This is a genomic window from Kitasatospora sp. NPDC048239 (assembly GCF_043202015.1).
GTDB lineage: Bacteria > Actinomycetota > Actinomycetes > Streptomycetales > Streptomycetaceae > Kitasatospora.
In genome coordinates this window covers 184,169-295,219 of the sequence record NZ_JBICZP010000010.1, presented here as the reverse complement: position 1 = coordinate 295,219, position 111,051 = coordinate 184,169, and the positions used below count along the sequence as shown (strand labels likewise).

At 73.2% G+C, this 111,051-nt stretch carries 111 protein-coding genes (2 of these 111 only partly in view); 41 read left to right on the top strand and 70 right to left on the bottom strand.

All coding sequences use genetic code 11. The features are described 5' to 3' along the window. The 4 genes from ACGFZP_RS26460 to mug form a co-directional block, all read left to right on the top strand. Positions 1–268, top strand: the end of a protein-coding gene (locus tag ACGFZP_RS26460; protein ID WP_392937583.1) for a dipeptidase. 1,085 nt of this gene lie to the left of the window's left edge; the window shows 268 of its 1,353 coding nt (coding positions 1,086–1,353); its start codon lies off the left edge, out of view; its stop codon occupies positions 266–268. Positions 269–309: 41 nt separating this feature from the next. Beyond that, entirely contained in the window at positions 310–1,428 is a 1,119-nt protein-coding gene (locus tag ACGFZP_RS26455; protein ID WP_392937580.1) for a M24 family metallopeptidase, read from the top strand. A 143-nt stretch (positions 1,429–1,571) separates the two neighbouring features. Further along, the gene (locus tag ACGFZP_RS26450; protein WP_392937577.1) at positions 1,572–2,612 is read left to right on the top strand and encodes a phosphatase PAP2 family protein; all 1,041 of its coding nucleotides are present in this window, start codon (positions 1,572–1,574) and stop codon (positions 2,610–2,612) included. 63 nt (positions 2,613–2,675) lie between these two features. Beyond that, positions 2,676–3,239: a G/U mismatch-specific DNA glycosylase gene (mug, locus tag ACGFZP_RS26445; protein WP_392937576.1), complete on the top strand. Its 564-nt coding sequence runs from the start codon at positions 2,676–2,678 to the stop codon at positions 3,237–3,239. Between the two features lie 96 nt (positions 3,240–3,335). On the opposite strand, the gene ACGFZP_RS26440 is transcribed toward mug, so the two are convergent. Further along, positions 3,336–4,277 (bottom strand): LysR family transcriptional regulator, encoded by a 942-nt coding sequence (locus ACGFZP_RS26440; protein WP_392937573.1) that lies wholly within the window; start codon positions 4,275–4,277, stop codon positions 3,336–3,338. A gap of 174 nt (positions 4,278–4,451) precedes the next feature. Between ACGFZP_RS26440 and ACGFZP_RS26435 the strand changes: the two genes are divergently transcribed. Then, positions 4,452–5,471, top strand: a complete 1,020-nt coding sequence (locus tag ACGFZP_RS26435) for an NADP-dependent oxidoreductase (RefSeq protein ID WP_392937571.1) — start codon at positions 4,452–4,454, stop codon at positions 5,469–5,471. A gap of 61 nt (positions 5,472–5,532) precedes the next feature. Here ACGFZP_RS26435 and ACGFZP_RS26430 read toward each other — a convergent pair whose 3' ends face one another. Then, positions 5,533–5,934 carry a YccF domain-containing protein gene (locus ACGFZP_RS26430; protein WP_392937568.1) on the bottom strand — a complete coding sequence of 134 codons (402 nt, stop codon included), beginning with the start codon at positions 5,932–5,934 and terminating at the stop codon, positions 5,533–5,535. A 586-nt stretch (positions 5,935–6,520) separates the two neighbouring features. On the opposite strand from ACGFZP_RS26430, the gene ACGFZP_RS26425 reads away from it, so the two are divergent. The 6 genes from ACGFZP_RS26425 to ACGFZP_RS26400 are packed head-to-tail and all read left to right on the top strand — an operon-like array spanning position 6,521 to position 15,056. Further along, positions 6,521–7,405, top strand: a complete 885-nt coding sequence (locus ACGFZP_RS26425) for a hypothetical protein (protein ID WP_392937567.1) — start codon at positions 6,521–6,523, stop codon at positions 7,403–7,405. Then, positions 7,402–9,678, top strand: coding sequence for a hypothetical protein (locus ACGFZP_RS26420; protein WP_392937565.1), 2,277 nt, complete (start codon positions 7,402–7,404; stop codon positions 9,676–9,678). Before ACGFZP_RS26425 ends, ACGFZP_RS26420 begins: the two co-directional genes overlap by 4 nt. A gap of 29 nt (positions 9,679–9,707) precedes the next feature. After that, positions 9,708–11,573 carry a hypothetical protein gene (locus tag ACGFZP_RS26415; RefSeq protein WP_392937563.1) on the top strand — a complete coding sequence of 622 codons (1,866 nt, stop codon included), beginning with the start codon at positions 9,708–9,710 and terminating at the stop codon, positions 11,571–11,573. Positions 11,574–11,605: 32 nt separating this feature from the next. Beyond that, positions 11,606–12,283 (top strand): hypothetical protein, encoded by a 678-nt coding sequence (locus tag ACGFZP_RS26410; protein ID WP_392937561.1) that lies wholly within the window; start codon positions 11,606–11,608, stop codon positions 12,281–12,283. A 2-nt stretch (positions 12,284–12,285) separates the two neighbouring features. Then, complete coding sequence (locus ACGFZP_RS26405; protein WP_392937559.1) at positions 12,286–13,482, top strand: protein phosphatase 2C domain-containing protein; 1,197 nt, start codon at positions 12,286–12,288, stop codon at positions 13,480–13,482. Continuing rightward, positions 13,479–15,056, top strand: a complete 1,578-nt coding sequence (locus ACGFZP_RS26400; protein WP_392937556.1) for a hypothetical protein — start codon at positions 13,479–13,481, stop codon at positions 15,054–15,056. Before ACGFZP_RS26405 ends, ACGFZP_RS26400 begins: the two co-directional genes overlap by 4 nt. Before the next feature lie 10 nt (positions 15,057–15,066). On the opposite strand, the gene ACGFZP_RS26395 is transcribed toward ACGFZP_RS26400, so the two are convergent. From ACGFZP_RS26395 to ctaD, 11 genes are all read right to left on the bottom strand, one after another. Beyond that, complete coding sequence (locus ACGFZP_RS26395) at positions 15,067–15,756, bottom strand: Crp/Fnr family transcriptional regulator (RefSeq protein WP_392937553.1); 690 nt, start codon at positions 15,754–15,756, stop codon at positions 15,067–15,069. Between the two features lie 4 nt (positions 15,757–15,760). Next, on the bottom strand, positions 15,761–16,258 hold the full coding sequence (locus ACGFZP_RS26390; RefSeq protein ID WP_392937551.1) for a Pycsar system effector family protein: 498 nt from the start codon (positions 16,256–16,258) through the stop codon (positions 15,761–15,763). 182 nt (positions 16,259–16,440) lie between these two features. Next, positions 16,441–16,995, bottom strand: coding sequence for a hypothetical protein (locus ACGFZP_RS26385; protein ID WP_392937549.1), 555 nt, complete (start codon positions 16,993–16,995; stop codon positions 16,441–16,443). A gap of 98 nt (positions 16,996–17,093) precedes the next feature. Beyond that, the gene (locus tag ACGFZP_RS26380; protein WP_392937546.1) at positions 17,094–17,549 is read right to left on the bottom strand and encodes a hypothetical protein; all 456 of its coding nucleotides are present in this window, start codon (positions 17,547–17,549) and stop codon (positions 17,094–17,096) included. A 62-nt stretch (positions 17,550–17,611) separates the two neighbouring features. Continuing rightward, on the bottom strand, positions 17,612–18,400 hold the full coding sequence (locus ACGFZP_RS26375) for a hypothetical protein (protein WP_392937543.1): 789 nt from the start codon (positions 18,398–18,400) through the stop codon (positions 17,612–17,614). A gap of 88 nt (positions 18,401–18,488) precedes the next feature. Beyond that, a complete protein-coding gene (locus ACGFZP_RS26370) occupies positions 18,489–18,914 on the bottom strand; it encodes a hypothetical protein (protein WP_392937541.1) in 426 nt (141 codons plus the stop codon). A 44-nt stretch (positions 18,915–18,958) separates the two neighbouring features. After that, positions 18,959–20,542, bottom strand: a complete 1,584-nt coding sequence (locus ACGFZP_RS26365; protein WP_392937539.1) for a hypothetical protein — start codon at positions 20,540–20,542, stop codon at positions 18,959–18,961. Between the two features lie 10 nt (positions 20,543–20,552). Next, positions 20,553–22,034 (bottom strand): pyridoxal phosphate-dependent decarboxylase family protein, encoded by a 1,482-nt coding sequence (locus tag ACGFZP_RS26360; protein WP_392937536.1) that lies wholly within the window; start codon positions 22,032–22,034, stop codon positions 20,553–20,555. Positions 22,035–22,560: 526 nt separating this feature from the next. Then, a complete protein-coding gene (locus tag ACGFZP_RS26355) occupies positions 22,561–23,547 on the bottom strand; it encodes a M48 family metalloprotease (RefSeq protein ID WP_392937534.1) in 987 nt (328 codons plus the stop codon). 13 nt (positions 23,548–23,560) lie between these two features. Then, complete coding sequence (locus ACGFZP_RS26350; RefSeq protein WP_392937531.1) at positions 23,561–23,986, bottom strand: BlaI/MecI/CopY family transcriptional regulator; 426 nt, start codon at positions 23,984–23,986, stop codon at positions 23,561–23,563. Between the two features lie 126 nt (positions 23,987–24,112). Beyond that, a complete protein-coding gene (ctaD, locus tag ACGFZP_RS26345; protein ID WP_392937528.1) occupies positions 24,113–25,831 on the bottom strand; it encodes a cytochrome c oxidase subunit I in 1,719 nt (572 codons plus the stop codon). Positions 25,832–26,032: 201 nt separating this feature from the next. On the opposite strand from ctaD, the gene ACGFZP_RS26340 reads away from it, so the two are divergent. After that, entirely contained in the window at positions 26,033–26,497 is a 465-nt protein-coding gene (locus ACGFZP_RS26340) for a hypothetical protein (protein ID WP_392937526.1), read from the top strand. Positions 26,498–26,555: 58 nt separating this feature from the next. Here the strand turns inward: ACGFZP_RS26340 and ACGFZP_RS26335 are convergent, their stop codons facing one another. After that, a complete protein-coding gene (locus ACGFZP_RS26335) occupies positions 26,556–27,461 on the bottom strand; it encodes a DMT family transporter (protein ID WP_392937524.1) in 906 nt (301 codons plus the stop codon). Here ACGFZP_RS26335 and ACGFZP_RS26330 point away from each other — a divergent pair. Continuing rightward, positions 27,460–28,914, top strand: coding sequence for a PLP-dependent aminotransferase family protein (locus tag ACGFZP_RS26330; RefSeq protein ID WP_392937521.1), 1,455 nt, complete (start codon positions 27,460–27,462; stop codon positions 28,912–28,914). The two genes, ACGFZP_RS26335 and ACGFZP_RS26330, sit on opposite strands and share 2 nt — an antisense overlap. Positions 28,915–28,924: 10 nt before the next feature. Here the strand turns inward: ACGFZP_RS26330 and htpX are convergent, their stop codons facing one another. The 11 genes from htpX to ACGFZP_RS26275 all read right to left on the bottom strand — a co-directional run bounded on the left by htpX (position 28,925) and on the right by ACGFZP_RS26275 (position 40,091). Then, the gene (gene htpX / locus ACGFZP_RS26325) at positions 28,925–29,788 is read right to left on the bottom strand and encodes a zinc metalloprotease HtpX (protein WP_392937518.1); all 864 of its coding nucleotides are present in this window, start codon (positions 29,786–29,788) and stop codon (positions 28,925–28,927) included. Between the two features lie 150 nt (positions 29,789–29,938). Next, entirely contained in the window at positions 29,939–31,543 is a 1,605-nt protein-coding gene (locus tag ACGFZP_RS26320; protein WP_392937515.1) for an NADH-quinone oxidoreductase subunit N, read from the bottom strand. Positions 31,544–31,545: 2 nt separating this feature from the next. Beyond that, positions 31,546–33,102, bottom strand: a complete 1,557-nt coding sequence (locus ACGFZP_RS26315; protein ID WP_392937513.1) for a NuoM family protein — start codon at positions 33,100–33,102, stop codon at positions 31,546–31,548. Between the two features lie 71 nt (positions 33,103–33,173). Beyond that, positions 33,174–35,213 carry an NADH-quinone oxidoreductase subunit L gene (locus ACGFZP_RS26310; RefSeq protein ID WP_392937511.1) on the bottom strand — a complete coding sequence of 680 codons (2,040 nt, stop codon included), beginning with the start codon at positions 35,211–35,213 and terminating at the stop codon, positions 33,174–33,176. After that, positions 35,210–35,578 (bottom strand): NADH-quinone oxidoreductase subunit NuoK, encoded by a 369-nt coding sequence (gene nuoK / locus ACGFZP_RS26305; RefSeq protein ID WP_392937508.1) that lies wholly within the window; start codon positions 35,576–35,578, stop codon positions 35,210–35,212. The genes ACGFZP_RS26310 and nuoK overlap by 4 nt, the downstream gene beginning before the upstream one ends. 6 nt (positions 35,579–35,584) lie before the next feature. After that, positions 35,585–36,304, bottom strand: coding sequence for an NADH-quinone oxidoreductase subunit J (locus tag ACGFZP_RS26300; RefSeq protein WP_392937505.1), 720 nt, complete (start codon positions 36,302–36,304; stop codon positions 35,585–35,587). Continuing rightward, positions 36,301–36,894: a NuoI/complex I 23 kDa subunit family protein gene (locus tag ACGFZP_RS26295; protein ID WP_392937502.1), complete on the bottom strand. Its 594-nt coding sequence runs from the start codon at positions 36,892–36,894 to the stop codon at positions 36,301–36,303. The genes ACGFZP_RS26300 and ACGFZP_RS26295 overlap by 4 nt, the downstream gene beginning before the upstream one ends. Next, positions 36,891–37,844: an NADH-quinone oxidoreductase subunit NuoH gene (gene nuoH / locus ACGFZP_RS26290; RefSeq protein WP_392937640.1), complete on the bottom strand. Its 954-nt coding sequence runs from the start codon at positions 37,842–37,844 to the stop codon at positions 36,891–36,893. Before nuoH ends, ACGFZP_RS26295 begins: the two co-directional genes overlap by 4 nt. A 2-nt stretch (positions 37,845–37,846) precedes the next feature. Next, complete coding sequence (locus tag ACGFZP_RS26285) at positions 37,847–39,016, bottom strand: NADH-quinone oxidoreductase subunit C (RefSeq protein WP_392937500.1); 1,170 nt, start codon at positions 39,014–39,016, stop codon at positions 37,847–37,849. Continuing rightward, the gene (locus tag ACGFZP_RS26280) at positions 39,013–39,693 is read right to left on the bottom strand and encodes an NADH-quinone oxidoreductase subunit B (RefSeq protein WP_392937497.1); all 681 of its coding nucleotides are present in this window, start codon (positions 39,691–39,693) and stop codon (positions 39,013–39,015) included. Before ACGFZP_RS26280 ends, ACGFZP_RS26285 begins: the two co-directional genes overlap by 4 nt. Continuing rightward, entirely contained in the window at positions 39,684–40,091 is a 408-nt protein-coding gene (locus ACGFZP_RS26275; protein ID WP_387948997.1) for an NADH-quinone oxidoreductase subunit A, read from the bottom strand. Before ACGFZP_RS26275 ends, ACGFZP_RS26280 begins: the two co-directional genes overlap by 10 nt. A 320-nt stretch (positions 40,092–40,411) precedes the next feature. On the opposite strand from ACGFZP_RS26275, the gene ACGFZP_RS26270 reads away from it, so the two are divergent. Then, complete coding sequence (locus tag ACGFZP_RS26270) at positions 40,412–41,617, top strand: sensor histidine kinase (RefSeq protein WP_392937494.1); 1,206 nt, start codon at positions 40,412–40,414, stop codon at positions 41,615–41,617. Positions 41,618–41,757: 140 nt separating this feature from the next. Here ACGFZP_RS26270 and ACGFZP_RS26265 read toward each other — a convergent pair whose 3' ends face one another. After that, positions 41,758–42,897, bottom strand: coding sequence for a S1C family serine protease (locus tag ACGFZP_RS26265; RefSeq protein WP_392937492.1), 1,140 nt, complete (start codon positions 42,895–42,897; stop codon positions 41,758–41,760). A 226-nt stretch (positions 42,898–43,123) separates the two neighbouring features. On the opposite strand from ACGFZP_RS26265, the gene galE reads away from it, so the two are divergent. Beyond that, entirely contained in the window at positions 43,124–44,110 is a 987-nt protein-coding gene (gene galE, locus ACGFZP_RS26260; protein WP_392937488.1) for a UDP-glucose 4-epimerase GalE, read from the top strand. A 46-nt stretch (positions 44,111–44,156) separates the two neighbouring features. Here galE and ACGFZP_RS26255 read toward each other — a convergent pair whose 3' ends face one another. After that, positions 44,157–46,538, bottom strand: a complete 2,382-nt coding sequence (locus ACGFZP_RS26255) for a PQQ-binding-like beta-propeller repeat protein (RefSeq protein ID WP_392937487.1) — start codon at positions 46,536–46,538, stop codon at positions 44,157–44,159. Between the two features lie 437 nt (positions 46,539–46,975). Here ACGFZP_RS26255 and ACGFZP_RS26250 point away from each other — a divergent pair, with 437 nt between their 5' ends. Beyond that, the gene (locus ACGFZP_RS26250) at positions 46,976–47,623 is read left to right on the top strand and encodes a TetR family transcriptional regulator (RefSeq protein WP_387948993.1); all 648 of its coding nucleotides are present in this window, start codon (positions 46,976–46,978) and stop codon (positions 47,621–47,623) included. 291 nt (positions 47,624–47,914) lie between these two features. Here ACGFZP_RS26250 and ACGFZP_RS26245 read toward each other — a convergent pair whose 3' ends face one another. The 6 genes from ACGFZP_RS26245 to ACGFZP_RS26220 form a co-directional block, all read right to left on the bottom strand. Further along, a complete protein-coding gene (locus tag ACGFZP_RS26245; RefSeq protein ID WP_392937484.1) occupies positions 47,915–48,859 on the bottom strand; it encodes a beta-ketoacyl-ACP synthase III in 945 nt (314 codons plus the stop codon). 127 nt (positions 48,860–48,986) lie between these two features. Then, positions 48,987–50,288: a L,D-transpeptidase family protein gene (locus tag ACGFZP_RS26240; RefSeq protein ID WP_392937481.1), complete on the bottom strand. Its 1,302-nt coding sequence runs from the start codon at positions 50,286–50,288 to the stop codon at positions 48,987–48,989. 116 nt (positions 50,289–50,404) lie between these two features. Next, complete coding sequence (gene mqnE / locus ACGFZP_RS26235; RefSeq protein ID WP_387948990.1) at positions 50,405–51,568, bottom strand: aminofutalosine synthase MqnE; 1,164 nt, start codon at positions 51,566–51,568, stop codon at positions 50,405–50,407. Between the two features lie 62 nt (positions 51,569–51,630). After that, positions 51,631–52,599, bottom strand: coding sequence for a threonine/serine dehydratase (locus ACGFZP_RS26230; protein WP_392937478.1), 969 nt, complete (start codon positions 52,597–52,599; stop codon positions 51,631–51,633). Beyond that, entirely contained in the window at positions 52,599–53,060 is a 462-nt protein-coding gene (locus tag ACGFZP_RS26225) for an Lrp/AsnC family transcriptional regulator (RefSeq protein WP_387948988.1), read from the bottom strand. Before ACGFZP_RS26225 ends, ACGFZP_RS26230 begins: the two co-directional genes overlap by 1 nt. 119 nt (positions 53,061–53,179) lie before the next feature. Beyond that, entirely contained in the window at positions 53,180–53,848 is a 669-nt protein-coding gene (locus tag ACGFZP_RS26220) for a UbiX family flavin prenyltransferase (RefSeq protein ID WP_392937474.1), read from the bottom strand. Between the two features lie 55 nt (positions 53,849–53,903). Here ACGFZP_RS26220 and ACGFZP_RS26215 point away from each other — a divergent pair, with 55 nt between their 5' ends. The 3 genes from ACGFZP_RS26215 to ACGFZP_RS26205 all read left to right on the top strand — a co-directional run bounded on the left by ACGFZP_RS26215 (position 53,904) and on the right by ACGFZP_RS26205 (position 56,645). Further along, entirely contained in the window at positions 53,904–54,647 is a 744-nt protein-coding gene (locus tag ACGFZP_RS26215; RefSeq protein WP_392937471.1) for a cyclase family protein, read from the top strand. A 66-nt stretch (positions 54,648–54,713) separates the two neighbouring features. Next, positions 54,714–55,430 (top strand): MOSC domain-containing protein, encoded by a 717-nt coding sequence (locus ACGFZP_RS26210; RefSeq protein ID WP_392937469.1) that lies wholly within the window; start codon positions 54,714–54,716, stop codon positions 55,428–55,430. 177 nt (positions 55,431–55,607) lie between these two features. Then, positions 55,608–56,645: a helix-turn-helix domain-containing protein gene (locus tag ACGFZP_RS26205; protein WP_392937466.1), complete on the top strand. Its 1,038-nt coding sequence runs from the start codon at positions 55,608–55,610 to the stop codon at positions 56,643–56,645. Between the two features lie 205 nt (positions 56,646–56,850). On the opposite strand, the gene ACGFZP_RS26200 is transcribed toward ACGFZP_RS26205, so the two are convergent. Continuing rightward, entirely contained in the window at positions 56,851–57,222 is a 372-nt protein-coding gene (locus ACGFZP_RS26200) for a VOC family protein (protein ID WP_392937464.1), read from the bottom strand. 160 nt (positions 57,223–57,382) lie between these two features. Between ACGFZP_RS26200 and gcvH the strand changes: the two genes are divergently transcribed. Further along, positions 57,383–57,778 (top strand): glycine cleavage system protein GcvH, encoded by a 396-nt coding sequence (gene gcvH, locus ACGFZP_RS26195; RefSeq protein WP_392937461.1) that lies wholly within the window; start codon positions 57,383–57,385, stop codon positions 57,776–57,778. Positions 57,779–57,784: 6 nt separating this feature from the next. On the opposite strand, the gene ACGFZP_RS26190 is transcribed toward gcvH, so the two are convergent. Together ACGFZP_RS26190 and ACGFZP_RS26185 are read right to left on the bottom strand one after the other, a co-directional pair. Then, complete coding sequence (locus tag ACGFZP_RS26190) at positions 57,785–58,663, bottom strand: RimK family alpha-L-glutamate ligase (protein ID WP_392937459.1); 879 nt, start codon at positions 58,661–58,663, stop codon at positions 57,785–57,787. 109 nt (positions 58,664–58,772) lie between these two features. Then, positions 58,773–59,393, bottom strand: coding sequence for a DJ-1/PfpI family protein (locus tag ACGFZP_RS26185; RefSeq protein ID WP_392937456.1), 621 nt, complete (start codon positions 59,391–59,393; stop codon positions 58,773–58,775). Positions 59,394–59,587: 194 nt separating this feature from the next. Between ACGFZP_RS26185 and ACGFZP_RS26180 the strand changes: the two genes are divergently transcribed. Together ACGFZP_RS26180 and ACGFZP_RS26175 are read left to right on the top strand one after the other, a co-directional pair. Then, entirely contained in the window at positions 59,588–60,226 is a 639-nt protein-coding gene (locus tag ACGFZP_RS26180; RefSeq protein ID WP_392937453.1) for a DUF998 domain-containing protein, read from the top strand. A 48-nt stretch (positions 60,227–60,274) separates the two neighbouring features. Beyond that, on the top strand, positions 60,275–60,493 hold the full coding sequence (locus tag ACGFZP_RS26175; RefSeq protein WP_392937450.1) for a DUF4287 domain-containing protein: 219 nt from the start codon (positions 60,275–60,277) through the stop codon (positions 60,491–60,493). 2 nt (positions 60,494–60,495) lie between these two features. On the opposite strand, the gene mqnP is transcribed toward ACGFZP_RS26175, so the two are convergent. Next, positions 60,496–61,401 (bottom strand): menaquinone biosynthesis prenyltransferase MqnP, encoded by a 906-nt coding sequence (mqnP, locus tag ACGFZP_RS26170; protein ID WP_392937448.1) that lies wholly within the window; start codon positions 61,399–61,401, stop codon positions 60,496–60,498. Continuing rightward, the gene (locus ACGFZP_RS26165) at positions 61,398–62,855 is read right to left on the bottom strand and encodes a menaquinone biosynthesis decarboxylase (protein WP_392937445.1); all 1,458 of its coding nucleotides are present in this window, start codon (positions 62,853–62,855) and stop codon (positions 61,398–61,400) included. Before ACGFZP_RS26165 ends, mqnP begins: the two co-directional genes overlap by 4 nt. Before the next feature lie 111 nt (positions 62,856–62,966). Here ACGFZP_RS26165 and ACGFZP_RS26160 point away from each other — a divergent pair, with 111 nt between their 5' ends. The 4 genes from ACGFZP_RS26160 to ACGFZP_RS26145 all read left to right on the top strand — a co-directional run bounded on the left by ACGFZP_RS26160 (position 62,967) and on the right by ACGFZP_RS26145 (position 66,579). Then, positions 62,967–63,359 carry a PLD nuclease N-terminal domain-containing protein gene (locus ACGFZP_RS26160; RefSeq protein WP_392937442.1) on the top strand — a complete coding sequence of 131 codons (393 nt, stop codon included), beginning with the start codon at positions 62,967–62,969 and terminating at the stop codon, positions 63,357–63,359. Positions 63,360–63,797: 438 nt separating this feature from the next. Beyond that, positions 63,798–65,399: an acyl-CoA carboxylase subunit beta gene (locus ACGFZP_RS26155; RefSeq protein ID WP_392937439.1), complete on the top strand. Its 1,602-nt coding sequence runs from the start codon at positions 63,798–63,800 to the stop codon at positions 65,397–65,399. 110 nt (positions 65,400–65,509) lie between these two features. Continuing rightward, a complete protein-coding gene (locus ACGFZP_RS26150) occupies positions 65,510–65,722 on the top strand; it encodes an acyl-CoA carboxylase subunit epsilon (RefSeq protein ID WP_392937436.1) in 213 nt (70 codons plus the stop codon). 227 nt (positions 65,723–65,949) lie between these two features. Continuing rightward, a complete protein-coding gene (locus tag ACGFZP_RS26145; RefSeq protein WP_392937434.1) occupies positions 65,950–66,579 on the top strand; it encodes a ScbR family autoregulator-binding transcription factor in 630 nt (209 codons plus the stop codon). 61 nt (positions 66,580–66,640) lie between these two features. Here the strand turns inward: ACGFZP_RS26145 and ACGFZP_RS26140 are convergent, their stop codons facing one another. Beyond that, entirely contained in the window at positions 66,641–67,258 is a 618-nt protein-coding gene (locus ACGFZP_RS26140) for a ScbR family autoregulator-binding transcription factor (RefSeq protein ID WP_392937432.1), read from the bottom strand. Positions 67,259–67,610: 352 nt separating this feature from the next. Between ACGFZP_RS26140 and ACGFZP_RS26135 the strand changes: the two genes are divergently transcribed. Next, a complete protein-coding gene (locus ACGFZP_RS26135; protein WP_392937430.1) occupies positions 67,611–68,735 on the top strand; it encodes a ScbA/BarX family gamma-butyrolactone biosynthesis protein in 1,125 nt (374 codons plus the stop codon). Between the two features lie 31 nt (positions 68,736–68,766). Here the strand turns inward: ACGFZP_RS26135 and ACGFZP_RS26130 are convergent, their stop codons facing one another. From ACGFZP_RS26130 to hemL, 7 genes are all read right to left on the bottom strand, one after another. After that, positions 68,767–69,171 carry a hypothetical protein gene (locus ACGFZP_RS26130; protein WP_392937427.1) on the bottom strand — a complete coding sequence of 135 codons (405 nt, stop codon included), beginning with the start codon at positions 69,169–69,171 and terminating at the stop codon, positions 68,767–68,769. A gap of 120 nt (positions 69,172–69,291) precedes the next feature. Beyond that, positions 69,292–70,431 carry a c-type cytochrome biogenesis protein CcsB gene (ccsB, locus tag ACGFZP_RS26125; RefSeq protein ID WP_392937425.1) on the bottom strand — a complete coding sequence of 380 codons (1,140 nt, stop codon included), beginning with the start codon at positions 70,429–70,431 and terminating at the stop codon, positions 69,292–69,294. 3 nt (positions 70,432–70,434) lie between these two features. Next, positions 70,435–72,237: a cytochrome c biogenesis protein ResB gene (locus tag ACGFZP_RS26120; RefSeq protein ID WP_392937422.1), complete on the bottom strand. Its 1,803-nt coding sequence runs from the start codon at positions 72,235–72,237 to the stop codon at positions 70,435–70,437. A gap of 2 nt (positions 72,238–72,239) precedes the next feature. Then, entirely contained in the window at positions 72,240–73,013 is a 774-nt protein-coding gene (locus ACGFZP_RS26115) for a cytochrome c biogenesis CcdA family protein (RefSeq protein WP_392937420.1), read from the bottom strand. Further along, positions 73,010–73,618, bottom strand: a complete 609-nt coding sequence (locus ACGFZP_RS26110) for a TlpA family protein disulfide reductase (protein WP_392937418.1) — start codon at positions 73,616–73,618, stop codon at positions 73,010–73,012. Before ACGFZP_RS26110 ends, ACGFZP_RS26115 begins: the two co-directional genes overlap by 4 nt. Before the next feature lie 165 nt (positions 73,619–73,783). Beyond that, entirely contained in the window at positions 73,784–74,431 is a 648-nt protein-coding gene (locus ACGFZP_RS26105; protein ID WP_392937637.1) for a histidine phosphatase family protein, read from the bottom strand. A 64-nt stretch (positions 74,432–74,495) separates the two neighbouring features. Continuing rightward, positions 74,496–75,827, bottom strand: coding sequence for a glutamate-1-semialdehyde 2,1-aminomutase (gene hemL / locus ACGFZP_RS26100; protein WP_392937415.1), 1,332 nt, complete (start codon positions 75,825–75,827; stop codon positions 74,496–74,498). Between the two features lie 437 nt (positions 75,828–76,264). Between hemL and ACGFZP_RS26095 the strand changes: the two genes are divergently transcribed. Beyond that, on the top strand, positions 76,265–76,747 hold the full coding sequence (locus ACGFZP_RS26095) for a hypothetical protein (RefSeq protein WP_327678121.1): 483 nt from the start codon (positions 76,265–76,267) through the stop codon (positions 76,745–76,747). Positions 76,748–76,860: 113 nt separating this feature from the next. Here the strand turns inward: ACGFZP_RS26095 and ACGFZP_RS26090 are convergent, their stop codons facing one another. The 5 genes from ACGFZP_RS26090 to ACGFZP_RS26070 all read right to left on the bottom strand — a co-directional run bounded on the left by ACGFZP_RS26090 (position 76,861) and on the right by ACGFZP_RS26070 (position 82,744). Continuing rightward, the gene (locus ACGFZP_RS26090; RefSeq protein ID WP_392937411.1) at positions 76,861–78,354 is read right to left on the bottom strand and encodes a DHA2 family efflux MFS transporter permease subunit; all 1,494 of its coding nucleotides are present in this window, start codon (positions 78,352–78,354) and stop codon (positions 76,861–76,863) included. A 126-nt stretch (positions 78,355–78,480) separates the two neighbouring features. Beyond that, positions 78,481–78,969 carry a MarR family winged helix-turn-helix transcriptional regulator gene (locus ACGFZP_RS26085; RefSeq protein ID WP_392937408.1) on the bottom strand — a complete coding sequence of 163 codons (489 nt, stop codon included), beginning with the start codon at positions 78,967–78,969 and terminating at the stop codon, positions 78,481–78,483. A 109-nt stretch (positions 78,970–79,078) separates the two neighbouring features. Continuing rightward, on the bottom strand, positions 79,079–80,359 hold the full coding sequence (locus ACGFZP_RS26080; protein ID WP_392937405.1) for a hypothetical protein: 1,281 nt from the start codon (positions 80,357–80,359) through the stop codon (positions 79,079–79,081). A 184-nt stretch (positions 80,360–80,543) separates the two neighbouring features. Beyond that, positions 80,544–82,223 carry an RICIN domain-containing protein gene (locus ACGFZP_RS26075; RefSeq protein WP_392937403.1) on the bottom strand — a complete coding sequence of 560 codons (1,680 nt, stop codon included), beginning with the start codon at positions 82,221–82,223 and terminating at the stop codon, positions 80,544–80,546. A gap of 281 nt (positions 82,224–82,504) precedes the next feature. Further along, positions 82,505–82,744 (bottom strand): chaplin, encoded by a 240-nt coding sequence (locus ACGFZP_RS26070; RefSeq protein WP_392937400.1) that lies wholly within the window; start codon positions 82,742–82,744, stop codon positions 82,505–82,507. A gap of 230 nt (positions 82,745–82,974) precedes the next feature. Here ACGFZP_RS26070 and ACGFZP_RS26065 point away from each other — a divergent pair, with 230 nt between their 5' ends. The 4 genes from ACGFZP_RS26065 (at position 82,975) to ACGFZP_RS26050 (ending at position 84,664) form a co-directional block, all read left to right on the top strand. Then, positions 82,975–83,226, top strand: coding sequence for a chaplin (locus tag ACGFZP_RS26065; protein ID WP_387952400.1), 252 nt, complete (start codon positions 82,975–82,977; stop codon positions 83,224–83,226). 330 nt (positions 83,227–83,556) lie between these two features. After that, positions 83,557–83,799 (top strand): chaplin, encoded by a 243-nt coding sequence (locus ACGFZP_RS26060; RefSeq protein ID WP_392937398.1) that lies wholly within the window; start codon positions 83,557–83,559, stop codon positions 83,797–83,799. 111 nt (positions 83,800–83,910) lie between these two features. Further along, positions 83,911–84,180, top strand: a complete 270-nt coding sequence (locus ACGFZP_RS26055; protein ID WP_392937395.1) for a chaplin — start codon at positions 83,911–83,913, stop codon at positions 84,178–84,180. A gap of 118 nt (positions 84,181–84,298) precedes the next feature. Further along, complete coding sequence (locus ACGFZP_RS26050; RefSeq protein WP_392937392.1) at positions 84,299–84,664, top strand: hypothetical protein; 366 nt, start codon at positions 84,299–84,301, stop codon at positions 84,662–84,664. A gap of 143 nt (positions 84,665–84,807) precedes the next feature. Here ACGFZP_RS26050 and ACGFZP_RS26045 read toward each other — a convergent pair whose 3' ends face one another. After that, entirely contained in the window at positions 84,808–85,464 is a 657-nt protein-coding gene (locus tag ACGFZP_RS26045) for a hypothetical protein (protein WP_392937390.1), read from the bottom strand. A gap of 324 nt (positions 85,465–85,788) precedes the next feature. Here ACGFZP_RS26045 and ACGFZP_RS26040 point away from each other — a divergent pair, with 324 nt between their 5' ends. From ACGFZP_RS26040 to ACGFZP_RS26030, 3 genes are all read left to right on the top strand, one after another. Further along, positions 85,789–86,133, top strand: coding sequence for a rodlet layer protein (locus ACGFZP_RS26040; protein ID WP_387946880.1), 345 nt, complete (start codon positions 85,789–85,791; stop codon positions 86,131–86,133). Between the two features lie 86 nt (positions 86,134–86,219). Beyond that, entirely contained in the window at positions 86,220–86,564 is a 345-nt protein-coding gene (locus ACGFZP_RS26035; RefSeq protein WP_387946878.1) for a rodlet layer protein, read from the top strand. Between the two features lie 184 nt (positions 86,565–86,748). Next, on the top strand, positions 86,749–87,006 hold the full coding sequence (locus tag ACGFZP_RS26030) for a hypothetical protein (protein ID WP_392937387.1): 258 nt from the start codon (positions 86,749–86,751) through the stop codon (positions 87,004–87,006). Between the two features lie 71 nt (positions 87,007–87,077). On the opposite strand, the gene hemB is transcribed toward ACGFZP_RS26030, so the two are convergent. From hemB to ACGFZP_RS25995, 7 genes are all read right to left on the bottom strand, one after another. Beyond that, positions 87,078–88,058, bottom strand: coding sequence for a porphobilinogen synthase (gene hemB / locus ACGFZP_RS26025; RefSeq protein ID WP_392937385.1), 981 nt, complete (start codon positions 88,056–88,058; stop codon positions 87,078–87,080). 83 nt (positions 88,059–88,141) lie between these two features. Further along, complete coding sequence (locus tag ACGFZP_RS26020) at positions 88,142–89,824, bottom strand: uroporphyrinogen-III synthase (protein ID WP_392937382.1); 1,683 nt, start codon at positions 89,822–89,824, stop codon at positions 88,142–88,144. After that, positions 89,821–90,831, bottom strand: coding sequence for a hydroxymethylbilane synthase (gene hemC, locus ACGFZP_RS26015; protein WP_392937380.1), 1,011 nt, complete (start codon positions 90,829–90,831; stop codon positions 89,821–89,823). The genes ACGFZP_RS26020 and hemC overlap by 4 nt, the downstream gene beginning before the upstream one ends. A gap of 41 nt (positions 90,832–90,872) precedes the next feature. After that, positions 90,873–92,225, bottom strand: a complete 1,353-nt coding sequence (locus ACGFZP_RS26010) for a glutamyl-tRNA reductase (RefSeq protein ID WP_392937378.1) — start codon at positions 92,223–92,225, stop codon at positions 90,873–90,875. 31 nt (positions 92,226–92,256) lie between these two features. Beyond that, positions 92,257–93,144 (bottom strand): redox-sensing transcriptional repressor Rex, encoded by an 888-nt coding sequence (locus ACGFZP_RS26005; RefSeq protein ID WP_392937376.1) that lies wholly within the window; start codon positions 93,142–93,144, stop codon positions 92,257–92,259. Positions 93,145–93,245: 101 nt separating this feature from the next. Beyond that, positions 93,246–93,989 carry an exonuclease domain-containing protein gene (locus ACGFZP_RS26000; RefSeq protein ID WP_392937374.1) on the bottom strand — a complete coding sequence of 248 codons (744 nt, stop codon included), beginning with the start codon at positions 93,987–93,989 and terminating at the stop codon, positions 93,246–93,248. A 151-nt stretch (positions 93,990–94,140) separates the two neighbouring features. Further along, entirely contained in the window at positions 94,141–94,425 is a 285-nt protein-coding gene (locus tag ACGFZP_RS25995; RefSeq protein WP_392937371.1) for a glutaredoxin family protein, read from the bottom strand. Positions 94,426–94,555: 130 nt separating this feature from the next. On the opposite strand from ACGFZP_RS25995, the gene ACGFZP_RS25990 reads away from it, so the two are divergent. From ACGFZP_RS25990 to ACGFZP_RS25980, 3 genes are all read left to right on the top strand, one after another. Continuing rightward, entirely contained in the window at positions 94,556–95,548 is a 993-nt protein-coding gene (locus ACGFZP_RS25990; protein WP_392937369.1) for an HAD family hydrolase, read from the top strand. 650 nt (positions 95,549–96,198) lie between these two features. After that, positions 96,199–96,972, top strand: coding sequence for an ECF subfamily RNA polymerase sigma factor, BldN family (locus ACGFZP_RS25985; protein ID WP_387946908.1), 774 nt, complete (start codon positions 96,199–96,201; stop codon positions 96,970–96,972). Positions 96,973–97,240: 268 nt separating this feature from the next. Then, entirely contained in the window at positions 97,241–98,536 is a 1,296-nt protein-coding gene (locus ACGFZP_RS25980) for a DUF5667 domain-containing protein (protein ID WP_392937366.1), read from the top strand. 142 nt (positions 98,537–98,678) lie between these two features. On the opposite strand, the gene ACGFZP_RS25975 is transcribed toward ACGFZP_RS25980, so the two are convergent. From ACGFZP_RS25975 to ACGFZP_RS25950, 6 genes are all read right to left on the bottom strand, one after another. Beyond that, positions 98,679–99,689 carry a lysophospholipid acyltransferase family protein gene (locus ACGFZP_RS25975; protein ID WP_392937364.1) on the bottom strand — a complete coding sequence of 337 codons (1,011 nt, stop codon included), beginning with the start codon at positions 99,687–99,689 and terminating at the stop codon, positions 98,679–98,681. 7 nt (positions 99,690–99,696) lie between these two features. Next, positions 99,697–100,824 (bottom strand): NAD-dependent epimerase/dehydratase family protein, encoded by a 1,128-nt coding sequence (locus ACGFZP_RS25970; protein ID WP_392937362.1) that lies wholly within the window; start codon positions 100,822–100,824, stop codon positions 99,697–99,699. A gap of 149 nt (positions 100,825–100,973) precedes the next feature. Further along, positions 100,974–101,072 carry a 30S ribosomal protein bS22 gene (locus ACGFZP_RS25965; protein WP_003948845.1) on the bottom strand — a complete coding sequence of 33 codons (99 nt, stop codon included), beginning with the start codon at positions 101,070–101,072 and terminating at the stop codon, positions 100,974–100,976. Positions 101,073–101,262: 190 nt separating this feature from the next. Next, the gene (locus ACGFZP_RS25960; RefSeq protein ID WP_148644250.1) at positions 101,263–101,472 is read right to left on the bottom strand and encodes a helix-turn-helix domain-containing protein; all 210 of its coding nucleotides are present in this window, start codon (positions 101,470–101,472) and stop codon (positions 101,263–101,265) included. A gap of 226 nt (positions 101,473–101,698) precedes the next feature. After that, positions 101,699–102,895 carry an acetoin utilization protein AcuC gene (locus ACGFZP_RS25955; protein ID WP_392937359.1) on the bottom strand — a complete coding sequence of 399 codons (1,197 nt, stop codon included), beginning with the start codon at positions 102,893–102,895 and terminating at the stop codon, positions 101,699–101,701. Between the two features lie 113 nt (positions 102,896–103,008). Beyond that, positions 103,009–103,359 (bottom strand): HGxxPAAW family protein, encoded by a 351-nt coding sequence (locus ACGFZP_RS25950; RefSeq protein WP_392937357.1) that lies wholly within the window; start codon positions 103,357–103,359, stop codon positions 103,009–103,011. A 107-nt stretch (positions 103,360–103,466) separates the two neighbouring features. Between ACGFZP_RS25950 and ACGFZP_RS25945 the strand changes: the two genes are divergently transcribed. Further along, positions 103,467–103,946 carry a MarR family transcriptional regulator gene (locus tag ACGFZP_RS25945; RefSeq protein ID WP_392937354.1) on the top strand — a complete coding sequence of 160 codons (480 nt, stop codon included), beginning with the start codon at positions 103,467–103,469 and terminating at the stop codon, positions 103,944–103,946. A gap of 28 nt (positions 103,947–103,974) precedes the next feature. Here the strand turns inward: ACGFZP_RS25945 and ACGFZP_RS25940 are convergent, their stop codons facing one another. The 3 genes from ACGFZP_RS25940 to proC all read right to left on the bottom strand — a co-directional run bounded on the left by ACGFZP_RS25940 (position 103,975) and on the right by proC (position 106,789). After that, positions 103,975–105,162 carry an MFS transporter gene (locus ACGFZP_RS25940; protein ID WP_392937351.1) on the bottom strand — a complete coding sequence of 396 codons (1,188 nt, stop codon included), beginning with the start codon at positions 105,160–105,162 and terminating at the stop codon, positions 103,975–103,977. Positions 105,163–105,289: 127 nt separating this feature from the next. Then, a complete protein-coding gene (locus ACGFZP_RS25935) occupies positions 105,290–105,943 on the bottom strand; it encodes an HAD family hydrolase (protein ID WP_392937349.1) in 654 nt (217 codons plus the stop codon). A gap of 18 nt (positions 105,944–105,961) precedes the next feature. Beyond that, complete coding sequence (gene proC, locus ACGFZP_RS25930) at positions 105,962–106,789, bottom strand: pyrroline-5-carboxylate reductase (protein ID WP_392937346.1); 828 nt, start codon at positions 106,787–106,789, stop codon at positions 105,962–105,964. A gap of 181 nt (positions 106,790–106,970) precedes the next feature. On the opposite strand from proC, the gene ACGFZP_RS25925 reads away from it, so the two are divergent. Continuing rightward, positions 106,971–107,405, top strand: coding sequence for a hypothetical protein (locus ACGFZP_RS25925; protein ID WP_392937343.1), 435 nt, complete (start codon positions 106,971–106,973; stop codon positions 107,403–107,405). Positions 107,406–107,528: 123 nt separating this feature from the next. Next, positions 107,529–108,851 (top strand): hypothetical protein, encoded by a 1,323-nt coding sequence (locus ACGFZP_RS25920; RefSeq protein ID WP_392937341.1) that lies wholly within the window; start codon positions 107,529–107,531, stop codon positions 108,849–108,851. A 14-nt stretch (positions 108,852–108,865) separates the two neighbouring features. Here ACGFZP_RS25920 and ACGFZP_RS25915 read toward each other — a convergent pair whose 3' ends face one another. Further along, positions 108,866–109,393: a hypothetical protein gene (locus tag ACGFZP_RS25915; RefSeq protein WP_392937338.1), complete on the bottom strand. Its 528-nt coding sequence runs from the start codon at positions 109,391–109,393 to the stop codon at positions 108,866–108,868. 83 nt (positions 109,394–109,476) lie between these two features. Continuing rightward, positions 109,477–111,051, bottom strand: partial view of a dihydroxy-acid dehydratase gene (gene ilvD / locus ACGFZP_RS25910; protein WP_392937336.1) — the 3' portion only. Its footprint extends 270 nt past the window's final position; only the last 1,575 of its 1,845 coding nucleotides appear in the window; the start codon falls outside the window, past its right edge — the gene reads right to left on this strand; it ends in the stop codon at positions 109,477–109,479.

Below are 111,051 nucleotides of genomic sequence, written 5' to 3'. Positions count from 1 at the left end.
CGGCGGGCGCGCCTACAGCGCACTCGACAAGGCCATGCAGGAGGTCTACGGCAAGCCGATGGCCTTCCTCGGCCAGGGCGGCTCGATCCCGCTCTGCAACGTGTTCGCGCAGGCCTACCCCGAGGCGGAGATCATCCTGATGGGCGTGGAGGAGCCGCGCTGCCTGATCCACGCACCCAACGAGAGCGTCGACCCCGGCGAGATCGAGCACATGGCCAACGTCGAGGCGCTGTTCCTCCGACACTACGCCAACTCGGCGGGCACGTGATGGAGTTCGGTTTACCAGGGACAGATCCGAGGAGGAACCCCATGCCACGACCGTTCACCACCGAGGACTACAGCGCCCGGATGGCCCGAGCCACCGCCGACGCGACCGCCGCCGGGCTGGCGGGCCTGGTCGTCGCCCCCGGGCCCGACCTGGTCTACCTGTGCGGCTACCAGCCCACCGCGATCACCGAGCGGCTGACCGCCCTCGTCCTCACCGCCGGGCGCGAACCCGCCCTGATCGTCCCCAAGTTGGAGCGACCCGACGCCGAGAAGGCCCCCGGCTCCCCCGCCGTGCGGCTGCTCGACTGGACCGACGGCGAGGACCCGTACGCCACCGCCGTCCCGCTGATCGACCCGGCCGGACGGTACGGCGTCTCGGACAACGCCTGGGCCATGCACCTGCTCGGCCTGCAGGCCGCCCTGCCCGGCACCGGCTACACCTCGCTCACCGACACCCTGCCGATGCTGCGCGCCGTCAAGGACTCCGACGAGCTGGACCGCCTCGCCGCCGCCGGAGGGGCCGCCGACGCCGCCTACCGGGGCATCCTGGAGGTCGAGTTCGCCGGGCGCCGGGAGACCGACGTCGCCGCCGACCTCAGCGCGCTGCTCATCCAGTACGGACACAGCCAGGTCGACTTCACCGTGGTCGGCTCCGGCCCCAACGGCGCCAACCCGCACCACGAGGCCGGCGACCGGGTGATCCAGCCCGGCGACACCGTCGTCCTGGACTTCGGCGGCCTCAAGGACGGCTACGGCTCCGACACCACCCGTACCGTGCACGTCGGCGGCGACGTCCCGACCGAGGTGCAGAAGGTGCACGACGTCGTCCGGCAGGCGCAGCAGACCGCCTTCGAGGCCGTCCGGCCGGGGGTGAGCTGCCAGGAGATCGACCGGATCGCCCGCCGGGTGATCACCGAGGCCGGGTACGGCGAGTACTTCATCCACCGCACCGGCCACGGCATCGGCATCACCACGCACGAACCGCCGTACCTGGTCGAGGGCGAGGAACGGCCGCTCGTGCCCGGCATGTGCTTCTCGATCGAGCCGGGCGTCTACCTGCCGGGACGCTTCGGGGTGCGGATCGAGGACATCGTCACGGTGACCGAGCACGGCGGGCGGCGGTTCAACAACACCCCGCACGAGTTGGGCATCGTCTCGTGACGGGCCTGGCGGGCGCGGCCGGGCCTGGCGGCGCGGCGTAACGGCTGCTCACGGCCGGGGCATTCCGCTGTCTGAGTCTTTTCTGGACGACCGGCGGTTCGCGTGAAGAGTTCTCCAAGAATGGCTTGCTAGCTTCGACCGACATGACAAAGCTGCTCCGCCCGGCGCCGACCCCACCCCCGCGCGCCGGGCGGCTGCGTCCGGTGTCCCGGCCCCTGCCCAGTGCGCGCGCGACCGCACTGGCCCGGTTGCGGCTCCTGGCGTGGCCGCTCTACCTCCTCGCCCTGGTGCAGTACGTGCGCATCAACGGCGTGCCGTACGCCAACGACGTGGTGTTCTGCTGGCTGATCGGCGCGCTGCTCGCGGCCGCCGTGCACGCCGGGCACGGGCTGCGCCGCTTCCTGCTCGTGCTGCGCGACTGGGTGCCGGTGATGGCCGCCGTCTGGACGTACTCGCTGCTGCGCGGCTACGGCGCGCACACGCCGTGGGCCCCGCACTGGCGCCCGCAGCTGCTCGCCGACCGGGTGCTCGGCTTCGGCGAGACCTGGACGGTCCGGCTGCAGCACGCGCTGTACACGCCGGGCTCGCCGCACTGGTACGACTACGTGGCCGTCACCGTCTACATGTCGCACTTCTTCGCGGTGTTCCTGATCCTCGCGGTGCTCTGGCGGCGGCGGCACGACCGGTTCCGGCAACTGCTCGTCTGCTACCTGGTGCTGACCTACGCCGGGTTCGCGACCTATGTGCTCTTCCCGGCCGACCCGCCGTGGCTGGTCGCCCAGGAGGGCCACCTGCCGCAGCTCACCCGGGTGGTCTCCGAGGTGCTGGCCGAGAGCGGACTGCCCCGGGCCGGCTCGGTGTTCGAGAACGGCAGCAGGTTCGCCAACGACGTCGCCGCGATGCCCTCGCTGCACTCGGCCTACCCGATGATGCTGACCCTGTTCTTCTGGCCGACGGCCGGGCGGTGGCTGCGGGTCCTGCTGGTCGCCTACCCGCTCGCGATGGCGTTCACCCTGGTGTACGGCGCCGAGCACTTCATCGTCGACGTGTTCGCGGGCTGGGCCTACGCGGCGGCCACGGTGTACGGGGTCCGCCGGGTGCGGGCCCGGCGGCTGCGGGCGCGGGAGATCCGGGCCCAGGAGGCCCGGGCTCGGGAGGCCTCCGGGGTGTCGCTCGGCGGCTGACCTGCGGGCAGGGGGCGGGAGTTCGGTGGGCGCCTCCGGCGCGCGATGGCCCAGACTGGGCCGGTGCCCACTCCGTCTCCGCTGAAGCCCACGGCCGAGCAGTTGCTCGCGGCCCGTGACACCACGATCCCCGATGTCGTCGCGCCCGGCCTGCGGGTGCTGTTCTGCGGCATCAACCCAGGTCTGTGGTCCGGCGCCACCGGCCACCACTTCGCCCGCCCCGGCAACCGCTTCTGGCCCGCACTGCACCGCTCCGGCTTCACCCCGCGCCAGCTGCGCCCGGACGAGCAGGGCGAACTGCTCGACCTCGGCCTCGGCATCACCAACGTCGCCCCGCGCGCCACCGCCAAGGCCGACGAGCTCACCGCCGACGAGCTGCGGGCGGGCGGGGCCGCGCTCACCGAACGCGTCCTGCGGCTGCGCCCGCAGGTGCTGGCCGTGCTGGGCATCGGCGCCTACCGGACGGCCTTCGGACGGCGCGGCGCCGCGATCGGGCGGCAGGAGGAGGGCCTCGGCGACACCGAGGTCTGGGTCCTGCCCAACCCGAGCGGCCTGAACGCCCACTACACCCCGGCAAGCCTCGCCGAGGAGTTCCGCCGACTACGCGAGGCCGTGGGGGCGCCGTAGCCCCGCTGCGGCCGCCCTGCACAGGAAGTCGGACCCGCCGACTTCCTGTGCAGGCAAGCAGGCCCGACCCCCGGGAGCGGCCGGGGATGCTCTCGGTCAGGCCGCTGCCAGCCCCTGGGGGAGTGGCAGGGCGCGCAGCTCGCGGATCAGTGCCCGGACGGGCGCCGTGCCGGCCAGTTCGGGGGTGGTGACGTACCCGACGTACCGGCTGGGCGGGCGGGGGCCAAGGTCCGTGACGGCCAGCCCGGCCGGGGCACCCAGCAGGGCCGTCCGCGGCATGATCGCCATGCCGAGGCCCTGGGAGACCAGCGACACCGCGACGGTGTCGTCCTCCACGTCGATGGTGGCGGGCGGGATCCAGTCCTGGCGGTCCCACCAGTCGCGGGTGTACGAGCCGCAGTTCTCGTCCCAGTCGACCAGCGGCAGCCCGCGCGGCGCCGGGTGGCCCTGCGGGTGCACCAGCGCGTACTCCTCCGCGAAGAGCCGTGCCGCGACCAGCCCGGGCACGGGCGAGGCCCCGGCGCCGTCGAGGGTGGCGAGCCCGAGGTCGGCGCGCCCGTCGGCGACCTCGCCCGCGGTGCCCCGGCCGATCTCGCGGACGATCCGGACCTGGGGGGTCAGCCCGGGGTGCCGGGCCGTGAGCCGGGCCAGCACGGGTGGCAGCAGGTGGGCGGCGACACTGCGGAAGGCCGCGATCCGCAACGGTCCGGCCACCTCCCCGGCCCCAGTGCCGGCACCGGCCGCCCGGACCTCCGGGCCCATCGCCTCCAGCAGCCGTAGAATCCGCCGCGCGTACGCGACGGCCCGCGCGCCCGCTTCCGTGGGGCGTGCGCCGTGGCGACCGCGGTCGAAGAGCACCGCGCCGAGCTTCCGTTCGCAGGCGCGCACGGCGTGCGAGACGGCGGACTGGGTCATCCCCAGGCGCGCAGCGGCCGCCGTGAAGCCCCGCTCCTGCTCGACGGCGACCAGGACGCGCAGTTCGTGCGGGGCGAGCTCCGGGGCCGGGCGCGGCGCAGCGGTCGCAACAGGATCGATCATGGACCCGAATCTAGGCCCTGTCCGGCCGGGGGCCTGCCGGGCCGGCCTCCCGTCGTATCCATCGACGCTGCTCATGGAACCGCGCCTTCCATCGATCCGGCCCCCTGCCCGGATCCCCGGCGCCTCCGTACGGTGATCACACACCCCACCCCGCACCAACCGCCGGAGTCCGCCATGCCCCGCCCCGCCGTCCAGACCGTCCGCGCCGTCCACCTGGTCTCCCGCCCGGACGGCCCGCCGACCGCCGACAACTTCGCCTTCGTCGAGGAGCCCGCGCCGGCGCTGAACGAGGGCGACGCGCTGGTCGAGAACATCTACCAGTCCGTCGACCCGTACATGCGCGAGGAGATGGACGAGGGCGGCTGGGAGCTCAACGCCCCGCTGGAGGGCCGCACCCTCGGCCGGGTCGTGAAGTCCCGTACCCCCGCGCTGCCGGTCGGCGCGCTCGTCCACCACCGCAAGGCCTGGCGCACCCACTCCGTGGTCACCCCGGCCGAGGCCACCGTCCTGCCCGACCTTCCCGGGGTCCCGCTGAGCGCCCACCTGAGCGTCCTCGGCGGCACCGGCCTCTCCGCCTGGGTCGGCCTGACCAGGATCGCCCGCCTCAAGCCCGGCGAGGACCTCTTCATCTCGGCGGCCGCCGGCGGCGTGGGCACCGCCGCCGGACAGCTCGCCCGCCTGCTCGGCGCCGGCCGGATCGTCGGCAGCGCCGGCTCCGCCGCCAAGGTCGAACACCTCACCGGGCACCTCGGCTTCGACGCCGCGTTCGACTACCACGACGGCCCGGTCGCCGAGCAGCTCCGCGCGGCCGCCCCGGACGGCATCGACGTCTACCTCGACAACGTCGGCGGCGACCACCTGGAGGGCGCGATCAGCGCCATGCGCGACCACGGCCGGATCGCCTGGTGCGGCGCGGTCGCCCAGTACAACAACCGCCTGCAGCCGCCGGCCGCGCCCCGCAACCTCTACGACGTGGTCGGCAAGAGCCTGCGGCTGGAGGGCTTCCTGGTCCGCAAGCACCTCGACGCCAAGCCCGAGCTGTACGACTTCCTCGTCCCGCACCTGCGCTCCGGTGCCGTGGTGCCCGACGAGACCGTGGTGCGGGGCTTCGAGCACGTGGTGGACGCCTTCCTCGGGGTGCTCCGGGGCGCCAACACCGGCAAGATGATCGTCCAGCTCACCGACGCCCCGTAGACCGGCCCCCTCCGCCCGGCGGAACGAGGCCCGGTGGAACGAGGCCCCGGCAATCGCCTCCTCAGCGGGCGCCGAACTTCTCGTCGGTGGGGACGACCTCGCGGCCCAGGGGCATCAGCGAGATCGGGATCATCTTGAGGTTCGCCCAGCCGAACGGGATGCCGATGATCGACAGGAACAGCGGGATGCTCGTGATCAGGTGGCCGATCGCCAGCCACCAGCCCGCGAAGACCAGCCAGATCACGTTGCCGACGCAGGACGGCGCCCCGGCGTCCTGCTTCTCGACCGTCGTGCGCCCGAAGGGCCAGATCACGTAACCGGCGATGCGAAAGGCGGCGATGCCGAACGGGATGGTGATGATCAGGATGCAGCAGATGATGCCCGCGATGGCGTACCCGATGGCCATCCAGATGCCGCAGAAGATCAGCCAGAGCACGTTGAGGACGAATCCGATCACCTTCATGTTGCTCAGCCTCCCATGGGTGGTGCTTCCAGACTGGTATACCCGCCCGGGCGCGCCCCTACATGGGGCTACGCGGTGCTACGGGATCTTTGGGGGCCCTCCCGGACCTACCGGGGGGCCGCCGCCTCCACGGCCGGGGACGACGGCCCGAGGGCGCCGCGGAACCGGCAAGGGGCGCATCGGGGGCGCGCGGCGGACGAGGGCCGCACCTGCGCACTCCCCGCACCCGGCCCGCAGGCCCGCAGCCTCACTCTCCGGCGCCCACCCAACACCCACCCCGTGACCACTCCCGGTCGACACACTCCCGGTCGACACGCACCCTCCGGTGACGCGAATGTGGCGGATCATCAGGTGAGGCGACGTCAGTTCTTGTCATTTCGGTGGTGCTTCGTGGATCAGATCGCTACCGTCGCTGACGCAACCCGGGCGGCGCTGGAAGACCTGCCAGTCCTGGCGGACACCTCCGGCGGGATCACGATCGATCCCGTTGTGCGCCACGTGACGCAGACGCGAACAGCCGCAGGGTCTATCCAAGGAGATGACGGGGCTGCCCTCATGCCCCGTCCAGGTTCGGGAGGGAACGCGCATGGTGTCACCGGATCCGCAGAGCCACTGGATCGCACTCGTGGACATCGAGGATTTCAGCCTGCGCCCCGAGACCGTGCAGGCCACCCTCCACGAGGAGCTGTACGAGGTGGTCTGGTTCGCCTTCGGGCGGGCCCGGCTGGAGCGGTCCGCCTGCCAGGTGCAGGACCGCGGGGACGGCATGCTGATCCTGCTCCCCGCCGCGACCAGCCCGGCCGTACTGCTCCGGGAGCTGCTGCGCGGACTGCAGGACGCACTGGCCGAGCACCACGCCAAGTACCGCGACGACCACCGGATGCGGCTGCGGGTCGGGCTGAACCAGGGGCTGGTGATCCAGCACGACGAGCGCTGGGCCGGCACCGCGATCAACGACCTGGCCCGGCTGGTGGACGCCGGACCGGTCAAGCGGGTGCTCACGGCGGCCGAGCGGGCGCACCTGGTGGTGGTGGTCTCGGAGGAGCTCCACCGTGCGGTGGTGCTCGGCCGGTACCCGGGCATCGACGCGGCCGCGTACCTCCCGGCCGACTTCGTCACCAAGCACGGGGAGCCGCGCCGGGGATGGGTGACCGTCCCCGGGTACCCGGCTCCTCCAGGACTCCCCCCGGCGTCGGGGGAGCTGCCGACCGGGGTCGGGGGACCCGGGGGCGGCGGTCTCGCCGGGGGGCCGGACGGCGGAGCCGGGACGGGGGACCCGGCTCCGCCCGTTCCGCACCGGCCACCGACGCCCGCGCCCGCCCAGGGCCCCACCGAGGCGCCACCGGCACCCACCACACCCACCGCACCGGCAACCCCGGCACCCGCCTCCCGGCAGATCAAGGTCAAGGGTGACTACGTCGAGGGCGACAAGCACGTCACCATCCACCCGACCGGTCCGGTCCGACCGTGAGCACTCCCCCCGCCCCGACCCCGACACCCGCCCCGGCCGCCCCGGCCGCGGCGCCCGCACCCGCACCCGCACCGGCCCCACCGCCCGCCGCCGGGGCCGGATCGCCACCCGCACCACCGTCCGACGGTCCGTCCCCGGCCCCCGAGCCGGGTGCCGCCCCGGGCCCCGGCGGCGACGGCGCCCCGGCCGGCGATCCGGCCGCGCCCGCCGCCCCCAGCCACAGCGTCGGGGCCGGCGAGAGCGCCGCCGAGGCCACCGCCCGGACCGGCCAGAGCAGCAAGCGCAAGGACCTGCTGCGACAGGCGCGGCTGCGCGTCGAGGGCGACGCCGTCGGCGGCGACAAGATCGTCATCATGGCCGGCGAGGAGCACCGGATCACCCTGCGCTCCCTCTCCCCCGCCGTCGTCGAGGCCGTCCGGCACTCCTTCCAGGAGCCGCCCCGCTGGGACGAGATCCGCACCAACGCCTGGCGCCGCCGCTCGGTGGTGCTGCGCGGCCCGGCCGGCGCCGGGAAGACCGCGGCCGCCGTCCGGCTGCTGCTCACCGCGCAGTCCCGCTCCTGGTACCTGCTGGACTCGGTCGCCCAGCTCACCCGGCTCACCGCGGTCGAGCAACTCGGCCAGGGCGCCGGGCTGCTGCTCAACTGCCCGGCGGACGCCGCCGAGCTGCGCGGCCCGCTGCTGGAGTCGCTGGAGCACGAACTGGAGCGTTCCGGCGCACATCTGGTGCTGACCGTCGGCACGGACGTCCTGCTGGACCGCGGTCTCGGCGAGTACGTCCAGCGGCTCGACCGGCCGCCCGTCCTCGACACCGTGGTCCGGGCCCATCTCGCCCGGCGGATCGGCGAGTCCGCGGCCGACGACACCCTCGACAGCGGCGACCTGAAGGACCTGGTGGCCGAACTGCTGGGCGCGGACGGGTCCTGCCGGACCGCCGCCCGGCTGGCCGAGGTGCTCGCCGACGAGCACGCCGGGGGCGCGCTGGACCCGGACCGGGTCCGCACCCTGCTGGACCAGGGCGACGGCCAATCCGTCGACGACTGGTTCGACGGCCTGGCCAAGCCCGAACTTCGCGCCCAGGCAGTCGCGTTGGCGGTCCTCAACGGCCTCCCCCAGGAGGACGTGGCGGCGGGCGGCGCCGCCCTGCTGGCCAGGTTCCGCAGCGACCGGACGCTGGTCACCGTCCCGCCCGGCGGCCAACCCCCGCTCATCCGCGACCCGTTCGCGAATCCGCGCCGCGCGGTGCTGGAGCAGCTGCGGGCCAGGACGGTGGCGACGGTGACCCGCGGCCAGTACGGCTGGCTGCCCTGCACCATCACCGAGTACCGGGACGGCGGCCACGCCCCCCGGGTCATCCGGCACGTCTGGTCCGAGTACGACATCCAGGCCGAACTGCTCGACTGGCTCGGCGAGTTGGTCGACTCGGCCTCCGAACAGGTGCGCAGCTTCGCCGGGACGGCGCTCGGCGTGGTCGCCACCGGCGCGTTCGACCACCTGAGCACCTGGGTCTTCCCCGGCTGGATCCGCGACGAGGACACCGGCACCCTGCGCCGCGAGGCCGTCGCGTACGCACTGCGGGTCTGCGTCGAGGACCCTGCGCTGCGGGCCGGCGTACGGGCCATGGTGGACGGCTGGTACCTCTCCGGCGCCTGGCAGGCCCAGGCCGCGGCGGCCCGCGCCTACGGGCTCTGCCTGGGCGGCGCCGACCTCGCCACCGCCGTGGAGGCACTGGCCCGGATGGGCACGGTGGACGACATCCGGGTCGCCATCGCCATCGGGGACAGCTTCGCCGACCTGATCGAGGAGGACGTCGAGGGCACCACCCCCGTGGTGCTGACCGCGCTGGTCGGCATGATGCAGCGGCACGAGAGCCGGGCCACCGGCCACCTCGCCTTCCTGATCCTCGCCGACGCCCTGGTCACCGAGATCCCGCCGCCCGCGGCCGGCGCCGCCCCGCGCAGCCGGCCCACCCTGCTGCACCTCGTCTCACAGCAGGACGGCCTGCGCGAACAGCTCGCCCACCTCTGGTCCGAGGTGATCGGCGGGGAGCTGTTCGGCACCGAGGCGGCCGGCGTGCTGCGGATGTGGGCGAGCCAGGCCGAGGCCGATCCGCACCTGCTCGACGACCTGCTCCGCATGCTCCGCGACCTCGCCCAGCGGACCGCCCGCAACCGGGACATCCTGCTGCGCTACGCCTCCCGCTGGGACGCCTACGACGCGCTCCGACCGCTGCGCCGGTCGGCCGCCCTGCTGCGCGCCGTCCTGGCCCCCTGAACCGACCCCCACAAGGAGACGCCCCGGCCATGGAACCGGTGTCACTGATCATCAGCAAGGCCCCGATGTCCGCGCTCGCCCTGGGCCCCGCCAAGGGCGCCAGCCCGCACGTGGCGGTCGTCTACGTCACCCCGCGCGGTGAGGTGGACTGTTTCGAGGGCCGCCCGATGACCTACTCCCAGCAGGCCTTCTCCAAGTACCGCACCCGCTTCGAGGTGGACATGCGGGACCACCAGCGGACGGTGACCATCGGCCGCAGCCCGCTGGTCTCCCGCGACCAGGTGCACGCCTTCGAGGTCGTCGTCACCCTAGCCTTCCGGGTCGACGGGTGGGACGGCGCCAAGGACTGGGTGCGCGGCGGGCTCCCGGACGCCCTCCCGGTGGTGTACGACCACATCAACCACCTGTTCCACGGCGCCGGCCAGGGCTTCGACATCGAGGACTCCTTCGGCCTCCAGCAGCATCTGAACCGGCTCTGCGGCCCGCCGAGGGCGGTCGGCGCCGGCCTGCTGGTGCACGGCTGCCGGGTGAACGTCCGGCCCGACGCCAAGTCCCGGGAGTTCCTGGAGGGGCTGGTGGAGGCCGCGCGCGAGGAGCGCACCGGTGCCGCCCGGCACGTGTCCGGCCGGGGCGGGACGCACCGCGAGATCGAGCTGAGGCGCATCCAGCAGGAGGCCGAGATCGCCGCCACCCGGCGCCAGTCCGAGGCGCTCAACGGGATGCTGATGACCAGCGAGAACCTCATCCGGCAGTACCTGGTCACCCACCCGCAGGACGCTGCCGGGGCGGTCGAGATGATGCGGCAGCTGGAGGAGGCCCGGTCGGCCCGGGAGGATCTGCAGGACGCCCGGTCGCTGGCGCTGTTCCAGCTGATGGCGGACAAGGGGCTGGTCCTTCCCGGCGACCTCAACGACATGCGCCACCGGCTGGTCGGCCAGGTCGAGCGGGCCACCGGCGTCGGACCGGCCGCGCCGTACCCGCCCGCGGTGTCCTGGGACGCCCCGCTGGCGCTCGGCGCCACCCCGGCGGGCCCGGCCAACCGCGCCGCCTCCGCACCCGCGACCGACCCCGCGGGCCGGTCCGCCCCGTACGACTCCGCTCCGTACGCGGCCACCCCTTACGAGGCCGCCCCCTACGGGGCCGTCCCGCCGCAGCCGGGCGGCGCGCCCACGGCCGGCCTGTACGAGCCGACCGTGGTGAACTCCGCCGCGGCCCCGCACGCCCCCGCCGCGTTCCCCGGCGCGGCCCTGATCTACCTCGTCCTGGACGAGTCGCTCGACTCGGCCGGCCTGGACGAGCTCAACCGCGGGCTGCGCAACCTGCACGACGCCCTGTCCGCGAGCCCCGAGGTGGCCGCCCGGCTGCGGATCTGCGTGCTCGGCATGGCCGCCGGGGCCGAACTGCGCCTTCCGCTGGAGGCCGTCGGCCCGGGCACCCGGACACCGATCCTGATGCGCCGCCCGGGGCTCTCCTACCGGGAGGCCTTCCGCACCCTGCGCACCCTGCTGCCGCAGGACGTGGCGCTGGTGAAGGCGGAGCAGACGGCCGTACTGCGGCCGATGGTGTTCTTCGTCAGCGGCGGCACGCCCGGCGAGGGCGGCGACTGGCAGGACGCCCACGACGAGCTCGTGGACCGGTCCCGGCACCCGTCGGCCCCGCACATCGTGGCCTGCGGCCTGGCCGCCGCCGACCCGCGCGCCGTCCAACGGATCGCCACCAGACCGGAGTTCGGCCACATGGCCGCACCGAACACGGACGCCGGCTCGGCGGCGCACAGCTGCGCGGCCTTCCTGCGGGACGCGGTCGTCGGCTACGGACGGCGGCTGGCCGCGGGATCCACCGAGTTCGACATCGTCGGCCCGGACGGCTTCCGTCCGGCGGCCGACACCCTCTGAGCGCACGGACACCGAGAAGGGATCGCAACACCATGGACGGCAATCGGGGCCACCTGCTCCCCATCTACGTACTCGCCGACGAGTCGGGCTCGATGAGCAGCCACATCGACGAACTCAACGACGGGCTGAGGTCACTGCACCAGGCGCTGCTCGGAGAGCCGATGGCGGCTGCCAAGGTCCGCTTCTCGGTCCTGGGCTTCTCGGACGACGTGGTGGAGCGGGTCGGCATGGTCGACCTGCGCGGCGCCAACGAGTTCCCCCGGCTGCGCACCCGGGGCATGACCAGCTACGCCAAGGCCTTCGAGGACCTCATCGCGCGGATCCCGAACGACGTGGCCGGGCTCAAGGGCGAGGGCTACCAGGTGCACCGGCCCGCGGTGTTCTTCCTCAGCGACGGGGTGCCGAACCACGGCGAGGACTGGCAGAGCGCCCACGGCCGGCTCACCGACCGGAGCATCACCCCGGCCGCCCCGAACATCATCGCCTGCGGGATCGGGGACGCCGACGCGGCGGTGATCGCCAAGGTGGCCACCAGCCAGGAGTTCGGCTTCGTCGCCAACAAGGGAGTCGACGTCGGGCAGGCCATCGCCAAGTTCTGCACCTCGCTCACCAAGAGCGTGATCGCCTCGGGCCGTTCACTCAGCTCGGCCGAACCGCAGCTGGTCGTGGACCGGCCGGAAGGCTTCACCGTCGCAATCGATGTGATCTGACCGTGGCACCCCTGTTCAACCGCGGGGACGACGACGAGGACCTGCCCCAGCCCGCGGTTCCCCCGCCGACGGCCCCGCCGTCCCGGCTCTCCCGATCGCCGCGCGAGTGGCTGCCGGCCCCGACCCGGGGCCCGGCACCGGCGGCGCCGCCGACGCCGGCGGGCCACCCCCACCACCACCCGCACCCGCAGCCCCACGCGCACCCGCGCGAGCACCCGCACGCCTACCCGCACGCCCAGCCCCCGCGGCCGGCCCTCCCGCCCACCGTCGGCCCTGCGGCCTCGGCCGCGCCGCCGTCCGTCCCCGCGATGCCCGAGCTCTGGCAGCCCGTGGTGGTCGGCGACCCGGTGGCGGTCTTCGACCCCCGCCCTCCCACCGGCCTGTCCTACCGCCCGGACACCGTCTGCGACGGCTGGTCCACCCCCGAACTCGACCTGCGGCTGGCCTCCGTCCGCGGCTACCAGCACCGCTACGACGGCCGGCCCCGGGAGGACGACGCCGCCTGCGCCTGGGACCGCACCACCGGCACCGTGGTCTTCGCCGTCGCCGACGGCGTGTCCAGCGCCGAACAGCCGCACATCGGCTCCCAACTGGCCTGCCGCAGCGCGGTGGACGAACTGCTGGCCCAGGTCAGGGCCGGCGCCGGCCGGGTCGGCGACTGGGAGAAGCTGCTCGGCACCGTCCAGTGGCAGCTGATCGAGCAGGCCCGGCGCATCCTCAAGCAGCCGGGCGCCGGCATCGAGGCCACCGCCCAGCTGCTCGCCACCACCCTGGTGGCCGGCACCGCCACCCCGACCGGGGGCGGGGTGACCATCGAGGTGGTGTCGGTGGGCGACTCCGGCGTGTGGCAGATCAAGTACGACCGGATCTACCAGTTGCTCGGCGGCAAGTCGGCGGGCCCGGACGGGCTGGTCTCCTCCTCGGTGGAGCCGCTGCCGGGCGTCCCGACCCGGATCCGCCCGATGAACTTCTACCTGGACCCGGGCTCGGTCGTGCTGATCGGCACCGACGGCTTCGGCGACCCGGTGGGCAACGGCCGCGGCGAGGTCGCCCGGCTGTTCGTCCAGGGGCTGCGCCGGCCCGTACCGCCGCTCGGCTTCGCCCATCTGCTGGACTTCTCCCGCGAGACCTTCGACGACGACCGCACCCTGGTCGCGCTCTGGCCGCGCGAGCTCCCGGCGCACGGGAGGCCGCGGTGAGCGTGATCCGCTTCCGGCCCGACCAGCTGGGCGACTACACGCAGTACGGGCTGGGGCAGGGCGGCCAGGGGTTCGTCTACGAGGTCCCGGTACCGCCGCCCGGCCTCACCGGCCCGCTGGTCTACAAGGAGTACCGCGCCGGGATGCTGCTGGACCCTGGCGTCCTGGTGGCGATGGCCGGGTTCCCGGACACCCTCGGCCCGGCCGATCGCGCCTTCCTCCTGGACCGGCTCGCCTGGCCGCTCGCCCTGGCCGAACGCGGCTCGCAGATCAGCGGGTTCGCGATGCGCAGGGTCCCGCCGGAGTTCTTCATCGACCTGGCGGGCGACGCCAGGCCGCAGGGGTTCCAGTTCCTGCTGAACGACGCCGCCTTCCTGCAGCGGATCGGCGTGCACCTCGACGACGAGCAACGGCTCCTCCTGCTGCGGGACTTGGCGACGCTGCTCGCCCGGCTGCACGGCCACGGGGTGGCGGTGGGCGACCTCTCCCCGAACAACGTGCTGTTCACCCTGGCCGGCGCACCCCGCTGCCTGCTGATCGACTGCGACTCGATGAGCCTGTACGGGCGCTCCGCCGTCGAGCAGGTGGAGACGCCGGACTGGGAGGTGCCGGAGGCCGCCAAGGCCACCCCGGCATCGGACGCCGCCAAGCTCGGGCGGTTTGTCCTGCGCCTGTTCAACGGCGACCAGCACAGCCTGGACGACACCCGGCTGCGCGCCCTCTCCGGGGAGCTGGCCCGGCTGGCCGGGAGGAGCCAGCACGCCGACCCGACCGCCCGGCCGCCGGCGGCCGCCTGGATCGGCCCGCTGGACCAGGCCCTGCACACCGTCCGCACCCTCGGCCCGGCGGCGGCGCCTCCGCAGCCGCCACCACCGCCGGGGATGCCTCCGCCGGTCGCGCCGCCCGCCGACACCCGGCCGCGCCGCCGGGTCGCGCCGGTGCTCGTCGGCCTGCTGGTCACGGCCGCCCTGCTGGTGGGCGGCGACCGGCTGGTCGAGTACTACCGGGCCTCCTCGGCGGGCTCCTCGACGGCCTCGTCCACCGCGTCCACCGGTCCGACCGGCTCGACCGGCTCGACCGGGACCACCGCGGCCCCCACCGGCCGGCCGGCCGTCCCCACCGCGAAGCCGCCCACCGCCGCACCGACCACCGACCACACCGTCCCGGTGGACACCGGCCAGGTCGCCGGCCACCCCGAAGCCACGGGCGTGGCCACCCTGTTCAGCCGCTTCTTCACCGCGGTGAACACCCGCCAGTACGACACCGCACTCGGCTACTACGACCCCGACACCACCGCGATCGACCTCGACTCCGAGCAGGCGCGCGCCGAATGGCGGCGCATAATGAGCACCACCCAGGACTCGAACGTCGCCATCGCCGCCATCACCGGCTCCGGCTCCTCCACCCGCGCGACCGTCCGGTTCCGCAGCCGGCAGGCCGCCGGCTACGGCCCCCAGGGCCACGAGGACCAGACCTGCACGGACTGGCAGCTCACCTACAACCTCTCCCGCTCCGGCAGCGGTTACCGCATCATCAGCGCCCCGGGCTCCGGCGTGAGCTTCCGCGGGTGCTGAGCCGGCCGCCTCACCCTCCGAAGGCGGCCAGCTTGAGCCCGTCCACCGAGGTGATCCGCAACGACTGCCGGCCGGTGGCGATCAGCCCCTGGCCCCGCCACTGCTCCAGGACCCGGCTGACCGTCCGGCGTGAGCTCAGCACCAGCCCGGCCAGGTCGTCCTGGGAGAGGTTGAGCCCGATCCTGATCCCGCCGGTGTGCGGTACCGGCTCGCCGCAGCGCTCGCCGAGGTCCAGCAGGAGCGCGGCGAGCCGGACGGCGACCGGCTCGGTGACGTTGGTCCGGTGCTCGTCCGCCTCGCGCAGCCGCCGGGAGAGGGTCTGCTCCAGGGCGGCGGCGGTGCCCTGACGGGACTGCGCGAAGGCCCGGAAGCGCGCCGCGGTCAGCTGCAGGACCTCGACCCCGGTGGCGGCCAGCAGCGAGGCCGAGCGCGGGCGGCCCTCCAGGACGGCCTGCTCCCCCAGGAGGTCCCCGGGGCCGCGCAGGGCGAGCAGGGCGCGGTACCCGGCCGAGGAGTACGAGACCACCTTGATCCAGCCGCCCAGGACGACGACCACGTAGTCGGAGGCGTCGCCCTGGGCGAAGAGCTGGGTGTCCGCCGCCAGTTCGACGCGGGTGCCCAGGCCGAGCAGCGCCTCGCGGTCGGTGGCGTCCAGCGCCGACCAGAAGGTGACGGGCCCGCCCGTCGGACCGCCGCCCACCGCGTTAGCCGACGATCCAGGCCAGGCCGACCGCCGCGACCCCGGCGACCGCGAACTGCAGGGACTGCTGGACCCGCCGGTGCTTCTTCCAGGCGATCTGGCTCATCACCACCAGCTGTCGGCTCAGCGTCTCCAGCGGCGGGGTGGCGGAGAGCTTCTCGGCCAGCCGCGCCGGCTCCCAGTGCCGCAGGTGCCCGAAGTAGACGAAGTGCTCCCGCCAGTCGTCACCGCCGCCCTTGCTCCGCAACCGGGGGCTCACCACGGACACCGCGGCCAGCGCGGAGAGCGCGAGCAGCGCGATGCCCAGCCAGAACACGGTTTTGGGGAACACCCCGGTCAACCGATCCGGCTGGTTGCCGGTGCCGAAGAAGGCGGTCAGGGCGCCGATCGCGGCCGATTCGAGGGTGAGCGCGAAGGCCGCCTTGGCGTCCACCTTCCCGGTCCAGTCCTGCAAAGAGGCGTGGATCTTCCAGGCCGTCTCCACCGGATCCGTCTCGGCCATGAAGCCCCCATTCCGCTGAGCCGTCCTCCCGGGCACGAAGCACCAGTGTGGCACCTCGCCGCCCCGGTGAGCAGGGCCTTGCACAACTGCTCCGCCCGTCCCCCGCAGCCGGGTTCGGCGCGTCCGGGAGCAGCGCCGTGCCCCACCGGTGGGACCGGCGGGGCGCGGCGGCGGGGCGGCGGTCAGACCGCGAGCACCCGCAGGGCCGGGTGGTCGACGGTGTTCAGGTAGAGCTTCTCCTTGGAGTGCTCCTGCTCCAGCTCGACCACGAGCCGGTACCGGTACAGCCCCGGCTTGGCGGTGCTGAGCACCGTTCCCGCCCAGTAGTAGTAGACCGGGGTGAACGGGGAGCGCATCCGGTCCGGCATGCCGTAGATCTTCAGCTCGGTGAAGATCTTCCGCTCGGCGACGTCCTCCTCGTCACCCGCCTCGGTGTCCAGGAAGACGATGTTGTTGATCTTCGGCATCGGCGGCCAGGTGCCGTCGAGCCGCTTCTCCATGTCGATCGGGCGGATGATCCAGTTCAGGACCTGGCCCTGCTTGCAGACCGTCTCCAGGTGGGACGTGCCCTGGCCGGTGCCGCCCACACTGTTGTCCATCATGTACATCGCGTCGGTGAGCGCGCCGTCGGCGGTCGCCCGCTCCATGTTCACCAGGGTGACGACATTGAGCTGGACCGAGTTCAGCTGGCCCGGATTCTGCTTCTCCGCAGCGCTGTTGAGCGTGCCGCTCGTCAACGTTCCTCCTCAGTGGGAATGGTGGTTCCGGTCCGGTCGCCGGACGGGCCCAGGACAGGGCCCAAGACAGGGCCCGGAGCAGGACCCCAGGACGGGCCCTAACCGACCAGGGACGGCGACAGGGCGGCGGCGATCGGCTCGTCCCGGGTGCCCAGCCGGAACTTCAGCCGGTACGGGACGGGTTCGGTGACGTCCTTCTTCACCGTCGCGGTCCAGTACGCGACATCGGTGCCGGGGTACACCCTGCGCTCCGGCTCGCAGACCTCCGGGTCGATCTCGACGTCGTCGATCGCGACATACGCCTCGCACTCCAGGGCCAGGCAGTTCCACAGGAGTTGGTCGCCCGCCCGGACCTTGGTGCGGAGCTCCTCGGTGCCCTGGCCGGTGGAGCCGCCGGCCCTGTTGGTGTCGTACAGGTAGAGGTGGCCGGCGGTGCTGCGGGACGCCAGGGCGCCCACCGCATCCACGACGGCGGTGATCGAGATCGGCCGCTGCGAGGCCGCCTTGCGCGACTGCGCCCTGGCCTTGGTGCTGGTACTGCTCGCGGTGGTCATCCGCTCCTCCTCGGTCCTCGATGGATCAGGTGGATCAGGTGGGTGAGGGTGGATCAGGGCGGTCAGGCGGGCGCGCCCGGCGGGACGGGGAGGTAGCCCATGCCCGACCCGGTGAAGGCGTTGCGCTTGGGCTCGGTGACGATCCTCAGCCGGGACTCGCAGGTGAGGTTCACCGGCTCCCAGGACCACTCCCCGCCCTTCTGCACCAGGTCGTGCAGCTGGATCTTCATCGTGTAGCGGTACTCGCCCGGGCGGGCGGTGGCGATCGTCGCGGACCAGTACCAGCCGTCGGTGACCAGGTCCGGGGAGCCGTACTCGGCCGGGTAGATGATCTTCTCGTCGACCGCCTCCCCGGTGATGTCGGTGATCACCGGGGCCGGGTAGCTGTGCGCGGCCGCGCCGCCGTCGGCGACCAGCCGGCCGGTGACGTCCAGCATCTTCTGGCCGGCCAGGCCGCGGGTGCCCGCCGTGGTGCCCACCCGCCGCCCGGCGGTGCGCCGGATCCGGGTGACCTCGGCGGCGCTGATCGTGCCGGAGCCGTCGGCGAGGGCGGCCAGCTCGGTCAGCGCCTGCTGGTCGGCCTGCCGCGCCCGGTCCGCCTGGTAGCCGCGCGGGACGGTCGGCGGAATGGAACCGAGGCTGTACGGCAGCCAGTTGAGCACCTGCTCGCTCGCCTGCGAGCCGTCCTGCCAGTAGGACCCGTTGACGATGGTCACCAGGTCTCCGGTGCCCTGGCCCTCGGAGCCGTGCAGCTTCATGTTGTCGAACAGGTAGGTGTTGTCCCGCAGCGTCCGGCTGGCCAGCGCGTTGCCGACGTCCACCAGCACGATGACCGCTAGCTGTTGGGGCATGAGCCCGCCTCTCTCGTTGTGGTTCGGGGGGTTCGGTCCGGCCGCGCCGCCGGGCCCTGTCCGGCCGACCGGACCCGGCCGACGCGTCCTAGACGCACATCAGCGCGGGCGAGTCGATGTGCAGCACGCTGTACGGGCCCTCGTACATCTGCAGTTCGAGGCGGTACCGGTAGGGCACCCCGGGCGTCAGGTACGGCGGCACCACGCCCGTCCAGACGTCGAGGTCGAGCTTCTCGCCCTGCTCGGTGGGCTCCGCCGGCTCCGGCGCTCCCCCGTGGCCCGCGCCGAGGAAGGTGATCCTCCTGATCTCGACCGGTGTCTGGAGGTCCACCGCCAGGGCGGACCACTGGACCACCTGGCCGGGGGCGACCACGGTGCACAGCTCGGGCGTGCCCTGGCCGGTGCTCTGGAACGGCCCGTCGTCCACCAGGGAGAGGTTCCCGTCGAGCAGCGTGCCGGCCGAGAGCGCCCCGATGACGTCCACCACCACGGCGATGTTGACCTGCGGTTTCATTGACACTCCTGTCCTCTGTGGGTGTTCGGTGTGCGGTAGGGGCCCTACCCGCGGTCGCGGACCAGCGGGACCTTGCCGACACTCGTCCGCTCGATCTCGTTCGAGGACCGGTGGACGAACTTGAGCAGGAAGCGGTAGCCGGTCTTCTCCACCGACACCGGGTTCGCCTCGCCCTGGTTGAACAGCGACAGCGAGCGCGGCATCGCGTGGACGAACACCCGCTGCAGCCCGTAGGGGCCGAGCGCGGCGTCCGTCCGGTAGGTCAGCCCGGGCACGTCGTCGACCGAGGCGAGCAGCGTGATGGTCCGGCTCTCACGGTGGTTGACGAACTGGATCTCGTGCGCCGCCTCGTCCAGGTCCACCACGCCGACCGCCCGCAGCTCCTCGCGCAGCGCGTCGTAGGCGCGCGAGGCGGAGTACTGGCTGTCGTTCAGGTGCAGGATGTCGCCGGTGCGGCCGGCGAACTCGAACTGCCCGGTCCGCAGCCCCGGCCCGTCCAGTCGCGGCCGCCGGATCATCCGGTCACCCAGCTTGAGCCGCAGCAGCGGCGCCTCGTGCGCGTGCAGGCGGGTGACGACCAGCTCGCCCTCCTCGCCCTCGCCGACCCAGCGGCCCTGCTCGTCGACGATCTCCACCAGGTGCAGCCCGGGCACCGCCGCCAGCACGGGCGACTCCGCGCGAAGCTGGAGGCCGATGGTCTCGGCCTGGGTCGCGGCGAAGTAGCTGAGGATCGTCAGGTTGGGGTACACCGCCTGGAGTTCGGCCCGCTTGCGCTGCGGCAGCACCCCGCTGCCGTACAGCGCGACCCGGAAGCTCTCCTTGGCCTCCCGGCTCATCCCGGCGCCGAGCTCGCCGAGGATCGCGATGCCCGCGGTGATGCCCATCAGCGCCTTGGGCCCCGGGTAGGAGAACATGTGCTCCAGCACGGGCGCGGTCACCGGGCCGGCCCCGATGTAGTTGATGCCGGGCACCTGGGCCAGCACCCCGCCGACCATGGTGCCGCTGCTCCACATCTGGTAGTCGGCCAGCGTGGTGTAGAGCCACCTGGGGCCGGTGCCGCCGCCGAGGTACCGGTCGAGCTGGTACGCGCCCATGAAGTGGCCGGCCACCTCGTAGGTGTCGCGCAGCTCCCGCAGCGAGTAGACGGTCTCCAGCGGTCGTCCGCTGCTGGTGCCGCCGCTGGCCACGATCTCGAAGCCGCCGGCCGCGATCGGCACCACCATGCCGGGCCGGTCGTCCATGAAGAAGTCGCGCTGGACGTCCTTGTCGGACAGCGGGACGGCCTGCCAGTCCTGGTACGTCGCCGGGGCGCCGCCCACCCCGGCGCCGGCCAGCCGCTCCCGCCAGAGCGGGTTGAGCAGCGCGGTGTTGACCATCTGCTGGATCCGGCGCAGCACCAGGGCGTCCTGGACCTCGTGCGGCAGCTCGCTGTAGGGGGCCTGGCAGGCCCGCTCGGCCTCGCGCATCCGGCTGAGGAAGGAGGGCAGCTTCCCGACGGCGTCGACCGACTCGGGCCGGAGCTCCGCGTCGGGGATCAGCCGGTCCGCCAGTGCGGCGGCCTCGGCGGCGCCGACCGGTGCCGTCCGGGCCTGCGGTACGGCCGTCGGCGATACGGTCACTGGGCTCATCGTGGATTTCCTATTCACTGTCGCTGCCGGTTTCCCGGCCGTTGGCACGGTGGCGCAGGTCGTAGCCGGCCCGCCTGATCTCGCCGAGCAGCATCCGGAAGTGCTCGGTGGTGATCCGGTGGTTCATCAGGACCACCCGCAGGGCGGCGACCCCGTCGATGTCGACCTTGGAGATGAAGAAATTCCCCTGCCGCTTGAGCCGGTTCCGGATATCCAGCTGGAGGCGGTGCACATCGGATTCCGCGAGCCCGGCGGGGAGGTGCCGGAAACAGAGGATGTTCGCCTCGGGCCGGTGCAGCGGTTCGAAGTCCGGCTCGTCCAGCAGAATGGTGTGGATGTCCGCGGTCAGCCGGCAGAGGTACTCGATCTTCTCGGCGAAGAGCGCCCGGCCGTGAATGCTCCAGAGCGCCCACAGCGGCATGATCATCGGTCGCTTGGTGCACTCGAAGTTCTTGTCCCCGCTGTCCAGCGCGGTATAGGCGTCCGGTTTGTCGTCGAAGACGTAGCTGGCCTGCTGCCGGAAGGCCCCGGGGGCGTCCCGCCGGTCGCGGTAGAACAGCAGGGTGCAGGGCGCGGGGACGAACATCATCTTGTGCGCGTCCCAGGTCAGCGAATCCGCCTTCGCGATTCCCGCGAGTTTCCCGCGGAGCTCGTCGGAGACCAGCAGGCTGGCGCCGTGCGCGCCGTCGACGTGCAGCCAGAGGCCCTTCTCCCGGGCGAGGTCGGCGAGCCCGTCGATCGGGTCGAAGGCGCCGACCGAGGTGGTGCCGGCCGAGGCGACCAGGCAGAACACCTCCAGCCCCCGCCGCTCGGCGTCCTCCAGGGCCCCCCGGGCCCGGTCCAGGCAGATCCGCTGCTCCCGGTCGAGCGGCAGGCGGACGAGCTGCTCGTCGCCGATGCCCATCACGCCGGCCGCGCGGGAGACGCTGTAGTGCACGTCCGCGCCGACCGCGATGGCGGGCCGGGAGCGGCCGGCGAGCGCGCCGCCGCCCTGCGACCAGTAGTCCGGGAACCGCTTGTTGCGGGCCGCCAGCAGCGCGGTCAGGTTCGCCAGCGAGCCGCCCGAGGTGGTCACCATGGCGAAGCTCTCCGGTTCCCACCCGATGAACCGGTTGAGCTCCTCCGCCATGATGCGTTCCGCCACGTTGGGCAGCTGACCGGCCTCGTAGAACGAGGACGGCTGGTTGACCACCGAGCCCACGAAGTCGACGATCCCGGCGAGCGGGACCACCCCCGAGAACTGCCGCCCCAGGTATCCGGGCGAATGCACCTGGATTCCGGTGCGCACATAGAGGTCGACGATCGCCGCCAGCCGCTTCTCGTCGAACGCCGCGATCCGGTCCCGTTCCGGGGTCATCAGCCCGCGGGCCGCCCGGTCCAGGATGTCGGGGTCGATGAGTTCGAGTCCGCGGATCGAGGCGTCGGCCAGCTGGTGTTCCAGCTGGGCCGTCACCGATTCCGCGCTCTCCCGGAAAAGCCTGGCGTCGAACACCTCGGAAAGGGTGCCGGCCCAGAGGGTCGACGCCGCGAGCGGGGAGGCACGCGAGGGCTGCCTTCCGTCGCGTTGCTGGAAAACGGGGGCCGACTCTGATCGGGTTTCCGCCACGGGATGTCTCCCAAGAATTTCGCCGACCGCTCGGCGGTCATATCGGCGTACGCGATTGGGCCTTACTTCGCGTCAAGACTCCCGACCGCCCAGCGGCCTGTCCAGCGTTCTCACCCCTGGGGTGAAGGGATTCAGATCACAATTCGATAGTTGAGAAAATATGACCATCCATCGGTCGGGCGGCCGGTTTATTCACCATTCCGCCACGGCGTGAGCGAGTGATGATCATGCCTTCGGCATAGGCCCAACAGGAGGAGAACCGTTTCTTCAGCAGGTGCCGACCGGCGCGCGACACGCCCCGCGCGCCCTCTCCCGCCAGAAGACGCCCCTCAGGCGCTTCGGATGCGCACCACCCCGTCCGGCAGAACAGGGCGGAACGGGCGTTCGACCGGGCGTGGTACCGAGAGGGGCCCTACAGCGGGGTAACGGCCTTCAGCACCAGCAGCAGCGCCACCGCCGCGTTGAGCGCGCAGAGCGCGGAGGCCGCCGCCCCCACCGCCGCGACCATCGCGGCCAGGCCCGCCCGGCTGTGCGCGGGCGGCCAGTTCCGCGAGGACGGCACCGGGCCGAGCAGCGCGGCCACCCGGCGCGGGACGGGGCCGGGCACCGGTCCCGGCGCGGCGAAGGCCGCGAAGCCGGGCACGGGCGCCCGGCGCGAGACCAGGGCGGCCCGGGCCACCGCACGGGCCGTGATCCGGCGGTCGCCCACCGCCTGCGCGGACTCCTCGTCCGCCCAGCGCTCGGCGCTGTACGCCACCGCCTGCTGCAGCGGCCGGAGGAACGGGTTGACGCACCCCGCCAGCTGGGTGGTCAGCAGATGGCGGTGGTGCCGGTGGACGAGGTGCGCCCGCTCATGGGCGAGCAGCGCCTCCCGCTCGTCCGCGGCCAGCCCGGCCAGCATGCCGGTGGACACCACCACCCGCCCGGGCGAGCCGGGCAGCGCGTACGCGTACGCGGCCCCGTCCGGCAGCACGGCGACATCGCCGAACAGGCCGGGGCCGCCCGCCGGGGCGCCGGCGGCGGGACCGCCGGGCGGCAGCCCCTCCAGTGCCCGCCGGGCCCGGCCGCGGACCCGCAGATGCCGCACGACCGTCCTGGTGGTGGCCGCGGCCACCACCAGGAGCACGCAGATCGCCGCCGTCCCGATCGTCTCGTGGTACTGCAGCGCCGCCCGTACCTCCGGGTCGGACCAGCTGTCCGGCAGCGGGTTGCCCGGGATCTGCGCGGTGCCCACCACGCCGATCAGACCGAGGCAGAGCGCGCTGCACAGCGCCATCACCGCACTGATCGCGGTGAGCAGCCGGGCCACCCCGCGCGGGTGCAGGTGCTGCCCGGCCAACCGGGCGATCGGCACGGCCGTCAGCGGAAGGACGAGCGGGAGGAAGACGAAGACGCCCACGGTTCGGCTCTGTTCAGTTCTCGCGGTCGGCCGCGGCCGGATCGGCGGACGCACTGTCCAGCAGGGTCCGCAGCAGTTCCTCGTCGTGCGGCAGCAGGGCGGTGACGAAGCTGGCGAGCACGGCGTCCCGGTCGGGTTCGCCGTCGAGCATCCGGCGCATCCGCAGGGCGGCCAGGCCGGCCGCGTCGGAGGATGCCTGCCACAGGTAGGAGCGGCCCGAACGGGTCCGGGAGACGGCCTTCTTAGCGTGCAGCCGGGACAGGATGGTCATCACGGTGGTGTAGGCGAGGCCGCCGTCCAGCCGCTCCTGCACCCACCCCGCCGTGGCCGGGCCGGGCGCCCGCTGGAGCACCGCGAGCACCTGGGCCTCCAGCTCGCCCTGGCCGCGCCGTCTGGCCCGCGGATCCCCGGCCGCCGGGGCGTGCCTCTCCTCAGCCATGACGGCCGCTCCCTCCGGATGCCGCGCCCCGCCACCGGCGGGACACACTGTCATCCTAACGAGCGGCCGGTCCACGGCCCGTTCCAGGCCCGGCCCGCGGCACCGGCGGCCCCGGCGGCACCGGCCTCAGCGCAGCGGCAGCCCGGCGTTCTGCCGGCGGTCCAGCTCCGCGATGTCCGGGTGGTGCAGGTCGAAGGCCGGGGACTCGGAGCGGATCCTGGGCAGCGTGGTGAAGTTGTGCCGCGGCGGCGGGCAGGAGGTGGCCCACTCCAGCGAGCGCCCGTACCCCCACGGGTCGTCCGTGGTGACCCGCTCGCCGTACCGCGCGGTGTGCCAGACGTTGTAGAGGAACGGCAGCGTGGAGAGGCCGAGCAGGAACGAGCCGATGCTGGAGACGGTGTTGAGCGTGGTGAAGCCGTCCGAGGCCAGGTAGTCCGCGTAGCGGCGGGGCATCCCTTCGGCGCCCAGCCAGTGCTGCACCAGGAAGGTGGCGTGGAAGCCGACGAAGAGCGTCCAGAAGTGGATCCGCCCGAGCCGCTCGTCCAGCATCCGCCCGGTGAACTTGGGCCACCAGAAGTGGAACCCGGCGAACATCGCGAAGACGACCGTCCCGAACACCACGTAGTGGAAGTGGGCGACGACGAAGTACGAGTCGGAGACCTGGAAGTCGATCGGCGGCGCGGCCAGCAGCACCCCGGTCAGGCCTCCGAACAGGAAGGTGACCAGGAAGCCGACGGTCCAGAGCATCGGCGCCTCGAAGCTCAGCGAGCCCAGCCACATGGTGCCGATCCAGTTGAAGAACTTCACCCCGGTCGGCACCGCGATCAGCATCGTCATGATCGCGAAGAACGGCAGCAGCACCTGCCCGGTGACGAACATGTGGTGCGCCCACACCGTGATCGACAGGCCGGTGATGGCGAGGGTGGCCGCGACCAGGCCGCTGTAGCCGAACACCGGCTTGCGGCTGAACACCGGGATCACCTCGGTGATGATGCCGAAGAACGGCAGCGCGATGATGTACACCTCGGGGTGGCCGAAGAACCAGAACAGGTGCTGCCACAGCAGCGCCCCGCCGTTGGCCGGGTCGAAGACGTGCGAGCCGAACTTGCGGTCCGACTCCAGGCAGAGCAGCGCCGCCGCCAGCACGGGGAAGGCGAACAGCACCAGTACCGCGGTCAGCAGGATGTTCCAGACGAAGATCGGCATCCGGAAGAGCGTCATGCCCGGCGCCCGGAAGCAGACGATCGTGGTGATGAAGTTGACCGCGCCGAGGATGGTCCCGAACCCGGACAGCGCCAGGCCCATGATCCAGAGGTCCGCGCCGATGCCGGGGCTGTGCTGGAGGCTGTTCAGCGGCGCGTAGGCGAACCAGCCGAAGTCGGCCGCGCCGTCCGGGGTCAGCAGGCCGCCCATCACGATCAGCGAGCCGAACAGGTAGAACCAGTAGGCCAGCGCGTTCAGCCGGGGGAAGGCCACGTCGGGCGCGCCGATCTGCAGCGGCATGATCCAGTTGGCGAACCCGGCGAACAGCGGGGTCGCGAACATCAGCAGCATGATCGTGCCGTGCATGGTGAACAGCTGGTTGAACTGCTCGTTGGACAGCAGCTGGAGGCCGGGCCGGGCCAGCTCGATCCGCATCAGCATCGCCATCAGGCCGCCCGCCAGGAAGAACGCGAACGCCGTGGTCATGTAGAGGGTGCCGATGCGCTTGTGGTCGGTGGTGGTCAGCCAGCCGACCAGGGCCCGGCCGCGGCGGCGCCGGGCGCCCGCCAGCCAGCGGTCCAGCCGGGGGGTGCGCGAGGGGTGCGGGGTCTGCTCCGGGACGTCCTGCGGCAGAAGCGTCATGCACCGCGCCTTCCGTGCTCGGGGGCCGGCGGCCGCCTCCCCACGGGCACCGGACGGTCGTCGGACAACCACTACCAGTCGCCGGCCGCGCCGGCCGGGGGCACGCGGGCGCGTCACCCGAACAGGCGCGGCCCGGTTGCCCGGCGCCCGGGCCGGGCGGACCGTCGAAGTCCGTACGACTGTTCGGTCTAGGAGGAGTCCATGAGCAGCCAGTCCGCCCCCGACCAACCCCCGCCCTGGCGCGCGGGCTCCAACGCGCCGCCTCCGCCGGGGACGAACAAGTTCAGCGACTGGGCGCCCGGCCTGGTGATCTTCGCGGGTGTCCTGATGCTGCTGAACGGCTTCATGGAGGCCCTGCGCGGCATCATGGCGATCGCCGACGACGACGTCTTCCTCACCACCCAGCGGTACGTCTTCCGCTTCGACCTCACCGGGTGGGGCTGGATCCACGTGATCATCGGAGCGCTGGTCGCGGTGGTCGGCGCATTCCTGCTCAAGGGCGCATCCTGGGCCCGGTACGCCGGTATCGTCCTCACCGTCGTGAGCGCCCTGGACAGCTTCCTCGCCGTGCCGTACTACCCGTTCTGGTCGTTCATCGTGATCGCGCTGGACGTCTTCATCATCTGGGCCCTGTGCGTCTACCGACCGGACGAGGTCGCGTTCTGACGGCCTGCCCGACCCTGCGCCCGCGCCCGTCCAGGGCGCGGGCGCACGGCCGCCCGGCTCAGGCCCGGGCCCGCTGGGTGACGGCGATGCAGACCAGTACCACCAGCGCGGTGACCAGCGCCGCGGCGGGGAGTCCCTCGCCCAGCAGCAGCACCGACCAGCCCAGCGTCAGCAGCGGCTGCGCGAGCTGCAGCTGACTGGCCCTCGGCACCCCGATCTGCGCCATCCCCCGGTACCAGAGCACGAACCCGCCGAACTGCGAGACCGCCGCCGTGTAGGCCAACCCGGCCACCGCCTTCGCCCCCAGCCGGACCGGCTCGGTGCTCAGCGCGATTCCGGCGGTCAGGACCGTCACCGGCAGCGCCACCACCACCGCCCAGGCGATCACCTGCCATCCCGGCAGCTCCCGGGAGATCCGCCCGCCCTCCGCGTACCCGGCCGCGCAGACCAGCAGCGCGGCGAACAGGTAGAGGTCGGCGACGGTCGGCCGCCCGTGGCTCTGCAGCAGGGTGAAGGCCAGTACGGCCGCCGCGCCGGTGAGCGCGGCGCACCAGAACCGGCGGGACGGCCGCCCGCCGGTGCGCAGCGCCGCGACCACGGCGGTGGCCAGCGGCAGCACCCCGATGACGACCGCCGAGTGCGCGGTCGAGGAGGTCCGCAGCGCCAGCGTGGTCAGCAGCGGGAAGCCGAGGACGCAGCCCGCCGAGACCACCAGCAGCCCCGGCCAGTGCCGCCGTTCGGGGAGGGGGACGCGGGCGGCCGCCAGGCAGATCGCGGCGAGCAGCCCGGCCAGCGCGCAGCGCAGTCCGGCGGACGTCCAGGGGCCGAAGTCGGCCAGCGTCCAGGTGGTGGCGGGGAAGCTGAAGGAGAAGGAGAGGACCGCGAGCGCGGCGAGGGCCGTACCGGACCGCTCCTGCGGGCCTGCTACTGCCGAATGCCGGATAGCGCTATCTTGTGCCGTCATGAACGAGCGTAGCAGCGTGGCCGATCTCGCCGACAGGCTGCGGCGGGAGGTGGAGCGCTACCCGGAGGGCGGGAAGCTGCCGCCCAGCCGGGCCCTGATGGAGCGCTACCAGGTCAGTCCGGTGACGGTGTCACGGGCGATCGCCGTCCTGGCCGCCGAGGGGCTGGTGCTCTCCCGGCCGGGCGCCGGGGTGTTCCGGGCCGCCGCCTTCCGCGGCTCCGGCGGCCCGGCGGCGGTGGGCGCGATCCGCCCCGGCGACCTCTCCTGGCAGGAGGTGGCGCTCAGCGCCGACGCCGGGCCGCGCGACCTCGGTGCCGGCCCGCTGTTCGCGACCCTGGCGGTGCCCTCGCCCGAGGTGATCGACCTGAACGGCGGCTACCCGCACGCCTCGCTCCAGCCGGAGCGCCTGCTGGCCGCCGCGCTGGCGCGGGCCGGGCGGCGGCCGGGTGCCTGGGAGCGGCCGCCGGCGGCCGGGCTGACCGAACTGCGCGCCTGGTTCGCCCGGGACATCGGCGGCAGCGGCGGGCTGCTCGGCGCGGGCGACGTCCTGGTCACCTCCGGCGGCCAGAGCGCGCTGACCGTCGCCATGCGCTCGCTGATCGCCCCGGGCGCGCCGGTCCTGGTGGAGTCGCCGACCTACCCGGGGATCCTCGCGGTGGCACGGTCCGCGGGGCTGCGGCCGGTCCCCGTCCCGGTGGACGCGGACGGCGTGCGGACCGACCTGCTGGCGGCGGCCTTCGACGCCACCCGGGCCCGGGCCTTCGTCTGCCAGCCGCTGTTCCAGAACCCGACCGGTGCGGTGCTGTCACCCGCACGGCGTACCGAGGTGCTGCGGATCGCCCGGGCGGCCGGGGCGTTCGTCATCGAGGACGACTTCGCCCGCCGCCTGGTGCACACCGACTCGCCCGCGCTGCCGCGCCCGCTCGCCGCCGACGACCCGGACGGCGTGGTGGTGCACCTGAACTCGCTGACCAAGGCCACCTCGCCCAATCTGCGGGTCGGCGCGCTGACCGCGCGCGGCCCGGCCCTGGAGCGGCTGCGGGCCGCCCAGGTGGTGGACAGCTTCTTCGTCCCCCGGCCGCTCCAGGAGGCGACGCTCGAACTGGTCGCCGACCCGGGCTGGGCCCGCCATCTGCGCACCCTCGGCGCGGAGCTGCGCGACCGGCGGGTGGCCGCGGTGGCCGCGCTCCGCCGGGAGCTGCCCGGTCTGCTCGGCCCCCACCGGACCGGGGGCTACCACCTCTGGCTGCGGCTGCCGGACGGCGTCGACGAGGGCGCCCTCACCGCGGCCGCCCTGCGCGCCGGCACCCTGGTCACCCCCGGCCGCCCCTACTACGCCGCAGAGCCCCCGGCGCCGCATCTGCGCCTCAGCTACGCCGCCGTCGACAGCGCCACCCGGATCGCCGAGGGCGTCCACCAGCTGCGCCGCGCCTACGAGGAGGTGGCCGGCTGAGCCGGGCCCGTCACCCCCGGTAGCCCGCCATCCGCTCCAGCCGGGCGATCCGCTCCGCCATCGGCGGGTGGGTGGAGAACATCCTGGCGCCCGCCTCGCCCGGGCGGAACGGGCTGGCGATCATCATGTGGCTGGCCGTCTGGAGCTGCGGCTCCGGCGGCAGCGGCAGCTGCCGGGTGCCCGTCTCCAGCTTGCGCAGGGCGCTCGCCAGGGCGAGCGGGTCCCCGGTGATCCGGGCGCCGTCGGCGTCGGCCTGGTACTCCCGGGAGCGGCTGACGGCCAGTTGGATCAGCGAGGCGGCCAGCGGCCCCAGGATCATGATCGCGAGCATGCCGAACAGCCCCGGGCCGTCGTCGTCGTCACTGCGGCCGAACGGGATCAGCCAGGCGAAGTTCACCAGGAACATCACCACCGAGGCGAGCGCGCCGGCGACCGAGGAGATCAGGATGTCCCGGTTGTAGACGTGGCTCAGCTCGTGCCCGAGCACGCCCCGCAGCTCCCGTTCGTCCAGCAGCCGCAGGATGCCGTCCGTGCAGCAGACCGCCGCGTTGCGCGGGTTGCGCCCGGTCGCGAAGGCGTTCGGCGCGGGGGTCGGGGAGATGTACAGCCGCGGCATCGGCTGGCGCGCCGAGGTGGAGAGCTCACGGACGATCCGGTACAGCCGCGGCGCCTCGATCTCGCTCACCGGGCGGGCGCGCATCGCCCGCAGGGCGAGCTTGTCGCTGTTCCAGTAGGCGTAGGCGTTGGTGCCGAGGGCGACCAGCAGGGCGATCACGAAGCCCGTGCGGCCGAAGAAGGAGCCGATCACCAGGATCAGCGCCGAGAGGCCGCCCAGCAGAGCTGCGGTCCTCAGTCCGTTGTGCCGGCGGTGCACGGCAGGCCCTCCAATGGTGCGGTGGGGAAGCCCTTTCTGCCTCGTCCCTCTGCCCCGACAACGGGCGGGGCCGTCGGCCTTGTTCCCTTGTGCGCACCTTGTCGCCCGGCCGGGCCTGCCGGGCCGTGGCTCACGCCGTATCGGACGGGCCTAGAAGAGCGTGCCGCCCGCGACCTGGAGCACCAGCTGCGGGGCCACCGAGAGCACCACCGCCACCGAGGCGGTCAGCCCGAGGGTGGCCGCCAGCGGGACGGGCAGCCGGTGTTCGGCCGGCCGCTCCCCCGCGTCGGCGGCGTCCGGCGCGAACAGCCGCGCCGTCCAGAGCAGGTAGTAGTACAGCGCGATGACCACATTGACGGCCATCACCACGGCGAGCCAGCCCAGCCCGGCGTCGACGGCGGCGCGGAACACCACCACCTTGCCGAACAGGCCGATGACGCCCGGCGGCAGCCCGGCCAGGCAGAGCAGGAAGAAGGCCAGCGCCAGGGCCGTCCAGCGGCGGCGCGCGAACAGGCCGCGGAAGTCGTCCACCCTGGTCCCGGCGCGGCGGCCGACCGCGGCGACCACGCCGAAGGCGCCCAGGTTCACCACGCCGTAGATCAGTGCGTACGCGGCGGTCGCACCCAGCGGGTCCGCCCCGGTCGGCGCGTAGCCGGCCGCGGCCAGCGGCACCAGCAGGTAGCCGGCCTGGCCGACCGAGGACCAGGCCAGCAGCCGCACCGCGCTGTGCCGGGTGTCGAAGCGCTGGCGCAGCGCGCCCACGTTGCCCACCGTCATGGTGACGGCGGCCAGCACCGCCAGCACCAGTCCCCAGGTGTGCGCGTACGGGCGGAAGGCGACGGTGGTGGCCAGCGCCAGACCGGAGAGGCCGGCCGCCTTTCCGACCACCGAGAGGTAGCCGGCCACCGGCAGCGGGGCCCCGGTGTAGGTGTCGGGCACCCAGAAGTGGAACGGGACGGCGGCGACCTTGAAGGCGAAGCCGACCAGGGTGAGCACCGCACCGGCCTCGGCCAGCGGCCTCAGCTGGGCGGGGGCGTGCTCCAGGCCCTCGGCGACCGCGCCCAGGTACAGGCTGCCGCTGGCGGCGTAGACGAAGCCGACGCCGAGCAGCATCACCGCGGTGGCGGTGACGGAGGAGAGGAAGAACTTCAGCGCCGCCTCCGCGCCGCGGCCGTCGCGGCGCAGCGCGACCAGGGCGAAGGCCGGCAGCGAGGCCACCTCCAGCGCGATCACCAGGGTGGCGAGGTCGCGGGAGGCCGGCAGCAGGGCGGCGCCGGCGGCGCTGGAGAGCAGCAGGAACCAGTACTCCCCGCCAGGCAGCCGCTCCTCCTCGACGGTGTGCACCGACAGCAGCGCGGCGATCAGCGCGCCGCCGAGCGCGATCAGCTGGAAGACCAGCGCGAAGTGGTCGGCCACGTAGGAGCAGCCGGTGGTGCCGGTGAGCCCCGTGACGCCCTTCGCGCAGAAGGTGGCCCGTGCCGTGCCCCCGGTGAGCGGGAGGAGGGCGAGCAGTGCGAGGGCGAGCCCGGCCACGGAGAACCAGCCGAGCAGCTTCTTGCGGCGCTCGGGCAGGAAGAGGTCGGTGAGCAGCACCGCCAGGGCGGCCACGGCGGCGATCAGCGGGGGCGCGATCGCCACCCAGTCCACGGACTGGATCAGTGCGCCCGGGTCGGCTACGGCGAGGGAGGTCACAGTGGGCTGCCCCGTGGAGTGGGATCCGAGTGCGGACTGGGCGCCGAGCAGGGTGCCGGTCATGATCAGCCACCCCCGAGGAGGTGCTTGACGGCGGGGTCGGACAGGCCGAGCAGGAGCGCGGGCCACAGGCCCGCGAGCAGGGTGAGGGCGGCCAGCGGCGTCCAGCTGACGGCCTCGTACGGGCGCAGGTCGGCGAGCTCCGCCACCGGGGCGGGCTGTTTCGGGTCGCCCATGCAGACCCGCTTGACCACGATCAGGAGGTACCCGGCGGTCAGCAGGGTGCCGAGGCCGGCCAGCACCATGTAGGTGACGAACGCGGGGCGCGACAGGCCCGCGGCCGGGTCGAACGCGCCGAACATCGCGAGCAGCTCGCCCCAGAAGCCGGCCAGCCCGGGCAGGCCGAGGCTGGCCACGGCGGCGAAGGCGAGCAGTGCGCCGATCCGCGGCGCCCGTCCGTAGAGGGCGCCGCCGGTGGCGCCGGCGAGGGTGTCGAGGTCGGCGGTGCCGTAGCGGTCCTTGAGCGCGCCCACGATGAAGAACAGCAGGCCGGTGACGAGCCCGTGGGCGATGTTGGCGAACAGCGCGCCGTTGACGCCCACCGGGGTGAGGGAGGCGATGCCCAGCAGGACGAAGCCCATGTGGCCCACCGAGGAGTAGGCGATCAGGCGCTTGAGGTCGCCCTTGGCGCCGGGGCGGGCCAGTGCCAGACAGGCCAGCGAGCCGTAGACGATGCCGACGGCGGCGAACGCGCCCAGGTAGGGGGCGAGCGTCGTGGTGCCGTCGGGCACGACCGGGAGGAGCACCCGGACCAGGCCGTAGGTGCCCATCTTCAGCAGCACGCCGGCGAGCAGCACCGAGCCGACGGTGGGCGCCGCGGTGTGCGCGTCCGGCAGCCAGCTGTGCAGCGGCCAGGCGGGGGCCTTGACCGCCAGCCCGATCATGATCGCCAGTGCGGCGACCACCTGGGTGGTGTGGCTCAGGCCGCTGCCGTGCGCGGCGGCCAGCGCCTGCATGTCGAAGGTGCCCGCCTTGCTACCCACCAGCAGGAAGCCGAGCAGCATCACGGCCGAGCCGAGCAGCGTGTACAGGATGAACCGGTTGGCGGCCGGCACCTTCGCCCCGCTCCCCCAGCGGGCGATCAGGAAGTACATCGGGATCAGTACGACCTCGAAGGCCAGGAAGAAGAGCACCAGGTCCAGCACCGCGAAGGTGGCGAGCATGCCGACTTCGAGGAGGAGGAACAGCCCGACGAAGGACCGGGCCGTGGGCACGCCGTCCCCGGAGGGCAGGCGCCGCTCCGAGTAGACCGCGCAGAGGAAGGTGAGCAGCGCGGTCAGGACGATCAGGGGCAGCGAGACGCCGTCCACGCCGAGGTGGAGGCGCACGCCGATGGCCGGGATCCAGGCCACGTCGGTGGTGGCCTGCATCCGGGCGGGCTCGTCGTGGTCGAAGCCGGCCGCGAGGACGACGGTGAGGAGGAGCACCGCACCCGTGACGACGCTGTTCAGCCGCAGGGCCCGCCGGTCGGCGGCGGGTCCGTCGGTGCCGAACACCGGTGCCAGGGTGACGGCGGCACCGAGCATCGGCAGCACCAGGAGGGCGATGAGGACTGCGTTCATCGGGTGCTCCAAGCTGCTGCTGCGGTCGGGGCGGCGGTCGGCCGGTTCGAAGTGCTGCGGTCGGGCATGCGCTACACCGCCACCAGGACGGCCAGCAGCACGACGCCGGCGAGCAGTGCGCTGAGGTAGGTCTGCGCGTTGCCGGTCTGCGCGAGCCGGACGGCCCGGCCGAGCAGGTTGGCGCCGACCCCGCTGCCGCGCACGTACGTCTCGACGACCTCGCGGTCGAGGAAGCGGACCAGCTGGGCGGCGGCGGCCACCGGGCGGACGAACAGCGCGCTGTAGAGGCGGTCCACGCCGAAGCCGTGCCGGGCCGGACCGAACAGCGGGCCGAGCAGCGCGCGCCCGGGGTCGGCGACGATCACCTCGGCGGCCGGGGCTCCGGCCTGCTCGGGTACCCGGCCCTCGGCCGCCGGGGCCGGCCGGCCGGCGGTGAGCCGTGCGGTGGCGGAGCGCCAGGCCGCGTACGCCACCAGGATGCCCGCCACGGCGAGTCCGGTACCCATCACCGCGGTGGCGGGCGAGGGGCGCAGCGAGCCGCCGTCCAGCAGGGCGGGCAGCCAGTCCGAGCGCAGGCAGGCCACGCCGAGGCCCATGGTCGGAACGGCCAGTACCCAGAGCGGCCAGCGCATCGCGGGCGGTTCGGCGGTGGCCGGGTCGGCCTCGTCCACCTCGGGCGAGTACGGCGCGTCCGCCTCGGGCCCGGCCGGTACGGCGGTGGCCTCGGTGGCGGCGCGGGCGCCGTCCGGACCGTGGAACGCCACCAGGAACAGCCGGGTCGCGTACGCGGCGGTGAGCAGCGCGGTGAGTCCGGCCGAGATCAGCACGATCCACCCGGCCGCCTGCGGGACGGCGGAGGCGGGGCCGAGTCCGTTGGTCAGCGCCTCGCCGTTGGCGGCGTGCTCGGCGGCGGTCAGCACCGCCTCCTTGCTGAAGAAGCCGACGAACGGCGGGAGGCCGACCAGGGCGGCCAGGGCGATGCCCATCGTCCAGTAGGCGTCCGGGACGCGTCGGCGCAGCCCGGGCATCCGGGACATCGCCGAGATGGAGTTGGTGTGCGCGGCGTGGATCACCACACCGGCGGCCAGGAACAGCAGCGCCTTGAAGACACCGTGGCTGATCAGGTGGAACACCGAGGCCTCGCGGTCGCCGCTGGCCAGCGCGCCGGCCATGTAGCCGAGCTGGCCGACGGTCGAGTACGCGAGCACCCGCTTCAGGTCGTCCTGGGCGAGCGCGCAGAGTGCCGATCCGATCATCGTCACGGCGGCCATCACCGCGAGCACGACCAGCGCCGCGCCCGACAGCAGGAAGACCGGCATCAGCCGGGCGACCAGGTAGATGCCGGCCGCGACCATGGTGGCGGCGTGGATCAGCGCGGAGACCGGCGTCGGGCCGGCCATCGCGTCCGGAAGCCAGGTGTGCAGCGGGAACTGCGCGCTCTTGCCGGCCACGCCGCAGAGCAGCAGCAGCGCGGTCAGGGTCGGGTGGCCGAGCCGTCCGTCGGCGGCCGCCGCCAGGACGTCCTCGATCCGGAAGCTCCCGGCGTCCGCGCCGAGCAGGAAGAGGCCGAACAGGAACGGCACGTCGCCGAGCTTGGTGACCAGGAAGGCCTTCAGCGAGGCCGAGCGGGCGTCGGCGGTCTCCCAGTGGTGGCCGATCAGGAAGTACGAGCAGATGCCCATGACCTCCCAGCCGACCAGCAGCACGATCAGGTCGCCCGAGTAGACGACCAGGAACATCGCCGCCGTGAACAGCGAGACCAGCGCCGCGTAGGAGGGGTAGCGCGGGTCGTCCTTGAGGTACGCGGTCGAGTAGACCTGCACACAGGTGGCGACCAGGCCGACCAGGACGGAGATCAGCGAGCTGAACCCGTCCAGGTGGATCGCGAGCGCGATGTCGGGACCGCCGGTCGGGGTGAGCCGGGTGGCGGCGTCCAGCGCCTGGCCGCTGCCCAGCTGGATCGCGACGACCAGCGCGAGCACGGCCGAGACGGCGACCGGCACGATCGCCAGCGGCCGGGCCAGGCCGGGGGCCCGCCGGCCGACGGCCAGGGTGGCGGCGGCTCCGAGTGCGGGCAGGGCGGGGACGAGGACGGGCAGGGCGAGGTTCATGCGACGGCCTGGCCCTTCAGTCCGCTCTCGGCCTCCGCTGCCTCGGGCGCGTCCTCGGACGGGTCGCCGAGTGCGGTGACCTTGTCGATGTCCGCGGTGCCCCGCGCCCGGAAGAGCAGCAGGACGATGGCGAGCCCGAGGCCGATCTCGGCGGCGGCGATGGTGATGGTGAACAGGGTGAGCGCCTGGCCGGCGTGCAGCGAGTCGCGCAGCCAGGCGTCGAAGGCGACGAGGTTGAGGTTGACGGCGTTGAGCATCAGCTCGACGGACATCAGCACCAGGACGACGTTGCGCCGGGCGAGCACGCCGTACACGCCGGTGCTGAACAGCAGCGCGGCGAGGACGACGGGATAGGCGAGGTGCATCGGCGGTCAGCCCTCCTGAGGCGGAGTCGTCGAAGCCGGGGAGGCGGCGTCGGCAGCAGCCGGCGCGGACGGCTCCGGGACGGGCGCCGTCGCGGCGACGGTGCCGTTCGAGCCCACCGGCCGACCGGCCCGCAGCCTCCCGGCCCGGGGCGCCGGCACCCGCCGCCGGGCGCCGCGCGACAGCACGATCGCCCCGACCAGCGCGGCCAGCAGCAGTACGGAGAGCGCCTCGAAGGGCAGCACCCACGTCCGGAACAGGCTGGCACCCGTCGCCGCGGCCGAGCCGCCGCCCCCGCCCAGGTCGATCCAGGAGGTCCGGAAGGCGTCCACGACCAGCGTCACCAGCGTCCCGGCCGAGGCCAGCGCGACCACCAGGGCCACCCAGCGGTTGCCCGAGTCGGCGTCCGGTGAGCGGCCGATCGGCGCCTTGGTGAGCATCAGGCCGAACAGCACCAGGACGACCACCGAGCCGAGGTAGATCAGTACCTGCACCCAGGCGATGAACTCGGCCGTGAGCAGCAGGAACTCCACCGCCAGCCCGCCGAGGGCGACCACCAGCCAGAGCGCGGCGTGCACCAGCTGCCTGGTGGTGACGGCGACCAGGGCCGAGCCGAGCACGGCGATGCCGACCAGCAGGAAGACGATCTCCACCCCGGTCGGGGAGAGGAAGGAACGGCCGGCCGGGTCCAGCGGGCCGGTCGCGGCGAGCAGGGCGACGGCGCTCACTGCCCATCACCCCCCTCGTCCGAGACGGCGGCGGCAGCAGCGGCAGCGGCAGCCGCAGCGGCAGCGGCAGCGGCAGCCGCCAGCTTGTCCGCCGCCTTGCGTGCGGTGGCGATCTCCTTGGGCTCCTCGGCCGCCGGGTCCAGCGCCGGCGGCGCCGGGACGGTCCACATCCACTCGCGGAGCCTGTCCCGCTCGTGGGTCAGCTCCAGGATGTCCGTCTCGGCGTACTCGAACTCCGGCGACCAGAACAGCGCGTCGAACGGGCAGACCTCGATGCAGATCCCGCAGTACATGCAGAGCGAGAAGTCGATCGCGAAGCGGTCCAGCACGTTGCGGGTGCGGGCCCGGGCGTTGGGGTCGGCGGCCGGCAGCGTCTCCTTGTGGGAGTCGATGTAGATGCACCAGTCCGGGCACTCCCGGGCGCAGAGCATGCAGACCGTGCAGTTCTCCTCCAGCAGCGCGATCACGCCGCGCGAACGCGGCGGCAGCACCGGCTGGACGTCGGGGTACTGCGCGGTGATGCTCTTCTTCGTCATCGTCCGCAGGGTGACGGCGAGGCCCTTGGCCAGGCCGGAGCCGGGGAAGCTCATGAGATCGCCACCTTGATGATGCCGGTGAGGGCGAGCTGGACGAGGGCGAGCGGGATCAGCACGGTCCACGCGAAGCGCATCAGCTGGTCCTCCCGCAGCCGCGGGTACGTGACCCGCAGCCAGATCACCACGAAGGCCAGCGCGAAGGTCTTCAGGATCGTCCAGAGCCAGCCGAGCTCGTCCGGCAGCGGGCCGTGCCAGCCGCCCAGGAAGAGCACCGCGGTCAGTCCGGAGACCACCAGGATGCCCACGTACTCGGAGAGCAGGAACAGCGCGAAGCGCAGACCGGTGTACTCGGTGTACGCGCCGAAGATGATCTCCGAGTCGGCGATCGGCATGTCGAACGGCGGGCGCTGCAGCTCGGCCAGACCGGCCGTGAAGAACACGAACGCGCCGATGATCTGCCACGGGATCCAGTACCACTGCCAGGCGTCCACGATCGCGGGCAGCGACAGCGTCCCGGCCGCCATGGCGACGGAGGCCGCCGCGAGCACCATCGGCAGCTCGTAGGACATCAGCTGGGCGGCCGTCCGCAGGCCGCCGAGCAGCGAGAACTTGTTCGCCGAGGCCCAGCCGGCCATCAGCTTGCCGATCACCCCGACGCCCATCACGGCCAGGACGAAGAACAGTCCGGCGTCCACGGCCTGGCCGACGAAGCCGTCCGGGCCGACCGGGATGGCCAGCAGCACGAACAGGTACGGCAGCAGCGAGACGGCGGGGGCCAGCTGGAAGATCCGGCGGTCCGCCCCGGCCGGGACGATGTCCTCCTTCTGCGCGAACTTCACACCGTCGGCGACCAGCTGCGCCCACCCGTGGAAGCCGCCGGCGTACATCGGGCCGAGCCGGCCCTGCATGTGCGCCATCACCTTGTGCTCGGTCTGGCCGATGATCAGGGGGAAGGTGAGGAAGACGACGAGCGTGGCGACGCAGCGGAGCAACGTGTCGAGCAGGTTCACGCGCTGTCTCCGTCCTGGTCGGGGGCCTGATCGGCGGGGGTCTCGGCAGGGGGCTCGGCGGGGGCTTCGGCGCCGGGGGCCGACTCGGCCGGCTTCCCGGGCTCGGCGGGCGCCTGCGGCTGCGCGGCCTTCTCCGGCTCGGCGGCCTTCTCAGGCCCGTGCGCCGGCGACGGCGTGTGCCAGGGCGCGTCCGAGGACTGCGTCCGGGCCGGCGCCGCCCGCTCGGGCTTCACCGGGGCACCCTCGGCGGGCGCCACGGCCGCGGCCGCCTCGGCGGCGTCATCGGCGGCGGGAGCCGGCTGGCTCGCCGAACCCTCCGACACCGACCTGGTCCGCCGCGGCCGGTCGGCGCGCAGCGGCGCCCCGCCCTCGGCAACGGCGCCCTCGGAGGCCTCGGCCGCGCCCTCGGCCGCCTGGCTCACCGAGCCCGCGTCGACGGACCGCGTCCGCCGGGGCCGGTCCGCCCGCACGGCGGCAGCGCCCTCGGCCGCACCTGCACCGGCTCCGGCGCCGGCGCCGGCCGCAGCACCGGCAGCCCGCGGCGTCCGCGCCGCTCCGGCCGCCCGCGCACCACGTGCCGGCCGCTCGGCGACCGGCGGCAGGGTGCCCTTGAGCGGGCCCCACTCGTTCGGGTCCGGCACACCGGCCGGCTGCATCTTGCGCCGCGCCGGGCCGTCGCCGTGGTCGGACTCGCCCGGCTCCTTGGCCCCCGGCCAGGCCTTGGCGACCCGGGCCGCGAGCACGAACTCCTTGCGCAGCGGGTACCCCTCGAAACCGTCCGGCAGCAGCAGGGTGGCCAGGTGGGGGTGCCCGGGGAAGTCGATGCCGAACATCTCGTGCGTCTCGCGCTCGTGCCAGGCGGCACCGGCGTACACCGCCACAGCGGTCGGCAGCGCGGCGCCGTCCCGGGGCACCCTGGTCCGCAGCACCAGGTGGCGGACGCCGTGCGCCCGCGGGGCGGCCAGGTGCGCGACCACGGAGAAGCCCTCGGCCAGCTCGTCGACGGCGCTCAGCCAGTCGAAGAAGCTCAGACCGAGCGTGTCCCGGGCGGCGGTCAGCGCCTCGATCCAGTGCTCGGCGGGCACGTCGACGGTGATCAGCCCGTACGCCTCGGCGCCGGTGGCCCACTCGCCGACCGACGCCGCGTACTGCTCGGCGCTGCTCATGAGGCTCCCCCTTCCACGGCCGGGCCCGCATCCGGACCCGCGGCGGCGCCGGAGGCCGGCCCCGCGACCAGCGGACGGCGCAGCGCGGCGGCGGGCGCGGCGTACCGCTGGGGCAGCGACTCGGCGGCGATCTTCTCCTGGAGCTTGAGGATGCCCTGGAGCAGCGCCTCGGGCCGCGGCGGGCAGCCGGGCACGTAGACGTCGACCGGGATGATCTGGTCGACGCCCTTGGTGACGGAGTAGGAGTCCCAGTAGGGCCCGCCGGAGTTGGAGCAGGCGCCGAACGAGATGACGTACTTCGGCTCGGGCATCTGCTCGTAGAGGCGCTTCACGGCGGGCGCCATCTTGTCGGTCACCGTCCCCGAGACGATCATCAGGTCGGCCTGTCGGGGGCCCGGCGCGAACGGGATGACACCCATCCGGATGAAGTCGTGCTTGGCCATGGACGCGGCGATGAACTCGATCGCACAGCAGGCCAGGCCGAAGTTGAAGCACCAGAGGCTGTAGCGGCGGCCCCAGTTCAGGACGACCTTGACCGGGTCCGGCGCGAGCCGGGCGAGCGGGCCGAGGGCGCTCCGCTCCATCGCGGCTCCGGGGCGCGCCGGGTCCGGGAGGCCCAGCGGGACGGGTCCACCGGAGGCGCCCTGCGCGTGCGGGTGGTTGTGGGTCACGTCCATTCCAGAACGCCCTTCTTCCAGGCGTAGAGCAGCCCGACCGCGAGGAAGCCGATGAAGACGAACATCTCGATCAGCGTCCCGGCGCCGTATCCGGCGGTGGCGAAGACGGTCGCCCACGGGAACAGGTAGATCGCGTCGACCGCGAAGATCACGTACAGGAAGGCGTAGACGTAGTAGCGGATCTGGGTGTGCGCCCAGTCCTCCCCCACCGGGTCCACGCCGCACTCGTAGGCGAGGAGCTTCTCCGGCGAGTACACCACCGGCCGCAGCAGCCGGTTGGCGGTGAACGCCACGGCGACGAAGAGCACGCCGACGACGGCGAGCAGGCCCATCGCGGCATACGCGTCGAAGTAGCCGCTGCCGGCCGCCGGGTCGGCAGCCGCGTGCTGCGCCTCCATGCCCCTCGCCTCCACATCGGCCGTGAAACCGCTTTGAGGGCAGTTCTACGACGTTTCTTTACACGGTCATAACCATCGCCAATGCGTGAGTCTAAGTGCACGGCTCGGATGCCCCCGCACCCCGCCCGGTCCGCAAGACGGCCCGTGGACAACCCGTGGACACCCGGGCGCCGGTCGGCGGACTTCCGGGCCGCACCCGGTGGGGGCCGCCGGGGTGGGGATAACCCCCGCCCGGGAAGACGTATCACCCCCATGGCACCGGGCGGACCCCACCAGGGAAGCTTGGATCACCAGCTCGACGAGAGGGACGGTAGATCCAGATGAAGCCTCTGCACCGCGCCGCGGGTGCCATCAAGGAGCAGGACGCGCGCAGTGAGCGCGACCCGCTGTACGGCGCGCGGATGTGGAAGCAGGTCGGGCAGCTGATGCTCAACCTGCCGATCGGCATCGCGGGGTTCGTCTTCACGATCGCGCTGCTGTCGATCGGCCTGGCGCTGTCGATCACCGTGGTCGGCCTGCCGCTGCTGGCGGCCGGTCTGGCCGGCTGCCGGGGCCTGGGCTCGGTCGCCCGCCGCCGGGCCCGCGCGGTGCACGGCTCCGAGGTGCACGAGCCGGAGCCGGTGCACCGGTCCCGCCCGGGTGCCACCGGGTACGCGATCGCCCACCTCACCGACGCGCTGAGCTGGCGGTCCGCGCTGTACAACGTGCTGCTGCTGCCCTGGGGCGTGCTCAGCTTCGCCGTGACGCTGGTCTGTGTGATCGTCGGCTGGCCGGTGCTGCCCTGGGTGGTCCGCTTCGAGGGCGCCGTGGACCGGATGCTGGTGGAGACCCTGCTCTACCCGGGCGCGCTGTCCGAGCGGGTCCGCGAGCTGGAGGACGACCGGGGCACGGTGGTCGACACCGCCGCCGCCGACCTGCGCCGGATCGAGCGCGACCTGCACGACGGCGCCCAGGCCCGGCTGGTGGCGCTGGCGATGGACCTCGGCCTGGCCAAGGAGAAGCTGGAGGAGGACCCGGTCGCCGCCGCGAAGATGGTGGACAACGCGCACGGCGAGGTGAAGCTCGCCCTCCAGGAACTGCGCGACCTGGCCCGCGGCATCCACCCGGCGGTGCTCACCGACCGGGGCCTGGACGCGGCGCTCTCCGCGGTGGCCGCCCGCTGCACGGTGCCCGGCGGCGTCAAGGTGCACGTCGGGCTGAAGAACGACCGCGGCGAGGTGGAGCGCCCGGACTCCGCGGTGGAGGGCATCGCGTACTTCACCGTCAGCGAGCTGCTGACCAACGTCTCCAAGCACGCCGGCGCCCGGACCGCCACGGTGGACGTCTGGCGGGCCGGCGACCAGCTGATGCTGCTGGTCCAGGACGACGGCAAGGGCGGCGCGGCCCCCTACCCGGGCAGCGGCCTGGCCGGGCTGGCCGACCGGATCCGGGCGGTGGACGGGGTGTTCCTGGTGGAGAGCCCGCACGGCGGACCGACCACGGTCACCATCGAACTCCCCTGGCGCACCCGCACCGCCCGCCGCTGACGCTTCGGACCGGCGGACGGGCAGCAGGACGGCAAAAGGGCCGGGACCTCGTCGAGGCGGTGACGAGGTCCCGGCCGTTCCCGTACGGCGCCGCGCCCGCGGACCCTTGCGCGGCGGGCGGGCGGGGCACCGACAGGGGTTCAGGGGGTCTGCAGGGTCCCGAGGGTGACGTCGGCGGTCCTGGACTGCCCGTCGCGGGTGTAGGTGACGGTGACCTTGGTGCCCGGGGTGAGCGAGGCCAGCGCGGTGGTCAGCGAGTTCAGCGACTCGACCGGGGTGTCGCCGATCCTGGTGATCACGTCGCCGACCTGGAGGCCCGCCGAGGCGGCCGGTCCGCCCGCGGCAACGGCCACGATGGTGGCCCCCGCCGGCCGGAAGTTCTGGTCGAAGTACGTCCGGGCGGTGATGCCGAGCGCCGCGCGGCCGGAGTTGGTGACCTTGCCATCCTTGATCAGCTGGTCGGCGATGCTGGTGATGGTGGCGGCCGGGATGGCGAAGCCGATGCCGGGGGCGGCGGCGCCGTTGGTCTCCGGCTCGGTGGCGGCCAGCGTGTTGATGCCGATCACCCGGCCCTCCAGGTTGACCAGTGCGCCGCCGCTGTTGCCCGGGTTGATCGCCGCCGAGGTCTGCACCATGTTGCCGATGGTGGCGCCCGGCGAGCCGCCGCCCTGCGGCTCGGAGACGGTCCGGCCGGTGGCCGAGACGATGCCCTGGGTGACGCTGCTCGACAGCCCCAGCGGGCTGCCCATGGCCAGCGTGATCTGGCCCAGCTCGACCTTGGCGGAGTCCCCGAAGACGGCCGGCCTGAGGCCGCTCGGCGGGCTGGTCAGCCTGATCACCGCGAGGTCGGACTCCGGATAGCTGGCGACCAGCGTGGCGTCCAGCGCCTTGGTGCCGTTGGCCAGGGTGACGCCGAAGGTGGTGGCGGCGCCGACCACGTGGGCGTTGGTGACGATGTCGCCCTTGTTGTCGTAGACGATGCCGGAGCCCAGGCCGCTGTCGGTGGTGATCTGCACCACCGAGGGCAGCACGTCGGCGATCACCCGCTGGTAGGCGTCCTCCAGCTGGTTGCCGCCGGCCGTCGGGGAGGACGAGGAGGAGGCGCCGGCGGCGACCGAGGAGGAGGAGCTCTGGGAGGAGCCGCTGCTGCAGCCGGCCAGCGCCAGGGCGGTCAGCGCGGCGACCGCCCCGGGGGCGAGCAGGCGGGCGCCGAAGGCCTTGGGCCCGGTGGGCCGGGGCCCGGCCGGGAGCGGGCGGGTGGGTTCCTTCTTGCGGTTCACCTGGGCTGCCTCCGATTCCATCGCCACACGCGGGGATCGCGCGGGGACCACCCGCAGACCGTCCGGAGCCGCCCCGCGGAACGGCCGAAGGGGGGCCGGAGGGCTCGCTGCCGGGGATCATCGAGAGATCACAGAGCTCTTTGTGAGCATTTCACCGATTTGTCCGAATCCCTGCGCCGACTCGCCCGGCACCGGCCGGAAACCCGGAACGCCTAGGATGCGGGCCATGACTTGGTTGATCACCGGCGGTGCCGGATACATCGGCGGGCACGTGGTGCAGCAGCTCCTCGACGCGGGCGAGCGCGTGGCCGTCCTGGACGACTTCAGCACCGGCGACCGCACCCGGCTGCCGCAGGGGGTCGCCCTGGTCGAGGGCTCCACCCTGGACCGGACCGTGCTGGACGCGGCGATCCGCGAGCACGGCGTGCAGGGGATCCTGCACTTCGCGGCGAAGAAGCAGGTCGGCGAGTCGGTCGAGCAGCCGTTCTTCTACTACCGGGAGAACATGATCGGCCTGCAGACCGTCCTGGAGGCGGCCGCCGAGGGCGGGGTGAAGCGCTTCCTCTTCTCCTCCTCCGCCGCCGTCTACGGCATGCCCGACGTGGACCTGGTCACCGAGTCCACCCCGTGCGACCCGATGAGCCCCTACGGCGAGACCAAGCTGGCCGGCGAGTGGCTGGTGTCGGCCGTCGGCAAGGCCTACGGCATCTCCACCGTCTCGCTGCGCTACTTCAACGTGGCCGGCGCGGCCTCGCCGGAGCTCTCCGACGCGGGCGTGTTCAACCTGATCCCGATGGTCTTCGAGCGGCTCACCGCCGGCACCGCCCCGCGGATCTTCGGCGCCGACTACCCGACCCCCGACGGCACCTGCGTGCGCGACTTCATCCACGTCTCGGACATCGCCTCCGCCCACGTCGCGGCCGCCAGGCGGCTGGCCGCCGACCCGGCCGGCGAGACCGCGCTGATCCTGAACATCGGCCGCGGCGAGGGCGTCAGCGTCAAGGAGATGCTGGACGTGATCGGCAAGGTCACGGGCTACGACGCCACCGGCGAGGTCACCCCGCGCCGCGCCGGCGACCCGGCCCGGGTGGTCGCCTCCGCCGAGCTGATCCGCCGCGAGCTGGACTGGACCGCCCGGTACGGCGTCGAGGAGATGGTGGCCTCGGCGTGGGAGGGCTGGTGCAGCCGCCACCCGGAGGCCCGGAAGAAGTAGCAGGGCCGGACGGCGGGGGCCGCGGCCCCCGCCGTCCGCACCGGCGTCAGTGCGAGGGCACCGCGGTGCCGTAGAAGGCGTCCAGCGCGTAGACGCAGCGGTCCTTGCTGCCGACGAACACCCGCCCGCCGATCGCCACCGGTGACCCGGTCAGCTCGCCCTTGGTGCCGAGCTCCCAGCGCAGCTGACCGCTCGCCAGGTCCAGGGTGTGCAGCGAGTGGTCCCGGCTGCCCAGGTGGACCAGTCCGTCGGCGACCGCCGGGGAGCCGACGATCTCGCCCCGCGTGGTGTAGCGCCAGCGCTCCCGGCCGGAGGCCGCCTCGAAGGCGTACAGCACCTCCCCGCTGCCGACCAGCACCATGCCGTCCCCGACCACCACCGGCTCGGCGCCCTGGCGGCTGCCGGTGGCCCCGCGCCAGCGCTCCCGGCCGGTGGCCGCGTCCAGGGCGTACACGGTGCCGAGGTAGTCCGCGACGTACACCGCGTCGGTGTCCAGCGCGGGCGGGGTGAACAGCACCACGGGGGCCTCGAACCGCCAGCGCTCGGCGCCGCTGGCCGCGTCCAGCGCGTACACCCGGGTGCCGGCCGTCACGTACAGCACCCCGCCCCGCTCCGCCGGGTGCGAGGGCACGTCCTCGCCGACCCGGAAGGACCAGCGCAGGCCCGCACCGCGCGGGTCGACGCAGCGCAGCCGCCCGCCTCCGTAGTAGTACACGGCGCCCGCCACCAGGGCCGGGCCGGACTGCGGGTTCTCGTAGTCCTGCTGGGCGTCGTCGGCCCGCCAGAGCTCGGCGCCGGTGGCCGCCGAGCGCAGCTGCACGCCGCCGCCCCGGATCCCGCAGCAGAGCACGCCGTCGGCGGCGGCCAGCGAGTACACCCAGCCGTCCAGCGAGTGGCGCCAGCGCTCGGTGCCGTCCGCGACGTCCACCGTGTACAGGTGCGGGCCGTCGGCGGCGTGCACCCGGCCGGAGTCCACCGCGAGCGCCCAGGCGACGTCCCGGGTCTTGTAGCGGCGCTGCCCGGAGGCGATGTCCAGGGCGTGCACCTCGAAGCTGGAGACGAACAGCGTGCCGTCGGCCACCACCGGCGTGCCCCAGACGTCGTTGGACATCCGGAACCGCCAGGGGCGCCAGCGGGCGGCCGGGACGGGCGCCGGGGCGACCCGGCGGACCCAGTCCGTCTCGGCGGGCGCGGTGCCCGGACCGGCCTGCTCGGCGCGCGGGCCCGGGCCTATCCGCACCGAGGCGCCGGCCAGCTGCACCCCGGCGGCGTCCCCGGCCCCCGGGCCGCCGTGGCGGCGGCGCGCGGAGATCTTCTCGGTGGCGGCCTCGACGTCCTGCCCCTGGACGGGCGGTGCAGCGTGCACCGGGCCGGTCCCGGGCGGGGCGTGCGGCCCGCCGGGGTGCTGGGTGCGCGGATCGGCCTGTACGGGCCGCTGGGGCGGCACCGGCGCCTGCGGGGGCCCGCCCTGCGGCGGCCCGGCCTGACCGATCGGCGCGGCGCCCTGGACGGGCGGCCGGGCGGGCGGCGCGGTCTGCCGGCGGCTGCGCTTGCGCTCGATCAGCTCCAGCGCGTTGGCCGGCAGCCAGTCACCGGCCTCGCCCGAGGCGTCGTCCCGGGAGAACAGGTGCGGGGCCAGCTCGGTCTGGATCTGCGCCGGGCTCGGCCGGTGCTCGGGGGACGGGCGCATACAGGCGCGCACCAGGTCCGCCAGCTCGGGCGGCAGCCCGGAGAGGTCTGGCTGGTCGCGCAGCAGCTGGAACACCGTCTCCACCGGGTTGGCGCCCCGGTAGGGCGGGTGCCCGGTGGCGCAGAACACCAGCAGCGAGCCGAGCGAGAAGACGTCGCTGGCGCCGGTGACGCTGCGACTGTCGCGGGCCTGCTCGGGCGACATGTACGCCGGGGTGCCGACCGCGACGTTGGTCATGGTGAGCCGGGTGTGCGAGACGCCCGCCGCGATGCCGAAGTCGATCACCCGCGGGCCGTCCTCGACCACCAGCACGTTGGAGGGCTTGAGGTCACGGTGCACCAGCCCGGCCGCGTGGATGGACTGCAGCGCCTCGGCGATGCCCGCGACCAGCCAGCGCACCGCGCCCACCGGCAGCGGCCCGCACTCGCCGACCAGGTCCTCCAGGGACGGCGCCGGGACGTACGCGGTGGCCAGCCACGGCACCCGGGCGTCGGCGTCCGCGTCGACCACCGCCGCGGTGTAGAAGCCGCCCACCGTCTTGGCGGCCGCGATCTCCCGGGCGAAACGGACCCGGAACAGCTCGTCCTCGGCCAGCTCCCCCCGGACGGTCTTGATGGCAACCCGTCGGCCGGATGCGGAGCGCGCCAGGTAGACCAGGCCCATCCCGCCCGCGCCGAGCCGCCCCAGCACCTCGAAGGGCCCGATCCGCCTCGGATCGTGCGCCGTCAGCTGGTCCACTCCGCTGCCACCTCCCCGTGTTCCGCACCCGCCACGGGGTGCCGGAGCCGATTCTCCAATGCCGCCCGGTTCAACTCCAACCTCCCCCGCCCCGAGTCGGCCTACGGCGCCCGCCGGACCCCGTCCGGTCAGTGCCCACGGAACGGCCGGATTCTGACGCCCGCTCCGGACGCGGCTTGCGCCCGGCCCGCCCGGAGGCCGCCCGTCGACCGTCCGCAAGAATTCCTTCGATCGTTACGCTCTGTCACCCGATAACCCCTCAGCGGAGGGGTCGTCACGCTGTGGGGTCATAAGCACACGGGGGGGCTTCAAAACCGGCTCTCCGGGCCCCTGCGAATATCCGCCCGAACTCGTTCAAGCCCCTATACCAACCCCCGTGCGGAGTAATAGTCGCATCACCGAATCGCGCCAAGATCGTGCCACGGTAAGCTGACGGCATGACAGGACAAGTTCGCACCGTCGACGGTCGCGTCGCCGGGCGACGCGGACAGGAGACGCGGCAGAAGCTGCTCGACTGCCTCCGCGAGATGCTCAGCACGTCGCCCTATCGGGACGTCAAGGTCATCGACGTCGCCCGTATGGCGGGTACCTCCCCCGCGACCTTCTACCAGTACTTCCCGGATGTCGAGGGCGCTGTCCTCGAAATCGCCGAGGAAATGGCCAAGGACGCCGACACCCTCAAAGAGCTGGTGGCCGGAAAGTCCTGGGCAGGGAAGTCCGGCTCGGCCACTTCGGAAGAACTGGTCGACGGATTCCTCGCCTTCTGGCGCAAGAACGACGCCATTCTCCGAGTGGTCACGCTCGGTGCCGCCGAAGGGGACAAGCGGTTCTTCAAGATCCGCATGACCGTCCTCAACGCGGTCGCCAAGCCGCTCACGGATGCCGTCAGGGAACTCCAGGCGAAGGGTCAGGCCGACAAATCGCTCGACGCGGCCGCCGTCGCAGGGTCTCTGGTCTCGCTGCTCGCCTCGGCGGCCGAGCACCAGAAGGCCTTCACCTCCTGGGGCGTCAAGGTCAAGGACCTCAAGCCCAACCTCGCTCCCCTGGTGTACCTGGGTGTCACCGGCAAGAAGCCGCCCAAGTAGACCGGTCCCCCTACCCACCCATCCGCTCCGCGCGCAACCCCGGCCTCCTGTCCGGGGAACGACGGACGGCGGCCGTGTCCTCGGGGGAGGTCCGCCGACGTGCCGCAGCGCGCCAGACATGCCGGTGGGCGGACACCCCCGCAAGGGTGTCCGCCCACCGGCATGTGTGCGTTCAGGGCGCCGCCGGGGCGCCGTAGGGCCCCCAGGGGTGCCGGACCCGCCTCGGGTCCGTCCCGGGGGTGCCCGGGCCCGCTCGGGCCCGTGGAGGCCCGCTCAGGGGCAGCGCACGGCTCAGGGGCAGCGCACGACCTGGCCCGCGTACGCCAGGCCGCCGCCGAAGCCGAACAGCAGCACCGGGTCGCCGGGCGACAGCTCGCCGCGCTCGACCAGCTTGGAGAAGGCCAGCGGGATGGAGGCCGCCGAGGTGTTGCCGGAGACCACCACGTCCCTGGCGATCACCGCGTCGGGGGCGCCCAGCTTGGCCGCGATCGCGTCGATGATCCGCAGGTTCGCCTGGTGCGGCACGAAGCCCTTGAGCTCGGACGGGTCGATCCCGGCCTTCTCGCAGGTCTGCCGGGCCAGCGGGGCGATCTGCGTGGTGGCCCAGCGGAACACCGACTGGCCCTGCTGGCTGATCACCGGATCCCAGCCGGTGATCACCACGGCGTCGCCCTTCTCGGGCTCGGTGCCCCAGACCACCGGCCCGATCCCGGGCTCGGCCCCCTCGGCCTGCGCCTCCACGACCGCCGCGCCGGCGCCGTCACCGAAGATCACGCAGGTGGTCCGGTCGGTCCAGTCGATGGTGTCGGACATCCGCTCGGCGCCGATCACCAGCGCCCGGCTCGCAGCGCCCGCGCGGATCGCGTGGTCGGCGGTGGCCAGCGCGTACGAGAAGCCCGAGCAGACCGTGTTGATGTCGTAGGCGGCCGGCGCCCGCACCCCGAGCCGGGCCGCGACGGCGGCGGCGGTGTTGGGGCTGCGCTCCACCGCCGTGCAGGTGGCCACCACCACCAGGTCGATGTCGGCGGCCGAGCGGCCGCTGTTGGCGAGCGCCTTCTGCGCCGCCTCGGTGGCCAGGTCGACCAGGGTCTCCCCCTCGGCGATGTGCCTGGTCCGGATCCCCACCCGGCTGCGGATCCACTCGTCGTCGGTGTCGACCAGCACCGCCAGGTCGCCGTTGGTGAGGACCTTGGGGGGCTGGTAGTGACCGAGTGCCACAATGCGCGAACCGCTCATGCTGCCACTCAACCGGGTTACCCACTGGTCAGCGGGGCGCACCGGCTACAGGATCCGCCCCCGGAAGCTGTAGGAGGCCGACAAGAGCCGTTGGGGCGCCTGGGGCCAGGGGGACGTGAACAGCAGGTCAGGCGGCCAACGAGGCCGCGTCGCCCATCACGATGACCGGGTGGGCGGCGGGGTCCAGGGTGCGGATCAGTTCGGCCATCTTGTCCTCGGGGACGGACACGCAGCCGTGCGTCGGCCCGCCGTGGTCGACGTGGATCCAGATCCCGCCGCCCTTGCTCGAACCGTTGGGGCGGCGCGGGTCGAGCGGCGAGTTGCCCGGCACCCGGTTGTAGTCGATCGCCACGACGTAGTCGAAGGAGCCGGCCAGCGGCTCGCCAGCGAAGCCCGTCCCGGAGACCACGAAGGAGGGGTCCTTGTCGTACGGGAGCTTGCTGCCGGGGTCGGCCTTGCGGCCGCCGGCGTCGGTGAGCGAGAAGACGCCGATCGGGCTGCGCAGGTCGCCCTCGTTGTGGTCGGTGGTCCAGCCCCGGTTGGCGTTGTGGCCCTGCCAGGCCTCGCCGGCCCGCCAGCGGCCCTCGGCGGTGCGGGTCCAGAGGGTGACGGTGGTCTTGTTGGCGTTCTTGTCCTGGCCCGACGCGAGCACCACCTGGGTGGTCTCGGCCGGTATCCGGGCGGTGAAGGCGGCGCCCAGACCGGGTATCGCGGCCACCGAGCCGTCCTCCCGGGCCTCGCTGCGGCTGGCCGCGGGCGCCTCGGTGTGCCGGTCGGCGGCCGCCTGCGGGGCGGGGGCGGCGGCCGGCGGGGAGGGCTGGTCGGGGGCGGCCAGACCCTCCGGGCCGGGGCCGTCGGCGGCGGTCACCCCGGGGTTGGCCGAGTCCTGGCCGACGGTGTACCAGCCGGCGGCGGCCGCGATCAGCAGCACGGTGCCGGCGGTCACGGCCTTGCCGTGGCGCTTCTTCTTGGCCTTGCGCCGGTGGCCGCGGGCCGCCGCGCGCGATCCGGCCGCGGCCGCCGTACCCGGGGCGGCGGCGGGGGCGGGCACGAACGGCGGTTCGACCGCGGCCGATGGCTCGGGCTGCGATTGCGGCTGCGGCTGCGCGAGGTACGGGTCCGGCTCGACGGCGTACGGCTGGAACGGCTGGTCGTAGGCGTCGTAGCCCTCGTAGGCGTAACCGCCCTGGTCCGGGTAGACGGGCTGGTCCGGGTAGCCGCCCTGGTCCGGGTAGCCCGGCTGGTTCGGGTAGCCGTGCTGGTTCTGGTGGACCGGCTGGTTCGGGTAGCCCTCGACCGGCTGGGGCGTGCCCCACTCCTGGTACGACGGCTGCTCGTACACCCCGTACGGCTGCTGCTGCACCTCGTACCCCGGCTGGTGGGCCGGCTCGTACGACGGGTACGGGGTGGAGCGGTGAGAACCGGACATGCCGCCGATCCTGCCAAACCAACAGCCCGTTGGGAAACCCGGACCCCTGTGCGGGCCCGGTGAAGAAAACCGCCCCCCGCGCCGACGGACGGCACGGGGAGCGGTGAAACGGCTGGTCAGAGACGCATCGCCTGCGGCGTCTCGCGACGCGTCAGGTCCGGTCCGTCGTACTCGCGGATGACCTCGTAGCGGGTGTTGCGCTCCACCGGGCGGAAGCCGGCGTCCCGGATCAGGCCGAGCAGGTCGTCGCGGCCGAGCTTGTTCGGGGTGCCGAAGTTGTCCGCGTCATGGGTGATCTTGTACTCGACCACCGAACCGTCCATGTCGTCCGCGCCGTGGCTGAGCGCCAGCTGCGCGGTGGTGACGCCGTGCATCACCCAGAACACCTTGACGTGCGGCACGTTGTCGAAGAGCAGCCGGGAGACCGCGAAGGTCTTCAGCGCCTCGGCCCCGGTGGCCATCTCGGTACGGGCCATCAGCCTGTTGCGCACGACGCCGTCCTTGGAGTCGTGGAAGTCGTGCTGGTAGCGCAGCGGGATGAAGACCTGGAAGCCGCCGGTCTCGTCCTGCAGCTCACGCAGCCGCAGCACGTGGTCGACCCGGTGGCGGGGCTCCTCGATGTGGCCGTAGAGCATCGTCGACGGCGTCTTGAGGCCCTTGCTGTGGGCGAGCCGGTGGATCCGCGACCAGTCCTCCCAGTGGGTGTCGTGGTCGACGATGTGCTGGCGGACCTCCCAGTCGAAGATCTCCGCGCCGCCGCCGGTCAGCGACTCCAGGCCGGCGTCGATCAGCTCGTCCAGGATCTCGTCCGCCGACAGGCCGCTGATCTTCTCGAACCAGTGGATCTCGGTGGCGGTGAAGGCCTTCAGCGAGACGTTCGGCAGGGCCGCCTTCAGCTCCCGCAGCGAGCGCGGGTAGTAGCGCCAGGGCAGCGTCGGGTGCAGCCCGTTCACGATGTGCAGCTCGGTGAGGGAGTCGACCTCCATCGCCTTGGCGAGGCGCACGGCCTCCTCGATGCGCATCGTGTACGCGTCCTTCTCGCCCGGCTTGCGCTGGAACGAGCAGTAGGCGCAGGACGCGCTGCACACGTTGGTCATGTTGAGGTGGCGGTTGACGTTGAAGTGGACGACATCGCCGTTCTTCCTCGTCCGCACGTGGTGGGCCAGCCCGCCCAGCCAGGCCAGGTCGTCGCTCTCGTAGAGCGCGATCCCGTCCTCGCGGGTCAACCGCTCACCCGCGTAGACCTTCGCCTCCAGCTCGCGCTTGAGCCCTGCGTCCATGCGGTGACCCGCCTCCTCCGACTTCGATTCGTTGCCGGAACGAGCGTACGCCCATACCGCGCTCACGCTGCGAGCAGCTCCGCGAGCAACGCCGGTTCGATGTTCCCGCCGCTCACCACGGCGGCCGTGATCCCGGCGCCGATCTCGGCGGCGCGGTGGAAGTACGCGGCCGGGGCGACGGCCCCGGAGGGCTCGGCGACCAGTCGGCCGCGGCGCGCCAGCAGGGCGACGGTGGCCCGGATCTCGTCCTCGGTGACGGTGACGATGTCGTCCACGTAGGCGGTGAGGTGGGCGAACGGCATGACCCCGACCGAGGGGGTGCGCAGCCCGTCCGCGATGGTCCGGTAGGTGTCCGCGACCGGCCAGGCGAGCCGCTCGCCGGCCCGCAGGCTGGCCTGGGCGTCGGCGGCCAGCTCCGGCTCGACGCCGATGATCCGCACGTCCGGGCGGGTCAGCTTGAGCGCGGCCGCCGTACCGGAGATCAGCCCGCCGCCGCTGACCGGCACCAGGACGGTGTCCAGCCCGGCCGGGGCGTCCTCGGCGATCTCCAGTCCGACCGTGCCCTGGCCCGCGATGATGAACGGGTCGTCGTACGGCGGCACCCAGACGTAGCCGTGCCGCTCGGCCAGCTCGCCGGGCACGGTGTCCCGCTCATGCGGGGACACCAGGAGCACCTCGGCGCCGAACGAGCGGGTCCCCTCGACCTTGACGGCCGGCGAGGTGTCCGGCATCACGATGACGGCCTTGATGCCGAGCAGCTGCGCCGCGTAGGCCACCGCCTGGGCGTGGTTGCCGCTGGACTGGGCGACCACGCCGCGGGCGCGCTCGTCGTCGCGGAGCGCGGCGAGCCGGTTGTAGGCGCCGCGCAGCTTGAAGGCCCCGGTCGGCTGGAGGTTCTCCGGCTTGAGCCAGAGCCGGCGCTCGCCGTCGTTCGCCCAGGGCGCGGGGACGAGCGGGGTGCGCACCGCGACCCCCGCGATCCGCTCCCGGGCCGCGTGCAGGTCCTCCAGGCCGACCAGTGCCGTCGCCATTACTCTCCTTCGACCAGGGGGAGATCGCTCACCCGGTTCTCCCACTTGGTGGAGAGTACGACCGTGGTGCGGGTGCGGGCCACGCCTTTCGTCCCGGAGATGCGCTTGACCACCGACTCCAGGCCCTCCACGTCGGAGACCCGCACCTTGAGCATGTACGAGTCGTCACCGGCGATGAACCAGCAGTCCTCGACCTCGCCGAGGTCCTTCAGCCGGTGCGCGACGTCCTCGTGGTCGGCGGCGTCGGTGAGCTGAAGGCCGATCAGGGCCGTCACGCCGAAGCCGAGCGAGGCCGGGTTGACCGTCGCGCGGTAGCCGGTGATGACCCCGGCCTGCTCCAGGCGGTTGATCCGGTCCGTGACGCTCGGGCCGGAGAGGCCGACCAGTCGGCCCAGCTCGGCGTAGGACGCACGGCCGTTCTCCCGGAGCGCCTGGATGAGCTGTCTGTCCACCGTGTCCATATACCGTCCGCGTCCTTCCGAACCTCACCAGACCCACAGATCATTATCCGGATTCAAAGGCGGCATGCGCGCACCAACCCGGATATCGCAGAGAACATACTCTCCCGGTCGCGGGTCGCTCACTCCCCCCGGTCGGGTCGGCGGGCCGCCGCGCCCAACTCGCCCTCCCAGCGCAGGTACAGCGAGTGCGGCACGCCGACCGCGTCCAGCACCCGTCCGGCGACGAAGTCGACCAGCTCCCGCACGGTGGAGCCGCCGGCGTAGAAGCCGGGCGAGGCGGGCAGCACGACGGCGCCCTGCGCGTCCAGCTCCACCAGGTGCTTCAGCGTCACCCCGTTGAGTGGTGCCTCCCGGACGCACACCACGAGCGGGCGGCGCTCCTTGAGGGTGACGCTGGCGACCCGCTGCAGCAGGTCCTTGCTCAGGCCGAGCGCGATGCCGGCCACCGCGCCGGTGGTCGCGGGGACGACCAGCATGCCCTTCGCCGGGTAGGAGCCGCTGGACGGGCCGGCCGCGAAGTCCCCGGCCGGCCAGTAGCGGACGTCGTCGAGCCCCTCGGGGCCGGTGCCCAGCCAGGCGGCCAGGTCCTCGCGCCAGTGCGCGTCCCGGAAGGAGATGCCGGTCTCGTCCAGGATGGTCAGCCGCGCCGCCCGGCTGACCACCAGGTCGACCGCCTCCCCGGCGGCGAGCAGCGCCCGGATGACGGAGGCGGCGTACGGCGTCCCTGAGGCACCCGAGACCCCGACCACCCACGGCTGGCGTACCGACTGCTGCTTCGCTGTTCCCATAGGGCTTATTTCTATACGCATTTACCGGGCGGCCCGGCCTGCGAGGATGGGCGCCATGGCACCGACCCTCGTCGACCTCACCCACCAGGTGACCACCGCGATGCCGGTCTACCCCGGCGATCCGGCGGTCGTCCTGGAGCCCGCGCTCACCACCGCCACGGCCGGGGTGAACGTGCTGGCCCTGCACCTCGGTTCGCAGTCCGGCACCCATGTGGACGCGCCGTACCACGTGGACGTCACCTGGCCGACCCTGGACGGGCTGCCGTTGGAGCGGTTCACCGGACCGGCCGTGGTCGCCGACCTGCGCGGCCTGGAGCCCCGCTCGGCGGTGACGCCCGAGCTGCTCGCCCCGGCGCTGGAGCGCGCCGGGGAGGGCACCGTGCTGCTGCTGGCCACCGGCTGGGCCCGGCACTGGGGCACCGACACCTACCTGGCCCACCCCAGCCTGACCCCGGGCGCCGCCGAGGCGATCGTCGCCGCCGGGGTCCGGACGGTGGGCGTGGACGCGCTGAGCGTCGACCCCACTCCCGATCCCGGGCCGGGCGATCCGGCGGTGGCCGCGCTGCTCGCCGACCTCACCGACGAGCACGACCAGTCGGCCGCCGCGGAGCCCACCCTCGCCGCGCACCGGGTGCTGCTCGGGGCGCCCGGCGGCGGGGTGATCGCCGAGAACCTCACCGACCTGCGGCTCCTGCTCGACGCCCAGGAGGCCGGGCGGCCGGTGGAGGTCTCGCTGTTCCCGCTCCGACTGGTGGCCGCCGACGGGGCGCCCGTGCGGGCGGTGGCCCGACTGGGCTGAGCCTGCCCAGCACCTCCACACCTTGGTCTAGACCATCCCCCGCAGGCGCCGCTACGCTTTCCCGCCATGGCAGAGATCATCGGAGTGATCGAGCAGCTCTGGCGCTACCCCGTGAAGTCCACCGGCGGCGAGCGGCTCGACTCCGTCGAGGTGGACGAGCGCGGCCTGGCCGGCGACCGCCTCTACGCCGTGCGCGACGGGTCCGGCAGGTTCGGCTCCGGCAAGAACACCCGGCGCTTTCGCCGGATGGACGGCCTGCTCCGCCTCTCCTCCCGGCTCGGCCACCGCCTCGACGGCCCCGAGCTGTTCGACCCGCTCGGCCGGCCCGTCGCCGACCCGGACGCCTTCCTGCGCGCCTACCTCCAGCGCCCGGACGTCGCGCTCGCCCGCGAGGACGCCGTCTCGCACCTCGACCAGCTACCGGTCAGCGTGCTCACCACCGCCACCCTGGACTGGGTGCGCCGGGCGGCCCCCTCGGCCGTCGTCGACGAGCGCCGGTTCCGGCCCAACATCCTGCTGCGCACCCCGCCCGACACCCCGCCCTTCGTGGAGGACGGCTGGTTCGGCCGCGAGGCCCGCGGCAGCGCCCGCTCCGGCGCCCGGCTGACCTTCGTCCGCGCCAGCGAGCGCTGCGCGATGACCACCGTCGCCCAGCCCGGCCTGCCGCACGCCCCCGAGATCCTCAAGGCCATCGCCCAGGCCCACGACGGCCGCCTGGACGCCCTCGCCGAGATCGCCATGCCCGGCCGGCTGGGCGTCGGCGACACCCTGTCACTGGTCTGAGGCCTGCACTCCGCGGACACCTCGCCGACCCCGCCGGCCGGGCCCGACCTGGGCATTCCCCGCACAGCCGACACCTCGCGGCGCTCCCCTCAAACCCCTTCGCCGGTCCGGTCGCCAGGCGCGTTGTAGCGTCGTCCCGGCCGCGGGGGACGTGGCCGGGAGGGAACGGGGCTTGCGATGTGGTCGACCATGTCCACGGCCGGCATCCCGCCGGAGGACCGGTTCGAGTGGTTCACCGATGTCATCGCCCGCGATCTGACGCCGGTGGCGCTCGCCAGTGAGCACGCCGCCGACTTCCGGGCGGAGGCTTCGGTGCTGGAGCTGGGCGCGGTCCGGGTGTCGGCGTTCGGCTACGCGCCGCTGCGCTCGCGCCGGCCGGCGGCGCTGGTCCGGCGGAGCGACCCGGAGGAGTACCAGCTGGCGATGGTCACCGGAAACCCGATGTGGATCTCCCAGCACGGCAACGACTCCGGGCTGGTCACCGACGATCTGCTGCTCTGGGACACCTCCCGGCCGTTCGAGGCGCAGGCGCGGGCCGGCGGCGGCCTGACCCGGGCGGTCATCCTGCAGATACCCCGCAAGGCCCTGCCCGTCCGGGCCGACCGGGTCGACCGCCTGCTCGCCCGGCGGATCCCCGCAGGCGGCGGCATGGGCGCGGTACTGGCCCGGTTCATGGCCTCGCTGGGGGACCACGGCGCCGAGTGCGGTCCGGAGGACCTGCGGCGGCTGGGCGGTGTCGCGCTCGACCTGGCGGCCGCCTGCCTGGCCCACCACCTGGAGGTCGCCCGCGAACTCCCGGCGCAGGCAAGGGCGCAGGCCCTGCGGGAGCAGGTGAAGGCCTTCATCGAGTACAACCTCGGCGACCGCCGGCTCACCCCGCAGGCCGTCGCCGACCGCCACCACGTCTCGCTGCGCTCCCTGCAACTGCTCTTCCAGGGGCAGGAGGAGGGCGTGGGGGCGCTCATCCGCCGCCTCCGGCTCGAACGGTGCCGTGCGGACCTGGCCCGGCCGGACCAGGCCTTCGACCCGATCCACGCCGTCGCCGCCCGCTGGGGCTTCACCAGTGCCGCCGCCTTCAGCCGCACGTTCCGCCAGGAGTACGGCAGCAGCCCCCGGGAGTACCGCCAGAACGCCCTGCGCGGGCCGTCCTGCGCGGATCCGCAAGGAACCCTGCGCGCCCTGCCAACTCCCCCCGGTCCGACCCGGCTAACGTGACACAGCGGATCCACCGGTGCGTCGGCGCCGCCAACCCGGCGCCCTCCCACCGGGGTTCACCATCGGCCCGGATCTCCCCATAGGTCCGGGCCGATCGTCCCCCACCGGAGGCGACTCCGAAAAGGCGCCCCGCGCCTGCGGCACACGGGGGTGCGCAGGCGCGGGGCGGCCACCGGGCCATCCGGTCAGGGGCCGCCCGCCGTGCTCACTGCCCCCTGATCAGGCAGAACGGATGCCCCGCCGGGTCGGCGTAGACCCGCCAGCCGCCCGCGTCGTCCAGCGGCGCCGCGCCGAGCGCGACCACCTGGCGGCCGGCCGCGTCCAGGTCGTCGACGTCGATGTCCAGGTGTGCCTGCTGCGGGTGCTCCTGGTCCGGCCACCGCGGCGCCCGGTAGCCCTCGACCCGCTGGAAGCAGAGCACCGCCCCGCCCTCGGTGTGCAGCGTGGACCACGACGCGCCCAGCGACCACCGCCGGTCGGGCCGGTCCACCTCCCCGCCGAGCAGCTCCGCGTAGAAGCGGGCCAGGGCGGCCGGGTCGGGACAGTCGAACACGATGCACTGAAGCTTGCCGATCATGGCCCGATGGTAGGCGCCCCCGCATGGGCGCCGGAGCCGCCAGACTCACTCCTTCGGGTGAACATCCCGGCCGAACCACGGGATCTGTAGCAGGCTCTCCATCGAATCTGACGCCACGTCAGCACCTAGCAGCCCTCAGCGGCGGCCGATGGAGGCCCTCATGTCGAACGTCCCGCAGGATCGCGTGTACACCAAGGACCACGAGTGGGTGGAGTCCACCGGGAAGGACCGGGTGCGCGCGGGGATCACGGACTACGCCCAGAAGCAGCTCGGGGACATCGTCTTCGTGGAACTCCCCACGGTGGGGGACAAGTTCGAGGCCGGCGAAGCGATCGGCAGCGTGGAGTCCGTCAAGTCGGTGAGCGAGGTCTACCTGCCGGTGTCGGGTTCGGTCGCCGCCGTGAACGAGAACCTGAACGACTCGCCCGAGGACGTCAACACCGATCCGTACGGCGACGGCTGGATGTTCGAGATCACCCTGTCCAACGCCGCCGAGCTGAAGGACCTGCTCACCCCCGCACAGTACGAGGAGTACATCAAGGGGGAGTCCGAGTAGCGGCCGCTACCGGACCCGCCGGTTCTCGGCCGCCGCCGCGCCGGCCACGGCCTCGACGAGGCGGCCGAGGGCCTGCGGGTCGCTCTGCAGGAAGAGGTTGGGCTCGATCAGCTCCAGCTCCATGACCACCGGCTCCCCGGCGTCGTCCAGCGCCAGGTCCACCCGTGCGAACAGCAGCGGGCCGGGCTCCGGGACGGCCGCCAGCGCCGCCCGGGCGACGCCGAGCTCCGCAGCGGTCGGCCGGTACGGGGTGACACCGGGGTGCGCCACCCGGTCGTTGTCGACCACCCCGGGCTCGGTCAGCACCGGGCCCTTGCGGATGGCGTGGCTGAAGGTCCCGGCGAGGAACACCAGCGCGCGCTCCCCCTCCTCCACCCGGCGCAGATAGGGCTGCACCATCACGGTGCGCCCCTGCTCCAGCAGCATCCGGGCGTGGCGCACGGCGTCCGCGGACCGGCCGGGCTCGTAGCGCGCGGTGTCGCGGGCACCCGCGGAGACGGCCGGCTTCACCACCACTCCCCCGGGCTGGTCGACGTCCGCCTCCTCGCACCGGCCGCCCGGTTCGACGAACCGCGTCGGCACCACCGGGACACCCCGCTCGGCGAGCTCCAGCAGATAGCGCTTGTCGCTGTTCCAGCGCACCACCGGCGCCGGGTTGCCCAGCCCCAGCCGGGTGGCGCGAGCCGTCCGGTCGGCCCAGTCCAGGAACTCGTCGAGCCGCTCCGAGTAGTCCCAGGTCGACCGGATGACCGCCAGGTCGAACCCGTCCCACCCCGGGGAGTGCGCGTCCCAGGCCACCGCCTCGGCCGCCAGGCCCCCGGCCCGCAGCGCGTCCACGATCAGCGGGAGGTCGGTGTCGTACTCCACGCCGGCGGCGCTCGTCACGACCGCGATCCTGGCAGCGCCCACCGGCTCCCCCTCGTCACAACCCGGCCCGGACGGGCCCTGACGAGCAGTCTAGGGAGTACCCGGGGGCGCCCGGGCGCCCCGGGGCTCAGCCCAGGGTGCGGACGCGTTCCAGGACCTCGGCCGGGGCCTTCGCCACGGAGCCGGTGTCGAACGGGGGTTGGGGGTCGTACTCGGTGACCAGCTGGATGGCCTGGGCGGTGAGGTCGTCGGTGAGCAGGGCGGCGAGCCCGATGGCCATGTCGATGCCGGAGGAGACGCCGGCCGAGGTGATGATCCGGTCCTGCCGGACGACCCGCTCGGCGGTGTAGCGGGCACCGTAGGCCTCCAGGTCGGCGACCACCCCCCAGTGGGAGGTCGCGGCCAGGCCCTTGAGCAGCCCGGCCGCGCCGAGCACCAGCGAGCCGGTACAGACCGAGGTGGTGAAGCGGGTGGTTTCGTGCATCCGGCGGACCCAGGCGAGGAACCCGGCGTCCTCGACCAGCGGCCGCGTCCCGCCGCCACCTGGGACGAGCAGCACGTCGCAGGAGTCGACCTCCGAGTACCGGGTGGGGACATCGACCGCCAGCGCGCCCAACGTGTCGGTGACCCGGCCCGGTTCGGTCGCGACGAACCGCACCCGGGCTCCGGGGACGTACCCGAGGATCTCGTACGGGCCGATCGCGTCGAGCGGTTCGAACCGGTCGAAGAGCGGGATCACGATGTCCATGTTTCGCAGCGTAGTGACGGGTTGACGGATGTCGACCCGCCCGGCAGCGAAGTTCACGAGATCGGGTGGCCCGGAGGGCCCGGGACCGCGGACCGGCGCGTCGGGCCCGGCGCCGACGACGGCCCGGAGGCCGCGTGACCCGGGTCACACCGGCCCCACCGATGAGTTCCGCCCACACCCCCGGTCCTACCTGCATGACGAACACGCTCACCGCAGCCCCGCTCACCGCCCCCGCGACCCGCACGCTCCTCACCGCCGGCGCCGTCGCAGGCCCGCTGTTCCTGGCCGTCGGCATCACCCAGGGCCTCACCCGCGAGGGCTTCGACTTCACCCGGAACGCCATCAGCCAGCTCGCCCTGGGCGGCCTCGGCTGGATCCAGGTGGCGGGCTTCCTGCTCACCGGCGCCCTGACGATCGCCGGCGCCGTCGGCCTCCGCCGCACCCTCCGGGCCAGCCCCGGCGGTGTCTGGGCCCCCCGACTGGTCGGCGCGTTCGGCGCGTCGTTCCTGGTCAGCGCGGTGTTCAAGGCCGACCCCGGCGCCGGGTTCCCGGTCGGCGCCCCGGCGGGCCGGGTCACCGAGCTGAGCGCGCACGGCACCGTCCACATGATCGCCGGCAGCATCGGCTTCCTCGCGCTCTGCGCCGCCTTCCTCGTGCTCGCGCGGCACTTCGCCGCCGCCGGTGAGCGCACCTGGGCCATCGCCTCCCGGATCGTGCCCGTCGGCGTGCTGGCCGGGTTCGCCGGCTCCGGGGCCACCGTCCTGGCCTTCACCGCGGGGGCCGCGCTCGGCCTCGGCTGGCTGACCGCAACCACGGCCAGGCTGGCTGCGTGACAGCCTCCAGAACAAGATCCACAACCAACCAACCGAGGAGAACCGACCGTGAGCACCGACACCCCCAAGGGCAACCCCGCCAGCTACTTCCCGTCGATCGAGAAGAAGCACGGGCAGCCGATCTCGCACTGGAAGGAGCTGATCCGCTCCTCCCCGCTGACCAGGCACATGGAGCTGGTGGCCTGGCTCAAGAGCGAGCACGGCCTGGGCCACGGGCACGCCAACGCCCTCGTCAAGCACACGCTCGACGAGGGCGGGAAGAGCTGACCTCAGATCCCGAGACCGCGCATCATCAGGTCCACCAGGGCGAAGAAGAACAGCGAGATCCCGACGAACCCGTTGGTCTGGAAGAACGCCCGGTTCAGCCTCGACAGGTCGCCCGGCTTCACGATGGTGTGCTCGTAGACGAACGCCCCGGCGACCACCAGCAGTCCGACCCAGAAGGCCGGCCCGGCGTCCGTCAGGACGGCGTACCAGCCGAGCAGCAGCGTCGTCAGGACGTGGCAGACCCGGGCCCCCCACACCGCCGCCGGGATGCCGAAGCGGGCCGGGACGGAGCGCACGCCGCCGTCCCGGTCGGAGGCGACGTCCTGGCAGGCGTAGATCAGGTCGAAGCCGCCGATCCAGATGCCCACCGCGAGGCCGAGCACCGCGGCGTCCCAGGACCACGAGCCCGTGACGGCGAGCCAGGCGCCGATCGGGCCCATGGCCTGGGCGAGGCCCAGGATCGCCTGCGGGAAGTCGGTGAACCGCTTGCCGTACGGGTAGACCACCATCGGCACGACGGCGACCGGGGCGAGCGCCAGGCAGAGCGGGTTGAGCAGCGCGGCCGCGCCGAGGAACACCACCAGCGCGATCGCCGAGCCGATGTACGCCGTCCTCAGCGCGACCGCGCCGGTGACCAGTTCACGCCCGGCCGTGCGCGGGTTCCGGGCGTCGATCTCCCGGTCGATGATCCGGTTGGCGGCCATCGCGAAGGTCCGCAGGCCGACCATGCACACCGTGACGATGAACAGCTCGCCCCAGTGCACCCGCTCGTCGGCGAGGAACATCGCGGTGAGGGCGGCGATGTAGGCGAAGGGCAGGGCGAAGACCGAGTGCTCGATCATCACCAGGCGCAGGAAGGACTTGATCTTCCCCGGCGGGACCTCGGGGAGGGCGGCGGCGGTGCTCACAGCCCGTACTCCTTCCAGCGGCGGTCGACCAGTTCGGCCGTGGCCGGGTCGGAGGAGACCATCTCCGGCCAGCCGCCGTCCCGGGTGTAGCCCTCCTCGGGCAGCTTGCGGGTCGCGTCGATGCCCGCCTTGCCGCCCCAGAACTGCTGGTAGGAGGCGTGGTCGAGGTGGTCGACCGGGCCCTCCACCACGGTGAGGTCGCGGCTGTAGTCGACGTTGCCGAAGGCCCGCCAGGCGACCTCCTGGTAGTCGTGCACGTCGCAGTCGGAGTCCACCACGATGATCAGCTTGGTCAGCGACATCATGTGGGCGCCCCAGATGGCGTGCATGGTCTTCTGGGCGTGCTTGGGGTACTTCTTGTCGATCGAGACGATCACGCAGTTGTGGAAGCCGCCGGCCTCGGGCAGGTCGTAGTCGACGATGTCCGGGATGATGATCTTCAGCAGCGGCAGGAAGAACCGCTCGGTGAACTTGCCCAGCGGTCCGTCCTCGGTCGGCGGGCGGCCGACCACGATGGACTGCAGGATCGGGCGCCGACGCATCGTCACGCAGTCGATCGTCAGGGCCGGGAACGGCTCCTGCGGGGTGTAGAAGCCGGTGTGGTCGCCGAACGGGCCCTCGGGGAGCATCTCGCCGGGCTCCAGCCAGCCCTCCAGCACGACCTCCGCGTCGGCCGGGACCTGCAGCGGGACGGTCTTGCAGTCGACCATCTTCACCCGCTCCCCCGCGACGAAGCCCGCGAACAGGTACTCGTCGATGTCGCCGGGCAGCGGCGCGGTGGCCGCGTAGGTGACGGCCGGCGGGCATCCGAAGGCGATCGCTACCGGCAGCCGCTCGCCGCGCTTCGCCGCCACCGCGTAGTGGTTGCGGCTGTCCTTGTGGATCTGCCAGTGCATGCCGATGGTGCGCCGGTCGTGCCGCTGCAGCCGGTAGAGGCCGAGGTTGCGGATGCCGCTGTCCGGGTCCTTGGTGTGGGTCAGGCCCAGGTTGAAGAAGGACCCGCCGTCCAGCGGCCAGGTGAACAGCGCGGGCAGCTCGTCCAGGTTGACGTCGTCGCCGGTGAGCACGACCTCGTGCACGGGCGCGTCGCCGGACTTCACGTTCCTCGGCGGCACGTGGGCCATCGAGGCGAGCTTGCCGAAGGCGTCCCGGAAGCCGGTGAAGCCCTGCGGCAGCTCCGGCTTCAGCAGGCCGGCGATCTTCTCGGAGATGTCTTCCGGCCCCTTGAGGCCGAGCGACTTGGCGAGCCGTCGCTCGGTGCCGAAGACGTTCATCGCCAGGGGCATCGAGGAGCCCTTGACGTTCTCGAACAACAGCGCCGGCCCCTTGGCCTTCTGCACCCGGTCGACGATCTCGCCGATCTCCAGGTGGGGGTCCACCTCGGCCTTGATGCGCTTGAGGTCGCCTTCACGGTCGAGTGCCCGGAGAAACGAGCGGAGATCGTCGTATGCCATGCCAGTCAGTATCCGCCACCCGATAGCCTGGCTCGGTCAAGGGCCCCCACGGAGTCGAGGACCCCGGGGAAGCCGCCGCCGCAACCGCCGCCGCCGGGGGAGATCACCGCCGTGCTGAGGATTCTGACCGTCGTGCTCCCGCTCGCCCTGTGGGTGTGGGCCTTCATCGACTGCCTGACCGCCCCCGAGGACGAGGTGAAGCACCTGCCCAAGGTGGTCTGGGTGATCATCGTGCTGCTGTTCCCGCCGCTCGGCCCGATCGCCTGGCTGGTGGCCGGCAAGCGGCGCGGGTTCGTGCAGGGCCGGACGGCGGACCAGGTGGCGCCCGCCCGCCCGCGCGACGGCCGGCCGCTCGCGCCGGACGACGACCCCGAGTTCCTGGCCTCGTTGAAGAAGGACGACAAGCAGCACGAGGACATGCTCAAGCAGTGGGAGGCCGATCTTCGCCGCCGCGAGGAGGAGCTGCGCGGCCGGGACGAGCCGGAGGACGGCCGCAAGAGCTGACGCGCCTCCCTCGAACAGCCCACTCGGAACCCTCCGGGCGGGCTGTGGCGTTTTTGGTGTATCCCTACGACTGGGGAAGCCCCGGGAGCGCGCGGACCGGCTCGCCCGATCGGCTCAAGCAAGCCTTGAGCGATCCTTCAGCGGGCCCGGATACAGTGCTGAGTGACGGCCCTGACCTGCACCTTTCCTCCCGCTCAGATCATCCGACAATCACCCAAGCCGCAACCCCACGTGTTCGAACGGACACGGTGCGCACAGGGTGGCAAGGCCCGGTTTCTGTGCAGCCCTGACATGTAAACGGACGCGACCTTGTACGGAATCAACGCCGAAACCAGGACGCGGCCCCTCGTACAGTCATAAGTGAAGAAGTGATTCGCAGCCGGGGGCAATGCAGACGTTGGCTGTCGGACAGTTCCCTCACCCTTGGAGTGGTTCGAGATGACGGTTGTGCATGAGGCGCCGGTCGGCGACGAGATCCCCGAGATCCCGGCCGACGCCCACGGGCGGGTCGCCGAGCTGCACGAACTGCGCGAGCAGGTCCGTCGCGGCCCGAGCGAGAAGGCCACCGAGGCCCAGCACGCCAAGGGCAAGCTGACCGCCCGTGAGCGCATCGACCTGCTGCTGGACGAGGGCTCCTTCCGCGAGGTGGAGCCGCTGCGCCGGCACCGCGCCACCGGCTTCGGCCTGGAGGCCAAGAAGCCGCACACCGACGGCGTCATCGTCGGCTGGGGCACCGTGCACGGCCGGACCGTGTTCACCTACGCACACGACTTCCGGATCTTCGGCGGCGCACTGGGCGAGGCCCACGCGCAGAAGATCCACAAGATCATGGACATGGCCATCGCGGCCGGTGCGCCGCTGGTCTCGCTGAACGACGGCGCCGGCGCCCGCATCCAGGAGGGCGTCACCGCCCTGGCCGGCTACGGCGGCATCTTCCAGCGCAACACCCGGGCCTCCGGCGTCATCCCGCAGATCTCGGTGATGCTCGGCCCGTGCGCCGGCGGCGCGGCCTACTCCCCGGCCCTCACCGACTTCATCTTCATGGTCCGCGAGACCTCGCAGATGTTCATCACCGGCCCGGACGTGGTGCAGGCCGTCACCGGCGAGAAGATCACCCAGAACGGGCTCGGCGGCGCCGACGTCCACTCCGGGGTCTCCGGCGTCTCGCACTTCGCGTACGACGACGAGCAGTCCTGCATCGAGGAGGTCCGCTACCTCCTCTCGCTGCTGCCTCAGAACAACCGCGAGATGCCGCCGTCCGTCGTCACCGACGACCCGGTGGACCGCCGCAACGAGGTCCTGCTCGACCTGGTGCCCGCCGACGGCAACCGCCCGTACGACATGCGCAAGGTGATCGAGGAGATCGTCGACCACGGCGAGTACCTGGAGGTCCACGAGCGCTGGGCCACCAACGTGCTGTGCGTGCTCGCCCGGATCGACGGCCACGTCACCGGCATCATCGCCAACCAGCCGCAGTCGCTGGCCGGCGTGCTCGACATCAACGCGAGCGAGAAGGCCGCGCGCTTCGTCCAGATGTGCGACGCCTTCAACATCCCGCTGGTCACCATGCTGGACGTCCCCGGCTTCCTGCCCGGTGTCGACCAGGAGCACGACGGCATCATCCGCCACGGCGCCAAGCTGCTCTACGCCTACTGCAACGCCACCGTGCCGCGCATCCAGCTGATCCTGCGCAAGGCCTACGGCGGCGCGTACATCGTGATGGACTCCCGCTCGATCGGCGCGGACCTCTCCTTCGCCTGGCCGACCAACGAGATCGCGGTCATGGGCGCCGAGGGCGCCGCCAACGTGATCTTCCGACGCGACATCAACGGCGCCGAGGACCCCGAGGCGATGCGGGCGCAGAAGATCAAGGAATACAAGAACGAGCTGATGCACCCCTACTACGCGGCCGAGCGCGGTCTCGTGGACGACGTCATCGACCCGGCCGAGACCCGCCAGGTCCTGGCCTCCTCGCTGGCCATGCTGCGCACCAAGCACGCCGACCTGCCGAGCCGCAAGCACGGCAACCCTCCGATGTAGCACCACGGTTCAGCGCACCGCAGTTCAGCGCACCGCAGGCACGCACCACTGATCCGTGCACCGCAGTCGGCCACCGACCACACACCGCATCCGCCGGGGAGACACCGGACATGACCGCTTCCGCCGAACCTCTCGTCCACATCGTCCGCGGCTCGCTCAGCGACGAGGAGCTCGCCGCCCTGACCGCCGTGCTGATGGCCCGCGCCGCGGCCGCCCAGCAGGCCGCGGCCGCCGCCGCGCAGATCGAGCCGATCGCCAACTGGCAGCGCCTGGAGCGCCGCCCGGCGTACTACTCGCCGGTCAGCTGGCAGCAGGCCGCCTGATCCGCCAGCCTTCCGTACCGGCGGCCGGTCACCCACTCGGGTGACCGGCCGCCGGGCGTTCGCCGCCCTTCCCCGCCCGGGTTCATTCGCATTCGTACCGTCCGATCGGCCCGCCCCGGCCATGCGCGGCTCGGTAGAATACCTACTGGACGGTATGCGGCCCGCCGCCCGTCGGCCCCCACAGGACCGGCCGCTGCCGAGTACCGGAACCATGCAGGGAGGCTGCGATGGCCAGGCAGGCCCGCGCGCTGGCAACCCGCCAGGCGGTACTCCTCGCGGCCGCCGAGGTGTTCGACGAGCGCGGCTACGCCGCCGCCACGATGGCCGAGATCCTGGACCGGGCCGGCGTCACCAAGGGCGCGCTGTACTTCCACTTCCACTCCAAGGAGGACCTGGCGCTCGCCGTCATCGAGGGCCAGGGCGCCTGGCTCGCCACCTGGCGGCCGACCTCCGACAGCCCCGTCCAGACCCTGATCGACCTCGGCTACGCCTTCGCGCGCGCACTGCAGGAGGACCCGCTGCTACGCGGCTCGATCCGGCTGACCATCGAGCACGGCAGCTTCACCCATCCGCAGATCGAGGCCTACCAGGGCTGGTCGGACGTGGCCCGCGGACTGCTGGAGCGCGCCCGGGACGCCGGCGACCTGCACCCCGGGCTGGACCCCGCCGCCGCGGCCGGGGTGATCACCGGCGCGGTCACCGGGATACAGCTCAGCTCGCAGGTGCTGACCGACCGGCGGGACCTGCTCCAGCGGATGACCGACATGTGGACGCTGATCCTGCCCGGCCTGGTCCAGCCGCACGCGCTCGCCCGGCTGACCGTCGCGGAGCGCACCCAGCAGGCGCAGCCCGCCTGAGCCGGGCCCGGGGCCGCCCGTTCCGGCTCCAGACGGGCCCTGAGCGGGCCCTGAACAGGGGTCAGACGCGATAGGCCGCGCAGCCCTCCCCGGACACCAGGGCCGGCAGTGCGGCCGCCCAGAGGCCGCGCACGGCCTCCGGCCGCAGCCGGTCGGCGTCCTCGGCGGCCAGCAGCACCAGGCCGGCCGCGAGGGTGGTGAGCAGCTCGGCGGCCTGCCGGTGGTCCACCCCGGGACGCAGCTCGCCGGCCGCCCCGGCGCGGTCCAGCAGACGGCGGACCACCGCGGTCAGGCTGCGCCAGGTGTCGGCGGGGGCGACTTCGGGCCCGCCCTCCTGGCGGGTCCCCTGGCCGAGCTGGACGCCGGCCCGGACGACCACGTCCTCGCGAAGCAGCCGGGCCAGCTCGTACGAGAAGTCGATCAGGCCCTGCAGGGCCGGGCCGGCGCTGCGCAGCGCGCGCAGCGCGGCGGAGCCGATCTCGCGCCCGGCCGCGGCGCGGACGCCGTCGGCGAGCGCCTGCTTGGAGACGAAGTGGAAGTAGAGCGCGCCCTTGCTCACGCCGGCCCGCCGGCTGATGTCGACCAGGCTGGCCGATTCGAACCCCGCGTCCGCGAACGTGTCCGCCGCGGCGAGCAGAACGGCCTGCCTGGTCCGCCCCGCACGTTCCTGCTTGACCACTCGGTCCCTCCGGCTTCGGCCCGGGCGAGGTCCCGGCCCACCCGGCTGCTGTCGGTGCGCCGCCGCCCGTGGGGCGACGCCTCGCATGCGGACGGCACCGGCCTAAACCGCATGGTTGGTATCTAATCTAGCGCGACGTCGAACCCCGCCGTCCAGCGGGGATGCACCCCCGCCACTCGTCCGGAGCTTGCCCGCTTCGGCATCACCGCAGCCCAGCGGCCCCGGTCAGATGACCACGTCGGGCTCTCGGGTAAGTCCTACCCCGAACGGAGGAGGCAAACCGGGTGGTCTGTATGTTTTACTGTGGCCGCTGTTGCGGTCGATCGTTCGACACCCGGGAGTGGGGCCCGTCATGCCAATGATCGTAGATCCGGATGTGTTCGGCCCGTATCCCCACCCCGCTCCCGGCTACGACTTCCACGAGCGGACCGTCTCCCGGCACCTGGTGCACCGGGCCTCGGTCTCCGAGGTGCTCATCACCGGGTGGCAGGCCACCGGCCTGTACGACTTCCTGCTCGGCGCCCAGTGGCCCCGGCTGCACGGCTTCTACCGGCTGCCCGGCGACCGGCACCACGATCCGCTGCTGCTGGCCGAGACCATCCGGCAGGCCGGGCTGCTGATCGGGCACGTCGGCTTCGGTGTCCCGCGCGGCCACCACTTCGCGATGGACGACCTCTCGTACGCGCTGGGACCGGCCGGCCTCGACGGGCTGGCCGTCGCGGGCGAGCCCACCTCGCTGATGCTCCGGGTCTCCTGCGAGGACGTCCGGATGCCGCACGGGCGGCTGGGCTCGCTGCGGGTGCACGTCGAGGTCGAGCGGGCCGGGTGCCCGGTCGGCCGCGGCTCCGCGCAGCTGCGGGTGATCTCCCCGACCTCGTACGCGCGGCTGCGCGACGCCGGGCGGCGGGCCGCCGTACCCGGGCCGCCCGGCGTGCCGACCGCCCCCGAGCTGGTCGGGCGGGAGCTGGCAGCGGACGTGGTGCTGAGCCCGTCCCTGCTGCCGGGCAGCTGGCTGCTGCGGACCGACCCGGGGCACCCGGTGCTGTTCGACCGGGCGCTGGACCACGTGCCCGGGATGCTGGTGCTGGAGGCCGCCCGCCAGGCCGCCCAGCGGCTGCGGCACCCCGAACCGGTGGTGCCGGTCGAACTGGTCTCGTCCTTCAGCAGCTACATCGAGCTGGACCGGCCCTGCCTGGTGCGGGCCGTCCCCGAGGACGGACCGGACGGCGGCGGCCCCGAGGGCGGCGGGCCGGGCGGGGTCAGGCGGCCCGGACCGGACGGCGGCGGGTCGGCGCACCGCCCGGTCGCCGTCCGGGTGCTGCTGGTGCAGGACGGCCGGACGGCGGCCGAGTGCCGGCTGCTGACCGGGCCGGTGGCCGGGCCCGTGAGCGAGTCGGCCACCGGCCGGCTGGGCCAGGCCCGGCGGGAGGCCTTCGAGGACTGCCCCGCCGGGCCCGGCCTGCCGCTCGCCAGCTGACGCAGCGGCGGGCCGGGCCGGGAACGGGCCGTCAGGCCGCGACCAGGGCCGCGGGCCGCCCGGCGTGCATCACGCTGAGGTTGGCGGCCAGTCGGACCGGGTCCTGGGCCAGCCAGAGCCGCAGGGCGGCCCCCAGCATGGCGCTGGCCGAGCCGATCCGGACCTCGGTCACCTGGGCGATCCGGGCCGCCCCGGGCACCAGCAGGTCGGCCAGCGGGGTCGGCAGCCAGACCGTCAGGGCGCACGGCGCGGGGGCCGTGAGGGCGCCCAGCAGCCGATAGGCGTCCTTCCGCGAGCTGAAGGTGGGGATGATGTCCAACAGTCCGTCGGCCACGACCTCGGACACGTCGCTGCGGTGTCCCTGAGCGAGCCGGCGCAGCAGCGTGCGCTCGGCGGCGGTGATTCGGACGGTCAGCATGACCTCGTCGCACTCCATTGCGCGATTTCCTCCTCGTTGCTCCCCGTGCCGGCACCGGCGGCCGGCACGAACTACCCCTGTCACACCTCGGCCCGGCTTCCTCTGCGGAGCGCCGGGCCGGTGGGTGGTCCCTCCCGGTCAGATACCCGCGTACGAGTGCTTTCCGGTGACGAAGATGTTCACGCCGTAGTAGTTGAACAGCCAGCAGGCGAAGGCCGCCAGGGCCAGGTAGGCGGCCTTGCGGCCCTTCCAGCCGGCGGTCGCGCGGGCGTGCAGGTAGCAGGCGTAGGCGACCCAGGTGATGAACGACCAGGTCTCCTTCGGGTCCCACTCCCAGTACTTGCCCCAGGCGTGCTCGGCCCAGATCGCGCCCGCGATGATGGTGAAGGTCCAGAGCGGGAAGACCAGCGCGTTGATCCGGTACGACAGCTTGTCGAGCGTGGACGCGGCGGGCAGCCGGCGCCAGATCGACGGCGAGGTGCCGAGCGGTCCACTGGTCAGGCCGGCCGCCATCCGCTTGTCGAAGGAGTCCTTGCCCACGTACAGCAGGGTCGCGATGAAGGCCGCGTAGAAGGCGCCGCCGCAGATGATCGCGGTGGAGACGTGGATCGCCAGCCAGTACGAGTGCAGCGCCGGGACGAGCTGCTCGGACTCGGTGTAGAGCACGGAGACGGCGACGCCCAGGGTGAGCAGCACCGCCAGGGTGACCGGCAGGCCGAGCCAGCGGACCGGCTTGCGCGCGGCCAGCAGTCCGAGGTAGGCGAGCGTCATCGCGAGCGCGAAGGCGCAGGAGAACTCGTACATGTTGCCCCACGGCCAGCGGGAGACCGAGAGCCCGCGGGCGAGCACCCCGCCCGCGTGCAGGGTGGCCGCCAGCACGGTGAGCGAGACCGCGATCCGGCCGGCCAGGTCGGCCTTCCCGCTGGTGCCGGCCGCGCCCGGGCCGTCCTCCTCGTCCCCGCCGCGACCGCTGGTGACCACCGTCGCGCCCTCGCCCGCGAGGGCGGTGCGGGTGAGCGTGGTGGTTCCGCCGCCGGCCGAGGCCACCGTGACGGTGACCTTCTTCGCGCCCTTGGCGCCCTTGGCGTCGGCGGCGGCGACCGTCTCGGCCAGCCCGCCCGCCTGTTCGGAGGAGCGGACGGCGACGGCGCCCTTGCTGCCGAAGGTCCACTCGAACATGTGGGCGAGCATGGCGATGGTGTAGACAACCATGGCCGAATAGATCAGCTTGTTGGAGAGGTCGGCCAGGCTGGGGTCGACCGCCGAGGCGAGATGCACCGTCTACTCCTTGGAGTTCTGGTCGGCAGGGACTGCGGGGTCTGCGGGCACTGAGGCCGCGTCGGCCTCGGGGTCTGCGGGGTCTGCGGGGACTGCGGGGTCGTCCCGGTCACCGGGGCCACCGGTCGCCGGGGCGTCGTCGGTGTCGGCGTCGGCGTCGGGCTCGTCCTCCACCGCGGGGGCGTCGTCCTGGAGGTCGACCGCGAGCTCCGCCAGCTCCTCGGCGATCTTCGCCGACTCGCTGCGGGCCAGCCCGGCCAGCTCGACCAGGGTGCCGCCGCCGGGCAGCGCCACGGCGCGCACCCAGATCCGGCGGCGCTGCACGAACAGCGAGCCGATCAGGCCGAGGATCGCCAGCACGCCGCCGGCCAGGGCGATCTCGTTGCCCGGCCGGTGCGAGATGTTGAAGCTCGCCCACTGCTTGTAGCCCTCGAAGGTGACCGTGCCGTAGCCGTCCGGCAGCTCCCAGGCCTGGCCCGGCTTCAGCCGCGCCTTGGCCGGGTTGCCGCCCTCCTGAAGCTGGGTCAGGTTCTTCTGGTTGAGCTGGTACACGTTCTGGGGCAGGCCGGAGTCGGTGCCGAGGTCGCCCGCGAAGGCGTTCAGCACCAGCTCCGGGGCGGCGTCACCCGGGAACAGCGAGATCGGGCCGGTGCCCTCGAAGCTGAGCGGGGCGGTCGGCAGGAAGAAGCCGGAGAAGCCCAGCTGCGTCTTCCTGCCGTCCTTGTCCCCGTAGTCCGAGACCTTGACGACGCCGGTGGAGGTCAGGTTGCCGTCCTGCGGCAGGAACGGCGTCGCACCGGTGTAGACGGTCTCGCCCTTGGCATTGCGCACCGTGATCACCGGGGCGTAGCCGTGGCCGATCAGGTAGACCTTGCTGCTGCCGATCTCCAGCGGGTGGTTGACCTCGATCGAGCCCTTGGTGAGCTTCGAGGCGTCGCTGCCCGCGTAGTACTCGACGTTCGCGGTGAACTCGCGGGCGGCGCCGATCTGGTCGCCCTTGGTCTGGAAGCTCGACTTGAAGCTGTCCAGCTTCAGGTAGAAGGGGTCGAGGTCCTCGGTGTCGTAGAACCGCGAGCCGGTGAAGTCGTCCAGCTGCGTGATGGTGTTGGAGTAGCCCTCGCCGCCCACCATCAGCTTGCCGCCGGTGCCGCTGGCCAGGCTCGCCCAGGCGAAGCCGCCGAGCAGCGCGAACAGCGACAGGTGGAAGACCAGGTTGCCGACCTCCCGCAGGTAGCCCTTCTCCGCCGCCACCGAGCCGCCGGCCAGGTCGGCCCGGAACCGGCGCCTGCGCAGCAGCCGGTGGGCCGCCGCGTTCACCGCGTCGGCGTCCGCGTCGGTGCGCCAGGCCGCGTAGACCGGCATCCGGGTGAGGTTGCGCGGCGCGGCCGGCGGCTGGGCCCGCAGCACGCCGACGAACTGCCAGGTGCGCGGGACGATGCAGCCGGCCAGCGAGACGAACAGCAGGATGTAGATCGCCGAGAACCACACCGAGCTGTACACGTCGAACAGCTGGAGCTTCTCGTAGACCGGCGCGACCGTGGTGTGCTGCGCCTTCCAGGCCTCGACCTTGAACTGGTTCTGGCCGTTCTGCGGGATCAGCGAACCCGGGATCGCCGCCAGCGAGAGCAGGAAGAGCAGGATCAGCGCGACCCGCATCGACGTCAGCTGGCGCCACATCCAGCGCAGCCAGCCGAGCACCCCTATACCGGTCGGACCGTCGGACTCGACCGGGGCGGTACTGAGCCGTTCGGCCTTCTCCTCCGCTGTGCCCGGAGGCGGCTCGGTGTCGGTGGTGGTCTTGCTCACGGTCAGATTCCGATCGGGAAGTCGGCGGTCCAGGACTGCAGCTCGTTCACCATCGAGTCCCAGGCGCCGGTGACGAGCAGCAGACCGACCGCGACGAGCATGCCGCCGCCGATCCGCATCACGAGGGGGTAGTGCCGCTTGACCCAGCCGAAGGCGCCCAGCGCCCGGCGGAAGGCCAGCGCGGCCACGACGAACGGTACGCCCAGGCCCAGGCAGTAGGCGGTCATCAGCAGCGCCGCCCGGCCCGCGTCGGCCTCGTTGAGCGCCAGGTTCTGGACGGCGGACAGGGTCGGGCCGAGGCAGGGCGTCCAGCCGACGCCGAAGACCACGCCCAGCATCGGCGCGCCCAGCAGGCCGACCGCCGGGCGGCGGTGCGAGCGGATCTCCCGCATGCTCAGCCCGGGCACCAGCCCCATGAACGCCAGGCCCATCACGATGGTCAGCGCACCGAGCACGATCGAGATGATCCGCTTGTGCTCCTGCAGCGTCGAGCCGAAGTAGCCGAACAGCGCGCCGCCGGAGACGAAGACCGCGGTGAAGCCGAGGATGAAGAGCAGCGACCCGGCCAGCATCCGGCCGCGCCGGGCCCCGCGCGCGTCGGCGAGGTCGGCGGCGGAGAAGCCGGTGACGTAGGAGAGGTAGCCCGGGACGAGCGGCAGCACGCAGGGCGAGAAGAACGAGACCAGGCCGGCCACCAGGGCGATCGGCGCGGCCACCAGCAGCGCCCCGCTCTGAATGGTTCCGGTGGTGTCGGCCAGTTGGAGTGCGGCACTCACAGCTTCTGCTCCGCGACCACGGGCTGGAGGACCGACTCCAGGACGTCGTCGGTCTGGCCGCCGACGGCACGGGCCGCGAGCCGGCCCTCCCGGTCGACCACCAGCGTGGTGGGCAGGGACTGCAGGTTGAGGCTGCCCTTGGGGAACTTCAGCAGCTGGGTGCCGGCCGGGTCGTAGAGGCTGGGGAAGGTGACGCCCTTCTCCTGCTCGAAGCGGACGGCGTTGGCGATCTCCGGATCCCGGGTGTTGATCCCGAGGAACTGGACGTCCTGGTCCTTGTACTTGTCCCAGACCCGCTGGAGGTCGTCCGCCTCGGCCCGGCACGGCCCGCACCAGGAGCCCCAGACGTTCAGGACGACGACCTTGCCGCGGTAGTCGGAGAGCTTGACCGGCTTGCCCTCCAGGGTGCTGCCGGAGATGTCCGGCGCGTCCTGGCGGTGTCCGGCGGAGGCCTTGGAGATGGTGCTGCCCTTGGCGCTGACGAAGCCGATCTGCCCGTCACCGCTGCCTGACGAAGCCGAGGACGAGCAGCCGGTGAGGACGAGCGCGGCAGCGGCGGCGGTGGTGGCGGCCACTACGGCGAGACGGGGGCGGAGGCGCGTCATGCCAGACATGTGAAAAGTTTCGCATGGAGTTCCGGGCAGGTTCGGGGGGGTCCGACCTTACGTGTCGAACCCCCTCTGACCTGCGGCTGGATCAGACCAATCGGCCGCGCCGGGGGTGATGAAGACCATATTTAGATCTGCCTTACATCACCCGCGGCCGCCCGGTCAGGCCCCGAAGCTCTTGCCCACCGGCTTGCCCTTGCCGCCCTTGCCCACCAGGTGCGCCGGCAGCAGGTCGCGGGCCGGCTCGCGGTAGCCGACCGAGACGATCCGGTCGCCCTCGTAGGTGAAGCTGGTCAGCGAGGCCAGCGAGCACTGCCGGCGGCGCGGGTCGTGCCAGAGCCGGCGGTGCTCCACGAAGGAGCGGACGGTCCAGATCGGCAGCTGGTGGCTGACGCAGACCGCCTCGTGCCCGCGCGCCGCGTCCCGGGCGGCGGCCAGCGCGCCCATCATCCGGACGGCCTGCTCCAGGTACGGCTCGCCCCAGGACGGCCGGAACGGGTTGGTGAGGTACTTCCAGTAGCCCGGGTTCCGCAGCGACCCGTCGCCGACCCCGAAGGTCTTGCCCTGGAAGATGTTGTCCGCCTCGATCAGCCGGTCGTCCACCGCGAGCTCCAGGCCGTGCGACTTGGCGACCGGCTCGGCGGTCTCCTGCGCCCGCTCCAGCGGGGAGGCCACCACGTGCGTGATGTCCCGGCCGGCCAGGTCCTCGGCGACCCGGTCGGCCATCTGTCGGCCCAGCTCGGACAGCCGGTAGCCCGGCAGGCGGCCGTACAGGATGCCCTCCGGGTTGTGCACCTCGCCGTGTCGCATCAGGTGGACGACGGTGATGTCTTTGGCGCTCACTTCTCGGTTCTCCTGGGGTTGGCTGGGAGGGTTACGCGGGCCGGGCCTCGGCGGCCGCACGGGCGGCGGCCGGCAGGGCGGCGGCGATCCGCTCGATCGCCCGCTCGTCGTGGGACGCCGAGACGAACCAGGACTCGAAGGCGGACGGCGGGAGGTAGACGCCCTGGGCGAGCATCGCGTGGAAGAAGGCGGTGAAACGGTACGCCTGCTGGGTCCTCGCCTCGTCGTAGTTGGTGACGGCGGCCTCGGTGAAGAACACCGAGAACATGTTCCCGGCGGTCTGCAGCCGGTGCACCACCCCCTCCTTGGCGAGCGCGTCCGACACCAGGGTGGAGACCTCGGCGGCGACCTTGTCGACCGTCGCGTACACCTCGTCGGTGCAGCCGCGCAGCTGCGCGAGGCCGGCGGCGGTGGCGACCGGGTTCCCGGAGAGCGTGCCCGCCTGGTAGACCGGGCCGGCCGGGGCCAGGTGGGCCATCACGTCGGCGCGGCCGCCGAAGGCCGCCGCGGGGAAGCCGCCGCCCATGACCTTGCCGAAGGTCAGCAGGTCCGGCGCCCAGCCCTCGTGCGCCGCCTCCAGGCCGTACCAGCCGGCCTTGGAGACGCGGAAGCCGGTCATCACCTCGTCGGAGATGAACAGCGCGCCGTTCTCCCGGCAGAGCCGGGCCAGGCCGCCGTTGAAGCCGGGCAGCGGCGGGACGACGCCCATGTTGCCGGGCGAGGCCTCGGTGATCACACAGGCGATCTCGCCCGGGTGCGCCCGGAACGCCTGCTCGACGGCGGCGAGGTCGTTGTACGGCACCACGATGGTGTCGCCGGCCTGGGCGCCGGTGACGCCCGGGGTGTCCGGCAGCCCGAAGGTCGCCACGCCGGAACCGGCGGCGGCCAGCAGCGCGTCCACATGACCGTGGTAGCAGCCGGCGAACTTGACGATCTTCGCCCGCCCGGTGAAGCCGCGGGCCAGCCGGATCGCCGACATGGTGGCCTCGGTGCCGGAGGAGACCAGGCGGACCTGCTCGACCGGGGCGACCCGGGCGACGATCTCCTCGGCCAGTTCGACCTCGCCCTGCCCGGGCGTGCCGAAGGAGGTGCCGCGCGAGACCGCCTGCTGGACGGCCTCGATCACCGGCGGGTACGCGTGGCCGAGGATCATCGGGCCCCACGAGCACACCAGGTCGACGTACTCGCGACCGTCGGCATCGGTGAGATAGGGGCCGGTGCCGGACACCATGAAGCGCGGCGTGCCGCCCACCGCGCGGAAGGCGCGCACCGGGGAGTTGACGCCGCCGGGCGTCACAACCGAGGCGCGGTCGAAGAGCGACTGGGACTGGGGTGCTTCGTAGGGGTAGCTCACGGGAGACATGGTCTCAAATCGTGTCCTTGACCTCTGCATGTCGGACCCGATCATCTGGAACGATGATCCGGGTGCCGAAGTCTGTACGGTTATCCGTACAACGGGGCCCCTGGCTGCTTCCGCTGCACGGACCAGTCAGACTGTGCACCTCAGGGTGTGCAGACACTCCGGATGTGCAGGGTGGGTGCAGGACTGCCGCGTGCCTCGATTGGGTACGGCGGCGACATGACGGGTAAGGAGCATGTCCGGGGGACGCCGGGCGTGCGGGGGTCTGTCGATTCCGGCGAATTCCGGTGAGGATGGTCCGAGTGTCCGAGGCGCAGGACGGCTACGACGAGGCCGCGGGTGGCACCCGCAGGCCCACCGGGGCCGGACGCGGGGGTACGGGAGCGGGTACGGGTCGTGGCGGTCGAGGTGGCGAGAGGCGGGGTGAGGGACGCGTGGGGGTGACCTACAAGTATTTCGGCGCACCCGACCGCGCCACCGCCGCCAGAGTCCCGACCGCGCTCGGTCCGGGCGGGCTCGGGCTGGACGCCGGCGAGCTCGGCTCGCTGGGGCGGCTCGGCGACCTGATGGAGACCAGTGGCTCGCCCAACGGGCACCTCTCCACCAAGATCAAGCCGGAGACCATGAGCGCCATGGTCCTCACCGGCATCCAGGGCGTGCCGCTGCACCAGGTCCCGCCGCTGGAACTGGTCGTGCTGCACCCCGACTACGCCGTCGTCCAGCTCCCGCAGAACGTCGTCGAGCCGCTGCGCAAGGCCGACGAGACCGAGCTCGGCGCCGCCGCCTTCATCTGGTCCACCGTCCCCGACCGCCGCGGCCCGCGGGACGCCTTCGTGATCTACAGCATGCTGCACGAGTGGCAGGACTTCGCGAACCGCCTGCACGACGCGGGGCACCAGCTGTACTGCCTGGTCTGGCCGTAGCCCGACCCTTCGCAACACGTCTGCGGGCCGCCGGGATTGACCCGGCGGCCCGTTTCTGAACGGCGATCAGCTCCTGGTGCGTCAGGCCCGTATCGCTTCAGGCCCGTCGTGTGTCAGAGCAGCGGCGGGGTGTTCTCCCCGGCCGCGGCGGCGGGCTTGAGGACGACGGCGGCGAGCACCAGGGCCAGGGCGAGCAGGGCGGCGGCCACCGCGAAGGCGAGCCGGAAGCCGCCGGTGAGGGCCTCGGCGCTGGAGTGCCCGGCGGCCGTCAGGCTCGCGGTGCGGGCCCCGGCCAGGGTGGTGAGGACCGCGACGCCCAGGGCCGCACCGACCTGCTGGGTGGTGTTGAACAGGCCCGAGGCGGTACCCGCGTCGGCCGCGTCGGCGCCGGACATCCCGAGGGAGGTGAGCCCGGAGAGCACCAGGCCCCCGCCGCCGATGAGCAGCATGGTCGGCAGCAGGTGGACGACGTAGTCGGCGTCGGCCGGCAGCCGGGCCAGCAGGCCGAGTGCGGCGACCAGCAGGGCCAGCCCGGCCAGCAGCACGTTGCGCTCGCCGAAGCGGGCGTTCAGCCGGGCCGAGAGGAGGAGCGAGACGCCGCCGATCGCGACCGCCGCCGGGAGCAGCGCGAGACCGGTGGCGGCGGCGCCGTAGCCGAGCACGTTCTGCAGGTAGAGCGCGACCAGGATCTGGAAGCCGAACATCCCGGAGATGGCCAGGACCTGCACCGCGTTGGCGCCGGAGACGTTGCGTGAGCGGAACATCCGCAGCGGCAGCAGCGGGTGGGCGGCGCGGGCCTGGCGGAAGAGGAAGCCGGCCAGCAGCAGGAGCGCGAGCGCGCCGAGGCCGAGGGTGCGGGCGGAGGTCCAGCCGTGGGTGCCGGTGCCGACGATCGTGTAGATGCCGAGCATCAGGGCCGCGGTGATCAGTGCGGCGCCGAGGGTGTCGGCGCCGGCCCGCAGGCCGGGGCCGCGGTCGGAGTCGAGCACCCGCACGGCGAGCAGGGCCGCGGTGAGGCCGAGCGGCAGGTTGATCAGGAAGATCCAGTGCCAGTTGAGCGCCTCGGTGAGGACGCCGCCGAGGACCTGGCCGATCGAGGCGCCGGCCGCGCCGACGAAGCTGAAGGCGCCGATCGCCCGGCCGCGCTCACGCGGCTCGGGGAAGAGCGTGACGATCATGCCGAGGCTGACCGCGGAGGCCATCGCGCCGCCGACGCCCTGGAGGAAGCGGGCGGCGATCAGCATGCCCTGGCCGGTGGCGACCGCGCAGAGCAGGGAGGCGGCGGTGAAGAGGGCGATGCCCGCGACGAAGACCTTCTTGCGCCCGATCAGGTCACCGAGCCGGCCGGCCAGCAGGAGCAGGCCGGCGAAGGCGATCAGGTAGGCGTTGACCGTCCAGGTGAGGTCCGCGGGCGAGAAGTGCAGGTCGTCCTGGATGGCCGGGAGGGCCACGGTGACGATGCTGCCGTCCAGGATGATCATCAGCATGCCCGCGCAGAGCACCGCCAGGGCGAGCAGGCGGGAGCGGACGGGGGCCGGCGAGCTCGGAGCCGCTGCGTTCGCGGCCGCTCGGCCCGGGGCGGGCTTGGTCGGGGCGTGCGTGGTCATGGTGGGTCTCCCGGTTCGTCGAGTACCGGGTAAAACATTAGCAGATAGTTTTGTTCGGGACTATCTTTCTCGGGAGCAGATGCCCCGCACGCTCCCCGGCTCCGGACCGGCTCAGCCCCGACCGGCTCAGCCCCGGGCGCGACGGGCCCGCCGCACCGGGCGCTCGCTCTCCACCGGCTCCGCCAGGTGCCCGTCCACCAGCCGGGAGAGCGCCGAGACGAAGACCCCCCGCTCGGGCTCTGGCAGGGACTCCAGCACCTCCCGGTGCACCCGGTCGGCGATCGCGGTGCCCTGCTCGACGGCGCGGGCCCCCGCCTCGGTGACCGAGATGATCCGGGCCCGCCGGTCGGTGGCCGAGGGGCGGCGCTCGGCCAGGCCGGCCTTCTCCAGCTCGTCGACGGTGACGACCATGGTGGTCTTGTCCAGGTCGGAGAGCTCGGCCAGCTGGATCTGGGTGCGCTCGGCCTCCTGGGCGTGGAACAGCACGCAGTAGGCGCGCGGGGTGATCCCGAGCTCGGTGAAGGCGGCCGCCATCCTGGTCGCCAGGACGTGACTGGCATGGTCCAGCAGGCCGGAGAGGTCGCGGATCTGGCGCACGGGAAGGCTCGTCGTCATGCTTCCGAGGTTAGCAACGCCGTCTGCTCGCGGATGATCCCGTTGACCAACCACCTGACGGCCCCCTCGGCGGCCGGCTCCTCCCTCGGGCCGCCGGGCCGCTCACGGTCTACGGAATGCCCAGCTCGAACAGCGCGTAGCCCGCGTACCAGCCGGAGGCGACGGCCGGCAGCGCGAACAGGCCGACCAGGGTCGGCAGCCGCAGCCGGCGCAGCGCGATCGCCAGCCCGATGAACAGCGGGAAGGCCGGCAGCAGGTAGCGCGAGATGTTGCCGAAGATCTGGTTGCTGCTCAGCGCGGTGAAGACGGTCAGCAGCGTGTAGACGATCAGGACCAGCGGCGGCCGGACCCGCAGCAGCAGCACCAGCAGGCCCGGCAGGGCGATCAGCAGGGCCACCGCGATGAGGTCCGGGACGGGGTTGGACTGCCAGAAGCTCCAGTGCCCGGTGATCACGTCCAGGAAGCTCTGCGAGGTGGAGGCGCCCCAGTCGAAGTAGCGGTTCCAGGCCCCGCGCTGCAGTTTGAAGTAGCCGCCCCAGTCGCCCATCCGGTAGCCGACCCAGGCGACGTACCAGAGCAGGCCCCACGGGGTGATCAGCATGGCGAAGAGGGGGCGTGCGATGCCGTCCGTACGCCGTATCAGTGCCACCAGCGCGGCGATCGAGACCGCGGCGATCAGCACCGCGGCCGTCGGCCGGTTGAGGCCCGCCGCCAGGGCGAGCACGCCGGCCGCCGGCCAGCGGTGCGTCATCACGCAGTAGCAGGCCCAGGCGGAGAGGGCGACGAAGAGCGAGTCCGAGTAGACCGCCCACTCCACGCCCGAGCCGGGGAACAGCCCCCAGATCATCGCCGCGATCACGCCCGCCTTGAAGCCGCCGAGCCGGTCCGCCACGGCGAAGATGCCGGCCGCGGCGACGAAGGAGGCCAGCACCGAGACCACGATGCCCGCGCCGTACGGGCCGAGGCCGGTGACGGCCGAGACCAGCCGCATCAGCCAGGGGTAGAGCGGAAAGAACGCGGCCGAGTTCTCGTAGTACGAGGCCAGCGGGTAGCCGTGCAGCGGGATCAGCTGCGGGTCGTAGCCGGACTCGGCGATCCGCTGGTACCAGATGCCGTCCCAGGTGCCGAGGACGTCCCACGGCCGGGCGCCGCCGCCGCGGCCCGGGTCCTTCTTGAGGAAGTCCCCGGTGTGGGAGAGCAGCAGCATGAAGACGGTCAGGCCGGTGGCCTTCACCACCGCGTACGCGCCGAGCGCGGGCGCGAAGCGGTCGACCGCGGCCGCGAACCGGCCCTGGCGGCGCGTGTCCGCGGGCTCCGTCCCGACGCCGGACGGCTCCGCGCTCGCCGGTTCGGTACCCGACGTCCTCGGTGTGCTCGATGCCGTGCTCATCAGCTCTGGACTCCCCGCCCCCGCTCGTGATCGGCGCGGCCGCGATCGCGACGCCGTCGAGCGAGCCTACGGCACAGGGGTTCGACGGCCCGAGCCAACCTTCCGTACGTGGCGCCCGGGGATCGGGGACCGCGCCGCCCCGTCTGCCGGATCCGGCAGACGGGGCGGCGACGGGCGTGGCCGGTCAGCCGTGGAGGTAGACGATGCCGAGCTTGGTGAGCTGCCAGAGCTGCTCGGGGGCGCCGGTGTCGACGGCGAGCTGGACCAGGCGGTTGCCCTTGGCGTCGAGGGTGCCGCTCGCGGTGACGACCTTGCTCTGGTCCTGGGAGTCGGCCAGCTTGTAGCGGCCGTCGCCGGTCGGCTTGAAGACCCAGTGCTGGTTTCCGCCGCCGTTGCAGCGCCACTGCTGCACCCGGGTGCCGGGGGCGGTGGAGGCGGCGTTGGCGTCCAGGCACATGTCGCGGTTGCCGCTGAAGTCGAGCTCGTAGCCGCCGCCCTGCTTCGCCTCCAGGACGAAGGACTGGTTGAGCCCGCCGGTGGCGGTGTAGGTGATGGCGCCGCGGCCGTTGGTGGAGTCGCCGTAGGTGCCGCCGCCCGTGAGGTCGAGGACCTTGCCGTCGGCCGCGTTGGCGAGCTGGTACCAGGCGCCGTCCTCGGGCGCGTCGGCGAACGGCCGGCCGGGGGTGAGCGGTTCGATGGACGTGGTGTTCTGCTGGTTGAGGGTGCAGTACGCCTGCTGCTGGTCGGGCCGGGCGTAGAACTGGCCGAGGCAGACACCCTCGCCGCGGTAGCCGGCCACCCGCAGGTGGTACGACTGGCGGACCATGTTCATGCACAGGCCGGGGATCCCGATCTGCTGGTCGCAGCCGTTGCGCACCCACTCGGAGAGGTTGATGACGTCCCCGTTGCTGTACTCGTAGGGCGAGCTGGTCCACTCGGCGCAGACCTCGTGGCCGAAGGCGACCCGCCGCTGGTCCAGGTACCGCACTCCGGGCACCTGTTCGGCGGCGGCGCGCAGGGTGTCGCTGAAGACCGGCACCACCCAGTTGTGGCCCCAGGCGAGGTCCTCGGGGAAGGCCGGGCAGCCGTCGGCGACCTTGCCGATGTAGTCGTTGCGCCGGATGTCCGGGGTGATCGGGTTGAAGTACGACTGGTAGACCAGCTGGTAGGAGGAGTCGGCGTAGCCGGCCCCGCGCATGGTCTGACGGATGTTCTGCAGCACGGCGACGACCTTGGGCTGGACCCGCTTGGCCCGCTGGGCGATGTCCTCGCTGCCGATGGTGTCGCGGCAGCCCTGGTCCTTGGGGATCGGGAAGTACTGCGCGAGGCAGTGCATCATGATGCCGCTGAAGTCGAAGTCGTCGTTGGCGCCGATCGTGACGACGACCATCTTGACGTCGTACCTGCCCGCCGCCTCGGCGAGTTGGACGTCCTGCTTGCGCTCGCCGAAGTCCCCGCTGCCCGGTCCGGTGATCTTGGCCAGCTCGGGGTCGCTGACCAGGTCGCCGGTCTGGGCGCCGGAGCAGGCGAGGTCGACCGGGGTGACGCCGGGGATGCCGGTGACGAAGATCTCCGACTTGGGGTGCCGGTGGCAGTAGTTGGTGGGGCTGTCGGTCTCGGGGAAGTAGCCGTCGCCGGTGTCGGTTCCGGCCCCCTCCCCGGAGATGGCGCTGTCGCCGAGGGCGACGATCGCGGCCGGACGGGCGGTGCCGGCGGCGGCCGGGGCGGTGTCCGCCAGGGCGGCGGGGGCGCCGGCCAGGCCGAGGGTGGCGATGAGGGCGCCCGCCGCGAGCAGTGCGCCGTACGGGGAGCGGCGCGCCGCCGACCGGCTTCGCCGCGCACCCGACAATCGTGACCTGATCACACACGACTCCTTGCGAGGAGGGGGACCGCCCGGCCTGGGGTGCCGGACGGCTCGGAGCGGAACTGCCGGGCGCGGGCGCCGGGCAGGGGCGCGGAGCAAGAAAGGTGAGCAGGTCTCATATTCTAAGTACTGACAAGTAACGCAACAAGGCTTGTGACAGCACCGGGAGTTGCCGCCCTCGGGTGGCGGCGGACCAGGGCCGCAAACGCGGCGAGCCGCCGCCCCGCGCCCCAGGAGGGAGGCGAAGGACGGCGGCTCACGCCGGCCGAACCGGGCGTGGGTCAGCCCGCGTTGACGCAGTGGTTGCCGAACGCCGGGTTCAGCAGACCGATGATGTCGATGGTGTTGCCGCACAGGTTGACCGGAACGTGCACCGGGACCTGGACCTGGTTGCCGGAGATGACGCCGGGCGAACCGGCGGCAACGCCCTCCGCGCCCGAGCTGGCCATCGCGGAACCGGCACCGGCCGCAACGATGCCCACCACGGCGGCGCCGACGGCGGCCGTCTTCTTGATGCTCATATGAGCCTCCTGACTATCGACAGAGATGCACGGGGAGTGCGACATCTCCAACGAGCCCTCCCGGGGGCGGTTGCGAGACCGGGCCCACTGTCACCCGACCGGCCCAACGGCGGCGCGCTCCCGGGCATTCGGGTGATCAGGCAGTCCGACCGTTTCCCCCCGGGCGCTGCCTCGTTCTCCCTGGCGGAACCCGCTCCACCCAGGCCCTCTCACGAATCGAGTACCGCACCATGCGCAAGCTCGCCCACGCCGCCTTCGGCACCGCGGCCACCGCCGCCCTGCTGGTCGCAGGTGCCGGCGCCGCCGCCGCCCACCACGCCCACGGCGCCAGCGCCGAGGGTGTCGCGGCGAACTCGCCCGGCGTGGCCTCCGGCAACCAGGTCCAGGTGCCGGTGCACGTGCCGATCAACCTGTGCGGCAACTCCGTGAACGTGATCGGCCTGCTCAACCCGGCGTTCGGCAACAGCTGCGCCAACGCCTGACGGCTCCCCCGACGACCGCCCGGCCGTGACCGCCGGGCGGCTCAGTGACTCCCGGGAGATCCCCGTACCGGTCCGCGTTCCGCCACGGGCCGCGGACCGGTACGGGGGCCCTCCTGGTCGCGCCTTTGCACGAATCGTCCCCCGCCGTGCGGGAATTGTTCGCGAGGTGCGGGAACGAGGCGGCCGTACATCGTCCAAGCCACGGACGAAACACGCCATTTGGGCCGCCGGAGTGACAATGCACGGCATTCCAGAAGCCAACGGGCGATGATTCCCTTTCGCCCGGCCCCCGACATTTCCAATCCGTCGGGCAGAAAACGGAGGAAGAACATGCGTAACTTCAAGAAGGCCGCCGCCCTGTCCCTCGCCGCTGCCGGCCTGGTCGTCGGCGCGGCCGGCGGCGCGTTCGCCAGCTCCGGTGCCGAGGGCGTCGCCGCCGGCTCCCCGGGTGTGCTCTCCGGCAACCAGATCCAGATCCCGGTGCACATCCCGGTCAACGTCTGCGGCAACTCGATCGGCGTCGTCAGCATCCTCAACCCGGCGTTCGGCAACCACTGCGCCAACATCGGCTGAACCCGCGGTCGCCCAGTGGGCGACTGCTGATTCACCGAGCCCGTGCCGCACTCCGCCGCCCGGCGGGGTGCGGCGCGCTCCACCCGTGTGTGATCTAGGAGATCAACCCCCATGCAGAACGTGAAGAAGGCCGCTGTCCTCACCGCTGCCGCGGCCGGCGTGGTGCTGGCCGGTGCCGGCTCCGCCGCCGCCAGCTCCGGCGCCGAGGGCGTCGCCGCCGGCTCCCCCGGTGTCGTCTCCGGCAACCAGGTCCAGGTGCCGGTGCACGTGCCGATCAACCTGTGCGGCAACTCCGTGAACGTGATCGGCCTGCTCAACCCGGCGTTCGGCAACAGCTGCGCCAACGTGGAAGCGCACCCGCACCACGCGGACGACTGCTGATCTCCTGATCGGCACGAGCCCAGACCTGACCGCCCCTCGGCCCTCCGGCCGAGGGGCCGTTCGGCATCCCGGGCGCACACCGACCGCCCGGACCCCATCCCCCGAAGGGTGATTCCGCATGGCTTCGAAGATGAGCGGGGCCGGCCTCGCCGCCGCCCTGGGCGCCGCGATGCTGCTCGGCGCGGGCTCGGCGCAGGCGGCGCCGAACCAGAGCGGTACCAACCTCCAGCGCACCGACGTCGGCCAGGCGCTCGGCGGCACGACCGCCGGCCTCGGCTACGGCATCGCACCGCTCAAGGACCTGCGCCTGGACCCGTGGGCCAACTCCTCCGCCGACGTGCTGAACAACGGCGCGACCGTCCAGCCCGACAACTCCGGTCTGGCCCCGATCGGCACCGGCACGCTGACCGGTCCGCTCAGCGCCGGCGGCGGCCCGCGCGACCTGCCGGCCGTCGGCCCGCTGCTGGGGGTGCTGCCGGGCTGAGCCCGGTCGCCCGCACGCCCAACGGCACGCGTGAGCCCCGGTGTCCCGTCCGGAGGGGACACCGGGGCTCACGCGTGCCGGAGACGGCGCTCAGCCGCGGCGCAGGGCCCGGCACAGGGCCGGGGCCGCCGGGCCGGGCCCGGTCAGAGCTGGCCGAGCCCGGTGAGCGCGGCCTGCTGGAGGACGCCGGTGGTGGTGGCGGTCGTGGTGGTCGCCAGGTTGTCCACCGAGTCGGTGACCGAGATCCGGTCGTCCTCCTTGCCCAGGCTGGCGGTGGCCCCGGGGACCACCTGGACGGCCCCGGTGATCAGCCGCGGGTCGAGCTCGTCGACCTTCAGCCGGCCGTCGGCCAGCTGGCCGGTGCCGTCCTGGGCGAGGGCCAGCGGCTTGCCGACCCCGATCCCGGGGGTGTCGGCGTGCAGCGGCGTGTTGGGGGCCTCCAGCAGCACCTCGCCGAGGTCCGCGCCCTGGTCGACCAGCGGCAGCGGCAGCTCGGCCTTGGCGGTCGGGCCGACCTTGCCGATGCCGAGCGCCGGGACGATCCGGTCGGGGATCAACTCGCCGCCGGTGGTCCGGCCGGGGACGGCGGGCATCACCAGCGAGGTCGGGATGCCGGCGGTGACCCGGCTGCCCAGCGGGGAGAGCGGCACGTCGGCCGGTACCTGCTGGGTGGCCAGCGCGTCCTCCACGGCCCCGACCTGCTCGGGGCCCACCGAGGCGGCCGACGCCGCCCCCTGGGAGGCGAGTACGCCCGCACCGACCGCCAGCAGCATCGCGCCGGCCCGCTTGGAGAACTTCATGCTCTTCACCGTTCTGCCTGTCCGTCTGGAGACCTCTGAGACGGCTGCGAGGGAGCAGCCGAAAGCGGACGGCTGCGGGGAGCAGCCGAAAGCAATCTGCCTCAACGAGCGACCTGGAGCCCGGATTGCGGCGGTTAACCGATTCGGCCTAATAATCCGACCGGAAAGCGTTTCGCCGACGAGCCTCCCGGACTCTTTTCAAAAATCCCCGTAACCTTCCGTGCCGTCGTTCTTTGATCTGAATGTCAGTGACGCAGACCGGGTCTGAGCGTTGAACGCGTTGTCCGCACGGAAACCAAAAGCATTTCAGAGAGGGATCTCCCCATGATCCAGAAGTCCTTCGCCGCTGCCGGCCTCGTCTCGGCCGCGCTGGCCATGGCTGCGGCCCCCGCCTCGGCCATCGGCGACTCGGATGGTGCCGCCGCCTCCCTCCAGGGCAACGGCGGCACCAACTTCACCGGCACGGTCGGCGACAACAGCCCGAACTTCCACTTCCTGGACAACGCGAACGTCTGCCTCCCCGAGATCCACAACATCGCCGTGGGTGTGCTTGGTGTGGCCGTCCCGGTCGAGGTCCCGATCGCCAACAGCGGTGGCAAGCAGTACTGCACCCAGGGCCAGGGCACCCAGAGCAAGGGCGACGCGGGCGTCTCCCACCTGGTCGGCTGACCCTCGCGTCCCACCGCTCCACCGCTCCACCCTCCTGAACCACCCTTCGAATCGCTCCCCGATTCACCCCGAGAGGAAAACCGGAAATGATCAAGAAGTCCTTCGCCGCCGCCGGCCTGGCCGTCGCCGCCCTCGCGATGTCCGCGGGCTCCGCCTCCGCCATCGCCGACTCGGACGGCTCCGCCGTCTCGGCCCAGGGCAACGGCGGCACCAACCAGACCGGCACCCACGGCAACGGCAGCCCGAACTTCCACACCCTGGACAACGCCAACGTCTGCCTGCCGGAGGTCCACAACATCGCGGTCGCCGTCGTCGGTGTCGCGGTGCCGGTCGAGGTGCCGATCCTGAACAGCACCCCGAAGCAGATCTGCAACGTCGGCCAGAACACCCAGTCCTCGGGCGACGCGGGTGTCTCGCACCTGATCGGCTGATCAGGGGGCACGGCACGGACGGAGGGCCCGGGGAGGTTTCCCCGGGCCCTCCGGGCTTGTGCGATGAATGGACCGGACGGTCCGTCCGGGTGACATGCCGTCACTGCGGCGCGTGCGGGAGCGCCGAGGACGGTCGCGTGTGATCACGTGTAATGACCGAACCCCCCTCAGGAGAGGAAGTTCCATGAAGAGCAAGCTGGGCAAGGCCGCGCTCACCGCCTTCGGCGCGCTGGCGCTGGCGGGCGTCGCCACGCCGGCGTTCGCCCACGTCGGCCTGGCCGGCGGCGGCGAGTTCGTCGCCTCGGCGCACCCGGTGTTCGCGGCCGGCGAGTGGTGGGGCCTCGCGCACACGTCCCACATCCACGCCGGCGCCCACGGCTGGGGTGCCGCCACCTCCACCGACGCGCTCGGCGGCGAGGAGGGCTTCGCCCACGTCGGCTGACCCCCCGGACAGCCGCGAAGGCCGGGCCCCCGCGCGGGGGGCCCGGCCTTCGTCGTGCGGTGCGCCGGACGCTACTTGAGCATCGCGGCCGCCTCCAGCGCCCAGTAGGTGAGGATCTGCTCGGCGCCGGCCCGGCGGATCGAGGTCAGCGTCTCCATGATCATGCGCTCGCGGTCGATCCAGCCGTTGGCCGCGGCCGCCTCGACCATCGCGTACTCGCCGGACACCTGGTACGCCGCCACCGGGACCGGCGAGGCGTCGGCGATCTGCCGCAGGATGTCCAGGTAGGCCATCGCGGGCTTGACCATCACCAGGTCCGCGCCCTCGGCGAGGTCCTGCTCCAGCTCGCGCAGCGACTCCCGGGCGTTCGCCGGGTCCTGCTGGTAGCTCTTGCGGTCGCCCTTCAGCGAGGAGCCGACCGCCTCCCGGAACGGGCCGTAGAAGGCCGAGGCGTACTTGGCGGTGTAGGCGAGGATGCCGGTGTCCTGGTGCCCGGCCTCGTCCAGGGCCCGGCGGACCACCGCGATCTGGCCGTCCATCATCCCCGAGGGGCCGACCAGGTGGACGCCCGCGTCGGCCTGCACCCGGGCCATCTCGGCGTAGCGCTCCAGCGTCGCGTCGTTGTCGACGCTGCCGTCGGCCGCCAGCACGCCGCAGTGGCCGTGGTCGGTGTACTCGTCCAGGCAGAGGTCGGACATCACCACCAGGGCGTCCCCGACCTCGGAGACCACGTCGCGGATCGCCTGCTGCAGGATGCCGTCCGGGTTGGTGCCCTCGCTGCCGACCGCGTCCTGCACCTCGGGGACGCCGAACAGCATCAGGCCGCCCAGGCCCGCCTCGGCGGCCTCGACCGCGGCCTTGCGCAGGGTGTCGCGGGTGTGCTGGACCACGCCCGGCATCGAGCTCACCGGGACCGGGTCGCTGACGCCCTCGCGGACGAACAGCGGCAGGATCAGCTCCGCAGGGTGCAGCCGGGTCTCGGCGACCAGGCGGCGCATCGCCGGCGTCGAGCGCAGTCGGCGGGGGCGTACGAACGGGAATTCAGCGGACACGGCTTCTCTCTCCGAACGGTTGTGCGGGGCCGGGGGCGACGGGTGGCCGCCCCCGGCCGCAGACTTCTCGAAACGGCAGGGCCTCAGCGGGCCTTGCGGCGCGAGCCGGGCCGGCGCTCGCTGGGCCGGTAGACCGGCTCACCCGCGGCGGTCGCGGCATCGCGGCGCTTGGCCCCGAAGTCTGCCAGGGCCTGGGCCAGCGCGGCCGCCGACGGCGCCGGGGCCATCACGTCGACCCGCAGGCCGTGCTCCTCGGCGGTCTTGGCGGTGGCCGGGCCGATACAGGCGATCACGGTCACGTTGTGCGGCTTGCCGGCGATGCCGACCAGGTTGCGCACGGTCGAGGACGAGGTGAAGAGCACCGCGTCGAAGCCGCCGCCCTTGATCGCCTCGCGGGTCTCGGCCGGCGGCGGGGACGCGCGCACCGTCCGGTACGCCGTCACGTCGTCGACCTCCCAGCCGAGCTCGACCAGGCCGGCCACCAGGGTCTCGGTGGCGATGTCGGCCCGCGGCAGCAGCACCCGGTCGATCGGGTCGAACACCGGGTCGTAGGGCGGCCAGTCCTCCAGCAGCCCGGCCGCGGACTGCTCGCCGGAGGGCACCAGGTCCGGCTTCACGCCGAAGTCCACCAGGGCCTGCGCGGTGGTCTCGCCGACCGCCGCGACCTTGATCCCGGCGAACGCCCGGGCGTCCAGGCCGTACTCCTCGAACTTCTCCCGTACCGCGCGCACCGCGTTCACCGAGGTGAAGGCGATCCACTCGTAGCGGCCGGTGACCAGGCCCTTGATGGCCCGCTCCATCTGCTGCGGGGTGCGCGGCGGCTCGACCGCGATGGTCGGCACCTCCTGCGGCACCGCGCCGTACGAGCGCAGCTGCTCGGAGAGGCCGGTGGCCTGCTCCTTGGTGCGCGGCACCAGCACGTTCCAGCCGAACAGCGGCTTGGTCTCGAACCAGGAGTGCGAGGAGCGGTGTGCGACCTGCTCCCCGACCACGGCTATCACCGAGGTCGCCGGGTCCACCGGGGCGGAGACCGGCGAGGGCAGCACCCGGGCGGCCTTCAGGTCGGCCGCGATGGTGGCCAGCGTGGCGGTGAAGGTGCGCTGACGGGTCGTGGTGCCCGACAGGGTCGCGCTCAGCGCGGACTCGGGCTTGCGGCCGTTGGACACCAGCGCGTTGGCGGTGGCCGGCAGCTGGCCCAGGGTGGTGCGCACCACCAGGGTGGTCTCCGGCGCGCCCAGGTCCACCGGGCTGCCCGCGAGCAGCGCGGCGCCGTCCACGAACCGGACGTCGGTGCCGTTGCCGCCGCGCAGCGGCACACCGGCGTAGGCGGGCACGCCGACCGACTGGGCGACCCCCGGGATCACCTCGAACGGGATGCCGCCGCCCGCGCAGCTGAGCATCTCCTCGGCCGCGCAGCCGTCCAGGCCCGGGTCGCCGTCGACGGTCCGCACCACGTGCTTGCCGGACCGGACGGCCTCGGCGACCAGCGCGGCCAGGTCGAACTCGGCGGCCTCGGCGCCGGGGGTGTGCACCTGCACGCCGGCCGGGCAGTGGCTGCGCACGGCGGCCGCGGTGAGCGGGTCCGCGACCAGGATGTCGGCCGAGGACAGCACCTCGACCGCACGCAGGGTCAGCAGGCCCGGGTCCCCGGGGCCCGCGCCCAGGAAGGTGCACCGGCCGGGGGCGGCCCCACCCCGCAAGGAGCCGTCACCCGGGAAGGGGCTGTCGGCCGGGAACGGAAGGTCGGTGGCAGCGGTGGGGCTCATCGGGCTCGCTCCCCCATGAGGGCGGCCGCGCCCGCGTCGAGCAGCCGGGCGGCGAGGGCGAGGCCGAGGGCCGTCGCCTGCTGCTCGGCGGTCTCGTCGAGGACGATCGGACCGTCGGCGGACATCTTCAGCAGGGTGGCGCCGTCGACGGTGCCGACCACGCCCTCCAGCCGCAGTTCGTACTCGTGGCCCCAGGTGGCCAGGGCGGCGACCGGTGCGGAGCAGCCGGCCTCCAGGGCGGCCAGCAGGGCGCGCTCGGCCGCCACCGCGACCCGGGTGGGGGCGTGGTCGAGGGCGGCCAGCTCGGCGGCCAGCCCGGTGTCGGCGGCGGTGCACTCGATGGCGAGCGCACCCTGGCCGGGGGCCGGGGTCATCAGCTCCGGGTCGAGGTGCTGGGTGATCTCGGCGCCGCGGCCGAGCCGGTTCAGACCGGCCGCGGCGAGGACCACCGCGTCCAGCTCACCGGAGGCGACGAAGCCGATCCGGGTGTCCACGTTGCCGCGTATCGCGACGGTCTCCAGCGCGCCGCCGCGGGCCGCGGCCCAGGCGTTCAGCTGGGCCGTCCGGCGCGGCGAGCCGGTGCCGATCCGGGCGGTGCGCCCGGCGCCGGCCAGCTTCTCGACCAGTTCGTCCAGGGTCAGGCCCTCGCGCGCCACCAGGGCGTCGCGGGAGTCCTCGCGCTGCGGGACGGCCGCCAGCACCAGGCCCTCGGGGGCCGCGGTGGGCAGGTCCTTCAGCGAGTGCACGGCGAAGTCGATCCGGCCTTCCAGCAGAGCGTCCCGCAGGGCGGAGACGAACACGCCGGTGCCGCCGATCTGGGCCAGCGCCTCCCGGGAGGTGTCGCCGTAGGTGGTGATCTCCACCAGCTCGACGGGGCGCCCGGTGAGCCTGGTCACCTCGCGGGCGACCATGCCCGACTGGGCCATGGCGAGCGCGCTGCGCCGGGTGCCGAGCCGCAGTGGCGCGGTGGCGGCCGGGGCCTGGTCGGAGAGTGGTTGACCATTCATGAGGTGATCGTCCCGGTGGTACTCGTGGGATGGCTGACGGTTCATCGGACCCCTCCGACGGCGTGGGGTCCGCCGGCGGGCTGCTGGGCGCCGACCGGGGTACCGGAGACCGCGTGCACGGCCGCCGGGTCGAGGTCGAACAGCTCCCGCAGCGCGTCCGCGTAGGAGGCTCCGCCGGGCTCGGCGGCAAGCTGCTTGACCCGCACGGTGGGGGCGTGCAGCAGCTTGTCGACGACGCGGCGGACGGTCTGGGTGATCTCTGCACGGGAGCGCTCGTCCAGGCCGGGCAGCCGGGAGTCGAGGCGGCCCAGTTCGGCGGAGACCACGTCGGAGGCCATCGCCCGCAGCGCGACCACGGTCGGCGCGATCCGGGCGGCGCGCTGGGCGGCGCCGAAGGCGGTGACCTCCTCGGCCACGATGCCGGAGACGGCGTCCACGTCCCCGGCGCCGGGGGTGGCGGCGTGGGCGTGCGAGAGGCTCTCCAGGTCGACCAGCAGCGCGCCGGGCAGCTCGTGCACGGCGTGGTCGACGTCGCGCGGCATGGCCAGGTCGAGGAAGGCCAGCGGCGTCCGGGAGTCGCGGGCCGCGACGGCGGCGGCGACGTCCTCGGCCCTGATCACCACGCCGGCCGCGCCGGTACAGGAGATCACCAGGTCGACCTCGGCCAGCGCCTCGGGGACCTTGGCCAGCTCGACCGTCCGGGCCGCGCCGGGGCCGAGGATCTCGACCAGCCGCTCGGCGCGCTCGGGCGTGCGGTTGGCGATCATCAGGCTGCCGACGCCGGAGCGGACCAGCGTGGCGGCGGCCAGCGAGCTCATCGAGCCGGCGCCGACCACCAGGGCCCGCTTGCCCGCGATCTCGCCCGCACCGGCCGCGACCTGCTCCAGGCCGAAGGTGACCAGCGACTGGCCGGCCTTGTCGATGCCGGTCTCGCTGTGCGCGCGCTTGCCGACCCGCAGGGCCTGCTGGAACAGCTCGTTCAGGCCGCGCCCGGCGGTGTGCTCCTCCTGGGCCTTGGCCAGCGCGTCCCGCAGCTGGCCGAGGATCTGGCCCTCGCCGACCACCATCGAGTCCAGGCCGCAGGCCACCGAGAAGAGGTGGTGGACGGCGCGGTCCTCGTAGTGGACGTAGAGGTGGGAGGTCAGCTCCTCCAGGTCCACCCCGCTGTGGTGGGCGAGCAGCAGCGACAGCTCGGCGACGCCGGCGTGGAACTTGTCCACGTCCGCGTACAGCTCGATCCGGTTGCAGGTGTTCAGCAGCGCGGCCTCGCCGACGGTCGCCGTGGCGGCCGCGTCGTGCAGCAGCCGGGTCGGGACGTCGCCGGTCAGCGCGGCGCGCTCCAGCACGCCGACCGGGGCGGTGCGATGGCTCAGTCCTACGACGAGAAGACTCATGCCCGCCCCCTGGTGCCGCGGTTCTCGGTTCTCATGCCGGCATCACCGCGGAGCGCTCGCCCTCGCCGGGGTTGCCCTTGGCCGGCTCGGCCGCGTCCTTGGCCTGCTCGGCGGCCGAGCGGCCCTTGCCGCTGCCGCCGGCGGCGCGGCGCAGCTTGGCGGCGGCCGCCCGGACCGGGCCGGGGGCGCGGTCCAGCACCGACTCGGCGCGGTCCGGCTCCTCGCCGGCCTTGCGCTGCTCGTGGAAGGCCAGGATCTGCAGCTCGATGGAGAGGTCCACCTTGCGCACGTCCACGCCGTCCGGGACGGTCAGCACGGTCGGGGCGAAGTTGAGGATGCTGGTCACGCCGGCCTCGACCAGGCGGTCGCAGACCTGCTGGGCGGCGCCGGGCGGGGTGGTGATGACCCCGATCGAGACGTGCTGGCTCTCCACGATGGACTCCAGCTCGTCCATGTGGCGCACCGGCAGGCCGGCCGCGCTGCTGCCGACCACGGCCGGGTCGGCGTCCAGCAGGGCGGCGACCCGGAACCCGCGGGAGGCGAAGCCGCCGTAGTTGGCGAGGGCGTGCCCGAGGTTCCCGATGCCGACGATGACGACCGGCCAGTCCTGGGTCAGGCCCAGCTCGCGGGAGATCTGGTAGACGAGGTACTCGACGTCGTAGCCCACCCCGCGGGTGCCGTACGAGCCGAGGTAGGAGAAGTCCTTGCGCAGCTTCGCGGAGTTCACGCCGGCGGCGGCCGCCAGCTCCTCCGAGGAGACGGTCGGCACCGAGCGCTCGGAGAGCGCGGTGAGTGCCCTCAGGTAGAGGGGAAGGCGGGCGACGGTCGCCTCCGGGATTCCCCGGGCACGCGAGGGTCGGCGCGCGGCGCCCTGGTCGGGCGTCTGCGAACTGCTCTGTGGTGATCGGCCGATTGCCACGGTGCTCCTGTGGGTGAAGCTGGGCTTTGGCAGCCAGGCTATGCGTTTGTGAACGTGTGCACAAAGATGGTGTCCGATTTGTCCATGCACAGTGATGCGCATCACGCCGGGGACCCCATAGCACCGGTCTCTGTCAGCACCACCGCCGGGGGCTGTGCGCCACGTGGCCAGGGGCCGTACAGCGCCTCCCGGCGAAGCAGCGGGACGGGCTCCCCGGACGGCCGCGACCGGGCCGGGCCCAGCCTCGGCCACGGCACCCGGGCGGCCTCGCGCAGCGGGCCCGCCCAGTCGTCCGGCCGGCCGGACGCCGCCCGCACGCAGTACCGCAGCAGCTCGGCGGTGACCCGGGCGTCGCCCAGCGCGGTGTGCGCCGGGTACCAGCCGAGGCCGGCCGCCTCCGCGCTGGCCGCCAGGCCGAAGCCGCGGGCCTGCGGCAGGTGCGTGCGGGCCAGGCGCATGGTGCAGAGCAGCGGGACGGGCGGCAGCGGCACGCCGATCCGGGCGAACTCGCGATCCAGGAAGGCCTGGTCACAGGTGACGTGGTGGCCGACCAGCACCCGGCCGGCCAGCAGCTCCAGCAGCCTCGGCGCGATCTCGCGGAAGCGGGGGGCGCCCTCGACGTCCTCCTGCGCTATCCGGTGCACATGGGTCGGGCCGACCGGGCCCAGCGGGTCGAGCAGCGTGGAGAACTCGGCCTGCGGGTCCAGCCGCTCGTCCAACAGCACCACGGCCACCTCGACCACCCGGTGCCGCCACGGGCTGCGGCCGGTCGCCTCCACGTCCACCACCGCGAAGCCCCCGGCCGCCGCGGTGGCGGGCATCCCCGGGGTCGGGACGGGAAGCATGGCGGCACTCCTCGCGTGCTCAGCCCCCCATGGGCGCAGACGAGTTCGATCGTAAGCCGACGAACACGGCCGCTCCCAGGCCGATACCGGGATTCTTCACAACGATTCGGCGAACCGCCCCCGCCGGTCGGCGGGGGTTTGAAGACGCGCCCTATGCCCCCAGGGCCGCGCGCAGGCGGCGCTCGTCGACCCGCCAGAAGTCGTGCTGGCGGCCGTCGATCAGCGTCACCGGGATCTGCTCCGCGTACTCGCGGTACAGCGCCTCGTCCTGCGTGATGTCCTTCTCCTCGAACGCCGCGCCCAGCTCGGCCGTCACCCGCAGGAGCACCTCCCGGGCGTCGTCGCAGAGGTGGCAGCCCGGCTTGCCGATCATGGTCACCGTACGGTCGGCCGGCTTCGGGCTCTTGCTCTTGTCACGTCGCAGCAGTGGACTCACCCGGCCATTGTGCGCCCGCCCCGCCCTCCGCCGGACCACCGCACCGGCAGCCCGTCGGCTACGCGCTGTTAACCGCCGGGGCACGCCGCCGTCACGGCCGCTCCCGGCCCGGCTGGCTATGCTCGGTGCCATGGCCGTGCTCCGAAGGCTCACCCAGACAAGGCGTCCCACCACCGAGCGGACCGCCCTGGCCGGCGAGGCCGCGGCCGCGGCCGCCGAGGCCGCCCTGCGCGCCGAGCCGCACCCCGCCCCGGCCCGCCCGGAGCCCCCGTCGGAGCCCCAGCCCGAGCAGCCCAGGGCCGGAAAGGCCCCCAAGGCGCCCGCCGGGAACCACACCCCCGAGCCGGACGACCCGCGCGCCGCCGCCTTCTTCGACTGCGACAACACCATCCTGCGCGGCGCCGCGATCTTCTACCTCGGGGTCGGCCTCTACCGCCGCGGCTTCCTCACCCGCCGCGACATCGCCAGGTTCGCCTGGCAGCAGGCCTGGTTCCGGCTGCACGGCGCCGAGGACCCGGACCACATGGCCGACGCCCAGCACACCGCGCTCGGCCTGGTCGCCGGCAAGCGCACCGCCGATCTCGAGGACCTCTGCGAGGAGGTCTTCGAGGAGGTCGTCGCCGACAAGATCTGGCCCGGCACCCGCGCCCTGGTCCAGATGCACCTGGACGCCGGGCAGCGGGTCTGGCTGGTCACCGCCGCCCCGCTGGAGGTGGCCCGGGTGATCGCCCGACGGCTCGGCATGACCGGTGCGCTCGGCACCGTCGCCGAGGCCCAGGGCGGCCTGTACACCGGCCGCCTGGTCGGCGAGCTGCTGCACGGCCCGGCCAAGGCCGCCGCGGTCTGCGCGCTGGCCCGCCGGGAGCGGCTCGACCTGGACCGCTGCGCCGCGTACAGCGACTCGGCCAACGACATCCCGATGCTCTCGCTGGTCGGCCACCCGTACGTGGTGAACCCGGACGGCGCGCTGCGCCGACACGCCCGCACCCAGGGCTGGCGGGTCCGGGACTTCCGGACCGGGCGCAAGGCCGCCCGGGTGGGCCTCCCGGCCGCCGCCGGGCTCGGCGTCCTCGCGGGCGCGGCCGCCGCCGGGGTGGCCCTGCACCGCCGCCACCGCGCCTGACCCCCGGGGCCGGCCGGCTCCGCCGTCGGTCCGCGCCGCCCCCGACCGCCCCGAACCGCCGCGCGCCGCGCCCGGGATCGCACCAGGGCCCGGCTCCCCTGCGCGGGTGACCACCCGTCAATCCACGCGCTGACCAGGCCGCTCGTACGGGCGAACTCCCGCGCGCCGCAGGCCGGTCCACGCCCGTCTTGCGAACCTGCCAGCCAGTGACCGGTTCTGATCGTTCGCCAGCCCGGGAAAGTCAGGGGTTGCCGGGCCCTGAGACAGGGAAACCGTCCGCCGGACCGCCAAATATGTCACCCGGCGCACCCGTTCGATCACGTTGAGCCGGATGAACGATGACACGTTCGGTCAGTGTCAGCCGAATATGCACGCCATGTGGATCCCAAACGACCACTTCGACCACACGGTGTAGCTGTCATTGCACAAAGCGTTATTCTCTCCTGGATGCACGTCACCCACGCGCCCCTATCGGACGGGCTGCGGGGCCGTGCTCTCCGCGCAGGCGGAGGTGATCCGTCCACAGTTCTGCCTCTGGGAGTCCCGTGTACCCACCCGTCCGGAACGACGCGCCTGCACCCTCCCGCCCGTCGCCCGCGCCCCTGCGCTCCCGCACCAGCCTCCGTGGCCGCCCGGCCTCCGCCCGGCAGATCTCCACCGGCCTCGACCTGTTGCGCAGCCTGCTCCTCAGCCAGCTCGCCACCTCGCCCCAACTCGTGCCCGCCGGCGCCTCCTTCGGCCAGGCCCACGCCCACCCCGGCGGCCTCGCGCTGCGCACCACCGCGGCCGGCTCCACCGGTACCGGCGCCCGCGGCCGGACCGGCACCACCGGCCGCAGCCGGGCGAGGACGACCCCGAGCCCCGGCTACGAGACCGAGCACAACCCGATCATGGAGCTGGTCGAACGGGCCCAGGCCGGCGAGAGCGAGGCCTTCGGCCGTCTCTACGACCACTACTCCGACACCGTCTACCGCTACATCTACTACCGGGTCGGCAGCCGGGCCACCGCCGAGGACCTCACCAGCGAGACGTTCCTGCGCGCGCTGCGCCGGATCGGCACCTTCACCTGGCAGGGCCGGGACTTCGGCGCCTGGCTGGTCACCATCGCCCGCAACCTGGTGGCCGACCACTTCAAGTCCAGCCGGTTCCGGCTGGAGGTCACCACCGGCGAGATGCTGGACTCCAACGAGTGCGAGCGCAGTCCGGAGGACTCCGTCCTGGAGTCGCTCTCCAACGCCGCCCTGCTGGACGCGGTGCGCCGGCTCAACCCGCAGCAGCAGGAGTGCGTCACGCTCCGCTTCCTGCAGGGGCTCTCGGTGGCGGAGACCGCCCGGATCATGGGCAAGAACGAGGGCGCCATCAAGACCCTCCAGTACCGCGCCGTCCGGACGCTGGCCCGGCTGCTGCCGCCCGACGCCCGGTGAGCGGCGCACCAAGTGCTGGCGCCGGCGGGGAGATACCCGCCGGACCGTCACCGTCGGTGCCGGTCCGACACGTCCGGGTGAACGGTCGGTCCGATGATCAGCCGTGCGTAACCGACCGCCCGCACCGCTCGTTGGCCAGCGTGCAAGCCTCCACCAGGCGTACGGTCAAGTCGAATTGCGACCTCTCACCCGATGGAGTGGCTTTGGCCCGCCGAGGCAACCGTCCGGCAGGCCGGGGTGTCGACAACGACGAAGGGAGGTGTGGCCCGTGACGGCAAACGTGCTGGAGCACCGGCGCGCGAAGGCCTTCGCCGAGGCGCTGGAGGCCCACCAGACAGAGCAACGCGGCCCCGCCAACGCCGAATCGGCCAACACCGCTTCCACCGGCGCAGGTTCGGCCGCCATGGCGGAGCTGATCGGCGTGGCCGGCGCACTCGGTGCGCTGCCCGGTCCGGAGCTGGACCCGGAGGTCCGGACGGTCCAACGAGCCCAGCTGATGGCCGCTTTCGAGCAGGCCTTCGCCGGGGGGACGGGCGCGGTCGTGCCCCGACAGCGCCGCCACCGGGCGGTCCGGATGGCGCCCCGCGGCCGCTGGAGCCGCCGGTTCGCGATCGGCGGGCTGGTCGCCGGGCTCGCCGTCGGCAGCCTCGCGGGCGCTGCCGCCGCCAGTACCAACGCCCTCCCCGGGGACACGCTGTACGGCATGAAACGCGGTCTCGAAGGGCTCCGACTGGACCTCGCGGACTCCGACAGCGAGCGCGGCGAGCTGCTGCTCGACCACGCCTCCACCCGGCTCGACGAGGCCAACAGCCTGATCGGGCGGGTGGACACCGGTACCTCGCTCAGCCCGGGCACGGTCGACCAGGTCCGCCGCGCGCTCGACGACATGCACGCCGACGCCATCAAGGGCCGGGAGCTGCTGCGTTCGGTCTACCGCAGCAACGGCTCGCTCGACCCGATGCGCACGCTGGCCGGGTTCGCCCACGACGAGGACGGGCGCTGGACCGACCTGCAGAGCAAGCTGCCCGTCCAGCTGATTCCGCAGGCCCACCTGGTGGACCAGCTCTTCGACGACATAAGCGAGGACGTCGCGCCCCTGCGCCTGGTCCAGCCGCCCGCCAAGGGCAGCGGTCCGAGCGTCGGGTCGGGCGGCGCGGACAGCCCCGCGTCCGGCGGCCGGGCGGACACCCCGGCCGGTGGCGGCAGCGTCGTGCCCGGTGCCGGAGCGGCCCCGGGCGGACCGGGAGCGGCGGTCGGCGGCGGCAAGGCCGGCACCGCCGACCGGGCGCCGAGCGCCGGGGCGAGCACGCCCACCGGCGGCGGGAGCGGCGGACCGGCGCCCAGCAGCGCGCCGAGCAACCCGGCGGACCCGGTCGGCGGGCTGGTCGACAACCTCACCAGCGGGCTGACCGGCGCCAAGCCGTCACCGAGCGCCGATCCGGCCCCGGAGCAGGCTCCGCAGCCGTCGGTCTCGCCCAGCGCCTCCACGGGGGCCCCGCCGGGCGTGGACGTGCCACCGCTGATCCCGGGCCTGCTGCCCGGACTGCGGATCCTGGGAGGCTGACCGACAGCGGTCGACGGACAGCGGCCCGGGGCCCGGCGTTCACACGCCGGGCCCCGGGCCGCTCACCGTCGCGGTACCGGAGGGCTCCGCGCAGGGCTCGGAAGGCCGCAGGGGTCAGAAGGCCGGGCTCAGAAGGCCGGGCTCAGAAAAACACCGAGCGCCGCTGCACCAGCAGCTTGTAGAGGGTGTGCTGGATGGTCTCCCGCACCTGGTCGGTCAGCTCGAAGACCAGCATCGGGTCGTCCGCCGCCTCCGCCGGGTGGCGGTCGGTCGGGATCGGCTCGCCGAACTGGATCGTCCACTTGGTCGGCAGCGGCACCGCGCCGAGCGGGCCCAGCCACGGGAAGGTCGGCGTGATCGGCACGTACGGCAGGCCCAGCAGCCGGGCCAGCGTCTTGAAGTTGCCGATCATCGGGTAGGTCTCCTCCGCGCCGACGATCGAGCAGGGCACGATCGGCACCCCGGCCCGCAGGGCCGAGGCGACGAACCCGCCCCGCCCGAACCGCTGGAGCTTGTACCGCTCGGAGAACGGCTTGCCGATGCCCTTGAAGCCCTCCGGCCAGACCCCGACCACCTCGCCGCGCTCCAGCAGCGCCTGCGCGTCCTCGTTGCAGGCCAGGGTGTGACCGGCCTTGCGGGCCAGCTCGTTGATGCCGGGCAGCACGAACACCAGGTCGGCGGCGAGCATCCGCAGGTGCCGGTGCTCCGGGTGGTGGTCGTGGATCGCGACCTGCGTCATCAGGGCGTCCAGCGGGACCGTCCCGGAGTGGTTGGCGACGATCAGCGCGCCGCCCTCGGCCGGGATGTTCTCGATCCCGCGCACCTCGACCCGGAAGTACTTGTCGGCGAGCGGGCGCAGCAGCGAGAGCAGCACCTCCTCGGTGAGCTCCCGGTCGAAGCCGAACTCGTCCACCTCGTAGTCGCCGGTGATCCGGCGGCGCAGGAAGGCCAGCCCGTCGGCGGCCCGGCCCTCCCAGCCCTTGCCGAGCAGCCGGGTGGCGGCCGGGCCGAGCCGGCCGGCCAGCGCCCCGCCGACGGCGTCGGCCAGCTGGTCGGCCAGGCCGGCGGGCCGGTCCGGCTCGCTCCAGCTGGGCGCGGACTCGATCGGGATGACCTTGGCCTCGCCCGTCGCGTTCACTGCTGCGGCACTCATCGCGGGTTCAGCTCCTGGGTCGGTTCGGACGGGTGGGCGGCGCGGGGGGCCCGACGGGCCCCGGGTGCCCGGAGTGCCGGGCGTGCTCGGGGCCGAGCAGCGCGGCCAGCCGGTCGGTGACGGCGGTGAGCCGCTCCGGCGGCAGCAGGCCGGCGGACTGCGCGGCGGCGAAGTCGGCGAAGGCCTCCGGGGTGGTGAACCGCGGCTGGTAGCCGAAGGTCTCGCGCAGCAGCGTGGTGTCCACCACCCGGCCGTGGGTGAGCAGCCGCAGCTGCTCGGGCGAGAAGTCGACCATCCTGGTCTGCCGGGCCACCGACGCCATCCAGCTGATCGCGGGCAGCAGCAGCGGCAGGGTCGGCCGGCCGAGCCGACGGGCGCACTGCGAGAGCAGCAGCACGCCCTCCCCCGCCACGTTGACGGTGCCGGTGTTCACCGTGCCGGGCCGGGCGGCGACGGCCGCGCGGCAGAGCACCTCGACCGCGTCGTCCTCGTGGACGAACTGCAGCCGGGGGTCGTAGCCGAGGACGGTGGGCAGCACCGGCAGCGCGAAGTACTCGCCGAGCGGGGTGTCCGCGCCCGGTCCGACGATGTTGGCGAACCGCAGCACGCTCACCGCGACGTCGGGGCGGCGGCGGGCGAAGCCCCGGACGTAGCCCTCGACCTCGACCGCGTCCTTGGCGAAGCCCCCGCCGGGGAGGTTCTTGGGCTGCGTCCGCTCGGAGAACACCGCCGGGTCGCGCGGGGCCGAGCCGTACACGCCGGTGGTCGACTTCACCACCAGCCGCCCCACGCCGGGCGCCTTCTGGCAGGCGCCGAGCAGCTGCATGGTGCCGATGACGTTGGACTCCTTGACCGACGAGCGGTTGGTGGAGCCCAGGCCGGTGGCGCTGACGCTGAGGTGGACGACGGTGTCGACCTGGTACTCGGCGATCACCCGGGCCACCGCCGGGCGGCGCAGGTCGAGCTGGTGGAAGCGGTACTCGGCCGCCGGCCCCTCCGGCTCCGCGAGCGGCTGCCGGGGCGGCTGCACATCGACGCCGACCACCAGGTCCACGCCGGGGCGGCGGCGGATCTCGTCGGCGAAGCGGGCCCCGAGACGACGGGCCACGCCGGTGACGAGCACGACCATGCCCACGGTGCTGCACCCCATTCCTCGGCCTCGGCGGCCTGCGTGCACCGTACCGCGCCGCCCTGTTCGGCCGTGAAACGACACCGCCCGCCCAGGCCGCGAGGGCCTGGACGGGCGGTGGAAGCGCTTGGCGCGCGAGGCGCGGCCGGGGGCGCTTACTTCTTGTTGCGACGCTGAACGCGAGTCCTCTTCAGAAGCTTGCGGTGCTTCTTCTTGGCCATACGCTTGCGACGCTTCTTGATGACAGAGCCCACGGAACAACCCTCGCTCACTGAGACTCTCGTCCGTGAGAGACGGAGTCCATACGACTGACGGAGGGCCTAGCCTACCGTCCACTCGGCCAGGGCCGTAATCGTGGTCCCTTTGACCGGGAAACTCGCGGGAAATCCACGGCAAACGGGTGCGGGGCCCACCGGCTGTGAGCCCCGCCCCGCCGACCGCGTCCTACGCGCTTTCGAGCCGCACGTAGGACTCCTTGAGGTACTCGTGCACCGCCTGCTGGGGCACCCGGAAGGACCGTCCGACCCGGATGGCCGGCAGCTCTCCGCTGTGCACCAGGCGGTACACCGTCATCTTCGACACCCGCATGACCGCGGCCACCTCCGCCACGGTCAGGAAGACGACTTCCTGCAGAGGGCGTTCGCCGGAACTCATGACCATCACCCGACCCTTACCCGTGTGCAAGGCACCGGCTTCCCCTCCGGTGACTCCACCGGCACACGTGTATCCCCAGAGTAGTTATGGGTGGTACCAGTGGGAAGAGGGAGAAGCGCAGTCCTCGTACGGTGAGAGATAGTCCTGTTGCAGTACGTAGCCGCTCAACGGTCTGTCGCAGGGGACGTGCGCACTTCCCGGCACCTCCACAACCGGGGGCCGGGGTTCAGGCCAGTAGGCCGTGGTGGGGGAAGGCGGCCCGGCGCGCGGAGAGGATCGCCTGATCCAGCCGGTCGGCCGGATCGTACCCGTCCTCGAAGTCCCGCCAGGACGGGCGGGCGCCGTCGGTCATCCGCAGCGGCGCCGGGCGGCGGGAGCGCCGGTACACCTCGGCGCGCCAGGCCTCCGGGGTCTCGGTGGCCGGATCGACCGGGCGCCCGGCGGCGGTGGCGACCAGGTGGGTCCAGCTCCGCGGGACGACGTCCACGACGGCGTAGCCGCCCCCGCCGAGGGCGATCCAGCGGCCGTCGGCGAGGCGGTGGGCCTGGGCGTGCAGCTCCTCGGCGATCAGCCGCTGGGCGTCCACGGTGACGGCGAGGTGGGCGAGCGGGTCCTCCAGGTGGGTGTCCGCGCCGTGCTGGGTGACCAGGACCTGGGGGCGGAAGGCCGCCAGCAGGTCGGGGACGAAGGCGTGGAAGGCGCGCAGCCAGCCGGAGTCGCCGGTGCCGGCGGGCAGCGCCAGGTTGGCGGCGGAGCCGGGGGCGTCGGGGCCGCCGGTCTCGGTGGGCCAGCCGGTCTGCGGGAAGAGCGTCGCGGGGTGCTCGTGCAGGGAGATGGTGAGCACCCGCGGGTCGTTCCAGAACGCCTGCTGGACGCCGTCGCCGTGGTGGACGTCCACGTCGACGTAGGCGACCCGTTCGGCGCCGAGTTCGAGCAGCCGGGCGATGGCGAGCGCGGGGTCGTTGTAGATGCAGAAGCCGGACGCCTTGCCGGGCATCGCGTGGTGCAGGCCGCCGGCGAAGTTCACGGCGTGCGGGGTCTCGCCGCGCCAGACCGCCTCGGCGGCGGCGACGGACTGCCCCGCGATCAGCGCGGAGGCCGAATGCAGCGCGGGGAAGGCCCAGTTGTCGTCGGTGCCGAGCCCGTGCCGGTGGTCCTGCTGGTCGGGGTGGGCGGCGGCGTGCTTGACGGCCGCCACGTACTCGCGGGTGTGCACCAGGCGCAGCGTGGACTCCCCGGCGGGGGGCGCGGACCTGACCGTCACTCCGGGCCCGGAGCTCAGTCCGAGGGACTCCACCAGGCGCATGGTGAGCGCCAGCCGGGTCGGGTCCATCGGGTGGCCGGGGCCGAAGTCGTAGGTCGTGACGGCCTCGTCCCAGAAGAGGTGCAGGCCGCAGGGGGTGTCACGCTCGGCTTCGGGCATGGCCTCCACGGTAGTGCGTCGGCGGGGCGCGATGGCCGCCAGGGCGCGTCCCGGCGGCCCCCGGTCGCGGCCGGGAGGCTGGGCCCGGCCCGGCCGATCCTGCCGGGCCGGGCCTACACCGGGAGCCGGCCTGCCGCGACCTGCGCGGGAGCGGCCACCGGGCCCGTGCGGCCCGCCAGTCGGCAGCCGAGGCAGTCGGGGTGGCCGCCCGGGGCGGCGGCGTCGCGGGCGCGCCAGTGCCGGCGGCCGGGCGGGCGCGGTCCGGTGGCCTTGCCCCAGCCGGCCAGGTGCAGCAGCCAGGCGGCGAGCGCGCCGAGGAGGACGAGGGCGGCGCCGAGCCAGAGCCCGGCGGCCGAGCCCGCGATGAACGCCGCGCCCGCCACGGCGGACCCCAGGACCGCCAGCGCGACCCCCGTCCAGCCCGCGACGGTGTGGCCCATGTCGTGATCGCCGTGTGCGCCCATGTCTCCTCATTTGGTCTGATGGGTGGGTCGCGGACGGATCGGCTCCGAGCCGCGCGGAGAAGATTTATCTCACGAGCTAAGTAACTTAGATGCTAAGGAGATTCCCTGTGGAGGGCAAGCCGCGCCCCCGGGCGACGGCCGAGCAGGCGCTGTACGCGATGGACCGGATGATCGCGCTCGCGCAGTTCGGCCAGCAGGACATCGCGACGCGGCTCGGCCTCAACGTCACGGATCTGACCTGCCTCGGCTTCGTCATCGAGGCGGCGATGGCCGGCCGGCCGCTCGCCGCCGGCGACCTGGCCGCGCAGGCGCACCTGACCACCGGAGCGGTGACCGGAGTGCTCAACCGGCTGGAGAAGGCCGGGTACGCCCGCCGCGAGGCCGACCCCGGCGACCGCCGCCGGGTCCGGGTGGTGATGGAGGAGACCGCGCAGGCGCGCATCCTGCAGGTCTACGGTCCGTTCTACGAGCGCATCGGCGCCCTGTTCGCCGACTACTCCCCCGACGAGGTCGCCGTGCTCGCCGACTGGTTCACCCGGGCGAAGGCCCTCCTCCAGGAGTCGCTGGAGGAGATCCGCGAGCCCTGAGGCCCGGCGTCGGGTGGGGTCCGCAGGGTCAGGCGGCCGCCGGTTCGAGCGCGGGCGCCGGGGCGAAGCGGTCGGCGAGCGGGAGCACGGCGAGCACCAGCACCATCGGGGCGAGCAGCGCCCAGCGGTACGAGCCCGCGTCCGCGATCGCGCCGACCAGCGGCGAACCGATCAGGAAGCCCACGTAGTTGAACAGGTTGAGCCGGGCGACCGCGGCGTCCGAGTCGGCCGGGAAGAGCCGCCCGCCGGCCGCGAAGACCTGCGGGATGATCGCGCAGATCCCGAAGCCGAGCACGGTGAACGCGGCGATGCCCGCCCAGGTGCCGGGCGCGGCGGCGGCCAGCGCGAAGCCCAGGGCCGCCAGCGCGGCGCCGACCCGGACCACCGGGACGGCGCCCCAGCGCTGCACCGCGCGGTCCCCCAGCGCCCGGCCGAGCAGCATCGCGACCATGTAGCCGAGGTAGGACAGCTTGGCGAGGTCCTCCGGGCTGCCGAGGCCGTCGGTGAGGTACTTGACGCTGTAGTTGGAGACCGAGGCGTCCGCGATGTACGCGAAGGCCATCGCCAGGCAGAGCGGCAGCAGCGGGCGCCAGGGGATGGACCGGGCGGCGGCCTCGGCGGCCTCCCGGACGGCGTCGCCGAGCTCGGCGGGCCCGGCGAACCGGGTGCCGGCCAGCAGGGCCAGCGGCGCGATCACCGCGGCCGCCGTGCCGAACAGCAGGGGCAGGCCCAGGTCGTAGTGCGAGCCGAGGCCCGCGACGGCGGCGCCGAGGATCCCGCCGAGGCTGAACGCGGCGTGGAAGCCGAGCATGATCGAGCGCCCGTAGCGGTGCTGGAGGCCCACCCCGAGCATGTTCATACTCGCGTCCAGTGCCCCGACCAGCAGCCCGAAGGCGCCCAGGGCGAGCCCCAGCTGCCAGAGCGTGTCGCCGAGCCCGGCGGCCGCCAGGCTGAGGCAGACGGCGGGCTGGACGGCCCGCAGCACCGCCCGGGCGCCGGTCCGCTGCACCAGCCGCTCGGAGGCGATCGACCCCGCCCCCGCGAGGATCGGCACCGCGGCCAGGAAGACGGGCAGCAGCGCGTCGCTCAGCCCGTACCGGTCCTGGAGCTCGGGGATGCAGGTGACCAGCAGGGCGAAGGTGACGCCCTGGAGCAGGAAGGCCGCGGCGAGCGCGGCCCTGCCCGCCCGCAGCCGCGGCGGTATCCCGATACTCACGCACACCTCGCTACTGGCCGGTACGACGATGTTGCGAGAGCGTAGGGGGTGCCGCGGCTTTTGGGGAGGGGGTGCGCACGAGCGATCGGCCGCGTGCGACCGGCCTTGTCCGACCGGCCGCGTGCGATCAGCCGAGCAGGGCGCAGACCTCCGCCAGCCCGCCGATCAGGCCGGTGGCCCCGGCCGCGGTGAGCCGCGCCGGGTCGGTGAGCGCGGTGTGGCCGTACACGTCCATGCCGGCGGCCCGCGCGGCCAGCACGCCGTTGACGCTGTCCTCCAGCACCAGGCAGCGGGCCGGGTCCACGCCGAGCGTCCGGGCCGCGTGCAGGAACAGGTCCGGCGCGGGCTTGCCGACCCCGACGTCCTGGGCGCTGAAGATCCGCTCCTCGGCGAAGTGGCCGCGCAGACCGGTGACGTCGAGCGCGGTGCGGATCCACGCGTGGTGCGCCGAGGAGGCCAGGCAGTAGGGCACGGAGCGCTGCCGAAGCGCCTTCAGCAGCGCCTCCGCACCCTGCACGGCGATCAGCTCGGTGTCGAACGCGGCGAACACCCGGGCGTGGAACAGCTCGTCGAAGCCCTCCGGCAGCCTGGCGCCGTCGTGCCGCTCGGCGATCACGTCATGGACCCGGTGCGCGGCGGTGCCCATGAAGTCCCGGTACGAGTCCTCGATGGTGGTGGGGTAGCCCAGCTCGGTCAGGTACTCGGCCAGCAGCCGGTTGGAGAGCGGCTCGCTGTCCACCAGGACACCGTCGTTGTCGAAGATCACCAAGTCATAGGACATACGTCCGAGCCTACTGGCCTACTTACCGCCGGACGCCAGCTCCCGCGAGCGGTCCCGGGCCGCCTCCAGCGCGCTCAGCAGGGCCGCCCGCACCCCGTGGTTCTCCAGCTCGCGGATGGCCGAGATGGTGGTGCCGGCCGGCGAGGTGACGGCCTCGCGCAGCTTCACCGGGTGCTCGCCGGAGTCCCGCAGCATCACCGAGGCGCCGATCGCCGACTGCACGATCAGGTCGTGCGCCACCTGCCGGGGCAGGCCGAGCAGGATCCCCGCGTCCGTCATCGCCTCGACCAGGAAGTAGAAGTACGCCGGGCCGGAGCCGGAGAGCGCGGTCGCCGCGTCCTGCTGGGACTCGGGCAGCCGCAGCGCCTTGCCGACCGAGCGGAAGATCTCCTCCGCCCGCTCCAGGTGCGCCTCGGTGGCGTGCGAGCCGCCGGAGATCACGCTCATCCCCTCGTCGACCAGGACGGGCGTGTTGGGCATCACCCGGACCACCGGGGTGCCGGCCGCCAGCCGGTCCTCGAACCACGCGGTCGGCACGCCGGCCGCCGCCGAGATCACCAGCCGGTCGGGGCTGACGTGCGGCGCCAGCTCCTCCAGCAGGGTGCCCATGTCCTGCGGCTTCACCGCCAGGATCAGGGTGTCGGCGAGCTTGGCGGCCTCGGCGTTGGTGGCGGTCGCCACGCCGTACTTCGCGGCCAGCTCGGCGGCGCGCTCCGGGCGGCGGGCGGTCACCAGGACGTCCGCCGGGTCCTTGCCGGCCCGCAGCAGACCGGAGAGCAGAGCCTCACCGATCTTGCCGGTGCCCAGGAAGGCGATCTTCTGTCCGTGTGCTGCGCTGCCGCTCATGGCCGCTCCCTACGTCCGGTGCTGCGGCCATCCTCGCACCGCACCCGCGCCCCCGGCGGGAGCGTCCACCCTGCGGGAAGCCCCTGGACCGCCGAGACGGGCCCTAGGGAGAAACTCGGGGTTCTCCCCTATGGCCCCGGGCAGCCGTCGGGCGCACCGTGGAGGTATGGCACACGGAGACATGTCCCGACGTGAGAACCGGCAACTGGCCGTCGCCTCCGCGACGGTGGGCCCCTGGCGGACGGCCGCGGGAGTCGGCGCGGTGGTGGGGGCGACAGCCCTGGGGATCGATCTGATCACCGGGGACTGGTCGCTGAGCATGCTGGCCGGCCCGGCCGGCTGGGCGCTGTTCTTCTTCTTCCTGGTCGGCACGGTGGGCGGCCAACTGCGGCGCGACACCGGCGACCGGCGGCTGCGCCGGTGGGCGGCCGAGCACCCCTGGCAGGCGGCGCTGCCGGCGGCGGGCGGACTGCTCGTACTGAACACCCTGGCGCAGGCCTTCCTCGGCGACGCCAGCCTGTTCGGCGCGTTCTTCCTCTCGCTGCTGCCGGCCGGCCTGCTGCTGGCGGTCGCGGGGGTGGTGGGCTCGGTGAAGCAGGCCCGCGGGAAGGACTGACGCGGCGACACGCCGCCGCCCGGCCCGGACAAACCGGGGTGATCCCCGCGGACCGCGCGGGCGTTCACCCGTTGGTGTGCCCCCGATCGGCCGACCGTCACCCCCCGTCGGCATACTGGCGCGATGCCGATAGCCGAAGATCCAGAACCGCGCCCCTCCGAGGGCCGGCAGCCGGCGGGGTCCGACCCCGCCGGGGCGGGCGGGAAGGACCCGTTCGCAGACCTCGTCCTCGACGAGGAGTTCGTCAAGGGCGCGGCGGTGAAGGAGCAGTCGGGCCGCACCCGGATGCTCGCCGCCCAGTGGAAGCACACCCCGCCGGTCGACCCGGGCGGTCGGCGCTCGGTCAACGACGGCCCGGCGAAGGCCCGGCGGTTCGGCCGACGGCCGAAGCCGACCGACCCCTGGGGCACCGCCCGCCCGCGCCGCCGGCTGGAGTGGCGGACACCGCTGTACGTGGTGCTGACCATCGCCCTGCTGCTCGCCGTGCTGAACCTCGACGGGCTGCGGTCCTGGTACTCGACGCACTTCGGCCACGCCGACGTGACCTCGGTGCCCACCGCGGCCCCGGGGGCGGCCGGAGCGACGGCCGCCCCGCCGAAGGCCGACGCCAAGCAGCCGACCGTCGACCACCCCTGGGCCGGCTCGCCCGCCGAGGGCTGGCCGACCGGGGCGGAGGCGTTCGTCCTGCCGCAGGCCCAGGCCACCGGCGTGTTCGGCGCCGACCAGGTCGCCGCACAACTGGCCCTGGTGAAGGACTACCTGACGGCGGCCAACCTGGACCCGAAGGTGACCGCGGGCGGCCGGCCGGAGGCCGCGCTCGCCCTGCTGGACCGTGCGGGGCGGGACAAGGCCGCGGCGGCGCTCGCCAAGCCCTCGGACCAGAGCGACCCGACCACCTGGTTCAGCCGCTTCGACGCGCACGACGCGATCCCGGCGACCGACACCGTCAAGGTGAAGGGCACCGTGAGCGTCGAGGGCGACGGGGAGCGCGGTGTGCTGGTGCACACCGACTTCACCTACGTGTACGCACTGCGCCCGGGCCCGGAGGCCGCCAGGCGCCCCGCCCCGACCAGGCCGGCCGCCCCCACGGCGCCGGCCCGGACCGAGCCGGGCGGCGGCACGGCGCGGCCGGTCGGCCTGCTGGTGCCGGCCGCCGACGTGGCCGGCGACACCTGGACCGCCCGGACCGTCGTGCGGCGGGTGGAGACCTTCCGCTTCCACGATCCGGCGAGGTACGGGCTCGACCCGAAGAAGATCTTCATCGACAAGTCGCTGTCCTACTTCGGCAACACCGAGTGCGGCACGTTCGACGGCTTCTTCCACCCGCACTTCGACCAGTTCGCCAAGCAGCCGAACCCCGCGCAGTCCGGGCCGACCCGGGATCCGTACGACCTCGGCAAGGAACTGCCCGAGGACGAGACCTGCGGCACGGTCAGCCGCAGCTGACCGGCCGCGCCGGCTCAGCGCCTGCGCTTGACCCGGCCCGGCGCCCTGGTGCCGGGCCGGCCGCTGCGGCCGGCCTGGCGGCGCCCGTGCTGGGCGAGGGCCCGCTCGTAGTGGGCCCGCTTCACGGCCTCACCGGGCGCCTCGACCAGGCTCCGGGCGAAGTAGGCGGCCAGCGCACCGACCCCGCCGATGATCCAGACCACGCCGAGCGACTTGTCCTCGGCCATCCAGCCGGTCAGCTGGTCCCTGCCCTCGCTGAGCAGCTTCCAGGTGCGCAGCGCGGCCAGGAAGGAGCAGATCCCGATGGCGCCGATCAGCAGGGTGTCGACGAAGCCGCCGTTGTCGGAGAGCTGGACCCCCTCGACGGCGAAGCGCAGGACGACGGCCCCGGCGGCGAAGGCCAGCAGCGCGCCGAGCGGTACGACGACGCGGCGCAGCCGGTAGTCGCTGCCGCGGCCGACCCAGCTGGTGCCGAACCAGCGGATCGGTTCCGGCTCGGGGGCGCCGGCGGTCTTGGGGGCGGGGGTGAGGTCCTCGGTCACACGGCCGATTATCACCCGGCGTCCGGAAACGGCGGAGGAGCCGTCCCGGCAGGCGGGACGGCTCCTCACGGTGGGGCGCGGTGTCAGCCGAGCTTGGTGACGTCGCGGACGGCGCCCTTGTCGGCGGAGGTGGCCATCGCGGCGTAGGCCCGCAGCGCCTGGCTGACCTGGCGCTCGCGGTTCTTCGGCCGGTAGCCGCCCTCGGCCTCCAGCTTCAGCCGGCGCTCGTGCAGCTCCTCGAAGGAGACCTCCAGGGAGACCGTCCGGCCGGGGATGTCGATGGCGATGATGTCGCCGTCCTCGACCAGGGCGATGGTGCCGCCGGAGGCGGCCTCCGGGGAGGCGTGGCCGATGGACAGGCCCGAGGTGCCGCCGGAGAAGCGGCCGTCGGTGATCAGGGCGCAGGCCTTGCCGAGGCCGCGGCCCTTGAGGAAGGAGGTCGGGTAGAGCATCTCCTGCATGCCGGGGCCGCCCTTGGGGCCCTCGTAGCGGATGACGACGACGTCGCCCTCCTTGATCCGCTTGGTGAGGATGGCGTCGACGGCGGCCTCCTGGGACTCGACCACGACGGCCGGGCCGCTGAAGGTCCAGATCGACTCGTCGACGCCGGCGGTCTTCACGATGCAGCCGTCCTCGGCGAGGTTGCCGTACAGCACGGCGAGGCCGCCCTCGACGGAGTACGCGTGCTCGACGCTGCGGATGCAGCCCCCGGCGGCGTCGGTGTCCAGCGACTCCCAGCGCTCGGACTGCGAGAAGGCCTCGGAGGAGCGGACGCAGCCGGGGGCTGCGTGCCAGAGCTCGACGGCCTCGGCGGACGGGGATCCGCCGCGGACGTCCCAGGTCTTCAGCCACTCGTCGAGGGAGTCGGAGTGCACGGTGTGCACGTCCTCGTTGAGCAGCCCGCCGCGGTAGAGCTCGCCGAGGATGGCGGGGATGCCGCCGGCCCGGTGGACGTCCTCCATGTAGTAGCTGCCGTTGGGGGCGACCTTGGAGAGGCAGGGCACCTTGCGGGAGATCGCGTCGATGGCCCGCATGTCGAAGTCCAGCTCGGCCTCCTGGGCGGCGGCGAGCAGGTGCAGGATCGTGTTGGTGGAGCCGCCCATGGCGATGTCGAGGGCCATGGCGTTCTCGAAGGCGGCGCGGGTGGCGATGGCGCGCGGCAGGAGCGAGTAGTCGTCCTGCTGGTAGTGCCGGTTGGTGATGTCGACGATGGTGCGGCCGGCGGCCTCGTAGAGGGCCTTGCGGGCGGTGTGGGTGGCGAGCACCGAGCCGTTGCCGGGCAGCGAGAGGCCGATCGCCTCGGTGAGGCAGTTCATCGAGTTGGCGGTGAACATGCCCGAGCAGGACCCGCAGGTCGGACAGGCGTTCTCCTCGATGATCGCGATGTCCTCGTCGGAGACGTTCTCGTTGACCGCCTGGGAGATCGCGTCGACCAGGTCGAGCTTGCGCACGGTGCCGTCGACCAGGGTGGCCTTGCCGGCCTCCATCGGGCCGCCGGAGACGAAGACGGTCGGGATGTCGAGGCGCAGCGCGGCCATCAGCATGCCCGGGGTGATCTTGTCGCAGTTGGAGATGCAGATCAGGGCGTCGGCGCAGTGCGCGTTGACCATGTACTCCACGGAGTCGGCGATCAGGTCGCGCGAGGGCAGCGAGTAGAG

Excerpts from the sequence above, each read along its gene's own strand:
- ACGFZP_RS26130 (WP_392937427.1), bottom strand. The coding sequence starts at position 69,171 with ATGGAGTGCGACGAGGTCATGCTGACCGTCCGAATCACCGCCGCCGAG.
- ACGFZP_RS26375 (WP_392937543.1), bottom strand. The coding sequence starts at position 18,400 with ATGCCCCAACAGCTAGCGGTCATCGTGCTGGTGGACGTCGGCAACGCG.
- ACGFZP_RS26250 (WP_387948993.1), top strand. The coding sequence starts at position 46,976 with ATGACAGGACAAGTTCGCACCGTCGACGGTCGCGTCGCCGGGCGACGC.
- ACGFZP_RS26450 (WP_392937577.1), top strand. The coding sequence starts at position 1,572 with ATGACAAAGCTGCTCCGCCCGGCGCCGACCCCACCCCCGCGCGCCGGG.
- ACGFZP_RS26210 (WP_392937469.1), top strand. The coding sequence starts at position 54,714 with ATGGCAGAGATCATCGGAGTGATCGAGCAGCTCTGGCGCTACCCCGTG.
- ACGFZP_RS26310 (WP_392937511.1), bottom strand. The coding sequence starts at position 35,213 with ATGAACCTCGCCCTGCCCGTCCTCGTCCCCGCCCTGCCCGCACTCGGA.
- ACGFZP_RS26390 (WP_392937551.1), bottom strand. The coding sequence starts at position 16,258 with ATGGCCGAGACGGATCCGGTGGAGACGGCCTGGAAGATCCACGCCTCT.
- ACGFZP_RS25955 (WP_392937359.1), bottom strand. The coding sequence starts at position 102,895 with ATGCCCGAAGCCGAGCGTGACACCCCCTGCGGCCTGCACCTCTTCTGG.
- proC (WP_392937346.1), bottom strand. The coding sequence starts at position 106,789 with ATGAGCGGCAGCGCAGCACACGGACAGAAGATCGCCTTCCTGGGCACC.
- ACGFZP_RS26205 (WP_392937466.1), top strand. The coding sequence starts at position 55,608 with ATGTGGTCGACCATGTCCACGGCCGGCATCCCGCCGGAGGACCGGTTC.
- ctaD (WP_392937528.1), bottom strand. The coding sequence starts at position 25,831 with ATGACGCTTCTGCCGCAGGACGTCCCGGAGCAGACCCCGCACCCCTCG.
- ACGFZP_RS26085 (WP_392937408.1), bottom strand. The coding sequence starts at position 78,969 with ATGACGACGAGCCTTCCCGTGCGCCAGATCCGCGACCTCTCCGGCCTG.
- ACGFZP_RS26105 (WP_392937637.1), bottom strand. The coding sequence starts at position 74,431 with ATGCGACACGGCGAGGTGCACAACCCGGAGGGCATCCTGTACGGCCGC.
- ACGFZP_RS25975 (WP_392937364.1), bottom strand. The coding sequence starts at position 99,689 with ATGAGTGCCGCAGCAGTGAACGCGACGGGCGAGGCCAAGGTCATCCCG.
- nuoK (WP_392937508.1), bottom strand. The coding sequence starts at position 35,578 with ATGCACCTCGCCTATCCCGTCGTCCTCGCCGCGCTGCTGTTCAGCACC.
- ACGFZP_RS26295 (WP_392937502.1), bottom strand. The coding sequence starts at position 36,894 with ATGAGCTTCCCCGGCTCCGGCCTGGCCAAGGGCCTCGCCGTCACCCTG.
- ACGFZP_RS26270 (WP_392937494.1), top strand. The coding sequence starts at position 40,412 with ATGAAGCCTCTGCACCGCGCCGCGGGTGCCATCAAGGAGCAGGACGCG.
- ACGFZP_RS26220 (WP_392937474.1), bottom strand. The coding sequence starts at position 53,848 with ATGGGAACAGCGAAGCAGCAGTCGGTACGCCAGCCGTGGGTGGTCGGG.
- ACGFZP_RS26045 (WP_392937390.1), bottom strand. The coding sequence starts at position 85,464 with ATGAAGTTCTCCAAGCGGGCCGGCGCGATGCTGCTGGCGGTCGGTGCG.
- galE (WP_392937488.1), top strand. The coding sequence starts at position 43,124 with ATGACTTGGTTGATCACCGGCGGTGCCGGATACATCGGCGGGCACGTG.
- ACGFZP_RS26020 (WP_392937382.1), bottom strand. The coding sequence starts at position 89,824 with ATGAGCCCCACCGCTGCCACCGACCTTCCGTTCCCGGCCGACAGCCCC.
- ACGFZP_RS26380 (WP_392937546.1), bottom strand. The coding sequence starts at position 17,549 with ATGACCACCGCGAGCAGTACCAGCACCAAGGCCAGGGCGCAGTCGCGC.
- ACGFZP_RS26230 (WP_392937478.1), bottom strand. The coding sequence starts at position 52,599 with ATGGCGACGGCACTGGTCGGCCTGGAGGACCTGCACGCGGCCCGGGAG.
- ACGFZP_RS26215 (WP_392937471.1), top strand. The coding sequence starts at position 53,904 with ATGGCACCGACCCTCGTCGACCTCACCCACCAGGTGACCACCGCGATG.
- ACGFZP_RS26430 (WP_392937568.1), bottom strand. The coding sequence starts at position 5,934 with ATGAAGGTGATCGGATTCGTCCTCAACGTGCTCTGGCTGATCTTCTGC.
- ACGFZP_RS25935 (WP_392937349.1), bottom strand. The coding sequence starts at position 105,943 with ATGTCCTATGACTTGGTGATCTTCGACAACGACGGTGTCCTGGTGGAC.
- hemL (WP_392937415.1), bottom strand. The coding sequence starts at position 75,827 with ATGTCTCCCGTGAGCTACCCCTACGAAGCACCCCAGTCCCAGTCGCTC.
- ACGFZP_RS26040 (WP_387946880.1), top strand. The coding sequence starts at position 85,789 with ATGATCCAGAAGTCCTTCGCCGCTGCCGGCCTCGTCTCGGCCGCGCTG.
- mqnE (WP_387948990.1), bottom strand. The coding sequence starts at position 51,568 with ATGGACGCAGGGCTCAAGCGCGAGCTGGAGGCGAAGGTCTACGCGGGT.
- ACGFZP_RS26080 (WP_392937405.1), bottom strand. The coding sequence starts at position 80,359 with ATGAGCACGGCATCGAGCACACCGAGGACGTCGGGTACCGAACCGGCG.
- ACGFZP_RS26150 (WP_392937436.1), top strand. The coding sequence starts at position 65,510 with ATGACCGCTTCCGCCGAACCTCTCGTCCACATCGTCCGCGGCTCGCTC.
- ACGFZP_RS26425 (WP_392937567.1), top strand. The coding sequence starts at position 6,521 with ATGGTGTCACCGGATCCGCAGAGCCACTGGATCGCACTCGTGGACATC.
- ACGFZP_RS26275 (WP_387948997.1), bottom strand. The coding sequence starts at position 40,091 with ATGGAGGCGCAGCACGCGGCTGCCGACCCGGCGGCCGGCAGCGGCTAC.
- ACGFZP_RS26000 (WP_392937374.1), bottom strand. The coding sequence starts at position 93,989 with ATGCTTCCCGTCCCGACCCCGGGGATGCCCGCCACCGCGGCGGCCGGG.
- ACGFZP_RS25950 (WP_392937357.1), bottom strand. The coding sequence starts at position 103,359 with ATGGGCGCACACGGCGATCACGACATGGGCCACACCGTCGCGGGCTGG.
- ACGFZP_RS26340 (WP_392937526.1), top strand. The coding sequence starts at position 26,033 with ATGAGCAGCCAGTCCGCCCCCGACCAACCCCCGCCCTGGCGCGCGGGC.
- ACGFZP_RS26285 (WP_392937500.1), bottom strand. The coding sequence starts at position 39,016 with ATGAGCAGCGCCGAGCAGTACGCGGCGTCGGTCGGCGAGTGGGCCACC.
- ACGFZP_RS26065 (WP_387952400.1), top strand. The coding sequence starts at position 82,975 with ATGCGCAAGCTCGCCCACGCCGCCTTCGGCACCGCGGCCACCGCCGCC.
- ACGFZP_RS25920 (WP_392937341.1), top strand. The coding sequence starts at position 107,529 with ATGCCGATAGCCGAAGATCCAGAACCGCGCCCCTCCGAGGGCCGGCAG.
- hemC (WP_392937380.1), bottom strand. The coding sequence starts at position 90,831 with ATGAATGGTCAACCACTCTCCGACCAGGCCCCGGCCGCCACCGCGCCA.
- ACGFZP_RS26185 (WP_392937456.1), bottom strand. The coding sequence starts at position 59,393 with ATGGACATCGTGATCCCGCTCTTCGACCGGTTCGAACCGCTCGACGCG.
- ACGFZP_RS26030 (WP_392937387.1), top strand. The coding sequence starts at position 86,749 with ATGAAGAGCAAGCTGGGCAAGGCCGCGCTCACCGCCTTCGGCGCGCTG.
- ACGFZP_RS26090 (WP_392937411.1), bottom strand. The coding sequence starts at position 78,354 with ATGACCACGCACGCCCCGACCAAGCCCGCCCCGGGCCGAGCGGCCGCG.
- ACGFZP_RS26315 (WP_392937513.1), bottom strand. The coding sequence starts at position 33,102 with ATGAACGCAGTCCTCATCGCCCTCCTGGTGCTGCCGATGCTCGGTGCC.
- ACGFZP_RS26245 (WP_392937484.1), bottom strand. The coding sequence starts at position 48,859 with ATGAGCGGTTCGCGCATTGTGGCACTCGGTCACTACCAGCCCCCCAAG.
- ACGFZP_RS26070 (WP_392937400.1), bottom strand. The coding sequence starts at position 82,744 with ATGAGCATCAAGAAGACGGCCGCCGTCGGCGCCGCCGTGGTGGGCATC.
- ACGFZP_RS25960 (WP_148644250.1), bottom strand. The coding sequence starts at position 101,472 with ATGAGTTCCGGCGAACGCCCTCTGCAGGAAGTCGTCTTCCTGACCGTG.
- ACGFZP_RS26180 (WP_392937453.1), top strand. The coding sequence starts at position 59,588 with ATGACGAACACGCTCACCGCAGCCCCGCTCACCGCCCCCGCGACCCGC.
- ACGFZP_RS26280 (WP_392937497.1), bottom strand. The coding sequence starts at position 39,693 with ATGGACGTGACCCACAACCACCCGCACGCGCAGGGCGCCTCCGGTGGA.
- ACGFZP_RS25925 (WP_392937343.1), top strand. The coding sequence starts at position 106,971 with ATGTCCCGACGTGAGAACCGGCAACTGGCCGTCGCCTCCGCGACGGTG.
- ACGFZP_RS26415 (WP_392937563.1), top strand. The coding sequence starts at position 9,708 with ATGGAACCGGTGTCACTGATCATCAGCAAGGCCCCGATGTCCGCGCTC.
- ACGFZP_RS26165 (WP_392937445.1), bottom strand. The coding sequence starts at position 62,855 with ATGGCATACGACGATCTCCGCTCGTTTCTCCGGGCACTCGACCGTGAA.
- ACGFZP_RS26135 (WP_392937430.1), top strand. The coding sequence starts at position 67,611 with ATGCCAATGATCGTAGATCCGGATGTGTTCGGCCCGTATCCCCACCCC.
- ACGFZP_RS26155 (WP_392937439.1), top strand. The coding sequence starts at position 63,798 with ATGACGGTTGTGCATGAGGCGCCGGTCGGCGACGAGATCCCCGAGATC.
- gcvH (WP_392937461.1), top strand. The coding sequence starts at position 57,383 with ATGTCGAACGTCCCGCAGGATCGCGTGTACACCAAGGACCACGAGTGG.
- ACGFZP_RS26225 (WP_387948988.1), bottom strand. The coding sequence starts at position 53,060 with ATGGACACGGTGGACAGACAGCTCATCCAGGCGCTCCGGGAGAACGGC.
- ACGFZP_RS26320 (WP_392937515.1), bottom strand. The coding sequence starts at position 31,543 with ATGACCGGCACCCTGCTCGGCGCCCAGTCCGCACTCGGATCCCACTCC.
- ACGFZP_RS26330 (WP_392937521.1), top strand. The coding sequence starts at position 27,460 with ATGAACGAGCGTAGCAGCGTGGCCGATCTCGCCGACAGGCTGCGGCGG.
- ACGFZP_RS26110 (WP_392937418.1), bottom strand. The coding sequence starts at position 73,618 with ATGACGCGCCTCCGCCCCCGTCTCGCCGTAGTGGCCGCCACCACCGCC.
- ACGFZP_RS26365 (WP_392937539.1), bottom strand. The coding sequence starts at position 20,542 with ATGAGCCCAGTGACCGTATCGCCGACGGCCGTACCGCAGGCCCGGACG.
- ACGFZP_RS26350 (WP_392937531.1), bottom strand. The coding sequence starts at position 23,986 with ATGGCTGAGGAGAGGCACGCCCCGGCGGCCGGGGATCCGCGGGCCAGA.
- ACGFZP_RS26410 (WP_392937561.1), top strand. The coding sequence starts at position 11,606 with ATGGACGGCAATCGGGGCCACCTGCTCCCCATCTACGTACTCGCCGAC.
- ACGFZP_RS26050 (WP_392937392.1), top strand. The coding sequence starts at position 84,299 with ATGGCTTCGAAGATGAGCGGGGCCGGCCTCGCCGCCGCCCTGGGCGCC.
- ACGFZP_RS26435 (WP_392937571.1), top strand. The coding sequence starts at position 4,452 with ATGCCCCGCCCCGCCGTCCAGACCGTCCGCGCCGTCCACCTGGTCTCC.
- ACGFZP_RS26440 (WP_392937573.1), bottom strand. The coding sequence starts at position 4,277 with ATGATCGATCCTGTTGCGACCGCTGCGCCGCGCCCGGCCCCGGAGCTC.
- ACGFZP_RS26145 (WP_392937434.1), top strand. The coding sequence starts at position 65,950 with ATGGCCAGGCAGGCCCGCGCGCTGGCAACCCGCCAGGCGGTACTCCTC.
- ACGFZP_RS26370 (WP_392937541.1), bottom strand. The coding sequence starts at position 18,914 with ATGAAACCGCAGGTCAACATCGCCGTGGTGGTGGACGTCATCGGGGCG.
- ACGFZP_RS26035 (WP_387946878.1), top strand. The coding sequence starts at position 86,220 with ATGATCAAGAAGTCCTTCGCCGCCGCCGGCCTGGCCGTCGCCGCCCTC.
- ACGFZP_RS26010 (WP_392937378.1), bottom strand. The coding sequence starts at position 92,225 with ATGAGTCTTCTCGTCGTAGGACTGAGCCATCGCACCGCCCCGGTCGGC.
- ACGFZP_RS25990 (WP_392937369.1), top strand. The coding sequence starts at position 94,556 with ATGGCCGTGCTCCGAAGGCTCACCCAGACAAGGCGTCCCACCACCGAG.
- ACGFZP_RS26335 (WP_392937524.1), bottom strand. The coding sequence starts at position 27,461 with ATGACGGCACAAGATAGCGCTATCCGGCATTCGGCAGTAGCAGGCCCG.
- ACGFZP_RS26240 (WP_392937481.1), bottom strand. The coding sequence starts at position 50,288 with ATGTCCGGTTCTCACCGCTCCACCCCGTACCCGTCGTACGAGCCGGCC.
- ACGFZP_RS26055 (WP_392937395.1), top strand. The coding sequence starts at position 83,911 with ATGCAGAACGTGAAGAAGGCCGCTGTCCTCACCGCTGCCGCGGCCGGC.
- ACGFZP_RS26200 (WP_392937464.1), bottom strand. The coding sequence starts at position 57,222 with ATGATCGGCAAGCTTCAGTGCATCGTGTTCGACTGTCCCGACCCGGCC.
- ACGFZP_RS26060 (WP_392937398.1), top strand. The coding sequence starts at position 83,557 with ATGCGTAACTTCAAGAAGGCCGCCGCCCTGTCCCTCGCCGCTGCCGGC.
- ACGFZP_RS26455 (WP_392937580.1), top strand. The coding sequence starts at position 310 with ATGCCACGACCGTTCACCACCGAGGACTACAGCGCCCGGATGGCCCGA.